This is a genomic window from Dehalococcoidales bacterium, assembly GCA_028716225.1.
Classification (GTDB): domain Bacteria; phylum Chloroflexota; class Dehalococcoidia; order Dehalococcoidales; family UBA5760; genus UBA5760.
This window is the reverse complement of the sequence record JAQUQE010000007.1, coordinates 1-85,402: the sequence shown is the minus strand read 5'-3', so window position 1 is coordinate 85,402 and position 85,402 is coordinate 1. Positions and strand designations below refer to the sequence as shown.

The window sequence follows — 85,402 nt, the reverse complement described above, 5'->3', positions numbered from 1 at the left end:
ACCCCGTTAGTGGCGACTTAGCTGAAGCACTGCACTTTCCAGACCCAGCAACATTCGCTGCTTGATACGGCCCAACGGCAAACACAAGCACGTTACCCGGTCCGAGCGGATTGGTGTTCTTGGTTACCTTTCCGTAGATTATCCTAGACGCTAGGCCGACTCCTCCCAGGTATTTTCTAGCGAAGCTATTATCAAACACACCAGTGCTTGTTTCACCACGAGACAAATCTACGAATAGGATTTTACCCCAGTAGCCTCCTTTTAACATCATGATAATACTCCTTTCTATAAGATCATACAGCGCGACAAGTTTCTGGTTGACTAGTACGCAAATAAAGTCTGGGAAGCACCCCAGATAACCTGGTCACCACTTCATGATGTATAGTACCGGTTAGTTCGGCTATATCACCGGCAGTTATCTCTTCACTACCCTGTCGGCCGATTATAGTAACTTCATCACCTACCCTTACGTCTGGTATGCCCGTCACATCGATAATGGATTGGTCCATACAGACGACACCACGTATGGGAGCACGTCTACCTCCTATAAGTACCTCTCCTTTGTTAGAAAGTAACCTAGGTAAACCGTCACCATACCCAAAAGGTATTAGAGCAATTAAGGAATCTCGGGGAGCAACCCAAGTCAAACCATAGCTTAGCCCTTCCCCTTCCTTTATTGAATAAAGCCGTATAACCCTTGTCTTAAGACTGAGCACCGGTCTTAAGGACACAGACTTTCTAACCGCATTAGAAGGGTAGAAACCATAAATTGATATACCTACTCGAACCATATTTAAGTGAGTTTCTGGAAATTGGAGAGTAGCCGCACTGTTAGCAGCATGCAGAGTAGTGATATGCGGGAAGCGCCTGGCCAGATCGAGAAACTTCTCCAACTGTATCCTGGTTGGTGTGTGGTCAGTTTCATCCGCAGAAGAGAAGTGTGTATACAAACCTGCCACGTTAAGGTTAGTAAGTTCTCCAAGATAGCTGAGAAATTGAGGAGCTTCCTCTAAGGATACTCCAAAGCGATTAATGCCGGTATCAATTATTACATGTACCTCCGCCACAATTTTCTGTTCCTTAGCAGCCTTAGAAAGAGCATGAGCTAGTTCCCTCTCGATCACTGTGGCAATCAATCGTTGTCTAACTACAATATCTGCTGCGCTTGACGATACAGGACCGAGTATTAGTACAGGAGCATCAATACCGGCTTCGCGGAGTTCTAGCGCTTCTTCTAAAGAATATACAGCCAGGGAATCTACGCCTGCTTCCAGCGCATGCTGACATACTTCCGGAGCACCGTGCCCATAGGCATTTTTCTTGACTACGGCCATAAACTTCACGCCCTGTCTTAGTTGGCTTCGTAGAGCCTGAATATTCTGAACCAGAGCATCTATGTCTATCTCTATCCATTTAAGATATTGCGATAGCTTTTCCATTTGCCTTGCTCTTCAAAGACCTTCCGGATCTTACTGATTAAGCCATGAACTACAATTCCTTCATAGCACTGAAGCCATTTACTCAATTTTGGCACGGATATTCTACGTCACTGACAGATTATACCTAAATTCCATGAAAGTTAATGTAAACTCATAATAAATACATATCAGATATCAGCCTCCGAGATAGATCTTTAAGCCTTTTGAAAGCTTTCAATCGAAAGACCTCCATCAATGATTAGCGTTTGGCCAGTCATATAGGGACACTCATCAGAAGCTAAAAATAAAGCCGCCTGAGATATCTCCTCTGGTTCGCCATATCTGCCCTGAGGTACTAAATCTAGAAACCGTTGTTCCTTTTCCGGAGAGGTAGACAATAGCATGCGTGTCTTGATAGGCCCAGGGTCAATTGAGTTAATTCGAATGTTCTGGCCACTATATTCTACCGCTGCGGCTCTGGTTAATGCATCTACTCCACCCTTAGAAGCGCAATAGGCAGGCATATTCACCACACCCTTATGTGCAGCTACAGATCCGGTGTTGATAATTGCCCCTCCCCCTATTTTTAAGATTTCGGGAATAGCGTATTTCATCGTGAGCCAAACACCCTTGAGATTAACAGACATAATCTTGTCCCAGTTTTCCTCTGTGCAATCTACTATAGAACTACTTTCGCCAGAGATGCCAGCGTTATTGTAGAGAATGTCTAGCCGGCCATAGGTTTCAATAGTCAGATTGACCATGTTCTTAATGTCTTCTCTTTTGGAGACATCAGTCTTAACGAATATAGCTTCACCGCCAGCATTTTTGATCAATCTCCTTGTCTGTTCCCCTGCTTCAGCTTCTACCTCCGCAATAACAATCTTTGCCCCTTCTTTCGCAAAAAGCATGGCTGCCGCCCGTCCCTGTCCACAACCAGCCCCAGTTATTATTGCTACCTTGGCATCTAGTCTACCCATTTAAATATAACCTCCTATGATTGTAATTAGCTTCCGCGATGCTTGTGGCACATGAGTTGTTATATTAGTATTCACAGTAATGCCGTATGATGTCTTGCAACGCTGATTTAAGATAGAATACACGAATGATACCAGTGATAGCCTTCGGATTTTCTATGTATAACATACTCTAACAAATCACGCCATAGACCCTTTACAGATAGACCTATGGAGACACAGGTAACGACCCTGACAAATCCAGCGAGTCTCAGAGCGCAAATAATCTGCAAGAGTTTTATCCGAATCTTCTAAGAACACGCCCCACTGCAATGCCTGGTTTTCCCACAAGATCCCTTATTCCACCTAGGCCACCTTTCGATAGTAGAATGGCCTATTCACGGCAACCATCCCAGTATTAAGGATTATCGCCCACCTTAGTTTGGAGAGAGCTTATCCTCTTGTAAGTAGCTACTAATATCGTAACTAAGTCTACTCCCTCTCTGAGACGTCCTTCCTTTCTCTTTCTGTCCATGATTACACGCATTTCTTCCATTACTCCGTTGATGTTATCGCTTTCTACGTCGTAGAGTGCTAGGAATTTGCCTGGCCCCGTGTTTGGGGTAGTACAAACATAGCGTGTGCCGTTAATAACACCTGGAGTCTCCAACACATCGGGTAGATGGATATTGTCGTACCATTCATTGTATTCGTTCTCACGCAAAGGATCTGGGGCGTCAGTATATGCTAATATAAGGTACTTTGTCATATCTATATCCTCTTTTTGTGCAAATTCCTCTGCTATTTATAGGACCAATCTACAAATGAAAAACAGGCTGAAGTAACAATGTTCTCTCTGCCAATTGCCGCCGACTGAATATGTTTCGCAAATAGTCCGCGATTAGACCTGGCTACGACCCAAAACAGGTATCACCAGAACTCTACTACTCCTATCTTACCAACTTGCCACCCTTTACTACATTTAGGATATTGTCCATCTTTTCGAGACTACCTATATTATCAATGGGATTTTCTCTAAGGATAAGCAGATCTGCCAGCTTCCCCTTTTCAATTGTTCCCACACTATCTTGTATTCCACAAGCCTCAGCTGCTACTTTCGTTGAAGCAACGATGGACTCCATCGGAGTCAAACCCAGAATGTCCACCATTCGCTTGAGCTCCTTTATATCATAACTCCCTCTTGGTGTAATACCCTCTGTGAAGGAATCTGTGCCCATCGCGAGCTTGACGCCATTCCTATATGCTCTTTGCCAACTTCTGATATTATTCTCAGGGATTTTAGGCACTGCCCACTCTCCAACACCCTTTTCTATTTCAACAAGATATATAGAGCACATCGGTACGAAAGCAATATTATTATCAAGCATCTTTTCTATTATCTCATCGTCAACCTCTTCACCTTCGCAAAAGTAGAAGTGGTCGATCACATCCACCCCGGCTTCTATTACTCTCTTGTGTGACCTAAAATTTTTACTATGTACTCCTACCCTTAAATCCAGTTCGTGAGCCTCATCACAAATCACTTGCATTTCATCGAGGGTAAAATGAAGGTGTTTGTAATTGTCTTTTTCCCAGTAGCCACCGCCAGTTGCCCAGAATTTTATCATGTCGACTCCCTGACTAATAAGCCTGCGAACTTTCTTACGTATATCATCTGTCCCGTTAGCCCGGAGAGCCCAAGGATGCACATGATCAATAAACTCATCATCTAGGGCCCAGATGTTTCTAGGTAAGTCTCCATGTCCACCGGTCCTAGAAATGCCGAGTCCTGACGAGACAATTCTTGGGCCAATTGCAGAACCTTCATCAATTGCTCTTTTAAGGGCAAGTGAATACCTCGAACCACAGTCTCTCACAGTAGTGAATCCCCACTCTAACATCTTACGCGCCTCATTCACGGTTCTTATAGCTTGTATTTCATTAGGCTCGGTCATCCACTCTACATAGTATTCACTGACACAACCCAAGAAATGAACATGGCAATTGATCAAACCGGGCATAATGAATTTCCCCGATACATCAACCTGCTGTACGCCCTGGTCTAGTTGTACTGAATCCCTACCACCTACATGTTTAATGACTCCATCTTTAACAGCCACTACAGCATCTTGTTTGACTTCAGCACCAGAGCCATCAATAAGTGTAGAACCTACCAACGCAAATTCGTTTTCTAGTTCATTTAGTTGCATCTCTGCTCCTTCCCTATTCATTTATAGTGATTAAAATGTGCGTAACCTAGTTACGTTCCATTTATCGGCAGACAAGTTTTCTAATGCTTTAAGATCACGCTGTTTCATGAAGTCATTAGTACACCCTCATTCTTTTACATCGCGATCTATTCTAGTTTTTGCCAGTATAGCGAGTGATTTGTTCCCCTAATAGCCGAGATCTAAGGCTAGTTCAGCAATGATCTTATCCAATATGGTAATTATCTCGTCAATATCGCTTTTAGAAATACACAATGGTGGTGTTAAAAGAATAGTTGATTCAAACTCCCGGCATAACAAGCCATTATCTTCCAATTTCTTAAAAGTTCTGTCAACAATTTTCACTTCTGGTTCGAAAAATGCCTTGGTTTTTCTATCTGCTACCGTCTCAATACCAACCATCAACCCCATTCCCCGAACGTCACCGACTATCGGATACTTTAGAAGTCGATCTCTAAGTCCCTCCAGTAAATATTCCCCCATCTTAGCTGAGTTCTCTATCAGTTGCTCACGTTCCAGAATAGCGATATTCGCAAGAGCTCCTGCGGCCGAAGGAGCATTTCCACCCCATGTGTTTATATTAACGAGACCAATGTGAGGACCGCTCTCGACTTTTTCAGCTATCTCAGAGGTTGTTATTGCTCCTCCGGCAGGCGTATAGCCGCTAGTGATACCCTTAGCGAAACATATTACGTCAGGAACGTAGTCCCAGTGCTCGCAAGCAAACCACTTACCAGTACGTCCAAAGCCAGTAAGAACACAGTCATTAACAAGAAGCACTCCATACTTATCGCAAATGGAGCGCACCATAGGCCAGTATTCAGGCGGAGGAACTGCGACATAACATGAGTGTGAAATTGGTTCGCCAAGCACCGCAGATATATTGTCTGGAGACTCGTTAACAATAACGCGCTCTATTTCTCTAGCACACTGGAGATCGCAATGGGGATATCGCAGTCCGTAAGAGCAACGGTAGCAATACGGATGAGCTACTCTTATTGCCATCGGAACCATGGGCTCAAAGTACGAAAACACGTTCCTATAGACTCCCGTGACGCTCATACAACCCCATGTTGCTCCGTGATATGAACCCCTTCTAGTTATGACCTTATGTCGTCTTGGCTCACCATTGAGTACATGATACTGTCTCGCTATCTTCATTCCTGTCTCTACCGCTTCAGACCCGGAACTACAAAATGATACCTTCGTCAGGTTTCCTGGCGTAATTGTAGCCAACTTCTCGGCTAAATTCAGAGAAGGAATGTTAACAAATTCCCCGGCAAGAATAGCTAGCTCACCAATCTGTTTGTGTATAGCATCACCAATTTCCATCCTTCCATGGCCCACAAGTCCGTACTGCCAACCAGCCGCACCATCAATATACGTTTTACCTGTTACATCAGTAATGCGAACTCCCTCGCCTTTCTCAAAAATTTTAAGATGGCCAGGTTCACGTAACCAAGCAGCTGATCTGTATTGCACGAACATATGCTTAAATATTTTCCTTCGCATTTCTTCTATATCATTAATATCTCTCAACCTTCACCCTCCATATTGATTATCCATGTTCTTCAAGTAACTCTAACCACATAATCCAGAATTAGCTATCCCGCCTTGCCTGATCTTTTGAAATTCACGGTAACAGGGGAATCTATCACGCTTTTAGAAACAACGGCCATCGGGCAACTATTATCGGTTCCCGTGAGAATATTAAAATACCTCGACGCTATGGCATCTTTATGTCTATATTCATTCATCATCCCATAGCCATTTGGGTAAGCCTTCCATTTAACCAAATCTAACTGCATTATCTGGATCATGCTCCTAATCAACTTACGGTTACCTAAAGTTGTCATAGGAAGGGACACTGGCAGAACGTGCCCACATTACCAAACTCACTGCCCTAATAAATCCTCCCGTCTCGTGGAAATATTCCATCTTTTATCTCTGAATACTTTTTCACACCTAATACAGCAATAACGCCCTATTCCATCGTGGACTCCGTAACTGCTGCCTAACCAACAACCAGCTTATCAAAATCAATATGCTAATCTTTTCACCACCCTTCGGGCTACGAACTGTCGCCAGTCTTCGTTTATCTAAGATGCAGAGGAATTCAGGTCTTAATAGCAAGATGCTTGAGCATAATTTCCTCATTACTCAATAAGTCTTGAGGAGTTGATTTATAGACTAATTCCCCTTTGCTTATTATACAAACGTAATCACTAACTTCTACGGCAAGGGACAAGTTCTGCTCGGCCAACAGTATTGATAGCCCCTCTTTCTTCAACTCAGAAATGATTTCACCCACCCTCATTACAAACAGTGGGGAGAGACCTTCCGATGGTTCATCCATCAGCAGAAATTCCGGATTAGTAAGCAAGGCTCTGGCGATGCATAACATCTGCTGCTCTCCACCACTTAGTAGGGTACCTCTGACATTCGCACGCTCTTCTAGAATTGGGAAGGACGAATAAACCCTTTCCAATGACCAACTATGACTGCTCATCATCGGTTTCTGCCCTACGGTGAGGTTTTCCTTGACACTTAGAGATGGGAAGATCCGCCTTCCCTGTGGTACCAAACCTAGGCCCATTTGAGCAATCTTATATGATGGGAGCCTCGATATTTCTTTTTCCTTAAACCAGATTTCACCATAACGAACCGGGGTGAAGCCAATTATCGATCGCATAAGAGTTGTCTTTCCCATTCCATTGCGACCCAAGATAGCTGTTACTGAACCAGGATTGATCTCCAGAGAGATACCATGTAGGATATGGCTTTCTCCATAGAAAGTATGCACATCGACTATTCTAAGCATTTTTGCCACGCATTCCTAGGTATATTTCGATGACCTTGGGATTACTCTGTATTTCGTCCGGTGTGCCTTCAGCAATAATACCACCATAGTATAGTACTATGACCCGGTCAGCTAGAGAAAAGACTACATCCATGTCGTGTGCAGCGAATAACAGTGTCATATCCTTAACTAGAAGGCCCATGAATTCTAAGAAGGCCTTGGTTTCCGCAGATGACAAGCCAGCAGTCGGTTCATCCAATATCAACATCCTCGGCCTAGAAGCTAGAGCTAGTAGGATTTCAACCTGACGTTGTTCTCCGTGGGAGAGAGCACTAATCAAATCGTCTTTTCTGTCCCACAATCCAACCAACTGTAGCAATTTTTTAGCTGCGTCGATATCGCGCTCATAAGACATTAATGAACGAAACATATGGAAATGGCCTCTCCCTTTACCCCGTACTGCAAGTAGAACATTAGTGAGTAGGCTCAAGTCATTAAAAAGAGTATTGATTTGGAAAGAGCGAGAGAGACCTAAAGAAGTGCGCTTGTTAGGACTCATCTTAGTTACATCGGTACCTAAGAAATGTATTCGGCCACCTTGGCATGGTAGTACGCCAGTTAGTATGTTGACGAGAGTGGATTTACCTGCCCCATTAGGACCAATAAGCGCAACTCTCTCGTCATTCCCAACTTTAAAGGATATACTATCCAAAACCCTCAAACCACCAAAGCTTTGCGTCAGACAATCGACTTCTAAGATTGCCATGGTTTTTGTACCTCGCCCCAATGTCTACGTATAGTTGGTAAAATGCCGCCTGTAGAAAACATAACAACGGCAATGAATACAATTCCTATTATAAAAGGCCAACGCTCTGGTGTGATTAAACTTACGTAGTATTGCATCAACATGAATATAGTACTACCAATAGCTGCCCCCCAGAGGGTACCAGTACCGCCAATTATTATCATAAGCATTAACAACCCAGAGGCCTGAAAACCCACGTCAGAAGGAGCAATAAGACCGTTATAGTGTATGTACAGAACTCCGGCTATACCTGCATACATCCCACTGATAAGAAACGCAGCAAATTGCAGCAACCAGGTATTGTAGCCTAATATCCGCATTCGAACTTCGTTGCCCTTAATCCCCTGTAGGCTCACGCCGAAAGGAGATTTCACGATTCGATAAAGTAGATAGGCTAATATAGCCACAACCGTTAAGGTGAAGTAATAATAGCTAATGGGTGTAAAGTGAAAAAACACCCCCATTTCAGGATATGATATACCTGCCAAACCATTAACGCCGCCAGTAACTGCATTCCACTTCATAGCAACTGAGTATATTATTTGACCTAGTGCAAGGGTAATAAGAAGAAAGTAGATAAGTCTTCCACGCAGAGCTATTGCACAGAAGATAGCGGAACAAATTACTGTTAGCAAGACTCCGAGTGGGGCTGATACCCAAAATGAAGTAATGCCATAATGTTTGATCAGTATTCCGGTACTATATGCTCCGACTCCAAATAACCCAGCGTGGGCAAAAGACCAGAGATTTGTGTATCCAAATACTAGATCTAAACCCATGGTCAAAAGAGTAAATATTAAAATCTTGGTAATAAGGCCCACAGCCCCGGCACCTAGAAAAGAGGGTGCCACTATCAGAAATAATCCGATGATTAGGAAAGGGGCAAGACTACGCAGATTTTTGATACTCATAAGAAATCGAATTCTCCACGCCTCATAATTATTTTGTCCCTAATAGTCCGGAAGGCTTAATCACGAGTACAACAATCATGGCTATATACATAATGAACATAGCTAAGAATGGGAAATAGGTTGTGGTTAAAGCAGTCGCAATACCTATCACTAGGGCACCCACCAGTGCGCCTTTTATGGAACCTACACCACCAACTATAGTAACGGACAATGCTACCATTAACATAGTAGGCCCAGCCTCAAGACTCATTCCACCTAGTGAAAGCGCCCCGATTACACCGGCTAAACCAGCCAAGGCAGTTCCTATGAAGAAGACACGGATGGTAACTGGTGTAAGATTAATACCTAAGCCAGACGTCATCTCCTTATCATCCATTCCGGCTCGTATAGTTGCACCTAGTTTCGTTTTTTCAAAGAGCCACCACAACCCGAAGTATATTCCCAATCCAATAGCGATTACTGCCAGGCGATGAATAGGCAATTGAAAATCGCCAATAGCAAAAGAACTACCCCAAACTGCCGGAACAAAAGGTGCCTTAGGACGTGGCCCATAGATCCATAAATGTAGGTTAGTTATTATGTAGACGAAACCGAATGTCACCAATATTTGCTCGAGGTCTTTTCGATATAATCCACGAAGGAAACCTCGATGGATTCCTAAACCAACCAAACCTGATGCGCCGATAGCAGCTAATATACCAAGCCCAATTTCGCCCGTTGACTTAGCCACAAAGATTCCTAGGTATCCCCCTAACATGACGAGCGATCCGTGGGAAAGGTTAATGATTCCCATGAGACCAATGACTAACGATAATCCTATAGCTATAAGAAAGAATATCATCCCAAGTGATACTCCACTTAAAAGACTAGTTAAAAAAGCACCCACAACTAATGCCTCACACATCCTTACTCGTAACAAGAGGACCAGAAGGACTGAACGTTAGGCTAACATGGCTCTGTTTTGCTGGTACAGGAATAGCTTTACAGTACTCCTGTACCAGCAACGCGAATTCACTGTATGCGTTCCACAGTTACCTCAAAGCCATCACCGACTCTCACAGCCTTGCTTGCATATACGGCAATGGTCTCTACGGTGGTGGGACCAACGATCTCCATGATCTGAGTATCAGTATTCCCGATTCCTTCAGGGCTGAAACTGATTCTACCTCGAATAGTCTCTAGATCAGTCTCAGAGATGGCTTTCGAAAGCGCTTCAAAAGACAGGTCTCCCCCTGATCTTTCTATTGCATCCAGTATGATCTGCATTGTAATATACCCCATTCCGCCATATGAAGAAGGCGGTACACCATACTTAGACTCGTAAATATCACTGAACTCTTTATTCCCTGGCGAAGTGCTAGAGAAGTGATAATGCGATTCACCAACAGTGTCTATCGATTCCTGCCCAACCTCAAGCAAGGAAACTTCATCAAACAAACCCGTATCGGTTGCGCATATTATAGGCATCTTTTCCCAGACACCTTGCTCTCTGAACTGTCTGAATGCTTGTATTACCGGACCAACTACTACCACAGCCAAAGCATCGGCATCCTGTAGATTGACTATATAAGGAGTGAAGTCAAGTGTGTCGAAAGGGAAAGACTGTTCCTGAACAATCTGTCCTCCCCGATCCGTGAACCCTTTCATAAAACCTTCCATGTATAGATGGCCTGCGAGGTAATCTACGACTAGGGTCGAAATCTTTCTGTAGCCCAGTTCATCATAGGCAAATTGACCCATAGTGTAGCACCTCTGATTCAGTGTTCCGGCATGACCCCAAACCGGCCAACCGCTAAGCGCTTCTTCGTCGGTTATGCACGAATTAAGTAAATAGGGTACCCTTGCTTGTTCAAGATATGGGCCGATCGCATCTGCACCAGAAGTAAGAATAGGTCCAGCGATTATGCTGACTCCATCTGTCTCAACAAGCTTTCTGGTCTTATCCAAACACACGGAAGGCGAGGAAGCTATATCTTCTGCAATAAACTCTATCGGTCTTCCCAGAACTTCGTAGTTGTGTTGTTCTAGGCAGACCTCCGTAGCTCTATGTGAATCTACACCCAGGGCTGCCAAAAAATCTGTTAGTGAGTAAAGCCCTCCGATCTTTATCGGTTCTTCTTGTGCAGGTTGCGCTGGAGCCGTAGGGACGCAAGAAACAAACAAGGAAGACACCCCAACTACCACAACCAACATAACTACCAAAATCGGTTTCATTTAGAAACACCCCCTCAATCTTAATGGACACATTCACATAATTTTAATGACCTAATACTCTTTAAATTAATTTTAGAAATTTTATTTACAGATACCACCTCCTTGAAGATCAATCTGGATTACAGTTCCATAACACAAACTACCAGAGATCCCCCTCAGTCAATAGCGTTGTTATACTAATGATATACCTAGCCTATATTGTTGTCATCAGAAAATACTTGTAATCTAGTCGCGGGAACGATAAGTAAAATTACTGAAATTAGTTAATAATATCTATAGATTAAGACCTTGTTCAGTTTATGATATTATTATGGAGTGAAGAATTAAGGGTTATAGGGGGTAAATTTTGTAGGATGAAAATAAGTCTCATCATAGTGGGGGTGGTTTTAATATGGGAAAGGTAGAACGCGGATTTACAACAATTATTGATTTGCCACATACTGCGCATTTTATGGTTCTAGTTGTTAAAGACATCTATAAAAGTGCCGATGAACTGTCGCATAAACTAAACATTGGATCGTGGAATATCCGCAAATACCCGGATCCAAGTCGCGATGATGCGATTTTTGGTAAGAAACAGTACGAATTTATGCATGGTTTTGCCAATCTAGGAGGGATGATATTAGAACTTGAACAACCACTTTCAGGAGACTCACCGACTGCTAAATTCATCGAAAATCATGGCGAAGGGCTATGGGCTATAGGGTATGTTGTAAATAATTTTGATAAGGTTACGGCGAAATTAAGAGATTTAAATTACGAAGTTATCAGAAGCGGGAAGCAGGATGGATGCCGTTATCATACCGTTGAGCTGGGATCAGGCTTTGTTATAGAACTCCAGGAAACAAAGATCGAGGGTATTAAGCTCTTGTGATTCGTAGTAGATATGAGTAGCGACAAGTAATTTATGAACTAGTCTAGACTTAATCTTGCATACGGATGAATTCTTTATCGGAATCGCAAGCAATTTCCACCTCTCCCCAAAGCGGGGGCTGCCGTCTTAATTTAGCAGACTTATCTGTAGGGGTTTTACTACGAGAGTCATGAACCTGATTCCGGTTGTAGTTAGTGTTGTTATTCTGCCAAGCTGTCACTGAGATGATCCTAAGAGAAATCTACTGACGCCAAAATTGAGGACGGTCTGCTGATCCCTCTACACCTTTCCGTTTGGATGAGGCTGTCTGAGTCATATATGGCGGAACTTAATACGGTACTTTACAAACCATTCTTGTACACTATAGGCAAAGCATTCCCCCACCTCGGTCAGTCTGAATGCTTTGAGTGGGGAAGCATGTTTCTTCGCCCACTTTCTTGAGAAATAGGATACTATTAGCCGCTTTCCGAGCGGGATATATTTCCATTTCCTGATAGCGAGTACAGTCACCTATCGCTGTATACTTATATGCGCTAGGGGCGGTCTTGCAAGTATCTAGCTGTCCCCTTTCGCTCGGAATAGGCCGAGAGTATCGCTTGAGCTTCCTTTTACGCTTGAGTCACCGCAACGGCTTGCCCTTATTTCTGACTAGAATATCACGTATGGTGGCCAAGGACAAGGATGTTTGATACCGGCGTTACAGTTCATTCTTAATACGCCGAACGCCTAGGTTATTTCCCAAGCAGAGGTATAATATTTACCATTCTGCGCCTTCAAAGACCTTCCGGTTTAGCGAATTTTAAATTTACGGCTCTTACTGAGTAAGCTATGAATGCCGAATTCCTCATACCGTTAAAGCCATTTCTTCAATGTTGGCCATGATATTGCACATCACTGACAGGTTACACCCAGCTTCCCTGAAACTTTATAGTGTTTGTTGCATCGTGGTTGAAATTTAATTCAGTACAAGTTTACGCCTATTAGTAGTCTTGTAGTTAATTGCCATTTGGAATGATATCGGCAGCTAACTCGTTTGTATTATACAAACCTTCCTTTATGGCAATCACCGCAGCTTCAAGTCGTGTACGTACTCCTAGTTTCCGATAAATATTAAAAAAGTGTGTTGCCACTGTGCGTTCACTAATACTGAGAGTAACGGCTATTCGCTTGTTGCTCATGCCACCGGAAGCCAATCGTAACACCTCTTTTTCACGAGGATGCAAACTATTAGTGAGTTTGGTGTTATCAGAGACCTCTGACATGTTTTGACCTTGAGCATTCAAGACTATATGTCCAGTGTGTATTAGTCGAATGACATCTACCAATTCGCTGCTGGAAATATTGCTTGTCACTAACCCATTGATCCCAGCTTCAATAAAGCTGTTTACCATTTGTGGATGTCCATGTTTCATTATTACCAAGACCGCAGTTCCTACACTTAACTTTTTTATTTCTTTTACGACCGTAACGATATCAGTGTTCGGCATAGTACCTTCGAGGAGAAGCACAGAAGGATGTTGGTTCTTACATAATTTGATGACTCCTTCTCCATCCTGCGCCGTACCTATGACCCGCAATCCCTTTCTCTTGTGAATAAGTACTACCAATGCTTCCAGAAAGAGCGATTCTGTGGCAGCCACAATAAGTTTGATATTTTCGGTATTCATTACATACAATAGGTACAATTAATATAATGATATTGATGTGTGTTGTCAATACGTTGTGCTGGTTAATATGATTAGTGACACCTGTCCTCCTTTTCTGGGTAATATGTCTGTGGCTCTACAAAAACTAGGGGTAAGGTAACCCAATGCTTGATTTGGCCGGACTTCATGATGAATTCTCTCTCGTTCTAGTAGTTCGTTATTTAATTCGGCAACGTCGAATGAGCTTTCGGCCACTTCATAGAATTCTTCGGTGTGAGTTATATGTGCCCGTTCGACGCCGTTGTTTAGTCTAGGTAAGCGTGGTGGTAAAACAAAGAGTTTTATGCCTATCCTCTGACACTCCTCCTCAAAGGTATCCTGAAAATCGGGGCCTCCATCTACTTGAATAGCCTTGACAGGGAAGGGCATTCGCTTTAACAGGATATCTATAAACCCTGATACGATGTTAGATGTTGCCCGGCTGTGAGCTTCCAGCACGTCCCACCTTGAGATGATATCTCTGGCGGTAAAGTGCTTAAGTATTACCCCGGGCAGGGGCCTGACATCCAGTGTATCCACCTCCACTATATCCCCCGGCTCCTCAGCCAGATAGTCCTTGGGCTTTCTCAACACATAAGGGCGCTGCCTCTGCCTTTTCCTGGCTGAAATGTGATTCGGTATTGGTTCTTTCAATATGCCGCGCTCTTTCAGCTTATGTGATATCCTACCCACTGTAGAAGCAGAGCAAGCAAATTCTTCACAGCGCAGCAATACCACCAGCTTATCTTTACCCCAGCGAGGGTATTCCTCTCTTAATCCAAGCACTGCCTCAATCAGCTCACCTGAATAACCGGGTTGCCTTAAGTGCCTAGGACGGTGAGAGCAGTCCTAAAGAATGGCTATATGCCTGGGATTATAGCGTCTTTTCCAGCGATAAAAGGTCTGTGGGGAGATGCCAAAATAGCGACAAGTGAGGCGGGCATTACGACCATGTGAATTATAGTAGTCAAACCATTTAAGTCTTTGCCTGGCTTTTTTGATGGCCCCTCCTGAAGCCTCGCCAGGCGATATGCTCCAGGTCCTGTACTGCTTATTATCTTCATAGTAACACTATTATAAGTGTCACCTATCTATCTGAACCAACTCATATCTTAACTTTCGCAGAAGTGTCAAGGAAGTTACCGTTTAACCCTGCACCCTATCGTAGACTGAATAAAACCTTAATCCATAGATATTATTAACTGATTTCAGTAATATTACTTATCTTTCCCACAACTAGATTACAAGTATTATCCGATGACAACAATGTAAGGCTAGGTATATCATTGCTTATAAGCTTCTCAATAATGACTCCTAATGGAATGAACGGTTATGGTTACGAAGGGTAAATTACAGACAAAACAATCGATTGAGAAGGGAACCACCAGCACATATTCATCTTTTTGAGTAGTGGGTATCAGTGGTGAATTGTTAAAGTAATTTGGAGAGTTATCGAAGTGAAGGTGTATAGGGAATGAAAATACTGATTGTAGGAATAGGACCACAAGGAATGACTATGACTAGACTCCTAGCCAAAGAGCCTGTGGTCACCAATGTAATCTGCGCTAGCAGAAATTCGGAGAATCTGAAGCGATTTTCCGAAAGGCTGAACAGCAAGAAGGTATCTACCATATGTGTTGATGCTACCAAACCCCATGAGGTAATAGAGGCAGCAAAAGGGGTAGATATAGTGGTAAACACATGCCAAGCTTTTGAGCCAGTTTATTCAAACATTCTAGATGCTGCTTTTGAGAATGAAGCCCATTACCTTGACTTCTGCTATTGTTTCAACAATAATTTCCCTCCTTTGCCTATGCATCGTTGGGAATTATTCGAGCAAAGTGATAAATGGAAGTTTGCAGGTCTTACCGCCATTACAGGTGTTGGGAAGTCTCCCGGAACTGCTGAAATCTTGGCTATGAATAGTGCAGATAAACTTGACCGCGTGGATGAGATACGCCAAAGAGATTTCTACGAGACAATTTCGCAGACACCTCCCTCTGTCTGGTGGGATATGGGCATAAGGGCGGCACAGTTGTGGTCACCCATTGTGTATGATGACGGGGAATGTAAGATAGTCCCCTTTGGTGAAGAGGAAGAATACCCATTCCCTAATTTGGGACTGCGTAAAGTCTCCCTGATAGCTCTCCCCTCTGTCGAAGCAGCCCCCCATTTCATAGGTAAGGGCTTAAGACATTTAGATTGCAAGTTCGGGAAGAGTGGTCCTGGGATCGAAATGTACAGGCAGATGGGGTTTTTAAGCGATAAACCTATAGATATTAAAGGTGTTAAGGTAGCCCCCCTAGATGTCATTGATACGATATCCCCACCTATTACTCCGTCGTGGGATGAATACGAAAACCAAATCAAGACTGGCATAATAACTGACTCGGCGTGGGTTACTGTGGTTGAGGTTACAGGCGCGAGGGCAGGCGTAGATGTGAAGCATAAATCTCACGTATTCATCCCTCTCCATGACGTAGCTGAGAGACTTCCAGGTACAAATGTCATTATGTACGAAACAAGCGCCGCCGGTGCAACCTTTATCAAAATGCTTAGCGCTGGAGAGATACAAACGAAAGGTATGATTACATGCTATCAACTTTCGATAGAAGAGAGAGAATTATTTCTGTCCAAGCTAGCGTCCGAAAAGGGTGTGGTAATAGCTGAGAGTATTGAGAGAAGCTACCGGCAACACGGACTACGAGAATAACTCCATACCTTCACAGGCTGTTACCTTAACCAGCCCCCTATATTATGCGGACATTATTCTTCAACCATGGCAAGTGCTGTTAATAGGAAGGGGCGGGAAGTCACAACGGGTAAACCGTAATCGGTTTTAATGAGGAAATCGATGACTAAGATTGGGTAGCAGTATTCGGCTACTACTTCGGCGATGTACCTTCAAACCCGATTCCCTTTGTGGTTGCCTCCGGGGACGGCGGAGCTAACTTCACCTATGCCTACCCGATGAGTATCCCTCTTTTAGCGCGGCTATGCAGATGATGGACATGGCTGTCTCACCGTCGGAAGGCAACATCCACAACATCGCCCTGACCAATGCCAGCGTTAGCGCTACCACAAACGCTCGGGTACGCCGGACTACGTGACCACCTACTACTGACAGGTAATTGCCTGGAAGGACGGCACCATGCTCAGCCAGAGCGATGTCGGCACCTTTGCCATCGCTGCCGAGGAGTACATACCGCCCGAACCGAAACCAGCTGAGCCGGTACAGCCAACACCGCCACCGGAAGTCAACATACCGCCGGTCCAGCAGGTAACCCCGACCTGGATGTATGTTGTGATTGCGATCGGCATTGCCCTGATAGTGGTGGTCATTGTCCTGATTGTTCGGAGCAGGAAGTCATCCTAAATCCTGACTCTTCCTAGCCCCGACTCTTAGAGACTAAAAGAGCCCTTCGATTTCTCGAAGGGCTCTTTCTTTTACGATAGTTAATTATGAAAAGACCGCCTTACCAAATACTCAGGCAAACATTCATTATCCCATTAGCTTTGCTCATAAAGCTTCGGGTATAATCGCGTTGACCGGATTAGCCTTAATAGTTCCGCCCATCGTAGTTACCACCGTATAACCCTGGCATTCAGATGGCGGCACTATGAAAAACACTACATGGTAAAATTGTAGGCATCCATAGCTAGCCAGACTTATGCTCGTGTCGGGAAACTAATGGTCAGGAGGAAGCATGTCATCTATCAGACGGTACAATTTAACTAAGGCAAAATTATTACATTTACTGGAGAAATTAAAGACCAACTCTATAGAGGTCGGTTCTTTATACGTTCCGCCAAAGTCTTCAAAAGCAAGCATAGAAGGTATGATGGAAAAGATACTGGATATGGAAACAACGCCTGAAGATCTGTCTGACTTAATTGCGGAATCCCGGACGGGGGGAATACTTTTTTGGGGACCGCATCACCGGTATCTGGTGATGCCCCCATTCCCTGTGGCTGAAGAAAGTGTTTCCAAAACCTGTGAAATTGAACCTCTTTATTTACTTATGCATCATGAATTTCTTCTAGCTATGGTAATTGTAAGGCTCGGGGCGTATGGTATTGGCGTTTTTCAGGGCGAGAAATTGCTTTCCAGCAAGGTTGGTACAGGCCTGGTACATGCCCGCCACCGTCAGGGGGGCTCTTCGTCCCAACGATTTGCGCGACATCGTGAGAAGCAGATGGAAACCTTTTTTACGCAGGTTTGCCAGCATACTAGGGGACAGTTAGATCCCTATGCCAGACTATTGGATCATGTTATTTATGGAGGTACCAGAAAAACCATACTGGATTTCCGGAAGCAATGTCACTTCCTCCGGGAGTTTGACACAAAGACCTTAGATCGGTTGCTTAACATTAGAGAACCTAAGCAACCAGGACTTGCAGAAGGGATCCAGGAAGCTTGGTCAAGCCGAGTAATCCAATGGGCGTAGAAATAGCTCGCTTGTCTGAGTAGTGCAGCGGGTTTAACTCAAGCGGTCACCTTTCATCGGAATGTGTATCCAGCCAACGCTAATAACTGTTTGTTATCCAGGTAGTATTGCCAGACTATCTCTCAAATACCTGAGGTTTACCACATTCTCTCGGTTATACGCGAGTAACATAGCAAGAGATTCTTGATCCCCATATTCCAGATATCTATGCCACAATAGTACTGCATCATACCCGTTAATGCCGCTCATCTGCCGGGGGATACCAAGTTGCCGCTCCACTGCCTTAATGTCGCCACATAGGTTACATCTCCAGCAATCATACATAAGGTCATGATGGTCAGCCATATTTCTCAGGTCTATACCTACGGAATTGAGAATGAATGGTATATCAAACCGTTCACCGTTATAAGTATAGAAATTACTTACTCCATCAAGAGCTTCAAAAAGATTACCAACGGTCACCCTATTACCTGCCAGTTGAACCAGACTCATACTAATACCACTGACTTTATACACACCGACAACGGTTACATAATTGTGTGATAAGGAGAGGCCAGTTGTTGCAATACTAAGGTAGGCATCGTACAAGGTTTTCTGCTCCGATATCTATATTTCTGTCCTCGACAATAACTTGGTGATAAACACATCACTCCTTCGCATGGTTCTCATTCGGAATGAGTGACTTATTACGCATATCTACTTTTGTCTACTTCAAGTTAATAAATTAGGAAATGGTCGTAAGACCGTGTAATAGTCTGTTAGTCTGCGGTGACATCTTATGACTAATCGTCCATTAGCTCCAGGCAACTATTGAATTCTTCACATAACTCACAAGAATAACCTTGAAAGCACTCCTGATATTCAATAGGATATTCGGAAATATCCTTCTCCTGGAACAGTTCGATGGCTGTCATAAAACAGTCGGCTGCTTCGGCGTACGATCCCTTTTCTTTGAGAGCATAGGCCTTTTTCACCCACGCCTCTTGATTCTTAGCGTCTATGGCAAGTGCCTGGTTATAACACTCCAGTGCCGCCTCTTCACCATAATAGTGATCACTTAATAAATCACCCTTCAGAATCCAGACATGAACGTCAAAAGGATTATGTTCCAGATATTGATCAACGTATTCTATCGCTTCTTCACCTTTCCCCAGTATATGCAGGGCATAAGCCTTATTTTCTACGGCCTCATGATTGACAGGGTCTATTTCCAGTATTTTGTTGAAGTAGTATAGTGCCTCTTCTTCGAGGTCATTATTGATCATTTCATCAGCGATACTTTGCCAGATAGCAATACTATTATCCTTCATTTATTAATCTCGACCTCTCTTGATTTATTCGTCCTGTCCACCTATAGACTACTCTCATACAATTATAAATCCAGTGTCAACCAATTTTTGCTTACGCCTATTCGCCATTATTCGGGAACGCGTTCTCAGGCGCGAACGGGGCAATATTTCATCGGTCATTTTTCTTATCGTTATTCAGTTACACAACGTGGTAATAGCTTCATTACTTTCCTATTGAATGACTGCTTCAGCCTGTTTATGATATTACTGAAGCCCCCCAACTGTTCTCCGGCTATGGCCCGCTTTTTTAGCTGCTCCAGAACTGCATTGATGCGCTCCAAGCTCACCCATATCCCGTTCTGATTAATCGCATCCTGAGGAGCTATTACTAAGTTATTTGTCAAAGATACATACCATTTGGTTTCCCCAAGCCCCTGAATTAGCCCATCTACACCTGCTGTTCCCGCGTTAAAGGCGGAATCTACATCCTTACCAATAAACCCTCCCCAAATAGCACTACCAATCCCTACTATCGCCATGCTTGTCTGGATGATCGGGTTATTGCTATCTATTAAAGTAATGCCTCTATTACGTGCCATGGATTTTCTCTGCCGTTCAAGGCCAGTCGATATGATATCGATCTTTAAGGCCTCCATCAGCCTGCATAACAGGTCAAAATCGCCAGCAGTATTCAGTGCCTTGGTCCTGTTGTAGCATAGTTCCCCGCTTACTTTTTTAACAGTGTCTTCCCAACCATTGTTCAACCCGTATTACCTCTCATCCTCGCTTGTACTTCGGAAATAAAGTTACGAAACTGCTTCTGGCTTAGTTCACCCTTTTTGACAATGTCATTCATCATCCCCACCGCTTCGCCGGCAGCCAGTACGTCAGTAAGCAAAACTTCTAGCGGCTTCCTCAGTGCCTCTACCTGCTGACTCAGTCGCAGGGCGGCTTCCTCACCGGATTGCTCGATCTTTCGTATAGTAGTAACCACGCTCTCGTCAATTTCCCCGAGTAGCCTAGCCTTCCTATCCTCCAGCTGGTCTATTGAACCGGCCAGCATATCCTTCTGCTTGCTAAGCTCCTTGATCTTTTGCAGTAACCGCTCCTGCTGCTTTGTAAGACCGATGATTTCCTTGTATGAAGCCAGGGCCGAGAAGAATGCCTCGGTGACCTCATTAAGACCCTCACTACCGCCGTGACGGACTCTTTTCAGGAAATCCCTGAGCCTGAGTAAGTCCTCTTGAGCAAAACCGGTCTCTTTAAGGTCCTTCAGCACCTCCTCCCTTCCCCCGATCTCCGAGGAGATCTTCCGTTGATATCTCTGCAGCCGATCAATTGCTTTAAGCAGAGTGGTTTTCTCCTTAGCGACTTCGGCTAAGGTTGAGCTCACATCCGCTAGTTTACGGCTTTGTTCTTCAACCTGATTGGCCAGGGCATCCTTCTGCTTTATAAGCTCCTCCGACTCTTTGTGGATCTGTTCCGTCGCCTCGGATAGCGCTGTCTTACTCTCTGTCAGAAAGCCGACTTCTTCCCTGAGCTTTTCTGCTTCCCTTTGGCATCTTTGATACTCGTCAAACATTTCCTCGAATGTCTTCCCCTGGCTCTTCTCAAGATCAGTAAGTCTTTTTACTGTCGCAACAAAATCTCTTGGTTGGAAATCAGTGCCACGTATTTCACCGGCTAGATTAGACCAGCAGTCAAGGTCTTCCGGAGTTATTCCCATTTCTGTCAGTCTTCTATAGAACCTGATACCGTGGATAGCCTGTGACGGTTTGAGCCCGCTGGATTTCAGTTCCGCACCTAGCCTGCGGAGGTCTTCCACCTGCTCTGAGCTGATACCTTCAATGTTAAGCTGGCCTTCTTCAAGCTCCCTGACGATGTTGACAATGCTGCCGTGGGACACGCCGGTCTCTCCCTCGACTTCCCGGTAGCTCTTACCAAGCAGATACTCGCTGGCTACTTCCATTCTTTTTACCCTGCTAACACTTTTCATCTCTTTACTCTTTCTCCTTAGTCGTGCTACTTAAAATACCAAGAGTATGAGTGTCATGATTTCAATTGACCACTCGACCGGTATTTGACCTTATTGACCGCCTTTATTGACCATAAAATGCCCCCTTCCATTTGACTGAATAATGGCCTCTACCGTAGAGGGTAAGATGCGGGTTTGCCCAAGCCGTGTCACTGGCTGATTGGCCGGCCGGAGTTAGACGGTAATACCTCCTCGGTTGACCAGAGGGATAATTATCCTGAAAAGCTGATGTCTCTTCTTTACCCGATGGCTCCACCCAACCCAGCCGCCGCAGCGTCGAAAAGTAGCTTACGAAGCTATGGTAGCGGCATCCGTGGCCCTTGTAGGGAATCCGGGCAAGGTATTTACTAATCAACAGCTCGATGTTGTCCGGGTTGATGGAGCGTTTCTCACGCCGTGCCTGTTTTTCTTCCTGGCGCGTGGCTCTATCGGCGGCAGTGACCCGGATGATGGCTGTCTTATAGTGATAGAAGATATCAGCTTGGGGAGCGCCAATAAGAGGATCGATAGCAGGAGCCCCATAGGGTTGGTTGCCCAAGAGGAATTCCCTGATGAACCAGCCGCACCCGAATGGCCTCAGAAATCCCCCTCGCTTGGGTCTCACTGGTGTAGTCATGATTCCTTTTGCTCCCATAGTCGTCGACACCACTTCCTGTGCTCTTCGCCGGAGACTTTACGATACCTCATGGTAGTTGCAATGCTCTGATGCCCAAGGTGTTCCTGAAGAAGCCGCAGCCCGTCGCCTGAGTCATCCATTTTGACGGCGTGGGTAGCGAACGCGTCTCGTAGTCGATGCGGGCTAACGCCACGCGTCCTGCCGGAATCCGGGTTTAATAAAGGAGATAGTCCCGCGCTCTCTGCGCATTTATGCACAACTTGCCAACCGCGGTGCCTATTGATCCCAAAGAGTATCCACCTGCCGTTTTTGATGACCGGCCCCCCGGCAGCAAGGTATTCACTGATCAACTGTAAAGTATGCTCATCGATTGGCAGGGTCCTGACCCGCCGATGCTCAGTGGCCTTTCTCACTGCTTCCTCAACGCGGACGCCACACCGTGGGCAGAAGGTGTGGCGCATACCAATCCTGGTATCACAGATGGGGCAGGAGAGTTCAATCCGGTATTTGAGGTGCTGAATGGTAATAGTGGCGCGCCCAAGATCGATATCATCAACAGTAATGCCAAGGGCCTCTGAGATCCGGCAGCCCAAGTGGAACAGCAACCTGATTAGCAACCGGTCACGCTGATTAGTGGCCGCTGCCTCCATTTTCTCCACTTCTTTCGGATCAAGGTATGTCTTCATTACTGCTGCCAACTAAGCCTCTATTTCCTTCCTCATCACCTGGGGAGATTCGTGTAGGTTGGCTGATGCTACTTTCTGTGCCCTCCGGTTTTTTGACTGTTGGCATTGGCTGCCGTGTTCCTGGCTAAATACACTCTGGCGATGATCCTAGCTAAGATGCGTGATCTATCGCCAGTGAAAGTATCCTCTCTCAAATTCAGGTCGGGTTGCCTTTTTGCAGTTGACATTGATTATATTATCCTGTATATTATATACAGGCTATATAGTACATATTGTCAATAGTTAAGGCACATGAAGAATACTGATAAAGAACACACGTTAGCTCATGATTACTAACTGTAGCCATGATAGAACATCACTAAAATACCAGTTTATGCTTCAAAGGAGGACATACCATGGTAAAGAAAACCAAGAAACCCGAAGTGGAGGCGGGAAAAAGACTGGAATGGGTCAGGCGTAATGAGGGTGGGCAGTCGCCGCCCCAGATCGCCAAAAAGGACGGCTATGATGTTCGTACTGTCAGAAAGCATATCGAGCTGGCAAAGATGGAGCGGGAGGCTAAAGAAGCCCGCGCCGTGGTGTTACGTAATACCCTGGAACGACATTACAGGGGCATAGTCAACTTTGCCCAGAAACTCAATAAGACTGTTGACAAAGGAATAGTCGTATCGAATGACTTACGTGAGGATCCCTACTGGACAGCGTTGAAACAGCACCAGCCACGGATATCCCTCTGGAACCTGCTGGCAAGATGGGATAGTATACATAATAGTCTTAAAGGCTCAAGGAAGGCACTGGAATCCAAATTACAGATAGGATTAAGAGCTGACTCCAGACTGAAAGATGCGCCTGCCACACAACTCGACGGGGCCGTCGCTGGCATAACGGCAGCCCTTCTTTTTAATATGGAACGCCGTGGGCGAGGCGAAACCGGTTTAGTCCTTTACGATGACTTTTCTGCTATACAAGGCGAAGACGGTATGTGCGAGGTAAAGTACGGTTCCTTCCACATGGGTAAGCAGAGCGGGGAGGTAGCCGGGGACCTAAAGAAAGTAGTTACTGAATATGAGGATGCTTTCACTTCCTGGGATGACTATCACAAGTTATCGGATCTCCTTGGTCAGATGCGGGAGATCAAGAAGAAGATAAGAAGTGAGCTAACCACCATAATCATGAGAGGTGTGGTGCCCGGGCACTGTAAGTACTGCCCTCTTTAGAACAATGGATCAAAATCTGGAGGTGATAGAATGAAAGCTTGTCTGTATGCCAGGGTTAGTTCGGAACGACAGGATGTCGATCTTTCTATCTCGGCTCAGCTTAAGGCGCTCCGTGAATACGCTGCCAGAAATTCCCATTACATCGTTAAGGAATATGTTGATGAGGCCGAAAGCGGCAGAACAAGCCAGCGGCCTTCCTTCCGGGAAATGATTGCCTCCGCTCGGCGCTCTGATCGGCCCTTCGATCTGATCCTGGTCTGGAAGTATTCCCGGTTTGCCCGCAATCGCGAGGACTCCATCCTCTTCAAGGCCATGCTGCGTAAGGCAGGTGTGCAGGTTATTTCAATAAACGAGCCTTTTGAGGACACGCCGACAGGCAGGCTGCTGGAAGCCATGATTGAGAGTCTTGATGAATTCTACTCGGCTAATCTGGGTGAGGAGGTAACCAGAGGGATGCGGGAGAGTGCCTCAAGGGGATTTTACGTATCCAGCTACGCTCCTTACGGCTATCGGAAGATTAAGGTAAGAGACGGAGCGAAAGAGCGCTCCACCCTGGAGATTGAGCCCGGTCAGGCTAAGGTCGTAAAACGGATCTTTCACGAAATCATTGACGGAAAGGGGATGGTGGAGATTGCCAAGGGGCTCAACAGAGACGGTATCGCAGCTCCCCGCAGTAAAGGCTGGGGTAAGACCACACTACATAAGATACTCTCCAATGAGGCATATCTCGGTAACTTGGTCTGGGGTCAGCAGAGCAACCGAAGCCTACCCCCAATAATAGTGGAAAAGGCTTGGCCAAGTATTGTTGATCAAGGCACGTTCCAGCAGGCCAACGCTCTCCTTCAGGATAGGGCGTTTGCCAGGGTACATCCCAAGCGGGTTACCAGCAGCTACCTGCTCAGTGGCCTGGCTAAATGCGGTCACTGTGGTAAGGCTCTAGTGGGACAGGATGCTAAGGGAGGACAATTCCACTACTATGTCTGCGGTACCATAAACAAAAAGGGATCTGGGGCATGTCAGGCAAACTATCTTAACAGAGATAAGTTCGAACAACTGGTAATCACCAGGATCAAGGAACATATCTTGACCTACGAAAACCTGAGGGAACTTGCCCGGCTTGTCAACGAGGAGATGGATTCTGCGGCTGGTGAATACCGTAGTCGGCTTATGTCTGTAATATATGAATACGATACCGTAAGCCGGCGTCTTGACAAACTCTACGATACTCTTGAGACTAGTACTACGCTAAGCCTCCAGGATCTCTCTCCTCGTATTCAGGCATTGCGACAGCGCCAGGAGCAACTGCAGTCAACCCGGTGGGAACTGGAAATACTCCTAGCCGATAGACGAGTAGAGCTTGCTGACTCTGAGACTGTCAGGGCTTACGTTGAGGATCTGCAAAACCTGCTTGGAGAAAGCTCCATCACTGAGAGGAAATCTTTTGTTCGGAGCTTCGTGAAAGAAGTAAGGGTCACTGGTGATCAGGTAACTATAGACTATACCATGCCACTTTCAAGAGGCATGACATCAGAGAACGTAGCTGCGGTTCCCCCTATTGTACACGATGGTGGGCGATACTGGACTTGAACCAGTGACCTCTGCGATGTCAACGCAGCGCTCTGACCAGCTGAGCTAACCGCCCACTAAAAGAAATTCTACTAGATGGCATATCGGCCGTCAAGCCGCTATACTCCGATTATCGAAATAACTGACGAGAAAAAGCAACGCGACGCTGATTGCCAGGCTGCCCAGATCCATATACTTTATGTCAAGTATTCCACTGACAAGCGCCGCCGACCCGCCGCCTATAATCGCCGCCAGCGCTCCCCGGGGAGTTACTTTCAATTTTTCCCGGTAGAAGCCGGCGATTACCGGCACAATCAGCCCGGCGGTATACACCGTATAGGCAAAAAGGAGAGCACTTATCACCCCTCTTAGAACCAGGGCCAGCAGTAAGGCGACCACCCCCAGTATTACAATCATCCAGCGAGAGTAGAAAAGGGTCTTTTCCCGGGTGAGCGGTCGGAAATGACCGATTATATCCACAGACAGTATGGTACTGGCACTGAAGAGGATGGTATCAGCCGAAGACATCACCGCACCGAGCAGGGCGGCCAGCACGATTCCGCCGGCAAATGGCGGTAATACCCCGGTTACTACCGCAGGAAAAGCCTGTTCCGGGGAAGCAATCTGGGGAAACAGAGCCGAAGCCCCCATGCCAATTACCGTAATTGCGAAAGCGACCGGGACGATAATCAAAGCAGTCCAGAATACCGATACCCTGGCTGTACCGGTATCCCGGGCACAGAACAGCCTGGAATAGATATCAGGCCCGACAAGATAGGTTAATCCCACCAGCAGAAGGAATGAGGCGAGGTCACCACCACCGAACTGGGAGCTGACGGGGAAGGCGAAGCGCTCCGGGGGCAGGGAGCTGACCAACCCGGTCCAACCCCCCAGCCGCGACAGTACCAGCGCCAGGCAGGTGAATATCCCGGCCAGCACTATCCCTATCTGTACGACATCGGTCCGGATGATAGCCTGCTGACCGCCCAGAACAGCATAAACGACAAAGGCAACCGTAAAGATTACCATCCACAGGGCAGGAGCAGCCACTCCCAGGATACCCAGTATCTTACCTGAAGCTATAATCTGAGCGGCGAGAACACCTACCCAAGCAATGACAATAAGAAACGAGGCAGCCAGGCCAACCCGGCTGTCATACTGCTTCTCAACCATCTCGGGAAGAGTATACAGCCCGAACCCCCTCACCTTCCCGGCGAAGAAAATCCCGGAGACCACCAGCCCGATGCTGCCTACCAGCAACCACCAGGCCCCGGTTAGACCCCGGGCAAAACCCAACCCGGCCATGCCGATAGTTGCCGAGCCGCCCACAATGGTGGCCAGCAGAGAGCCGGTAATGAGCAGAGGAGACCCCCTTCTACCGGCAACCAGGAAATCATCCACTTCTTTCGCCCTATCCCGGCTCAATACTCCGATAACAATCACAACCACGAAATAGGCGGCAATAATCGCCAGCTGAAGCATACTTTTCTCCCCGTTCGTACTAATACTGCCGATGGGTAGATACTACAAAGAACATGGACCATATCCACGGTGGTCACCGGTCATGAAACTCCCGTTCAAAGTATAATAGCTACAAGACCCAATTGGCTAGTAGGTACCAATAACTTTGGGGAACCATCCCATAGCCCCACACAGGCAGATTTGATTTATTTCCTTGGACAGGCTATAATCTAACAAATTTCACGGCAATTCGATATAGACGCAATTGCCAGAAAGAATGCCCATTCTTCCCGGGAGATATCAGTAGGTCCACGGGAAAGCTAATAACTCTGTTGAGGGGATAAGCCATGATTAGATTTAGGAGAGTTCGCTATCTTCTTTGCCTAGCTTCACTCTGTACAGTGCTCGGTGGCTTATTGGGAAGCCATGTCGCCCTCGCCGCCCAGGAAAACGCCAGTAACTCCTACACGCTACCGCCAAACGAGGAGCAACCTGCCGAGGAGCAGACCACCCCCCAGGAACGCATAGAACTCTCCGCCCAATACCCCGTCCTGGAAAACACGGCCGGCACCAGCTATAATTTTGAGATTACCGTTGATTACCGGATTAAGGAACGCAGGACTTTCGACCTTAATCTCACCATGCCGCCGGGATGGAACGGTACACCAAAGTCAACCACCCCGGAGAGCGCGATATCGGCCTTCGACCCGGAACCACTGAACATGACTGAACAGCTCATCGTTCAAGTCTGGCCGATAGATACTCTACCCGAACCGGGTGAGTACGACTTCACCTTTGAGGTAGCTTCGGACGACCTAAAGGACAGCATTGACCTTAAGGCAATAGTAGTCGAATCACCCCTCAGGTACGCGCTGAGTATGTCCATCCCCACCCAACAGACCGGGATCCAGGCGAGCGCCGGTGAAGACAACCATATGTCAATCCTGATAACCAACTCGGCGACCGGAGAACTGGATAATATTACCCTATCATCAGAAAAACCGGAGGGATGGGAGGTTACCTTTACTCCGAGCAGCCTGGATAATCTGGAATCGGGTCTTGCCCAGGAGATAGATGTTGCGATAAAACCCCCCAAGGGTACGGAAGCCGGCGACTATCCCGTTATTTTGAAAGCCGCCAGTGAGAAGGCTGACGGTAATCTGGAAATCAGGGTAGCCGTACCGGCATCCACTGCCTGGGGAGGCATCGGCATCGGCATCGCGGCCGGAGTTATCGCCGGCTTGATAATCTGGTTCAGAAGATTAGGCAAACGGTGAGCAAATTGGCCAACAAGCTGATGGTAGAGACAAAGAACCTGACCAAGGTCTACGACGACACTACCGCGGTCGATAATCTGAACCTTCATATAGAGGAGGGAGATCTTTTTGGTTTCCTCGGTCCTAACGGTGCCGGCAAGACGACAACGATATTGATGTTGCTCGGGCTTACCGAACCCACCTCCGGTTCAGTGCATGTCGCCGGCTATGACTCTACACGGGAGCCATTGAAAGTCAAGAGTATCGCCGGCTATGTCCCGGAAAAGGTCGGCTTTTACGAAAGCCTGACCGCATCCTATAATCTCGCCTACATAGCCAGGTTGAATAATCTCCCCGAAGAAGTTGTCAAAAAAAGGGTCGCCGAGACACTGGACATCGTCGGCCTCGCCGACAAGGCCGAGCAGCCGGTAGGAGAGTTCTCCAAAGGAATGAAGCAGCGGCTTGCCTTTGCCGACATATTGATAAAAAATCCCCGGGTTGCCATTCTGGATGAGCCCACCTCAGGCATTGATCCCGAGGGCATTAACCAGCTACTCGACCTGATCGCCAAGATAGCCAAAGAGAGAAAGATGTCCGTTATCATGTCATCCCATCAACTGCATCAGGTGCAGAGAATCTGCAACCAGATCGGGATAATGGTGCGAGGACGACTGCTGGTCAAGGGCTCACCCAACCAGCTGGGTAAGGATAGCCTCGGCGGCAGCCAGTTCAAGATTGAGCTTCAACTTACTGAAATAACTCAAGGCATCATCGATGCTATCAAGCGGGTCAAAGGCGTTCTCAGCGTGGACAGGATGGAGGACAGGCTGCTGGCAGGCTGCTCGAAGGACCTGAGACCACAGATAGCCAAGGCGATTGTCGAGGCGAACGGCCTGCTGGTAGAGATGAAAATACAGAGCTATGCTCTAGAGGACATTTACCTGAAATACTTTAAAGAGGCCTAGTATGCGAGGACTACTGACGGTATTTAATAAAGAACTGGCTGACTATTTCATCAGCTGGAGAGGCATCATACTTTTCGGTGTGGTGTTGCTGACAGCGGTATTCGCTATTTACGGACCGGCGGGGGCACTGCAAAATATCCGCGCCGATTTGACCTCCACCAGTCAATTCGGCGCTACCCAGTTCGTCTTTCTCAAGCTTTTTACCACCTCCGGACAGAGTTCTCTATCCTTCCTCTACTTCGTCTCGGCATTCCTGGTACCGGTAATAGGCATAGCCTTCGGTTTTGACGCCATCAACAGTGAAAAGAACAGCGGCACCCTGAGCCGGCTCCTCTCGCAGCCCATCTACAGGGACACCGTCTTTAACGGCAAATTCTTCGCCGGCATAACCACCATCGCCATAATGCTGACGAGCATTATACTGCTTATATCCGGGCTGGGACTAAGCATGATCGGAGTACCCCCAAGCTCGGAAGAAGTCTTCCGGTTGTTTCTATTCATCGTAATGGGTACACTGTACGGAGCGTTCTGGCTGGGGCTGGCCATGCTATTTTCCACCTTCCTGCAGCGGGTGGCCACCTCAGCGCTGGCCACGATTGCCGTCTGGATATTCTTTCTCATCTTCATGGCCATGATATCCACCTTCATTGCCAACACAATGGCACCGATCGGCGATACGTCAACAACACAGGAGATATTCCGGAACATCGAAATTCAAATCACAGCTTCGCGTGCCTCACCTATTTTTCTATTCCAAGAAGCGACTACCGTAATCCTTGCTCCGGGAGAGAGGACGGCATCCGAACTACTGCAACTACTGCAACAGTCATCCGGGGGCGGCCTTATCTCCAGTACCCTGCCGCTGGGGCAGAGTATACTTACCATATGGCCCCACATAGTAACCTTCATCGCCATACCCACGATGCTCTTCGCCATCTCGTACTACAAGTTTATGCGCGAAGAGATAAGATCCACTTAATACCGGTTGTCAATCAAGGGGCGACGCCCTCCCTAGGCAAAGACCCGGGAAATCAAGAAGGCTGCGGGCATAACGCCCACAGCCTTACACTGATCTCGAGGCTTTCCTCAAGAAACTCCACGTTTATTCAGTTACTGACTTTACCGGGAGGCTTCCCTGAGCGGAGTATAGGAAGGGCCGCTGGCAATCTTCTGGGATGGAGTTACCGCCTGACGCCGATGACTGAACAGGGGACGGCGCAGGAATGAGGGTACGTCCATCTCTTCCTCGCTCTTTAAACCCTTGAGCAGCTGCGTAATCTCATCATCCTCCTGACCTTTAGTCATCCCTGTCTTGGAAGCAAACCCGGTAGCAATCAGGGTAATCCTGACCTCGTCATTCATACTAGGATCATGAGCCACACCGAAAATAATGTTAGCCTCAGGGTCTACCGCCTCTTTAATTGCCGCCGCCGCCTCATTAACCTCAAACAGGGTGAGACTATTGCCGCCGACAACATTAAACAGGACTCCCTTTGATCCGGTAACAGAAACATCCAGCAGCGGACTGCACAGAGCCTCTCTGGCTGCTTCTACCGCCCGGTTCTTGCCGGAAGCAACACCGATGGACATCCAGGCAGGACCGGCGTTCTTCATTATCGCCTTGACATCGGCAAAGTCGAGGTTAATCATCCCTGGGACAGTGATGACCTCGGATATCGCCTGAACACCATGCCTTAAGACATCATCAGCCAGTTTGAAGGCATTATCCACCCCCGTCTTCTGGTCACAGAGACTGAGCAAGCGATCATTGGGAATAATAATCAGGGTATCGACCTTGTCCAGTAGATTGGTGATGCCTTCATCAGCCACTTGGCAGCGACGATTGCCCTCAAAAGCAAACGGTTTGGTAACCACAGCAATGGTAAGAGCACCGCTTTGCTTGGCTATCTCAGCGACGACAGGAGCCGCACCAGTACCGGTACCACCCCCCATTCCGCAGGTGATAAAAACCATATCCGCACCGGAGACAATCTCCTTGATTTCATCGCGGTTCTCCTCAGCCGCCTTTGTTCCGAAGTTGTGGTCGCCACCAACGCCTAACCCTTTGGTAGCTTTCTCGCCAAGCTGAACGCGCAGCGGAGCCTCGGCAATAGCCAGGGCTTGAGCATCGGTATTCATAACAACGAACTCTACGCCCCGGATTTCCTCCTGTACCATACGGGTTATAGCATTACAGCCGCCACCGCCCAAGCCAATAACCTTAATCTTAGCCGGGTTAGCCACAAAACTTGTCTTTGCCATCTCCTCCTCCTTTCAATACCATTAATTTTCTTTGTCGTCTATTTAACGGAACAGGCTTCTTATTCGGGAGACAAACCGCCGGAAGGGACCCTGTGCTTTCCATATCTGCCTGCCTTCGTGCTTCGCTCCCCAGAGCAACAAGCCAACGCTGGTAGCATGAGCCGGATCACGCAGGACATCGGTAATACCGGTCATACCCATAGGTACGCCAACCCTTACCGGGAGTCGTAGTATATCGCGCCCCAGCACTTCGATGCCGGAAAGATTGGAACTGCCACCGGTAAGGACCAGTCCGGCAGGAACCAGCGACTCATAATCCGAGCGCGGCATCTCGAGCAGGATAAGCCGCATGATTTCTTCAACCCGGGCTCTGACGATATCGCAGAGGTCCTGATAAGAAACCCCGTGTCCATCAGCCGATATGGCACTGGTAGTCTCGGACTGAGCTTCATATACCGGCATAACACTACCATAGCGCTTCTTCATTTCCTCAGCCACATCAAACGGCAACCCCAGGCCAATAGCAACATCTCTGGTAAGCTGATAACCCGCCACCGGCAGGATAGCAGTATGCCAAATACTACCATCCTTGAAGACAGCGATATCAGTGGTTCCGCCGCCGATATCAGCCAGTATGACGCCCACCTGTTTTTCATCCTCGGTCAGGATAGCTTCGCTACTGGCTAATGGCTCAAGAATCAGGTCATCGATTTCTATACCAATACCACGAATACACTTCACCAGATTCTGAACGGAGGTTACGGCAGCAGTAATAATATGGGTTTCCACATCCAGCCGGAAGCCATGCATACCCACCGGGTTTTTAATACCTACCTGTCCGTCAACGGCGTAACCCCGGGGAATAACGTGGAGCAGCCTTCTCTCACTGGGTACCTTAATATTCTGAGACTGCGCAAGCACCCTTTTCAGATCATCCCGGCGCACCAGGCGATCGTTACGGGTAATCGCCACCACTCCCCGATTATTCACCGAAGTAACATGACGTCCCGTTACTCCGATATAGGCTGATTCAACCTTGTAACCGCTGGACTGTTCCGCTTTTCTCACCGACTCACGAATCGACTCTCTGGCCTCATTGATGTTAACTACCAATCCCTTATGCAACCCCTTAGATGGAGTAATACCCACTCCGACAACCCGGATACCACCCCCTGGGTCAACTTCAGAGATAATGGTGCATACCTTAGTAGTACCAACATCGATCGAGGTTAATGTAGCCTGCTTTTTCATCTGTCACCCCCCTTTTTCGCTTTTTTATTGCTGCTATTTATTATCATTTTCACATTTTCCGTCCCCCTTAGCGTGGCGGTAGAGTATCATATGCGACCTAAGATGCCAGATATGTCATTCTTAGCTTTGCCAGTAACGCCGGCCTCCTCCATCCGTTAGCATTATCCCCGACCAGCCAGCATAACCTTTCCGCGACCTCACGGTATTCACCACCAACCGTAATACACTCAGCAGATCTCAACCTGGCGCTGCGGCTACGCGGATTAAGCTGAACTTCCTGAAGAGAAGGAGTAATGATCTTCTTATTCAATACCCTCAGGCGGGCAGTATGTCCGCAAACACAGGCAGGTATACCAGGCGGGCAAACACAGCCTCTTGCCTCCCTCTGCATAAACTGTTTAACAATACGGTCTTCAAGAGAGTGATAGCTGATGACCACCAACCGGCCGCCATAGCCAAGAAGGTCAACCGCCTGTCTTAGTGCCGACTCAAGATTCTCGAGCTCATGGTTAACCGCTATACGTAGTGCCTGAAAGGTCTTGGTAGCCGGGTGAATTCTGCCCTTTCGGCCGCCGACAGCCTGCTCTATCATCCGGGCAAGCTCTAAGGTAGTCTTTACAGGACGCTCCTTAACAATATGACGGGCTATGCGATGACTGTAACCTTCCTCGCCATAGGTCCTGATGATACGGGCAATTTCAGCCTCGGAGTACCGGTTAACGATGTCATCGACGGTAACCTCTTGATCGGGACTGAAGCGCATATCCAGAGGCGCTTCATGCTGGAAACTGAAACCACGGTCCGCACCATCAAGCTGAAGTGAAGAAACCCCGAGGTCAAACAGGATGCCGTGCACCGGCTGGAAATCATACTCAAGACAGATAGCCTGTAATTTTACGAAGTTAGCATTAACCAAGAGGATTGAATCACGATGTGCCGCGAGTTTGCCGCCAGCCACCTTGATCGCTGCGGGGTCAGCATCGATACCCAAAAGCTGTCCACCGGGTGCACTGCGTTCCAGGATAGCAGCGGCGTGCCCCCCACCTCCCAGAGTACAATCCACATAACGCCCCCCGGGCTGAACCGCCAGTGCACTGACGACCTCATCAAGCAGGACCGGAGTATGGGTAGTTGCCGACATATTCAAATTCAACAGCGTTTCTCCAGACTTTCTATAATCTGCCAGGCCTGCTCCTGACTGATAGCCTTCTCTTCTTCCCACCGCTCTTTATTCCACAACTCAAAATAGTTGTTGGCCCCGGTGATAACTGCCTCATCGTTAATAGCAGCGTGTTCCCGCAGCGGGTGGGGTAAAGCTATCCTGCCCTGCCCGTCAATATTAGTGCTGAAGGCAGTGGCGAAAATAGCGCGATTCAGCTTCCTTAATTTACTGGGGGTGATTGAACCGGTAGTAAGAGTGTCGGCCAGTTTTTTCCATTCCGATGCAGGGTAGGCAACGACGCATTTCTCTAAGCCCGGTGTCAGTACCAGTCCCTCTCTCAGCTCTCTACGGAACTTGGGCGGGATAGGTATCCTACCCTTCTCATCGATCCGATACTCAAACTCTCCGAAAAACATTTCTCCCCTAATCCACCATTCTCTACCACAATTTACCATTATATAACACAGGAATTTATTCTTGTCAATACCCCGTTTGTTAAATTTCACAAAAAGGTTGATTTTTGTTATCCGACCTGGATATGGTAAAATGAAATGCTCCGGAATAGTGTTATGCTCAATACAGGAATTATTACCGTTAGTGATAAAGGCTGGCGTGGCCAGCGTCAGGATAAGAGCAGCCAGGTAATCAAGGACAGTCTGTCGTCACAGGGCTATAAATTCGCCAAGTATGAGATTGTCCCCGATGAGACGGAGTTGATTGCCGCAAAACTTATCGAGTGGGCGGATGAAGGCAGCGTAGACGTTATCCTGACTACCGGTGGCACCGGACTGGCCCAGCGTGATGTCACCCCGGAAGCAACCCTCTCCGTAGTGGACAAGGTTGTACCCGGCATCACCGAAGCAATGAGAGCCGAAACATTTAAGGTAACACCATCGGCTATATTAAGCAGAGCTGCGGCCGGCGTTAGAGGAAGATGCCTTATTATCAACCTACCCGGCAGCCCCAAAGCAGTCAGGGAATGCCTCGGGGTAATAATACCAGTTATTCCTCACGCCATAGAGATTATCAAGGGTGAGGTAACTGAGCACAAAGCTCCAGACAGCGAGGCTTAAGCAAGTGCGAATTGATATCTTAACCCTGTTTCCCCGGATGTTCCAGGGACCCTTTAGCGAGAGTATCTTCCAGCGGGCGGTTGACAGAGAACTGGTCACGGTAAATATCCACAACATCCGGGACTATACTCACGACAAACACCGCACCGTTGATGATTATGCCTATGGGGGAGGAACCGGCATGGTAATTAAGGCCGAACCCGTTTTTGAAGCAGTAGAGTCAATCAAATCAGAGGTATACCCTGATTCAGACGGCAGGGAGGAGCTACCGGTTATCCTGCTTACGCCGCAGGGACGCCTTTTCCGCCAGAAAATCGCGGAAGAGCTATCGGGGCACAGTCATCTGATTCTCATCTGCGGGCACTATGAGGGAATTGATGAACGGATACGGGAACACCTGGTCACCGATGAGATCAGCATCGGTGATTACGTGCTCAGCGGCGGCGAACTGGCAGCAATGGTATTGACAGACACCGTAGTCAGGCTGTTACCAGGAGTACTCGGTTCGGAAGACTCGGCCCGGGACGACTCACACTCTACCGGACTGCTGGAATACCCGCAATATACCCGACCCGAAATATACCGGGTCTGGCCGGTACCTCAGGTCCTGATATCGGGAAACCACGGCCAGATAGCCCGTTGGCGACGTCAACAGGCTATTCTACGCACTCTGGAACGCCGGCCGGACCTGCTGGATAAAGCCGACCTGAGGGCAGATGAGAGAGCCCTTGTAGAAAAGATGAAGGAATCCTAGTCACCGAAGAAGAAGATATAATTAAGGAAGGAAAAACTAAAAATCACGAGAGGTCTTAAGAAATGAACATTACTGAACTAATCGATGTGAAAGCAAATCCCAATATTCCAACTCTCACCCCGGGCGATACGGTAAAGGTCAGCACGAAAGTCATCGAAGGGGATAAGGAACGCATCCAGTTATTCCAGGGCGTAGTAATTAAGATTCGGCGGAGCACCGATGGCGGAAGCTTCACGGTAAGGCGTGTCAGCCATGGCATCGGCGTCGAGCGTACCTTCCTGTTTCAGTCGCCTCTTGTTGATAAGGTAGCAGTGGTACAACACGGAAAGGTACGCCGGGCCAAGCTTTATTACCTGCGGGGACGCAGCGGCAAAGCGGCCCGTATCAAGGAGAAGCGAGCAGATAAAGAGCAGAATCAGGCAGGGAGCTAACCCGGAGCCAAATCACCGGAGCAAGGGATGGGATATGCCGAGGTTAGTGTCAACTCTCCAGCGGCTCAGCGCAGGACGTTCAGTTACACTATCCCTACCGACCTGAATATCAAGGTCGGCCAGGCGGTATGGGTTCCTTTCGGCAGCAATCTGCTTCAGGGCATCGTCCTTGAGCTAACCGATTATCCTGCCGTCACAGAGACCAGGGAAATAGCCGGTATTATTGAGGATACCCCGCTGCTGTCTCCACCCCAGATATCTCTGGCCCGCTGGATAAGCGGGTATTACCTATCGCCCCTCTTCGAGGCAATTTCCCTAATGCTGCCACCGGGATTTAAGCGCAAAGCAATTACCTACATCTCCACAACGCCGACCGCCGAGAAAGACTACGCCGTTTTGGAGCTAAGCGAAGAACAGAAACACCTGTTAAATCTAGTTCGGAGTAAGGGTAGGGTTGACTCCGGGGAGATAGAAAAAGCTCTGGGCGCACGGAAAGCCAAACTGCTAACCTCTCAACTGGTTAACCACGGACTACTAACCAGGAGCCATCAACTGGAAAGGACCAAGGTAAGACCACGAAAGGTCCGCCACCTGCACCTGTTAATTACCCCCGATGAAGCCATCAGGGAAGCAAGCAGACTGCGACAGGAAACAAGGGCAGAACAGCAGGCACAGCTCCTTGAATTTCTCTCCGGAATATCACGGCCGATACCCCTTGCTGAAGTAAAAAAGAGGGGTAACTCCTCGACCTCAGCGATCCGGGCCTTAATTGACAAGGGTCTTGCCGGATTCCAGGAGGTTGAAGTAAGACGGGAGACCTTACAATACCACGACACTACCCCTTCACAGCCGCTACCCCTCACCAGCCACCAGGAATCAGCCCTGGCAGCCATCAGAGCGAGCCTGCTCAAGACGGCAGAGAGTTGTCCACACAGGAATGTTTTTCTGCTCCACGGGGTTACCGGAAGCGGCAAGACCGAGGTCTACATGCAAGCCATTGCCGAGGCAGTGAAACAGGGCAAGCGTGGTATCGTCCTGGTTCCCGAGATTGCACTTACCCCTCAAACCATAGAACTCTTCGTCTCCCGTTTCCCCTACCGTGTGGCCGTCCTACACAGCAGGCTTTCTCTGGGCGAACAGTTTGATGAATGGCACCAGACAAGAAAAGGCCGGGCCGATGTTGTTATCGGCTCGCGAAGCGCCATCTTCGCTCCCCAACCCGACCTGGGGCTTATTATCATTGATGAGGAGCATGAGTGGACCTACAAACAGCACGATACAACACCCCGCTACCGGGTCCGTGATGTGGCGATAAAGCTGGCCGAACTGACCGGAGCCGTAGTTGTCCTGGGCAGTGCCACTCCGGATGTCGAGACCTTCTACCAGACCCAAAAAGGGAATTACCGGCTGCTCCGGATGCCCGAGCGGGTTGTCCCCAAGCAAGGCTCCCCGCTGCCCGATGTAGAAGTGGTGGACTTAAGAAGTGAGCTTAAGTCAGGGAACCGGAGTATTTTCAGCCGCTCACTGTCCCGTGATGTATCCAGAGCAGTCGCCGGGCAGGAGCAGGTAATCCTGTTTCTTAACCGGAGGGGAGGGGCCACCTTCGTCCAATGCCGTAACTGTGGCCTGGTGCTCTGCTGCCGGCGATGTGCGGTTACCCTAACCTATCACTTCAGCGAAGATGCCCTAGTCTGCCACCAGTGCAACTACAGGGAATCCGTCCCCCATATTTGTCCCCGTTGTTCAAGCCACCTGATAAAATTCCTGGGCGCCGGCACCGAGAAACTGGAGCAGGAAGCCAGTCTCAGCTTTCCTCAAGCCAGATTGCTACGCTGGGACCGCGATACCACCAGGGAAAAATCTTCCCACCATAAGATACTGGACTGCTTCCGCAGCCACGGCGCCGATATTCTCATTGGCACCCAGATGATTGCCAAGGGGTTACACCTCCCCCTGGTCACACTGGTCGGGATAGTTAACGCAGATCTCAGTCTGAACCTGCCCGACTTCCGCGCCGGGGAAAGGACCTTTCAGCTGCTGTCTCAGGTGATGGGAAGAGCCGGAAGGGGCGCTTCAGGCGGGAAGGTTATCATTCAGACCTACTGCCCCGAACACTACGCTATTCAGGCAGCAGCCAAGCACGATTATGAACTCTTCTACGATCAGGAGATCGATTACCGGCGCCAGCTCAATAACCCTCCCTTCACCCGGCTGGCCCGTCTCACCTACAGCCACACCAACGACAAACTCTGCCAGCGAGAGGCAGAAAGAATAAGGCAGCGGCTGGCCGATGAAATAGAGACAAAAGGGATAGATAATATCGACCTGATCGGACCGGCCCCGGCATTTCTCCATAGACTACGGGGACGATTCCGCTGGCAGCTTATAATTCGCGGTGCCGAACCGTCCCGCTTCCTTGCCGAAGTAACGCTACCGAAGGGCTGGACAATCGATATTGACCCGGCAGGGCTTGCCTGAGGCCGATAGAATATTACTGCTTCGCCTTGCTAAAGGGGCAGATTGTATAGTATAGTTTATCCTTAGATACCTAAAAGAAACAGGAAAGGCTGGGGGCTGACCTACTTATATCAGGAATGAAGTTGTTAGCGGAGATTAAAAGTACTGATAGCGAGAAGAACACTGCTAAGAAAGCTCCCGGAGGCTTTTTCGACAGATTGATTGATTCCAGATTCTTACCGTTACTCACCCGGTTAAGCCATCTCCTTACCGAGCGACAGGTACCATCCTACATCGTTGGCGGCTTCATCCGCGACATGCTGCTCAAGAGAGATACGGCCGATATCGACATCGCCGTATCTGCCGATGCCCTGGAGATTGCCCGCGGGGTAGCTACTGCTCTAGACGGTAAATATATCCCGCTGGATGCGGTAAACAGAATAGGCCGGGTAGTACTGACCGGTAAAGAAGTCCCCTATGCCAGCGGACAATGCGAGCTTGATTTCTCCACTTTTGCGGGCAGTATTGAAGAAGATCTGCGGCAGCGTGATTTCACCATAGACGCCATGGCGATTGAACTCAGCCGGCTGGAGAAGAGCCGCGCCGGTTTCACCATCATCGATCCGTTTCAAGGTCAACGCGACCTTGAGCAGGGCATTATCAGGGTAGTGACCCGGTCTGCATTCGAATCGGACGCCGCCCGTCTGCTAAGGGCGATACGCCTGGCTTACGAACTCGGCTTCACGATTGACGGCGAAACCGAGACACTGATGAAACGCCACTGCCATCTTATCGCCGGCATAGCCGGTGAGCGGGTCAGAGAAGAGATGCTCCTGCTCCTGACTGTCACTCAGACCGGAGCAGTACTGACATATCTCGACAGGATAGGATTACTTACCGCCATAATCCCGGAGCTAGCTCAGGAAAAGGGTGTGGGACAACCCCCGGAACACTTCTGGGATGTCTTTGACCACTCCCTCAAGACGGTGGCGGCGGTTGATTTTATACTCCGGCAGGGAAGCTGGGAGTACGCCGACAGAGAAGCTTTGAACATGGTACCCTGGTCGGTGGAGATGGAAGAACACTTTAACACCGGAGTAAGCAGCGGCAGCACAAGGAGACTGATACTCAAGATGGCGGCGCTTCTCCACGACATCGCCAAACCACAGACCAAAGCTATTGACAGCAGCGGCCGAATGCGTTTTCTGGGACACGCCAGAGAAGGAGCGACGGCCAGCAATAGTATTCTGGAAAGGCTGAGGTTCAGCAATAAAGAGATTAAGCTGGTAGAGACTATGGTGGAACACCACCTGAGACCAACCCAGATTAGCCAGAGCGGGATCCTTCCCACACAAAGGGCCATCTACCGCTACTTCCGGGATACCGGTGATGCCGGAGTCGACACACTATTCCTGAGTCTGGCCGACCACCTGGCTACCAGGGGCCCTAACCTCAACCCGGATGGATGGCGGGAGCATACCCGGATAGTGGACTATGTACTGAACGAACACTCCGAGCAGGAGACGCTGGTCTCCACGCCCGGCCTGATCAACGGTAACGACCTGATCGATATCTTTGGCTTGAGCCCCGGACCCGGAATAGGCAACCTGCTGGAACTGATACGCGAAGCCCATGCCTCAGGCGAGTTAAAGACCAGAGAGGAAGCGTTATCCTATATTCGGAAGCACCTGGAGAATAAAGCGGAGTAGGGATGAACAGGAAAAATAGGGTCCCCCTCATCATAATCGGTATTCTCTTCGCCCTGGCCATGCTTGTCGTGATACCCGTTGACAAGGGGGTGCTTGGCCAGAAAGGGCTACGACTGGGGCTTGACCTGCAGGGCGGTATACACCTGGTATATGAGGCGGATCTGTCCCAGGTAGAGCCGGGTGAGGAATCCGGCATTATCGATGGCGTAATCGACGTTCTCACTAACCGAATCAATCCGTTGGGAGTAACCGAGCCGGTTATTCAAAAATTAGGGGAAAACCGCATAGCAGTACAGTTACCCGGGCTTAACATGACCGATAAAGAAAAGGAGAGGCTTTCGCGTACAGCCATACTAGAGTTCGGGGAACTTGCCGCCGATGAAGAAGAGGCCAAATGGGAAAATGAGCTGGGTAGATGGAAACCGGCGGCAGCAGATATTGACGGCACAGAGGTAGTGCTAAGCAGTGCCTTCTTTAGGGAAAACACCTATGTAGCCCAGGATGAATTAGGAAGAATACAACTTGTCTTTCAATGGAATAAAGAAGGCAGCGAGCTTTCCCAAATAATCACTACACGTCTGCTCAATAAGCGCCTGGGTATATTCGAAGGCGATGATACGCTCCGTTCGGGAGAAGACGGCGGACCGATCGCACCTGTTGTCAGCAACGTAATCACCGATAGCGGAGTAATCACAGGTTTAAGCATCGACGAGGCCATGACATTATCCAAACAACTCAATGCCGGCCGTATTCCGGTGCCGCTGATCCCCGTCTATGAACAGAAGGTATCCCCCATCCTGGGCGCCGACTTTGTCGATATGAGCCTTAAGGCAGGGATAATCGGCCTGATACTGGTTATGGTATTTATGATGATCTACTACCGCCTGCCGGGAGCTCTCGCCAGCGCCGCTTTGCTATTCTATGCGGCGTCGGTGCTGGCGATATTCAAGTTGATACCGGTTACCCTCACTCTGGCCGGCATCGGCGGCTTCATACTGTCCATAGGTATGGCAGTAGATGCCAATGTTCTTATCTTCGAACGGATGAAAGAAGAACTGCGGCTGGGTCGACCGCTGGCGTCTGCTATTGAGACCGGCTTCAGCCGGGCCTGGCCGGCAATTCGGGACAGCAACATAACCACCTTCATTGTCTGCGGCATCCTCTACTGGCTGGGCAGCAGCATTATCGCCAGCGCTCCGGTGATGGGCTTCGCCACAACCCTGGCCATCGGGGTAGCGGTAAGCATGTTCAGTGCGGTTGTGGTTACCCGCACCTTCCTGCGTACATTCGCCGGTACCCGCCTGGCGCAGAAGAGTTCACTATTCAGAGTTTATTCAGGGAAAGAACATGACTGATATTGTAGGAAAAAGGTTCTGGTTCTTCGTCGCCGCAGGGATAATCATTCTCTTCAGCATCATCTCTCTGGCCAATTTCGGGCTCAAACCCGGTATCGAGCTCAGCAGCGGCTCTATGCTGACAGTCAGCTTCGAACAGACAGTAGTCAAGAGCGAATTGCAGGAAGAGATGGCCAGCGCCGGCTATCCCGGCGCTCTGATTCAACAGACCGGGGAGGGCGGTTTCCTTATCCGTACCGAAGAACTCTCCGGCGAAGAAAAAACAGATCTGGAGGATGCCCTGCAGAATAGATTCGGAGCAACCACCGAATCGGAGTTCTACTCGGTATCACCGATGGTAGCCTCTGAAACGGCCCGCAATGCCGGCATTGCCATCGCGGTAGCCGCAGTCGGGATCCTGCTCTACATCACCTGGGCATTCCGTAGAATGCCCAAACCCTTCCGCTATGGTGCCTGCGCCCTAATAGGTCTGGGACACGATATTCTGGTAGCGCTGGGGGTCTTTGCCGTCCTCGGCGGCATGTTCGGCTGGGAGATTAACCTGATGTTCATTACCGGTATTCTGGCCGTCGTCGGCTACAGTGTCAACAATACCGTGGTCGTCTTCGATAGAATACGGGAGAATTTAAGCCGGAGAGTCAGCACGGACTTCAAGACGGTAGTGAACAACAGCATTGCTGAAACCATAAGCCGCTCCCTGAACACCAGCCTGACCACGCTGTTTGTCATCCTGGCCATGCTTCTTTTTGTCGGGGCATCAATCCAAAACTTTGCCGTGGTAATGCTAATCGGTGTCATCGCAGGAACCTTCAGCTCGGTCTGCATTGCCCCCAACCTGCTGGTAGTCTGGGAAGAAGGAAAGTGGAGCAGCCTTTTCAAACGGAACCCGCAACCGGCTGCTGAAGCCAGGAAGAGCTGACGCAGCACAGATTTCCCCTCTCGTAGCAGCAGCAAATCCAACTATCAGGTGATTGACTTCTACAACCGTGTGGATTAACCTGTTTAGTAAAAAGGGGGTGACCAGATGCAGGCTTACTGTGTAAAGTGCCGAACCAAGCGTGAGATGAAGGACGCCAGGGCGATAACCATGAAGAATGGAAGACCGGCGACGCAGGGAATATGCCCCAACTGCGGTACCAAGATGTTCCGAATAGGAAAACGCTAAGGCCAAAGAGAAGTAGGAAAACTTTCAAAGAACCCCTTCAATCCAGCCTTAAAAACCCCAGGCTATCCTCTCACAGACTTTTACGGCAGGTTATGTAGCTGTTTTATCTGTGCAATGAGAGAGGTAATATCCGGCGGCTTGAATCCGCGCATCTTAAAGCCGGGTGGCGGCTGCCCCAGCGGGTCTTTAACATCGGGGTTACCCAGGAGCACATCAAAGGTAGCCCTGACCGAAGCCGCCAGAGAATCAAGAGGATAGCCCCCTTCCAGGGCAAAGACGATCCGGCCGTCACACAACTCATCAGCCAGCCCTTTGATGACACCTGTCATACGGGCAAAGCCGGTGACACTCACCCCCATCATAGCCAGTCTCTCCGACCAGTGCGGGTCATAGCCCGCCGAGACCAGAACAAGCTGGGGGCCAAAACGCCTGACCGCCGGAACGACTACCTGCTCAAAAGCATGCAGGTACTCGTGGTCACCGCTGCCGGCCGGCAGGGGTATATTGATTGTGGTCCCCTTGCCATCCCCACTGCCGGTCTCTTCCATAGTACCTGTTCCCGGATAGAGAGGAGACTCGTGAGCCGAGATATAGAGCACCCGCGGTTCTTCATAGAAGATGTCCTGGGTACCGTTACCGTGGTGTACATCGAAATCGATAATGGCGATACGTTCTAAGCTATATCTGCTCTGAGCATACCGGGTCGCAATAGCCACATTGTTAAAGAGACAGAAGCCCATCGCCTGATTGGATGTGGCATGGTGTCCCGGAGGCCTAACCAGAGCAAATACGCTGCCTCCCTTATCCAGGACCACCTCGGTAGCCCTGATCAGACCTCCGGCGGCATAGAGAGCCGCCCGGTGGGATTCCGCCGACATCACAGTATCGGGGTCCAGCCAACCCCCACCCTGCTTTGCCATAATCTGAATGCGGGCAATAAGCTCAGGTGAATGTACCAGGGCCACCTCGTCGGCAGTAGCCGCCCGCGGTCTGATATAGTCAAGCTGTTCCTTAAGTCCGCTTTCTTCCAGGCAGGTCATAATTGCTACCAGCCGCTGGGCATTTTCAACATGCTGGCCGGTATCATGCTCCAGATAGACAGGATCATAAACATAACCGACACTCATGGCTACCACCTTTCATCGAATAATCCATTTCCGGATATCTGACACGGCATCCTATATATAATAATGCAACGTCTAAGCCACCAACCTCAAACCCGATGAGAGAAACCAGCCGCCGAAGCCGATAAGCAACAGGCTGCAGGCAGTAAGCAGGCCCGCCTGCACCTTACCCCCCCAGAGCGATTTGGTCCGGTAGACAAGAACGGAAACAAAAGCGAGCCAACCGAAATCACACAGCAGATGCACGATAATCAGCAGGGCAAACCCGATAAACCCAAAAGTCAGGGACTTCATGATGAGCATACTGCCCACGGCTGCCCACCACAGGAAAAAAAGGGGATTTAGCAGGCTGGTAGCCACTCCGGCTATCACCGAACGGTGATGAACCTCTCTGTCTCTTTCTACCACACTGCCCCTCTTACGGAACATATTGATACCCATCCAGACCAGAATGGCTCCACCCACCAGGTACAGGGTAATCTGGACCGGCTCTCTTTCGAAGAAACGCCCGAAACCGAAGTATATCAGCAGCATCAGTGGGACTTCGACAATGGCATGACCCAGTGCTATCTTCAAGCCGACAAACTGGGACCGATAACTCCTGGCCACAGTGACGGCAAACGCAGGGCCGGGCATCATAACCCCGGATATTGAGACCAGAGCGACACTGGACAGAAACGGAAACACAAAAATACCTTATTTAAGAAAGGGGATAATTTTATAGCATCAAGAATAACAGATTTTCGTCTCCTATTATAACACCGATTAATCTTAAACTCACCTCCAGACCGGCCGGCAGCACCCCCTTGACAATCAACGGATAATTTGATTATATGAAAGTAGAGGCCAAGCAGAGCCTGACGGATTTTACCTAAGGAGGTGTGCTATGAGGCTTCATGGGATATACGGAGTTTGGCAGGTTGACAAATAGTGCCCCGCAAAGGCGGGGCGGGCGGAACTCAGACTCGACTTGAGCTAGTGAAATGGGTTAGCCTCAAAGAGAGGCCCCGCTGCGGCGAAGGTAACCGCAAGTGAGTTGGGTTTGAGGATTGACCTGGTGGTGAAAGTTAGGAGATACGGAAACTACAAAGTGGAGGGTGCTGGAAAAGGTGCCCTCCACTTTTTTTGTGGAATACGGCAAAGTCCTGAATATAAAACAACCCCGGCTAAGCGTCTTTATCCCGCATTTGCTCCTTACCCTGCTCTTGCGTTTGCTCTTTCTCTTTATCCTGATCCGGCTCAGCTTTCCGCTCCAGGCGGATTTCGCGGTCTCTAAGCCAGCGCCCAATCTCATCAAGCGCCGGGGGAGATACATAGAACACCTGGATATCCCTAGGAAATTGAATCTGGTGTCCCTCCCTCATAAACAACATTCCGATTTCATCCGCCTTAAGCGTCTCGTCAATATGACCGGCGATATATTCATTCCTCTTCTTGCTCACCTCGGTGTAAGACTGGTAAACCCGGTTGAATACCCCCTGGTTCTGCAGCCCGATGGCCAGACACCGGCTCCAGTCCATCATCTCCGTTAAAAGCCCGTCCTCTTCAGCGGCTTCCATCTGCGCCCCTTTGTCCAGTCTATTCTTCACCACCTGATAGCTCTTATCGCTGAAGTCCTTTACCATCTTGACTCCATCGTCACCACCCGCCGGGACCAACTCATGATATATTCTGTTTATTTTACCCAGCTTTAACTCGAGGGTGCCCAACTGGTCCTCGACCTGGTTCCAGTATCGGTTAAATTTATCGAGATAGTCATCGGGGGAATCCTTGACGCAGTAAATGAGGGGAACAAAGTACAGCTTTCTCCCCTCTTTGAACTCCTCGACTAATGGCTTCTCAACCTGCCCAAGCTCTTGAGACATCTGAACCTCCTCAAAACAGATATGAAATCAACCGGGCCTCCGGACTGCTCAATCAACCGTCAGATCTCTTTTGCCGAGCAGCCCGTTCTCGCCTTTGGTTACGACACAGTCAGCGACCTGCTCACCATCCGCTATTGCGCATCCGGCACCGATGATGCACCGCCTCAGCCCGGCACCAGCGCCGATGTTGACGCCATCCCAAAGGACAGCCTGCTCGACTAAGGCACCCTCACCGAGGCAGCACCCAGCGCCGATGACAACAGGCCCGATAACAGATGCCCTCCGGTCTATCCGGACCCCGCTGCCGATTACCACCGCCCCGGATAGACCGGCCGAAGGGGAAATAACCACATTCTTCTCACAGGAAATGCCCTCTCCACCAAGACCAGGGATAAGATAACTGCTTACCTTATTCAACAAAAGGTCAAAGTTCAAGCGTAAATACTTCTCCGGTGTTCCCATATCAAGCCAGTAGCCGCTATCGGGGTAGCCGTATACCGGCTCACCGAGCTCAAGGAGAAGAGGAAAGAGTCCCCTCTCAAACATATAGCGGCGGTTAGGTGGAATATGCTCCAAGACCTCCGGTTCGACAATATAGGTGCCGGCATTTATCCAGTGGCTGGTGATACGCTCCGGACTCGGTTTCTCAGTGAAGCACTTGACCCTGCCGTCACTATCGGTCTCAACCACCCCGAAGGCGGAGGGGTCATCCACCCAGGACAGGGCGATAGTCACCTTCGCTCCCCTGCGGCGGTGGAAAGCAAACATACCGGTGATGTCAAGATCGGTGAAAATATCTCCATTTAAGACGGCAAAGGTACTGTCCAGATACCGCTCGGCATTCTTTACCGCCCCGGCAGTACCCAGCGGGTTATCCTCCACCGCATAGTTCAGCGATATCCCCAGCCGGCTGCCGTCACCAAGACAGTCCCGAATGGCTTCAGGGAGGTAGCTCAACGCCAGGGTAATATCACTAACTCCGTATCCCTTAAGATAGCTGATGGTATGCTCCAGGAAGGGGTGATTCAGTACCGGCAGCATCGGCTTGGGCAGATAGAAGGTAAGGGGCTGGAGCCTTGTCCCCTGACCGCCGACCAGAATCACCGCCTTAGACACTATATCTGTCTTCGACATTACCCGGCCCTCCTCTATCTCTTAATAACGCAAGGCCCACAGGTACAAGCAAATGCTCTATAATATGATACACTCTAAAGGTCTTTCCCGTCACCCCCCGCATTTTGGATATTGACAATTAATTGGGAAAGGGTTATAATCCCTATTTGGTTTCCACGAGAATTAGCACCGAGCTTATATAGACATATAATATCTTAGAGCGTAATGGACTAGTTATCGGGAGGTAACTCGTTACGCTCTATTTTTGTGTGATTAACGGGAGGTTTCACAACTGTAAAATGACAACTGACACGCTACTGAAAAAAACAAATCTACCCAAGCCACCCACGGTATGTCCCAAGTGTTATGAGAGTAAATATATCGTGACCCATGAGGATGGCTGGCAGTGTTGGAACTGCATGAAGATAATATATAAGAACGCACCTATTATTGATTTAGATCCAAGCGACTCGGAATAGTTACGCCCTGTAGAGCTTCAGGCTACCTTAACCGACTCCTATCACGCTGTGCCGTAACAGGTGCAGGATCTTTTTATCTCACGCACCGGCAGTAGTAAAAATTATGTCAAGGTTGCCCGCTATCGACAGCCGGTAATTGTCCCGGGCTTGTCCCTGCCAACCTCGATATGATAAACTCTTTCCGTAACTGAACTGTGAACGCTGTGTACCTGTGAGCGGGTGTAACTCAGCGGTAGAGTGCTTGCTTCCCAAGCAAGACGTCGAGGGTTCGAATCCCTTCACCCGCTCCAAGTTTTACACACAAAACAGTTGTGAACTGTTCACAAAAAAGTTCGCAAAATCTCAACTGGATAACTTCATTAAATCTAGAGCGTCTGGTACAAATCCAAGAACTATAACGCTATACCAATTCGCCTTAGATAATTTCATTGGCTATCCTTTAACCCCTGAAGGTATCCAATCTTATCTAGATAGCCTTACTTGTAGGAATGGCAAACACAACTATTACCGTGTCATTAAAACTCTTTGTAGATGGCTATACCACACTGATCAGCTTTCCTCTAATCCTATTGAGAAAGTACTACCGCCAAGAAGACAAAAGAAGCTATTACCAGCTATAAGCAAGGAACAATTAGCTATACTTGTAAGCCACGCACTAACTGAAAAAGACAGGATTATCCTTAATCTATTATGGTATTCAGGAATGAGGCTATCAGAAATTGCTAATATAAAAGCCAAAGACTTCTATTGGGATGAAGGAATTGTAATTGTCTTAGGTAAAGGTAATCGCTATCGCAAGGCTCTGGCTGGTAACAGCATTGTAAAAGAATGGTTCTCCAAACATGATACTTTAGAAATAACAGCAAGAGGAATAGCGACAATGCTTCAAAGATTAGGTCAAGCTACAGGCATTCATTGTAATGCACATAGCTTCAGAAGAGGCTTCTGCGTTCACAATGTTAAGAGTGGCCTATCCAATAGGGTAATACAGGCCCTAGGTGGCTGGGAGACTCCGGCTATGGTTAGCCACTATGCAGCAAGCCTGACCTTTGATGATGCTTTGAGTCTATACAAGGCGGCTAATTCCAAAACATAGCGGCTAGCAGTTATGTCAAGTTAGCTAATCCCCTACTAGGGGGTACGGTATGCTCTTTTATCCATGCTATGTTATTACAGAAGGGTCGGTCGCAAATTTTTCAGTACCGATATTCGATGTGAGTATTAGCAATAGTTATTACTAGACAATAGTACATCGTATGTTAGTAGAGTAATATAAGATTGTCCAGCAAGGGACTGTAAAATCTTTGTTTTCGTCCAGTGGTTATTAAATTTGTTACATTCGCTGATTTTCGGGAATATTTATTAAACCTTTGTTTATATTTTGGAGCTTACTTCTAATAGCTGTCTCAGAGTATCTGTAAGGCTTATTACATTATCTGTAAATTGATCGATATCTTTTAGAGTAGCAGTATTTATATCGAAACGGAACAGTTTGTCTATGTAATCTCTTAATTCTGTATCTGCTTTACCTATCGCCTTATTGATTTCCAATCGTGTCTGAGTGTCGAGATTATCCGTTAGCCTACGTGCTACTTCAAAAACACTAATGCTAGTAGCCACGCTGTTGACCAGTTCAGCCCTAGAATCCAACAAGTGCTTCTTTAATTGAAGATTATCATTAGCTTGACGCATAGGTATACTTAAATGTCTTATTACTGTTGCCGTCCACTCGTTAAGGTCAGAAATTGCTTTTGTTTTATCATCAAGATACCTGAAGTGCCTAGTATCAGAAATTACCCAAAAGGCAGCGAATGCCAGAATAACAGTCGCTAGTAAAGAAAGAAGAGAATCCCATTTTTCGATATAACCATAAATGGACTTAACGGCTTCCTGATCTATGAGGGTTTCCCTAGAATATGACACGATTGAATAGATGAACAGTACGCCGCAAATGACCAATATAGCAATAAAAATACGCTTCATAGAAACCACTTGGCAACTATCCCCTTTGTTATCAATACTTAAAAAGTCTACAATCTTACATTAATAGCGGAGCATTCTACTTATATTTTCGGATGAATATCCTCATATATCAATAATGCTTTCCGATATCTTAAGACATATTACCTGTCCATTTTTCTTTAATTACACCTGTTTTACACTTGGGGCAATTTTCCCCGACCATCTCCAGTTCTGTCTTTACATTCTTAGAATAGCAGCTGGGGCATTCCCGCTTGTCTTTCTCTTGTTTAATTCTAGCTATGTGTCCCCGAAAACTGGATTCGTATGGACTCCAACCGACCTCACCTAAATCTGCTTTGAACTGATGCAGACAATCAAGACAAAGGCAGAAAGAATTGAATCCCGTCCGTTCTCTTATCAACTTGAGGGATGCCTTTTTACCTAATACTTCAGCGACACACCATCGTTCTGCGGGATGATAGCAAGGTATTCTTTCACCTTTATCGTTTTCTACATAAAAGTAATATCCCCACCCTGTTTGAAGAGCAAAACTGCAATTGCTGCATTTATACTTAAATATCCCCGGCATAGCCTATCCTTTCAAAGTGACTGTAGTCTGTTCTGTTATAAACACCCCAAAAACAGTTTTAATGTCTTCATGTATCTACTGAACTATGGTGAATAGTAACACTTCAAAATAACCTTAGACAATACAGTAGTTGTGGACTTCATAATCCTTTAGAATATTTCACATCTTGTTAGATTGCAGATGACCTTGCACCGAAACGGCAACATATCCACTTGCAAAAGCATTGGCATCTGATTCTACTTGCGGAAAAACATGCTTTAAGTCGCCTGCTAGTTTATCGCCTAAATAGAGAGTATAATCTACTATTTGCTCTTGTGATATCCAACCTTTTCCCCTCATATAACCTGCTTTATAAGCGGCTGTAATCCCCTCCCTTAGATTACTAGATATCCAATCAGGAACTCTTTCTGGATTTAGTTGCGGATATTCTCTTGGCCAGTTATGCCTTAACTCATCAAGAAAAACAATCATTAGATTAGCACATTCACCTGGAGTCGTAGAGTACCATAACCGCTCAAGTTCCGCATCATACTTTTTAGCAAGACGAGCAACTTCTTTAACCATTTTATCTAGTAGAGGGTCAATGCAAGGTTGCTCAAAAGTTGGCTCGATTTCTTCTGCGGCTGATACTTTCTCGGCATTGTTTGTACTGACATCATTTAAAGTCTGTAGGGATGCAATATTACCTGAAAACTCGTACTGGGTTATCGCTTGTTTTAGCTTCGATACGTCTACTTCCTCTAAATTACTGTTATGCAAGAAGGATGCAATTTCCAGAGTCGGTTCTATCGATCTTTCCCAGCTACCGCGTTTGTATTTCGTGACTATCCATTTGTCAGGCTCTTCCCATTGGGTTCTAGCATCCACCTTAGTATTCTTCTCTTCACCAGCCTGTAATCTTTTCATTCCTCCTGCAGTCTGTAATTGAACATATAGACCTAACGCATTGCACCATCCTCGTAAATGAAAAGGTAGTTCATTCTTGTAGGTGCCAATCTCTTCTAGCTTATTCAAAAATTTTTCTGTATTTCTATCCGGCCCTACACCGCTCTTAGTGGACCTTCTATATATTCTGCTACCTATGCCGACAACAATACCTAGGGTAGCAAAAAAGCCAACTATACCCCAAAGCCATGAGCTAGCAACTATCCCCGTAATAATACCAACGATTGCAGGCATGAAAAGTAATCTAAACATGCTAAGGTGAATGCTAACACTGAAGACTAGGGATAATCAATACCATGCTGTGAAGTTTACATTCCACCCAGCACCACCCCACCCTTACATATCCTATGATTAAATTGGCCTTATTGACAGAATCAACTGATAATCGTGTTTCTTCATCTATTCTCCACATGCCAAAGCTATTATTGAACCTATTTGAACAACCCTTAACCAAACCGAATCATGCTTGGTTGGTAGTCAATGCCTGGTAATACAACTGCAGTCGTCACCTTGTTTAATTACCTGTAAATAAGATGACAGATACCGTCTACCGTATTGACAAAATCTATACATAGCTTTAGGATATCTGTTCACCATATCAACAATTTTGAATGTAGTCTATTCGATACCCAGGAAGTAAGTGGGTACTAATAAAACATCTACTTGGAGGGTAAATATGAAATTAAGAATCACCCTAATTATGATTGGACTCTCATTGTTATTGATCCCCGGGTTACTCATTAGCTGTAACCAGAAACCGCCCCCTCAGACAGAATCCTCAGACAGAATCGTCCAGACGCAATCGGCAATGGAACAGCGTATTTCAGCATTAGAAGCAAACCTTAGTATAGCCGAATGGGAAATAGATAATCTGCAAAGGAAAATCGGAAAATTGGAAGGGTCATCTAGTAGCTCATCAACTGATACTGATATTTCTGAGGTTTTGATAGGAAAGAGCCTCTCGTGTCAGATAATTACGCCATACCAAGTATACCCAAAGGCCACTATTGTATTTGAACGCTGGTTCCGTTGAGGTTTTAATAAGTGACCAGAAGCCTTGTTATTATATAACCCTCATAAAAAATGTCAAAAATTCAAAATATCGAAGTTATGACTTCTATGGGTATATATTCATATTTTAGTCAACAACTTTATCGGCCAATTTTAATAGCTTTCTATTCCCTTGGCCACCAGCGGGAACAGCCTGAATTCTGTTTTCATCCTTCAGTTCGCGTATTGCGGAGTGAAAGGCATAATCAGTAATATTATTTCCCTTAGCCTCAGTTCTGATTCGTTGTTCATCTAGAGGCCCATTCTGCAAGTGTCCGATAATAAATTTCTTGGCTGCTTCAACCTTTGATTCTCTAGCCATACGTTCAATAGGAGATACCCTATGCAGTGGGTAGTTAAAGTCAAGTGGTATTATTACCCTTTCTATATCCCGACCTACTATGTGTAGTTCCTTCTTAGAGATCATTTTATCACTCTTAACAACTGTTATCTCTGTATCCAGCCAGCCAGAAAAACGCGAGTGGCCAATTGCTCCTCTAGTAGGGTCTTTACCCATGTGAGTTACAATAACAACTGATAGACCATGATTATTCGCTAGTAGCTTATCTATGTTGTCACAAAGATGTTTAATAACGGTTTCTTCATTTTCGCTGCCTGCAACTATTCTAGCCCTGGGGTCTAGAATTAGAAGGTCAATTTTGAACCCATTCCCCAAACTGGTATTTAGTACTTCCTGGATTACTATTTCACTTATATCAAGGCAGAGATTCTTGTCCAAAATAGTAATTGCCATGAAGCTACTCAATGCTAATTGGCTGTAATTTCCTTCAGCATGAAAATCCTGAGTGCGTTCTTGAAACTTTTCCTCTGATATCTCGAGATTCACATATAGAACCTTACCTTGACTGGTCTTGAATCCAAGCCAATCCTCACCTGCTGCTACTCTAAGTGCTAGGTCATGAGCGAGTAATGATTTCTCACTCTTGTACTGAGCAGTAATAGACAACCTACCGCCATTCGACCGTAGTAACCCCAGTATTCGGTAAGGGATGTCAGGTACTGGAGTATTAACTAGGTCATAGCCTGATTTAATTTGTGAAGACTTGTTGTCACTTTGTAAGTTCATAAGACACCTCCATATTTCAAATATTCAAAGTTTTAGTTCTATAATACTGGTAGACAGACAGACATTCGATACAACAAACGGACATTAAGGCGGACAATAGCTATGCCTATTAAATATCCAGCAGCAGTGAGGAAACGTGCGATAGAGATAGCGCCAACCTGTAGGTCAGCAGCTAACGTCATTGATGCACTATCGGATGAGTACGGTGCTGACCAAGTACCTATGGATGAGCGGACTATCAGACGGTGGCTTCAGAATCAGAATGTCCGTTATCTTCGCAACCTTGATGAGCACTTTGCCCAGATGACGGACATAGCCAACATACTCTTAGAGGAAGATGTAGGTAAGGTAATAGTGCGCGGGGATAGTGAGCAATCTGATAGTACATATGGTATTAATAGTCCTGATTTGGGTTATTACGAACTAACTCGTAACCAACTCACTGGTAGAATCGAAGGCAATATCGATTATGTATGTGGTAAGTACAGCACTTGGCACATGTTTGATTGCTTTGCCGAGCACTTAATGGCTGAGTTTCCACCAGAGCAGGATTACTATGATTTGTTAAATAAATATCCCGGTAAGCTAATTAACACATTGAGGATGCTGGCTGAAAGGAAGACATTCAAAGGTACCTGTCCTGTGTGTAAGGAATGGTAAATAACCGGTACTATTTATAGCCGACTACTTTACCTTAGCTATCTACCATCGCTTAGTTCGTACGTTTCCGTCTCTGTGGGGGCCTTCGTTTCAGAGGGTAAGCCGTAATACCCCCACATGCCGAACAGCGCCATCTCTGTAATACCCTACTTCCGTAGCGGTATTTCCCGAACTTAATCAAATCACGACTATAGCAATATGGACATACTGGCATAATACCTTGACAACCAACTAAAAATATATTAAAATACTAGATAATATAGCTAAATTACCAACTAAAAATAATATTATATCAGGAGTATGCTGTATGGCAAAACTTATTCAGTTAGTCTTCGGGGGCTGGATAATTGCTCTAGTAGTTAAAGCAGCTATTGAGTCCATCTAGTAGATAATATCATATTAGTTGATACCCCTTTATCTACTTTAACCAACAATAGTGACATTTTCAACTATACGTTTGATTTGCTGCTAAAAAGGATGCAAACAAATGAAACGACAAAATGAACTCGCCAAAGAACTCGGCATCAGTAAGAGCTACCTCTCTATGATGCTATCAGGCAAGCGAAAGATACCGGAGTATTTAGAAGACAAAATTTGTGAACTAGTTCACAAGAATCGTGCCCAGGAATTGCTTCCCAAGTTCGAATCCCTTCACCCGCTCCATGTAACTTCCTCTTCTCATATCCCCTTTTGTTAAATGATTGCTTAACTTTACGCATGTGAGTCTCCTTGTTTGTTAACCTCTATTGATTATACGTTATGTCAAGCAGAAAAGTTGTCTTAATGATTACTAAACCATATGGCGAAAAAATAATATGCGTTTTAAGCATGCTATAGACATTGTTTATAACTGATTGTTCAATCAACGACAGATTTCTAATGTTGATTCGCACAAATATAATAATCAGGTTGGTATTGAAAGGCAGAGTATAACTTCTTCATCTCACCCAAAACTATTGATTGTGAGTGGATTAGGTAATACAATCAGGTATGTCCGTTGATAGCCTTAGGCCAACAGCTAGTGGCATCTGACACAATGCCGGACCTGTCTGAAGAGTATGATAAATAACAGCGTATTTGACAGAACTTTGCCAGGTTTTATTTATTGAAAATAAACTGAGATAAAGTCATGCGTTCGTTGAGTTATTCCGTTAGACTGTTACCAATCTTGAAATACTTCGGCCAGATTTCGGTTGTTCTAGCACTACTCTCACTGGTACCGTTAGCCGTATCTATACTACTCGGTGATTACGACACTTCACTCCGCTATTTGATTATTGTTGTCAGTGTCTTTACCACAGGCTTCTTCCTGCAAAGATTACCCACCCCTAAACGTATCCAGACGAACGAGGCCATGGTCATTACCGCTTTCATCTTCTTGCTGGGAGCATTAGTTATGATATGGCCTATTACGGCTTCCGGCCTGAGCTTTATCGACGCATTTTTCGAGAGCGTCTCAAGTATCACAACTACAGGTCTGAGTGTCGTAGCGTCTGTAGAGGATAAAACACCCATGTTCCTATTCTCCCGGTCCTGGGCGCAGTGGGTCGGGGGGCTGGGTATAGTTATCCTATCAGTGGCAATTATGATTAGCCCGGGGTTGGCCGCCAAAAGAATCGGAGACATAGAAGACTATGAAGAGGATCTAGTCGGCAGTACCAGATCACATGCCCGACGTATGATAATCGTCTACTCCTTATTGACCGGATTTGGAATCATTATCTTAGGTTTACTGGGCGCAGGATGGTTTAATAGCATCATATATGCTTTTTCAGCTGTCTCCACGGGTGGTTTTTCACCTCATAATGCCAGTCTTGCCGGATTAGATAGTCTTTCTCTACAGGTAATGGTGATATTATTATCAGTAGCAGGCGCAATCCCACTGGTCCTATACTATCGTTCGTCCAAGGATGGCATAGGGGCTTTCATACGCGATCGCCAATTTCGGTGGCTTCTCCTAGCCGGAGTGATCACGTCATTGCTTGTCGCATTATTTCTATTCAGCGGTCATGAATTCAACTGGCCCCAAGCGTTACGCCATGGATTCTTAAACGCATTCTCCGCTATCTCAACAGCAGGATTTACCACACTGGATATTTCTCCAATCAGCGATGGCGCGAAAATTGCACTTATCTGCTCAATGTTTTTGGGTGGCTGCGCCGGTTCTACCGCTGGAGGCATCAAAATCTTGCGTTTGTTGATAGTAACACAAGTAATCTATGTCTTTTTTCAACGTGCTAGTATGCCACGGCAGGCTATCGCTGAAGCTAGCATCGGCCGGCGCCGGCTGCAGCCAGATGAGATCCAGGGTGCTATAAGCATCATTCTTGTTTATCTGGCGTGTATCACAATTTCATGGCTGATATTTGTCGGCATGGGGCATAATGCCCTTGACTCACTATTTGAGGTAGTCTCAGCGGTTGGCACCGTCGGTCTATCATCAGGCATAACTACTCCTGAGCTACACCCACTTCTAAAAATGGTCCTTTGCGCAGATATGCTATTGGGCCGTCTAGAAATCTTAGCCTGGTTAGTGTTATTCTATCCACGTACTTGGATAGGAAGAAAACTGGAGGAATGATATGAGGATCGTATTTTCAGGTGCCAGTCCGTTAACTATTATTACTGCCAAGACGCTGATCAACGAGGGGCACGAAGTCATTATTATTGAAGTCAACAAAGAAAAAATTGACCAGTTTTGCGAAGAATTAGATTGTAGCTTCCTACACGGTGATTCTGCCAAACCAGCAATATTAAGTCAGGTAGATCCGAAGAACAGCGATATTCTATTTTGTCTGACCAACAGCGATCAGATTAATATCATCACATCGTTGTTGGGACGCTCGATGGGTTTTAAGCGCGTTATCACTAGCATAGAAGATACGGGGTTGGAGCAATTGTGCCGTGAACTCGGGCTTGAAGATACAATCATTCCAGTATGGACATTAAGTCGACACCTAGACAATATGGTACGAGGACTTGATAGTATTAATTTATCTACACTGCTCAAGGAAGACGCCAGATTTTTTGTTTTTACAGCCCGAGAGGAAGATGCGATCAAAGCTAGTGAACTGGGGCTTCCCAAAGATGCACATATTGTTTTCTACTATCGTGACAATAAACTTAACTTTGCTGATAATGATACAAAATTCCATAAAGGGGATGAGATCATCATTTTGACCCGTAGTAAAAACATCCCTGATTTCAACGAACGCTGGTATTCAAAGAAAGCTAATAGTAAAGACAATTAGGTATGATGTTTAGCATAACTATTGATTTATAAAGAACGTACATTTTAAGCACGTTATTGTGTTTGATACTGTTGCGGTTAAGATGGTTCACAGCGTTGATTGCGAGGTCTTCTGCAGGACTGGAAGTGTGAGAATGATGTTAGAAGGATTAGTATGTTTTGTAAAAACACTCAAGCCATGGTGTATTCCTACATCGTTCTCTTAATCTGAACTAGTCTAGACTTAATCAAGAGTAACCTTTTCTCCCTCAAGTCCCTTTATGTCAGTAATATCCTGGTCCGTACCCAGCGTACCGAGATATCTGCCATCTGTATCCCGCACGGCAAAATACCTGATATGTATCTTACGCCCCTCAATATCCTTCCAGAACTCCACCAAATCCTTCCTGCCACTCTTAAAATCAGTCAGTATCCGATTCAACTTGTCTAAGGCCCGGTCAGGATGGCACTGCTGGGTCGGCCTACCTAACGATGACAGCGGCCGCTGGAAAATCCTGTTATCGTGCTTGTTCCAATACCTAACGACATCATTTTCATCAACAAAGGTGATATCTACCGGTAATTTTTCCAACATAGCCGCGAGTTGATCTTTGTTTAACTGCTCAATCATTTTCACTCCTTATCGCTTTTCTGTGCCGGCATCCACATTATCATGATTTTATCTCACCGTTAATGCCTATGACGGTCTCCTGTGAGATAATATCCCGACCGCTTAATTGAATCGCCTGCTTTACCATCTGCGTCAGCCCGCCGCAGCAAGGTACCTCCATACGAACTACATCAATGCTCTTTACCTTCGAATGGCTCAGAATATCGGTCAGCTTCTTTAAATGAGCGGAAAAGTCATCAAGCTTAGGACAGGCCACCAACAGAGCGTGATCCCGGAGAAATCCCCGGTGAAAGTCGGCATAGGCAAATGGTACGCAGTCACCCACCAGTATCACCCTGGCGTCATTCAGGAAAGCTGCCGAAGGCGGTACGAGGCTGAGTTGAACCGGCCAGTGACAGAGCATCGACTGCTGATTAGATTGCTCCCCTGGGAAGGCATCCCCCACCTCCTGATGAACGAGCTGCCTAACCGCAGCTGAAGGACAACCACCGCAGGCAGCTTCTTCTCCCGCACCTTTCCCCGAATCCGGGTGCTGCCGGGCAACTCCCTCGTCAAATTCCTCTGCTGCTCTCTCCTCAATGGTAATAGCCCCCTGCGGGCATTCGCCAAGACAGGCACCCAACCCATCGCAGTAGTTGTCGCTGACCAGTTTCGCCTTGCCATTAATTATCTGAAGAGCACCCTCGGCACAGGCTGGCACGCACAGGCCGCAGCCATCACACTTTTTCTCATCAATTCGGACTATCTTTCTAAACGCCTTTACCATCATTCAGACCGCCATTACCTGCCAGTTCATAAACGGATTGGTTTCATTCTATCCCATATACCTTCCCCAAGCAATGTATGCGGCTCTATCAATTATCCGTTAGATCAAGCGTAAAAGTATTCCTACCAGTGCTAAAAACCATAGATGAAAGAAATAACATGCGTTTTAAGGTTCAGGCTGTTTGAGATTGCCGTTAATGACCATCAAAAAATACTACATATCTTAACATTTGCGCATTGTAAGTACTAAATATTGCGGCTATAATAGACCTTAATGAGAGAGATCAAGCTTCTTAACCGGCAACGACGCCGGTACTCTTTAATGGTAGCGGCCAACTCGGTACGCCGTCTAATTAAGGTAGTTACGGTCAGCGCGCTGGCTATCTTCGGTGCGATATTCTTTATTAGTGCACCTGTTTGGGCAGCGCCCACCATTCTACCCAGCACCCTGCCGGAAGCTGAGGTCGATGTCTACTACACGACGACCCTGGTTGCCGCCCCGATCACACCCCCCGCCAACTGGGCAATCACCAGCGGCTCGCTACCACCCGGACTAACGATTGATGCCGCTACGGGGGTTATCTCGGGAGAGCCGACCACGGCCGGGAGCTACGCCTTCTTCGCCACCGTCACCGACATAACCGGCACTTCATCACCGCAGGGATTCATAATTACCGTTACGCAAATTCCCCTGTCCTTCCTCACCACCACTTTACCGGACGCTACCGAGGACACCAGCTACTCACAAAAAGTTAACGTAACCGGGGGCACGTCGCCATATACCTGGTCTATCGTCAACGGCTCACTGCCGGACGGCCTGTCGCTAAGGAGCAGCACCGGCATCATTAACGGCTCTCCGGATGACGACACCGCCGGTTCCTACAGCTTTGTCATCAGGGTTACCGACAGCTCGGCGTCAACACTGTCCGCCCAGCAGAGCTTCATCCTTCTCGTTCGAGAGGGGACCTTCGAATCGGTTGTCAGCATTGCTTCCAGCTTAGCCTCAGGAGAGACCAATGTTTTCGTCGAAGGAGACTGGGTAGCAGCTCTGGAAGGCGGCGAGTCCGTTCAGTTAAGCCTGGACCTGGACTCAAGCCAGACGATAACTGTTGACGATACTGTTTCCAATCCCACCAATGCCAGCATCAGATTTGTGGCGGAAGACGACAGCATCGAGGTAAGCGAGGGCTCTCCCGATGCTCATTTCAGCTATCACGCCGAGTATTTCCTCGAGGTCACGGCAGCTCCCAGCGAGGCCGGCCTGATGAGCGGTAGCGACTGGTACAGCGAAGGGGAAGTATTCAACGCCACCGCTCCAGGTGAAGTTAAAGACACGTCCGACACACGGTATCGATTTTCCCACTGGCAGCTTCCTACCGGGGGTACGGTCACCAGTGAGAATCTGAGCCTGACTGTCACCATGCCGGGAAGGATTATCGCCAACTACGACACCGAGTACCTTGTCGAATTCATAACCGAACCCGCCGAGGTGGGGCAGGTGACCGGAACCGGCTGGTACAGCGGGGGATATACTCTCAGGACTAGCGCTCCGGAGGAGGTTGAAGAAACATCCGACACCCGATACCGTTTTTCTCACTGGGAACTACCGACCGGAGAAACGGTCAGGAGCGAGGACCTGAACCTGACTGTCACCATGCCGGGAAGCATCACAGCCAACTATGATACCTACTATCAGCTAAGCATGGAATATCCCTACGGCGAGATGGGTGGTACCTGGCATAAGGCAGGGAGTGAAGCCCAATGGAATCTGGACACCCGCGAGGTTGCCATGTCGGGAGTATTCGGTGCATTGGGAGGCAAGCTGATAGCCGCCGACGCCAGCGGTACCGAGCTTATGGATAGCCCGAAGATAATAAACGTGGACTGGAAGCCGGACTACACCAGACCGGCTATCTATATCTCCCTGATCGCCCTGGCCGTCGGCCTGGGGATATATTTCACGTACCGTCACCGCAAAGCTCCGCAACCGGCTCCGGCCGCCACTCCTCAACCACAGACAACAGTGGTAATGATCGGCGATACCTCGAAGCCGCAAACCGAAACGACCCGGGAGAAGCTCCTGGATAAACTCAGCGAGCTTCTGGATAAATATGAAAACGAAATAAGAGTCTCGGTATTAAACGAGCAGGCCAAAGAGCTGGCTGATGGCGAAAGCCCCGGAGGAAGAAAGATGCTATCAACGCCGGATGCCGTCATCGACCAGGATTCACTATGCAGCTTCAAGGCAAGGAAGTTACTCAGAGTCGTCACCGGAAGCTGGCACCAGGGAGAAGAACCGCAAGAAGCAAGCAAGAAGGGGCGGGTTATAGTCTGGACACGCGATATATACAACGAGTGGGAAATCCTCAATTGCTTCCTGCCTGCCGGTCATACCGGGAACCACCAGGGCAATTTTCGCATGGTATACACCCTGCTAAACACCATCACAGAGAAGAAAACCTACCGCCGGGACGAAGAGGTTATTCCACCCGAACCTCACTTCACTGACGGCATGCCCGAGGTAGAGATAACCGAAGATCAGGTAATCCCGCTCAGCCATCTGCCAACCGAAGAGCTGCCGTAACAGGTCACCCGGCATCATTACTCGAGGGGTTCTATGATTTGTACCTGCTTCGTGTAATCGAATGCAGTTCCGCCCTGTAATAATCCTTTTATTGTGAGAGGATAAGTTGTTGCTCGTGGGTAGTATACTCTAACCCGCGCCGAGTCAGGGTATGAACCAGTTCCCTCCGAAATAGGGGCCGATCAGAGACTCCAGGAAAACGGCCCCGACAGCAAACGTGATACCGATGATGATCGCCACTATGCCGATGTTAATCAGCAGCATCCTCCACCAGAGACCCCAGGCCAGTCCCCAGGTCGGTTTAACGGTTACCTTCTCAATCTCCATCTGCCTTGGCTCCTTTCTCCCTATCCGGTTTTTGCTTTAACAGCCAGTACTCCAGGCTGTCGGCTAAAGCCAACCAGCTAGCCTCAATAATGTTGGCCGAGCTGCCTACAGTACGCCACTCATGGACTCCGTCGCTGGACTCGATAAGAACCCGAACCTGAGACTCGGTACCGACGCTTTCTTCAAGAATACGGACTTTATAGTCCACCAATCTGACGGCAGCCAGGCTGGGATAGAACTGAAGCAACGCCTTGCGCAGGGCATGATCTAGGGCATTAACCGGACCGTTACCTTCGGCTGCGGTATGAATTATTGCACCACCCACCTTCACCTTTACCGTCGCCTCGGAGAGCATATCCTCAAGCTCGGCTATAGTCGGCAGTCTTCGCCTTCTCTCCACCATCACCATGAAATCAACCAGCTCAAAGGAGGGCCGGTAGTCCGGCTTGGCCCGGTGGACCAGCAACTCAAAGGAAGCCCCGGCATTCTCGTACTGAAAACCACGGCTCTCCAGAGACTTGACCTGCTCGAGCAGCTTCTTCACCTGCTCGCCACGTGAGGGCAGATCCAGGCCCATCTCTCTGGCTTTGTAAATAATGTTGCCCTTGCCCGACAGCTCGGACACCACTACCCTGGACTGGTTACCGACCCGGGCCGGGTCGATATGCTGGTAGCTCTCCGCCCACTTGGCCAGACCGGAAACATGGAGTCCGCCCTTATGGCTGAAGGCACTGGAACCAACATAGGGCGAAGAGGGATCGAGGGCAAGATTAGCCACCTCACTGATGTAGTGTGAAACCCCGGTCAGTTTAGCCAGCCCGGCATCGGTGATACAATCAATGCCCATCTTGAGCCTAAGTGCCGGGATAATAGAGCAGAGGTCGGCATTACCGCAACGCTCACCATAGCCGTTGACCGTCCCCTGAACCTGACTTACCCCGCCGGCCACAGCAGCCAGTGTGTTAGCTACTGCCAGCCCGCCATCATTATGGGTATGGATACCCAGCGCTACACTGGTTTTATCCCTGACCACCCCAATGGCGGTAGCTATCTCATCAGGCAGCGAGCCGCCGTTGGTATCACAAAGCACCAGACAGCCGGCCCCGGCATCGGCCGCTGCCTCCAGACAACGCAGGGAATAGTCAGGATTGGTCTTGAAGCCGTCGAAAAAATGCTCGGCATCGAAAAAAACGGTAAGCCCCTTCGCCCTGAGATAGCCTACCGAATCGGCAATCATGGTCAGGTTTTCCTCAAGGCTAGTTTCCAGCACCCGGATAACCTGTAACTCGGAGCTTTTGCCAACGATGGTAACCGTCTTCACCCCGACACCAGCCAGGGACTGAAGGTTAGCATTATCCTCAGCCCTGCTGGCGGATGGTCTGGTACTGCCGAAGGCAACCAGCTCAGAATTACGCAGTCTGAGGTCCTTCGCCAGGGTAAAAAACTCGACATCTTTGGGGTTGGATCCGGGCCATCCCCCTTCGACAAAATGAATACCCAGCTCATCGAGCTTACGTGTAATAGCCAACTTATCCGTTACAGAAAATGAAATGCCCTCTTTCTGCGCCCCATCGCGAAGTATGGTATCGTAAAGCCGAACTGAAGCCAATCTTATCCTGCCACCTTCCCGGCAATCAGGTCACCCATCTTTCCCGTGCCCACCTTTACCTTGCCCTCAGCCATTATATCATAGGTGCGATAGCCCTCCTCGAGTACCTCATCAACCGCACGCTCAACTGCCTCCGCTTCCCGGTCCAGACCAAAGGAATAACGCAACATCATAGCAACGCTGAGGATAATAGCGATCGGATTAGCCATATCAAGCCCGGCACGGCGGGGAGCGCTGCCGTGTATTGGCTCATACATACCGAAGATATTGACCCCCTCCTGCGGTACACCGGCCAGACTGGCCGATGCCAACATTCCCATCGAACCCGCCAGCATCGAGGCCTCATCGGTAAGGATATCACCAAAGGTATTCTCGGTAACGATGACATCAAAGTAGGCCGGGTTCTGAATTATGCGCATCGAGCAGGCATCGACCAGCATATGCTCCAGCTCGACATCGGGGTAATCGCCAGCCACTTCCATGGCCACCTGCCGCCACAGCCGGGAGGACTCCAGCACGTTGGCCTTGTCCACCGAAATCAACTTTCTATCACGTCTCAACGCCAGTTCGAAACCGACCCGAACGATACGCTCGATCTCCTGCTCGGAGTAGGTCATCGAATCGGTAGCCCGTCGTCCCCGTGACGTCCGCCACTGCCTCTTGGGCCGGCCAAAGTACAGACCGCCGGTAAGCTCACGAACAAATACAAAGTCAACTCCCCGGATAACATCCGGCTTCAAGTTGGTGGAATTCACCAACACCGGAAAGACCTTGACCGGGCGCAGGTTGGCAAACAACCCCAGCCCCTTCCTCAAAGCAAGCAGCCCGTCCTCGGGACGGACTTTAGCCCCGGGGTTGTTGTCCCACTTAGGACCACCAACCGCCCCGAGCAATACCGCCTGGTTGCTCCGACACATCTTCAACGTATCAACGGTAAGGGCCTGCCCCGTCTTGTCAATAGCAACGCCGCCCACCAGTCCGTAGTCCAATTTGAACTCATGGCCGAAGCGGCTGCCCACAGCTTCCAAAACCTTGACCGCTTCAGCAGTAACGTCGGGACCGATACCATCACCGGGTAAAACAGCTAGACTGAATCGCACGCTAAATCCTCCTGTTAGCCAATCTTTTCCTGGTATATTCAATAAGGCCGCCGCTCGAAATCAATTTCGCCATAAAATCAGGGTAAGGTCTGGCGGCAAATACCTTGCCACTGGTCAGGTTCTTTATCTTACCGCTGGAGAGATCCACCTCAAGGATATCCCCGGACTCAGTACCGTTTACCGCCTGCTCACACTCAAGCAAGGGCAGGCCGATGTTTATTGCATTACGAAAAAAAATGCGGGCAAATGTCCCGGCAATGACACAAGAGACACCGGCTGCCTTAATCGCCAGCGGAGCATGCTCACGGGAAGAGCCGCAGCCAAAATTGGCGGCTGCCATAATGATGTCACCCGGCCTAACTTTTGTAACAAAGTCCTTATCGATATCCTCCATACAGTGTCCGGCCAGCTCCGCCGGATCGGACACGTTGAGGTACCGTGCCGGGATAATGGCATCGGTATCAACATTGGCGCCATACTTATGAACTCTACCTTTTAACATAAGACAATAACTCCTCAATTCAGGCTTTCCGGGAGCGTGATATCTGCGCTACATCCTGCCGGATATATCAGGTGGTAATTTGGTCCGGGCCGACAATCCTGCCGGCGACAGCACTGGCAGCGGCTACTGCCGGGTTTGCCAGATATACCTCCGATTGAGGGCTGCCCATACGACCAACGAAATTACGGTTAGTGGTGGCAACGCAGCGCTCGCCGCTGGCCAGAATCCCCATATGCCCTCCGAGGCAGGGACCGCAGGTGGGAGTACTGACAGCAGCACCCGACTTGATAAATACCCCTATTAGCTCCCTGGTGATAGCATCGAGGTATACTTCCTGGGAGCCGGGAATGATAATGCAACGCACTCCGGGGTGAACCTTCCTGCCCTTCAGCACTTGGGCGGCAAGCTGCAGGTCCTCAATACGGCCGTTAGTACAGCTGCCAATTACCACCTGGTCAATCTTAATGTCGCCTAACTGGCTGACCGGCCTGACATTAGCCGGCGAGTGAGGCAGCGCAACCTGAGGCTCGATAGCAGAAATATCATAGTCAATCACCCGGGCATATGTCCCGTTACTATCCGGCTCATAGACCATATAATGACGACGGGCTCGATGCTTTATGTAAAGTTGGGTCTTGTTGTCCACTCTGAAGATGCCCGCTTTTGCTCCAGCCTCAATCGCCATATTAGCCATAGTAAACCGTCCGTCCAGGGGCAATGCGTCGACAGCCTCGCCGGTAAACTCCATCACTGAATAAAGGGCACCATCAACTCCAATGTCTCCAATGGTATACAGGATTAAGTCTTTACCCCCTACCCATTTACCCGTACTGCCGTGATAGACCAGTTTGATGGTCGGCGGTACCTTCATCCAGATTTCTCCGGTCGCCATAGCAGCAGCGATATCGGTTGACCCCATGCCGGTAGCAAAAGCACCCAGCGCCCCGTAAGTACAGGTATGCGAATCAGCCCCGATAACGACGTCACCGGGCAACACCAGACCCTGCTCCGGCAAAAGGACGTGCTCGATGCCCATCTGGCCAACTTCAAAGTATATCACCCCCTGCTCACGACAGAACTCACGCATTACCTTAACCTGCTCTGCCGAAGCAATGTCCTTGTTAGGCGTGAAATGGTCCGGAACCATCACTATCTTACCGGGGTCAAAGACTTTACCCACGCCTATTCTGCGAAACTCCCTGATTGCAATGGGAGCCGTAATATCGTTAGCCAGAATCAGGTCCACCCTGACATTTAAAAACTCCCCGGGGCTTACCTTTTTATTATCGGTATGAGCAGCCAGAATCTTCTCAGCTAGAGTCAACAGAGTCTCTCCTTTCCCTCCGGGAGATACCGGAAAGATGGTCACTAACGAATATGGCGCGGCAGCAACAATATCGCCAGGGTAATCCCGGTAGTAGCACCGGCAACCGGATACAGACCGGCACCAGCCGCAAGCCCTACAGCCGCCACCGCCCATATGGTAGCCGCCGTAGTCAGCCCCTCAACGATGTCACCACCACCACGGTGTATAATCGCCCCAGCGCCGATGAAACCGATTCCGGCCACCACTCCCGCCGCCACCCTGCTGATATCACCGGTCGGCCCGAAGCCATAGACCGAGGCCACCGTAAACAGAGCAGCTCCCACCGCGATGAGAATGTGCGTCCTCAGCCCGGCCGGTTTATGCGACTTCTCACGCTCGTAACCTATAGCCGCCCCCATCCCCGCCGCCGCCAATATACGAATGACCATCTGTAACTCAACCGGCATTAAAAACACCCCACCGGGCTATTCAGTCGCCTTCCTGGCCGCCAGCAACCTGTTTAAGGCATTCATATAGGCCTTAGCGCTGGCAACGATAATATCGGTATCACCGCCACGGCCCGTATAGGTCACACCATCGCTCTCTATCCGGATGAGCACCTCGCCGATAGCGTCAATACCACCGGTTACCGACTTAACACTAAACTCAGTGAGCAGGTTAGACACGCCCACCAGCCGGTTGATGGCCCTGTACACTGCATCGACAGGACCAGCCCCCAGTGCCGCATCAGCCAGCACCTGTCCATCGGGACCGATCAGCCTGACCGATGCAGTTGGTATACCTTTATCGCCACAGGATACCTGAACACAATCGAGGTGGTATGCTTCAGATGCAGTACGCAACTCCTGAGCGATGATAAACTCGATATCCCGGTCGGTAACCTCCTTCTTCTTATCGGCAAGCTCCTTAAAAACACCGAAGGCATGACTCAGGTCATCATCGGACAAACTATAACCCAGTTCCGCCAGCCGCTCCCGAAAGGCGTGCCGGCCGCTGAGCTTACCCAGCACCAGGCTCGAGGCCGGTATACCAACCGTCCTCGGGTCTATTATCTCATAGGTTATCGGCATCTTGATGACGCCGTCCTGGTGAATGCCCGACTCATGCCGGAAGGCATTGGCACCGACGATTGCCTTATTGGGCTGTACCGGAAAACCGGTCATTTCACTCACCAGCCGGCTTGAGCGGTAGATCTGTTCGGTATTAACACCGGTGGAGAGCTTGAGAAAGTCCCGGCGGGTCTTAATCGCCATCACCACTTCCTCAAGCGAAGCGTTACCTGCCCTCTCCCCGATGCCATTAACGGTACACTCCACCTGCCTCGCCCCCATCCTGACTGCCTCCAGACTGTTTGCTACCGCCAAGCCCAGGTCATTGTGACAGTGGACGCTAATGACAGCCCGGTTAATGTTGGATACATTCTCAAAAATCCCCTCGATCAGGCTACCAAACTCACCGGGTATGGCATAGCCGACGGTGTCCGGAATATTAACCGTAGTAGCTCCGGCATCAATAACAGCGGCTACGATCTGATACAAATACTCCGGATCAGTCCGGCTGGCATCCATCGGGGAAAACTCGATATCACCGGTATACCGTTTGGCCCTGGCTACCATATCACGGGCAGTCTGAAGGACCTGCTCACGACTCTTCTTCAACTGATACGTAAGGTGAATATCCGAAGCCGACAGGAACACATGTATTCTTGGCTGCCCGGCCTTTTTCAGCGCTTCCCAGGCACTATCAATATCATCGGGGTGGGCCCGAGCCAAGCCACAAACTACCGGAGCCCGGACCTCCCGGGCAACCAGGCTTACCGCCTCAAAGTCACCCGGGGAGCTAGAGGGAAAGCCAGCCTCGATAACATCCACTCCCAGCTCCTCCAGCTGCTTGGCTATCTCCAATTTTTCATGGATATTAAGCGCCCCCCCCGCCGCCTGCTCTCCGTCCCGGAGGGTGGTATCGAAGATAATAACTCGATCCATCATTACTCTATCCCCTCTTCAAGTAAACAGGCCAGATTACTTGGTTCCTTTTAGCCACGGCATCATCTGACGCAGCTCTGCCCCTACCTCTTCAATCAGGTGCTCGGCATCCATACGCCTCAGGGCATTGAAGACCGGACGACCGGCCTGATTTTCCAAAATCCACTCCTTGGCGAAGCTGCCATCCTGAATCTCAGCCAGGATTTGTTCCATTTCTTCCTTGGTCGACTCGTCGATAACCCGAGGCCCCCGGGTATAGTCACCATACTCAGCAGTATCGCTGATTGAGTAGCGCATATAGTCCAAGCCGCCCTGATACATAAGGTCGACAATTAACTTCATCTCATGGAAGCACTCAAAGTAGGCTATCTCCGGTTGATAACCAGCCTCGACCAGTGTCTCAAAGCCAGCTTTAACCAGAGCGGAAACGCCGCCGCATAACACCGCCTGCTCACCGAAAAGATCGGTCTCGGTCTCTTCGGCAAAGGTCGTTTCGAGGACGCCAGCCCGGGAGGCACCGATACCCTTAGCATAAGCCAGGGCGACATCCCTTGCCTGACCCGAGGCATCCTGATATACCGCTACCAACGCCGGGATACCTATCTTATCCGTATATAGCTGCCTGACCAGATGACCGGGACCTTTAGGGGCTATCATGGTCACATCAATCCCCGCCGGAGGGACAATCTGCCCGTAATGAATATTAAAGCCATGCGCAAACATCAGGGTGTTGCCGGGCACCAGCTCTTTCTCAATCGACCTATAAATAACCGGCTGAACGGTATCCGGTGCCAGCATCATAACAATGTCGGCCTCCCTGGCCACATCGACAGCGCTCGAGACCTTAAAGCCAGCATCCTTAGCATCCTTCCAGCCCGGAGTCCCCTCCGCTTCAGCCACGATTACCTGACAACCGCTATCCCTGAGGTTCTGAGCGTGGGCATGTCCCTGACTGCCAAAACCGACAACACCGATCACCTTTCCTTCAAGCAACTTCAGGTCACAATCACAGTCATAGTATATCTTTGCCATAACCTTACCTCCTTAAATTATTTAAATAAAAACAGCAGCCGCGACGACTATGACAATACTACATATTAAAGTCTATCCCTTTTACCCTATATCTGGCAAGAAAAGACGACGAGACGGATATGAACCTGTCTAAAAACCGCGGCTATTACCACGAAGCAGGATAGACTGTGAGGGTATCCCACTACAGTATAAGCTTACCCACAAAACATAGACTCTATCACACCGCTACCGACAAACCCTAAGATTTACCCCTCTTTTCCTTCTGAGCCCCGGGTATTCTTTCCTCCGCCGGCAGCATCTTCCCCCCCCTGGTGGTAGCTATACGCCCTGTACGGTTCATCTCTTTAACGCCAAAACCACGAAGCAGATTAAATAACGAGTTAACCTTATCCTCATCCCCGGTAACCTCAATCACTATCGAATCAGCGGATACATCCAGAATATTCGCCTTGAAGATATCAACAATCTCAATAATCTCGCTCCGGGTAGAGGTGGTAGCCTTTACCTTAATCAAGGCTAATTCACGGGCCAGAATACGCTTGTCGGTAATATCAGTTACCTTGACCACTTCGACCACCTTGTCCAACTGCTTCCTGACCTGTTCCACAATGTCAGCCGGCCCACCTACCACGATAGTCATACGGGATAGATGGGGCAATTCACTGCTCCCCACGGCGATGCTCTCGATATTGAAGCCACGCCTCCGGAAAAGGCTTACCATCCGGTTGAGTACCCCCGGCTTGTCCTCCACCAGAGCCACCAGCGTATGCTTCGTCACTATCATCCCGCTACCTCTCTATCCTTCGGTCTATCCATAATCTCGGCCAGCGCCGCCCCGGGCGGTACCATCGGATACACATTCTCCTCCGGCTCTACCACAAAATCTATCAGAAACGCCCCCTCTTCCTCCATCGCTTGCTCAACCGCCGGCACTACCTCTTCCCTCCTCTTCACCCTCACCGCCGGTATCCCGTACGCCTCCGCCAACTTGACAAAATCAGGACCGGAAAGCGGCGTCGCTACATACCTCTTGTCATAAAAGAGCTGCTGCCACTGCCTCACCATCCCCAGATAACCATTATTGATTATCGCTATCTTCACCGCCAACCCCTCCTGCATCATCGTGGCTAGCTCCTGTATCGTCATCTGAAAACTACCATCACCATCTACACACCAGACCGTCCTGTCCGGACAGCCTATCTTCGCCCCTATCGCCCCCGGTAGCCCAAACCCCATCGTGCCCAATCCACCAGACGATATCAGACTGTTCGGCCTGTCATAACAATAATGCTGCGCCGCCCACATCTGATGCTGCCCTACCCCGGTTACCACTATCGCCTCACCACCGGTTACCTCAAATATCTTGCTCATTACATACTGCGGCAACAGACTTCCACCACCTCCAGCATCCTCTAACAAGCGCTCAGCTTCATCAATAACTTCAGCCGCCTGATTAACCCGAGCCGGACGCTCCTCAAGGGTCGGATTATAACCGGGTAATTTCACCTCATCCGGATAGCAGTATTCCGCCTGGTCGGTAAACACGTCCTTCGGTATATCAATCAAAACCGGCCCCGGCTGCCCCGTCCGGGCAATGTAAAAAGACTCCTTGACAATTCCGGCCAGTGAATCCACATCAAGAACAAGGAAGCTATCCTTGGTAATCGGTGAAACGATACCGGTAATATCCGTCTCCTGGAAGGAATCCTTACCGATAAAGGGCCTGGCTACCTGCCCGGTTATCGCCACAATCGGCACTGAGTCCAGGTAGGCATTGGCAATACCGGTTACCAGGTTGGTAGCCCCCGGACCGGAAGTGGCCAGGCATACTCCTACCTTGCCGCTGACCCTGGCGTAACCATCGGCGGCATGAGCCGCCCCCTGTTCGTGACGCACCAGAACATGACGGAGCTGGGGATACCGGGGCAGTGAATCCAACAGCGGTATGAGTGGTACTCCAGGCAGACCGAAGATGACCTCTACTCCCTCCTCCACCAAGCTCTCGCACATAATCTGGGCACCAGTCATTCTCATTACTGTCTCTCCAGCTTATCCCCAAGCAAGACATACAGGATTTACTGCCTTACCCGAATTGCCAGTGCATCATTACACCAGTCAACCGCTTCAATTACAGAACTGTCAATATATGCCCTTGGTAGTAATATCGGTTACCTTGACAACATCCACGATATTTTCCAGATGCTTTCTCAGCTGTTCCAGCATGGCAGTCGACCCACCAACTACAATGGCCACACGGGACAGATGGGGCAACTCATCACTTTCAGTATTGATGGTCTCAAGGACATTGATACTCTCGATATTGAAGCCACGCCTCCGGAACACGCTTGCCATCCGGTTGAGTACCCCCGGCTTGTCCTCCACCAGAGCCACCAGCGTATGCTTCGTCACCGGCATCCCGCTACCTCTCTATCCTTCGGTCTATCCATAATCTCGGCCAGCGCCGCCCCGGGCGGTACCATCGGATACACATTCTCCTCCGGCTCTACCACAAAATCTATCAGAAACGCCCCCTCTTCCTCCATCGCTTGCTCAACCGCCGGCACTACCTCTTCCCTCCTCTTCACCCTCACCGCCGGTATCCCGTACGCCTCCGCCAACTTGACAAAATCAGGACCGGAAAGCGGCGTCGCTACATACCTCTTGTCATAAAAGAGCTGCTGCCACTGCCTCACCATCCCCAGATAACCATTATTGATTATCGCTATCTTCACCGCCAACCCCTCCTGCATCATCGTGGCTAGCTCCTGTATCGTCATCTGAAAACTACCATCACCATCTACACACCAGACCGTCCTGTCCGGACAGCCTATCTTCGCCCCTATCGCCCCCGGTAGCCCAAACCCCATCGTGCCCAATCCACCAGACGATATCAGACTGTTCGGCCTGTCATAACAATAATGCTGCGCCGCCCACATCTGATGCTGCCCTACCCCGGTTACCACTATCGCCTCACCACCGGTTACCTCAAATATCTTGCTCATTACATACTGCGGCAACAGACTTCCACCACCCCAGGGGATCTCTATCGGACGTTCCCGCCGCCACTCATCAATCTGATCGATCCAATCGGAATGATCCGCAGAGTCAACCAGCTTGTTCAACTCCTTCAGCACAAGCCGGACATCACCTACTATCGGGACATCCACCCGGACGTTCTTGCCAATCTCAGCAGGATCAATATCGATATGCACCACCTTAGCATGCGGTGCAAACGCACTCACCCTGGCCGTCGCCCTGTCATCAAACCTCATTCCTACCGCCACTATCACATCCGCCCCGTCAACCGCCATATTAGCATAGGCCATACCATGCATCCCCAGCATCCCGAAGCTCAGCATATGGCTCTCCGGAAAACAACCGATGCCCAACAGCGTGGTAACCACCGGTAACTGCGCCGTCTCCACCATATCCTTAAGTTCAGCATAAGCACCCGAGATAACCACTCCCCTGCCCGCGATGACCAGCGGCCGCTCTGCCTCATTGATAATTTTGGCGGCTTTCTTAATCTGGGCCGGGTGTCCTTCAAGGGTCGGATTATAACCGGGTAATTTCACCTCATCCGGATAGCAGTATTCCGCCTGGTCGGTAAATACATCCTTAGGGATATCAATCAGCACTGGCCCCGGCCGCCCCGTCCGGGCAAGGTGAAAGGATTCCTTGAGTATTCTGGCCAGTGAACCGACATCAAGCGCAAGATAGTTATGCTTGGTAATAGGTAGAGTAATACCGGTGGTATCCACTTCCTGGAAAGCATCCCTGCCGATACAAGATCGGACTACCTGCCCGGTTATCGCCACCATCGGCACCGAGTCCAGATAGGCATTGGCAATGCCGGTTACCAGGTTGGTGGCCCCCGGACCGGAGGTAGCAAAACATACGCCTACCTTGCCGCTGGCCCTGGCGTAGCCATCAGCGGCATGAGCCGCCCCCTGCTCGTGACGCACCAGAACATGGTGGAGTTGGGGATACTGAGGCAGGGTATCATAAAGCGGTATCACAACTCCCCCCGGTAAACCGAAGATAACCTCCACTCCCTCCTTCAACATACTCTCACATACAATCTGGGCGCCTGTCATTTTCATCATCATCGCTCCTACTGGCTAAATACCGCTCCGCTACTGGCGGAAGAGACCCTCTCCGCATACCGCTTGAGATAACCAGCCTTCACCCTGGGTTCAAATTCAGCCAGACCGGCCAAACGCCGGGATATTTCGCTATCATCAAGTTCAACCTCAAGTTTATAGTCGGGGATATTGATACTTATCATGTCACCATCCTTCAGAGCAGCGATAGGCCCCCGACTGGCCGCCTCGGGAGAGACATGCCCGATAGCAGCGCCACGGGTCGCTCCAGAAAAACGCCCGTCGGTTATCAAAGCTACCTCATTATCCATCCCCATGCCACTCAGGATGGAGGTAGGAGTGAGCATCTCTCTCATTCCCGGTCCGCCTTTAGGACCCTCATAGCGAATGACCACCACATCACCCGACTCTATTTTACCGTCCAGAATAGCTTTGGTAGCTTCCTCCTCGGAATCAAACACCCTGGCCGGACCACGATGGACCATCATCTCAGGGGCTACCGCCCCCCTCTTCACCACTGCACCCTCCGGCGCCAGGTTACCGAAGAGGATACAAATACCGCCGCTAGCCGAGTGGGCGCTGTCTACAGAACGAACCACCTTTCTATCCACAAAGCGGCTGTCGGCAACAATCTCAGCCACCGATTTACCCGATACCGTCCTTGCTTCCAGATTCAGCACCCCTTTAATCTCTTTCATCACTGCCGGGACGCCGCCTGCCGCATCCAAATCCTCCAGGTGAAAATCACCGGCCGGCCTCATCTTTACCAGATGTGGAGTACACTCACTTATCCGGTTAACCATGGGCAGGGTGAAATCAACACCTGCCTCATGGGCTACGGCGATGAGGTGCAGCACCGAATTGGTACTGCCGCCTAATGCCATATCAACTGCAAAGGCATTATGAATAGAATCCCTGTTGATAATATCGCGCGGCCTAACATCTTCAGCCAGAAGTCGCATGACCTGTCGCCCGGCCTGTTTCGCCAGCCTCACCCGTCTGGCGTCAATGGCTGGAATGGTGCCATTACCGACCAGACCCATTCCCATAGCCTCGGTAGCACAATTCATCGTGTTAGCGGTAAACATACCGGAACAACTACCGCAGCCGGGGCAAGCAACCGCCTCAAGCTGTTCCAGCTCCTCTTTACCCATGCCACCCTTAACCACCCTGCCGACCGCCTCAAAGATAGAATTAACATCAACATGCTTAACCCCATCCTCCCCACAGAGGCGTCCGGCCAGCATCGGACCACCACTGACAAAGATGGACGGCAGGTTCAACCGGACCGCCGCCATAAGCATCCCGGGAACAATCTTGTCACAATTGGTAATAAAGACCAGTGCATCGAAACCATGGGCTTCAGCCACTGTCTCTACCGAGTCAGCAATCAGCTCCCGGCTGGGCAAACTATATTTCATACCGGTGTGGTTCATAGCGATACCGTCACATACAGCAATGGTATTCATCTCAAAGGGAACACCCCCGGCACTGTACACCCCCGATTTAGCCGCTTCAGCAATCTGGCGCAGGTGTATATGACCCGGCACAATCTCACTAAAGCTATTCACAATTCCGACGAAAGGCCGATCCATATCATCAGTCGTACAACCCAAGGCATACAATAGAGACCGGTGTGGAGCCCTCTCTACACCCTTTTTAACCACGTCACTCTTCACAAGCCAGACTAACTCCTTCCCCCATTAATAATCAAAAACCGCCCCTATCCGGACGGACCAATAATCTGAAATAATAGCTTTACCCCGTTTAAAAAAACATAGCATAGCACCTGCCCATTGTCAAGCTAATTCGTATCTGGTCAACCCTCCATAGCTATTATCTTGTTCACCCTTAGCAGATGCCGGCCACCTTGAAATTCACTGGTAAGATAGGTATTAACTATTTCGGATATTGACTCTCTATCCCGTTCGGCACTCAGACAAAGGATATTAGCATCGTTATGCTGACGAGCACGGCAGGCATCAAAGACGCTACAACATAGAGCCGCCCTTATACCCTTAAACTTATTAGCGGCGATGCTCATGCCGATACCGGTATTACATATCAGGATACCCTGAGCGCAATCACCTCCGGCTACCGCCAGAGCTACCTTTCTGGCGATATCGGGATAGTCCACCGGATCGGTAGTATAACAGCCAAAGTCCTCGACACTGTGCCCCGAGTCACTAACCAGGCTGATCACAAATTGCTTGATATCCAATCCCCTGTGGTCACACCCAATAGCAATACGCACTAATCGACCCTCCCTCCTAAAATAATACTAGCACACACCTTCTTCAGTTCGCCAAAATCTATCGCTCCCTTTCGTAAAACCACCGGTATCTCTCCGGTGACATCAACTATGGTAGACTCCCGGCCACCCGGACACCGGCCGCCATCAATAACCAGATCGATTTTGTTACCGAATTGAGCATGCACTTCATCAGCCGTCAGAGCACTCGGCTTACCGCTCAGATTAGCGCTGGTGCCCGAAATAGGCGCCCCCAACCCCAGAGCAAGGGCAACGGGTACAGGGTGGGCTGGAACACGAACAGCTACGGTAATACCCCCGGCGGTAACAATGCCCGGAACAACCACGGACTTATATAAGACCAGAGTTAAAGGACCGGGCATGAACTTCTCCACCAGCAACCGGGCAATCGGCGGCACCGATTCGGCAACTTCGCTTATCTGTAGCGTACTGGACAAAAGCAGGGGCAGTGCCATCTCCAACGGCCGTTCCTTTACCGCATAGACCCGTTCCACCGCCCGGTGAAGATAAGGACAGACCCCCAGACCATAGACGGTATCAGTAGGGAAAGCAACGATACCCCCACCCCTGAGGACGGCCACACCCTCACGGACCTGGTTTGCAACACTCGCAGGGAGTCCGGTTAACACCGCAATACCACCTAGCGGAAATTTCGCTTCACTCTTGACGCCAGTATACCATAATGATAATCTTTGAGATATAATGACCGAAGACAAATCACAAGAGACACCAAGCAGCCACCGCGTGGCCACCAGTGGCGATATTGAAGTATCCACCTATTTGGAGATTGCCAAAGAGATGGGTGGTGAACAGCCGGCGGCGGCAAAAGAAGCTATTCCCGTCACCGAGCGCGAGACTATCGTTGTCATCGACTTCGGCTCTCAGTATAGCCTGCTCATCGCACGGCGGATACGAGAATGTCAGGTATATTGTGAACTGGTATCATATGACACCCCCTGGGAAAAGATAGCCCCGTTAAACCCAAAGGGATTCATCCTCTCCGGCGGACCGGCCAGCGTTTACACACCGGAGGCGCCTCTGGCGCCAGCCTATATCTACGAAAGCAACCTGCCGGTGCTGGGGATATGCTACGGAATGCAGGCGATCACCCACCAGCTAGGTGGCAAGGTCACCCAGGGGAAAAGGCACGAATACGGCCATGCCGTCCTTCATGTTGCCGATGTAGACTCGCTCCTGCTTGCTGATTTACCCACCCCCGCTCCGGTATGGATGAGCCACGGCGATCAGATTGAAGAAATGCCACCTGGATTCAGTACCCTGGCCTATACTGAAGGCTCGCCATTTGCCGTAATGGGTAATGATAAGAGAATATTTGGCCTCCAGTTTCACCCTGAGGTAGCTCATACACCAAATGGTAAGACCATCCTGAAGAATTTTGCCTACCGGATATGTGGCTGCCAGGGGAACTGGACTATGGGCAGCTTCATCAGGGACAGCCTGGACAGGATTAAAGAGCAGGTCGGCGGCGGTAAGGTCATCAATGCCCTTTCCGGAGGAGTTGATTCATCGGTAGTAGCTACCCTCATTCACCAGGCTATTGGAAACCAGCTTACCTGCATCTTTGTTAATAACGGACTGCTACGCCGCCAAGAGGCAGAAAGAACCCTAAAAGTCTTCCGCCGTAACCTGGGGATGAATACCATTCATGTTGATGCCAGTGAAAGATTCCTCAACCGTCTGCAGGGTATAATCGACCCCGAGCAGAAACGCAAGGTTATCGGGGAGGAATTCATCAAGGTCTTCGAGGAAGAAGCCGCTAAAATAAGCAAGGTCGATTTTCTGGCCCAGGGTACCCTTTACCCGGATGTCATCGAGAGCGCCTCTTCTGGAAGTAAAGCTTCAGCAAAAATAAAAACCCATCATAATGTCGGCGGACTACCCGCCAAGATGACGCTCAACCTGGTTGAACCCCTGCGCTACCTATTCAAGGATGAAGTACGGCAGGTAGGCCTGGGGCTGGGTCTCCCCGAGGAGATGATATGGCGACAGCCGTTCCCCGGTCCCGGTCTGGCCATCCGTATCATTGGTGAGGTAACCAGAGAGAAGCTGGAAATACTTCGTAGTGCCGACTGGATTGTAATGGAAGAGATCAAGCAGGCAAAACTATACCGCCAGCTATGGCAGAGTTTTGCCGTACTTACCGACGTCAAAAGTGTTGGGGTAATGGGGGACTTCAGAACCTATGGCTACCTGGTTGCCGTCCGTGCCGTAACCAGTGACGATGCGATGACTGCCGATTGGGCACGGCTGCCCTACGAACTGCTGGCCAAGATTTCTAACCGTATCGTCAACGAGGTAACCGGCGTAAACCGGGTCGTCTATGACATAACCTCCAAACCACCATCGACTATAGAGTGGGAGTAACGGAGGGGTAAGGATAACTAAAGAGGAGGGGAGTCAAGGATGTACAAAAAACCGATCATTATCCTGGGAATTATACTGGGAGCAATCTCAGTTGTACTTGGAGTCTATGCGCCGGTACTAATGCGTGCTCAGACCCCGGTACCGGAGCAGTCTCCCCACGAAACAATAAACTTTCAACTGTCAACCGACACCACTCCTGGCAACACCGACGAGTACGACTCTCACAGCTTCTCCCTGTACCTTAAGCGTGGACAAGAACTGTATCTATCCTTCTATGCCGAGGGGGCCGCAGTAATGCTCCGAGTTACCACACCGGCCGAGGAAGTTCTAGGATACCAGACCAGCACCGGTCAAGCCGGGAACATAAAGGACACTGGACTGGGACGTCTGGAGAAGGGCAAGGTAGTTGCTGCTGCAGAAGGACACTTCATCTTCATCGCGCCGGAGAATGGCTTCCATGTAATTAGTATTAAATCGAGCACGCCCCAGGGCGAGATAGCAGTACAGGTAGAGTACCAGATTACATAGAGGAGGAGAGGAAAACGCTGAAGGTACTGGTTGTTGGTAGCGGGGCCAGGGAACATACCCTGGTCTGGAAGCTGGCCGGTAGTCGCAAGGTCAAGGAGATTTATGCCGCCCCGGGTAATGCCGGTACGGCCCAAATTGCCCATAACCTGGACATTAAGCCCACTGATATAGAGGAATTAGCTAAAGCGGCACAGGAAAAGGGAGTCGAGCTTGCCGTGGTCGGTCCGGAGGCTTCACTTGCCAGCGGCATCGTCGATCACTTCCAGAGCATCGGCATACCTATCTTCGGTCCCGGAAAAGCAGCCGCCGAAATAGAGTCGAGTAAGGTGTTTGCCAAGCAGCTAATGGAGAAGTATGGTATTCCCTGTGCCAGTGGGGTCAGCTTCTCCGAATACGGTAGAGCGAAAAGGTACATCGAGCAGCAGACACCCCCCGTTGTCGTCAAGGCGGACGGCCTGGCTGCCGGCAAGGGGGTAACCGTCGCCCGCTCAATCCAGGAAGCCATCGATGCTCTATACCAGATTATGGAAGCCAAAATCTTCGGTGCCGCCGGGAACAGGGTGGTTATTGAAGAATGCCTGACTGGAAAAGAGATGAGCTCTTTTGCCTTTACCGATGGCAGCACCGTAATCCCGCTTGTCTCGGCATGCGATTACAAACCGGTATTTGATGGGAACCGGGGCCCGAATACCGGCGGTATGGGTAGCTACAGCCCACCATACTTCACCAGCCCCAAGCTGGACCAAGAAGTAGCCGAGACCATCCTCAGGCCTTCGGTAAAAGCACTGGCCGCCGAGAAAAGGCCTTATAAGGGAGTTCTCTACGGAGGATTGATGATCACCGGGGACGGGCCAAAGGTGATAGAGTTCAATGCGCGCTTTGGCGATCCGGAGACACAGGTAGTTCTCCCCCTCTTAAAAACGGACCTGTTAGATATCATGCTGGCAATAATCAGTGGCAATCTTGACCAGATAGATATAGAATGGAGCGGGAATGCCTGTGTCGGCGTGGTAATGACATCAGGAGGTTATCCCGGAAGCTACCGGACGGAATTCCCGATCAGCGGACTGGATAGCCTGGACAAAGACATTATGGTATTTCACGCCGGTACCAGGGTAGGCACAACAAAAGGACAGGTATTGAGCTACGGGGGACGGGTGCTTACCGTAGCCGCTACCGGCAAGAATATCACTGAGGCCAGAGAAAAGGTCTATCACAACATATCACGAATTAACTTCGAGGGCTGTCATTACCGCAAAGACATCGCCCTGGTATGAGAAAAGGGCCCGATGAAAACTCTGTCCACTTACAAATAACTTCTTTCCTTCTTCTCGAAAAGAGGAGAGGGGCTGGAGGAGGTGAGATTAATATATGCCGTTAGTAGCTGTAGTTATGGGCAGTAAATCAGATACCGAATCGATGCGATCGACGCTGGAGGCACTCGGTAAACTGGGCATCGACTATGAGCTAATCGTAATGTCAGCCCACCGCAACCCGGAAAAGGTACGCAGTTTCGGATTGGATGCCCGGGGCAGGGGTATTGAGGTCATCATCGCCGCCGCCGGCGGCGCCGCCCACCTCCCCGGAGTCATCGCCAGCTGGACGACTATACCGGTCATCGGCGTACCGCTAGCTGGTAGTGAACTAAATGGGCTTGATGCCCTCTATTCCATAGTCCAGATGCCGGCTGGAGTACCGGTAGCCTGCGTGGCAATCGGTAGTGCCGGAGCTAAGAACGCGGCTTATCTGGCAGCCGAAATTCTGGGCCTGAAGCATGATGAGATAAGAAACTCCTACGAGAAATACAGGAGTGATTTACAGGGAGACAACAAATGATTGAACGATATTCCCGACCACAAATGAAGAGCGTCTGGTCAGACGAGAACAAATTCAACAAATGGCTTGAGGTAGAGATTGCCGTCTGCGAATCATGGGCGGAACTGGGTGTTATCCCCAGAGAGGCGGTACCCAAGATAAAGCTGGCCCGTGTTAATCTTAAACGTATGGAGGAAATTCTCAAAGAAACTCACCACGACGTTACCGCCTTTCTCAGCTCCGTAGCTACAAGCCTGGGTAAAGAATCACGCTTTATTCATCTCGGTCTTACCTCCTCGGATGTAATTGATACTGCCCTCAGCCTACAGCTTATCGAGGCGACAGAGATACTGAATCAGGATATCAAAGAACTGATTTCGGTACTGGCGCAACAGGCGATAAAGCATAAATACACGGCTATGATCGGCCGCACACACGGTATCCATGCCGAACCGCTCTCCTTCGGTCTGAAGCTGGCTCTTTGGGTCGAGGAAATGAAGCGCCACCGCCAGAGGCTTGCCGCCGCCAAGAGGGCTATCACCGTCGGCAAAATCTCGGGGGCAGTCGGCACCTACGCCACCCTGCTCCCTGAACTTGAAGAGAAGACCTGCGCCAGACTGGGGCTTTCACCGGCACCGGTATCGAATCAGATTATACAGCGCGACCGTCACGCTCAGTTCACCACTACCCTGGCAATAATCGCCAGTTCATTAGAGAAATTCGCCACCGAAATCAGGGCGTTACAAAAGACCGAAGTCAGGGAAGTAGAGGAACCCTTTGCAGCCGGTCAGACCGGGTCTTCAGCCATGCCACACAAGCGTAACCCCGAGCTCTGCGAGCGAATCTGCGGCCTAGCTCGACTGCTAAGGGGCTACGCCCTGACCTCAATGGAGAACATCGCATTATGGCACGAACGGGATATCAGCCACTCTTCAACAGAGCGTATCATTCTTCCCGACGCCTGCCTCGTCCTGGACTACTGTCTCAGTCTTTTTGCATCGGTAATGAGAGGACTACTGGTCTACCCCCAGAAGATGAAGAGAAATATCGAACTTACCAAGGGACTGGTCTTCTCGCAACGGGTAATGCTGACCCTTATCGACAAGGGGCTATCCCGTCAAAAAGCATACGAACTGGTACAGCGAAATGCTATGAAGACCTGGGAGAAGAACAGGGATTTTTTGAAGCTGCTTAAGGCCGATGCCGATATTACCGCTATCCTGGCTCCGGAAGAGCTTGAACCGCTTTTTAACGAGCAGTACTATTTGCGCTACATCGACGACATCTTCAAGAAAATCGGCCTGACCTCAGCACAGTGGAAAGAAAAAGCGACGGCAACGGAAGACAAGAACATGGTGCCGAGGTCAATATGAGCGCTTGCCCTGTTTTACTGAAAAGCGAACTGCCCCTGCCAACATTTTCCCGAGGCAAGGTACGTGATACCTATGACCTGGGCAACCGGCTGCTAATCGTAACCACCGACCGCATCTCCGCCTTCGATGTAGTACTACCCTGTGGCATCCCCGATAAAGGTATGGTGCTCAACAGACTCTCCGCCTTCTGGTTCCGGAATACAGAAAGTATAATAGCCAACCACCTGATAGAAGTAGTTGATGACGTAAGATGCCTGGACAAATACCTGCCGGCGACAGACCGTTTTGCTTATCCCTCTTACCTTGAGGCAAGGTCTATGATCGCTAAGAAAGTTAAGGTTATTCCGGTTGAATGCGTTGTTCGCGGCTACATCTCCGGATCGGCCTGGGTAGAGTATCAAAAACAGGGTACAATTAACGGCGAACCGCTACCGACAGGGCTGAAGGAAAGCCAGGAGCTACCCGAACCATTATTCACACCGACAACCAAGGCAGAGACAGGGCACGACCTGCCGCTCAGTACCTATGAGCTGAAAGAAATGGTAGGGGAAAAGATGGCCCGTGAGCTCAAGGAAAAAAGTATGGCCATCTATAACTACGCAAGGGATTACGCCAGAGACATTATTATCGCCGATACCAAGATGGAATTCGGGCTGGATGGCGACCGGCTGATTCTAGTTGACGAACTTTTAACCCCGGACTCGAGCCGGTTCTGGGATGCCGGGCTCTACCAGGTGGGGCAATCCCAACCAAGCTACGATAAACAGCCGGTACGGGACTGGCTCGCCGGGTCAGGGTGGAATAAAGAACCTCCGGCTCCCATGCTCCCGCCGGAGGTCATTGAAGCTACTACCACAAGATACCGGCATGCCTACGAAAGGTTGACCGGTAAGAAGCTGGCATAGAACTCAACCCGACGTATTAACCTTCAAGGAATTCCTTGGTACTGGGTAGTTTACCCCTGATTCGCTCATCGATTCTGGTAGCCTTATCCAGGGCTCTACCCAGGGCCTTGAACAAGGCTTCCGCTTTATGGTGATCGTTAACACCGTAGAGAAACCTGGCGTGGAGATTGATCCTGGCTTCAACAGCAAAGGTCTCCAGGAAGTGACGGACCAGGTCGGTGGGAAAACCGAACATATCATTATCGCTAAAAGGCAAATCCAATACCGTATATCCCCGACCACTCAGGTCTACAACCACCTCTGCCAGGGCATCATCCATCGGTACGGCCGCATCGGCCATCCTGACAATACCCCGCCTCTCACCCAGTGCCTGAGCAAAAGCCTTACCCAGGGTAATAGCGACGTCCTCTACTACGTGATGCTGATCAACACCGGTCGCTGAAAGCTTTATGTCAAATAAGCCGTGCTGAGATAACTGAGCCAGCAGATGATCCAGCATCCTGATGCCGCTATTCATATCCCATTTGCCGCTACCATCAATATTAAGCGACAGGCTGATGTCGGTCTCCTTGGTATCCCTTTTTACAACATAATTTCGGTTAGCCATTTGTCTCCTCCCCTATTTTCTGGAGTGCCCTGATCAGAATATCGGTATGCTCCGGTTTACCCACGCTGATACGGATGTAATTCTTTAGTACCGGCGTATTGAAGTAGCGAACCTGGATGCCTCTCCTCTGAAGTTTATCACAGAGCTCACCGGCCATGGCACCCAGGACCGAGCAAAGGATGAAGTTAGCCCGCGAGGGAAAGGGCTCTAAGAACTTAAACTTTTTCAGTTCATTAAAAAGCCTCTCCCTTTCGGCGATTATCGCCCTCACGTTATCCATCAAGTAATCCAGGTCCTTCAGCGACTCACGAACAGCGACGATTGCCGCCACATTCACATTATAAGGGAGCTTGATCTTCATCAGGTAATCGGCAACTATAGGAGGGAAAAGGCCGTAACCAATCCTGAGGCCGGCAAGCCCGGCCCACTTACTGAATGTTCGCAGCACCATCAGGTTGTGATATCTGCCCATCAGCGGCGCCACGGTTTCTCCGGCAAACTCGAAATAGGCTTCATCCACTACTAACGGCAGCCCGGTAGCAGCTATCTCAAGGATATCCTTCTCGGCAGCCAGGTTCCCGGTAGGGTTATTAGGATTATCGATAATTATCATTCTGGTCCTTTTGCCTATTGCTGCCTTTATCGCCGCAACATTGATACCAAAGCCCTTGTCCCTGGGTACTTCGACCAGTCTGCCGCCGCAGATTCCGGCACTGAAACGATACATAATGAAGGCAGGGGCGGTAACTATCACCTCATCCCCCGGTTCAACAAAGAGGCGGAAAAGAAGGTCGATCAACTCACAGCTGCCATTACCGGATACGATGTGCCCGGCGCTGATTCTGGTATAACCCTCAATCAATCTGCTCAGTTCCTGCTGTCCGGCATCGGCATAGGTATTTATCTCACGGTAGGAGGCAAGTGCCCGGTTGACTCGCGGCGAACAGCCATAGGGGTTTTCATTAGCATCCAGCTTGATAACGCTCTCTAACGGAACCTCAAGCTCCCCCACCAGATTCTCCGATGACTTTCGGGCGCTATAGCCGCCAAAAGCAACTAAACCGGGGCGTATAAGTCTCTCTATCCCGCCATCACCTGACATGCCTTCTCTATCTCCTCGTATCATAAAACTAAACCGCCCCATATTGTAGCACGAATTGCCGGATTATCCTACAGAATAACCGGATAAATACGATGAGGGAGTCCCCAAAGGTCAGCACCGCTACAGAAATAACGGCCTGCCTATGGCGACTCCCTCTTATTCTTCTATTATCAGGCGATCTTTGACAGCCTGCCCTCGATTAATTCCGAATGGCTAGAGTGGAATATCTAGTCCTTCTTATAGTCCCGAGCTACCTCAGCACTGAGCGCCTTTTTACCCTCAAGTTTATCAAGACCCAGCTCAGCCAATTTTGCCTTACTAGGGACGCCTTTGGTCCAGTCTTTCGTCTCCCAGTACTCTTGCAGAATCGCCTGCCAAGGCAATACCTTGCCGGCAGCACCACCCTCTTTATGGGGTTTGGTAAAGCGCTCCTGCAATACGTTCTCCTTCTCCGGCACCATGCCCATATTCAGGTTAAAAACCTGCTGCATACACACGATACGCTCACCCATCTTCTGAGCCTCGGCAGGGGTTACATCCCATCCGGTTATGGCATTAAGCATATTAACCTGATCAGCTAATGTCACTCCGGAGAAGAAATAGAAGAAGCACCAGGTCAGGCTGTTCCAGAATTGCTGGATATCCTGATAGATAGCACCGGCATAGCCCTTCTTGGCAACATCAAACCTGTCGGTCCCTTCGGTAATACCTATCTCGGGGAGCAGAGCACCCAGGTCAAACGCCTCACCAAAACCGTGCAAATGACAGCCACCTCTCGTCGAGGCAATGGTAGTTATAGTCTGCCCCCAGAAAGCCCTCGGGTCATGCGCCCCAACGGTCTGTCCCAAGGACTCCAGAGCGTAGAGTTGAGTTCCCGGTATGTGTTCGACACAGGCCCTTAGTCCATCAGCGAGCAGGTTGCCGATACCTTCTCTCCTGACTATCTTCTCCGTCATCTTGATCAGAGCATCACCGCTCCCCCACTCCAGTGCTATACCGTCGGTATCTTCTTTGGTTATCAAACCGTGCTCGTAGCACTCAAAAGCCCAGCCCAGCACGCCGCCGAGATCAATGGTGTCTATCGTATAGCGATTAGCCATCTCATTGGCCCTGACTATCGCCCCCAGATCATCAATCAAAAGATTTGAGCCGATCATCCCCAGCGTCTCAAACTCCGGACCGCCTGTATCAGCAGGAAAGTACTTCGGGTTGGTAATCCTTCGGTGACATCCCATGATGCAGGAGGGGCAGGGCCACCGCTTGATCTGGAGCTCCTCGGTAAAGTACGGGGTACCTAT

79 protein-coding genes, 2 tRNA genes and 1 pseudogene are annotated in these 85,402 nt (G+C 49.2%); 30 read left to right on the top strand and 52 right to left on the bottom strand.

Going from position 1 to position 85,402, the window contains the following annotated elements:
• The 11 genes from PHI12_06070 to PHI12_06020 form a co-directional block, all read right to left on the bottom strand.
• The coding region (locus PHI12_06070) for an aldehyde ferredoxin oxidoreductase N-terminal domain-containing protein (GenBank protein ID MDD5510353.1) at positions 1-271 on the bottom strand (271 nt) is incomplete at its 3' end.
• Positions 272-293: 22 nt separating this feature from the next.
• Entirely contained in the window at positions 294-1,439 is a 1,146-nt protein-coding gene (gene alr / locus PHI12_06065; protein ID MDD5510352.1) for an alanine racemase, read from the bottom strand.
• Between the two features lie 194 nt (positions 1,440-1,633).
• The gene (locus tag PHI12_06060) at positions 1,634-2,398 is read right to left on the bottom strand and encodes a glucose 1-dehydrogenase (GenBank protein ID MDD5510351.1); all 765 of its coding nucleotides are present in this window, start codon (positions 2,396-2,398) and stop codon (positions 1,634-1,636) included.
• 394 nt (positions 2,399-2,792) lie between these two features.
• A complete protein-coding gene (locus PHI12_06055; protein ID MDD5510350.1) occupies positions 2,793-3,143 on the bottom strand; it encodes a hypothetical protein in 351 nt (116 codons plus the stop codon).
• A gap of 181 nt (positions 3,144-3,324) precedes the next feature.
• Positions 3,325-4,584: an amidohydrolase family protein gene (locus PHI12_06050; protein MDD5510349.1), complete on the bottom strand. Its 1,260-nt coding sequence runs from the start codon at positions 4,582-4,584 to the stop codon at positions 3,325-3,327.
• A gap of 186 nt (positions 4,585-4,770) precedes the next feature.
• The gene (locus PHI12_06045) at positions 4,771-6,141 is read right to left on the bottom strand and encodes an aspartate aminotransferase family protein (GenBank protein MDD5510348.1); all 1,371 of its coding nucleotides are present in this window, start codon (positions 6,139-6,141) and stop codon (positions 4,771-4,773) included.
• Positions 6,142-6,718: 577 nt separating this feature from the next.
• Positions 6,719-7,423, bottom strand: coding sequence for an ABC transporter ATP-binding protein (locus tag PHI12_06040; GenBank protein ID MDD5510347.1), 705 nt, complete (start codon positions 7,421-7,423; stop codon positions 6,719-6,721).
• Complete coding sequence (locus tag PHI12_06035; protein MDD5510346.1) at positions 7,416-8,168, bottom strand: ABC transporter ATP-binding protein; 753 nt, start codon at positions 8,166-8,168, stop codon at positions 7,416-7,418. The genes PHI12_06040 and PHI12_06035 overlap by 8 nt, the downstream gene beginning before the upstream one ends.
• Positions 8,156-9,118 carry a branched-chain amino acid ABC transporter permease gene (locus tag PHI12_06030; protein MDD5510345.1) on the bottom strand — a complete coding sequence of 321 codons (963 nt, stop codon included), beginning with the start codon at positions 9,116-9,118 and terminating at the stop codon, positions 8,156-8,158. Before PHI12_06030 ends, PHI12_06035 begins: the two co-directional genes overlap by 13 nt.
• 28 nt (positions 9,119-9,146) lie before the next feature.
• Positions 9,147-10,022 (bottom strand): branched-chain amino acid ABC transporter permease, encoded by an 876-nt coding sequence (locus tag PHI12_06025; GenBank protein ID MDD5510344.1) that lies wholly within the window; start codon positions 10,020-10,022, stop codon positions 9,147-9,149.
• Between the two features lie 107 nt (positions 10,023-10,129).
• Positions 10,130-11,332 carry an ABC transporter substrate-binding protein gene (locus tag PHI12_06020; GenBank protein MDD5510343.1) on the bottom strand — a complete coding sequence of 401 codons (1,203 nt, stop codon included), beginning with the start codon at positions 11,330-11,332 and terminating at the stop codon, positions 10,130-10,132.
• A gap of 391 nt (positions 11,333-11,723) precedes the next feature.
• Between PHI12_06020 and PHI12_06015 the strand changes: the two genes are divergently transcribed.
• Positions 11,724-12,206: a VOC family protein gene (locus PHI12_06015; GenBank protein ID MDD5510342.1), complete on the top strand. Its 483-nt coding sequence runs from the start codon at positions 11,724-11,726 to the stop codon at positions 12,204-12,206.
• A 995-nt stretch (positions 12,207-13,201) separates the two neighbouring features.
• Here PHI12_06015 and PHI12_06010 read toward each other — a convergent pair.
• A complete protein-coding gene (locus PHI12_06010; GenBank protein ID MDD5510341.1) occupies positions 13,202-13,873 on the bottom strand; it encodes a response regulator transcription factor in 672 nt (223 codons plus the stop codon).
• Between the two features lie 45 nt (positions 13,874-13,918).
• The gene (locus tag PHI12_06005) at positions 13,919-14,677 is read right to left on the bottom strand and encodes a hypothetical protein (GenBank protein MDD5510340.1); all 759 of its coding nucleotides are present in this window, start codon (positions 14,675-14,677) and stop codon (positions 13,919-13,921) included.
• 688 nt (positions 14,678-15,365) lie between these two features.
• On the opposite strand from PHI12_06005, the gene PHI12_06000 reads away from it, so the two are divergent.
• The 3 genes from PHI12_06000 (at position 15,366) to PHI12_05990 (ending at position 18,339) form a co-directional block, all read left to right on the top strand.
• Positions 15,366-16,604, top strand: coding sequence for a saccharopine dehydrogenase NADP-binding domain-containing protein (locus PHI12_06000; protein ID MDD5510339.1), 1,239 nt, complete (start codon positions 15,366-15,368; stop codon positions 16,602-16,604).
• Positions 16,605-17,042: 438 nt separating this feature from the next.
• The gene (locus tag PHI12_05995; protein MDD5510338.1) at positions 17,043-17,267 is read left to right on the top strand and encodes a hypothetical protein; all 225 of its coding nucleotides are present in this window, start codon (positions 17,043-17,045) and stop codon (positions 17,265-17,267) included.
• 331 nt (positions 17,268-17,598) lie between these two features.
• Complete coding sequence (locus PHI12_05990; GenBank protein MDD5510337.1) at positions 17,599-18,339, top strand: Vms1/Ankzf1 family peptidyl-tRNA hydrolase; 741 nt, start codon at positions 17,599-17,601, stop codon at positions 18,337-18,339.
• 93 nt (positions 18,340-18,432) lie between these two features.
• Here PHI12_05990 and PHI12_05985 read toward each other — a convergent pair whose 3' ends face one another.
• From PHI12_05985 to PHI12_05960, 6 genes are all read right to left on the bottom strand, one after another.
• Positions 18,433-18,927 (bottom strand): ribonuclease H-like domain-containing protein, encoded by a 495-nt coding sequence (locus PHI12_05985; protein ID MDD5510336.1) that lies wholly within the window; start codon positions 18,925-18,927, stop codon positions 18,433-18,435.
• Positions 18,928-19,121: 194 nt separating this feature from the next.
• Positions 19,122-19,649 carry a tetratricopeptide repeat protein gene (locus PHI12_05980; GenBank protein MDD5510335.1) on the bottom strand — a complete coding sequence of 176 codons (528 nt, stop codon included), beginning with the start codon at positions 19,647-19,649 and terminating at the stop codon, positions 19,122-19,124.
• Between the two features lie 170 nt (positions 19,650-19,819).
• Entirely contained in the window at positions 19,820-20,392 is a 573-nt protein-coding gene (locus PHI12_05975; GenBank protein MDD5510334.1) for a hypothetical protein, read from the bottom strand.
• The gene (locus PHI12_05970) at positions 20,389-21,624 is read right to left on the bottom strand and encodes a hypothetical protein (GenBank protein MDD5510333.1); all 1,236 of its coding nucleotides are present in this window, start codon (positions 21,622-21,624) and stop codon (positions 20,389-20,391) included. Before PHI12_05970 ends, PHI12_05975 begins: the two co-directional genes overlap by 4 nt.
• Before the next feature lie 103 nt (positions 21,625-21,727).
• The gene (locus PHI12_05965; GenBank protein ID MDD5510332.1) at positions 21,728-22,279 is read right to left on the bottom strand and encodes a hypothetical protein; all 552 of its coding nucleotides are present in this window, start codon (positions 22,277-22,279) and stop codon (positions 21,728-21,730) included.
• Entirely contained in the window at positions 22,276-22,977 is a 702-nt protein-coding gene (locus PHI12_05960; protein MDD5510331.1) for a tyrosine-type recombinase/integrase, read from the bottom strand. The genes PHI12_05965 and PHI12_05960 overlap by 4 nt, the downstream gene beginning before the upstream one ends.
• 383 nt (positions 22,978-23,360) lie before the next feature.
• On the opposite strand from PHI12_05960, the gene PHI12_05955 reads away from it, so the two are divergent.
• Positions 23,361-24,182: a hypothetical protein gene (locus PHI12_05955; GenBank protein ID MDD5510330.1), complete on the top strand. Its 822-nt coding sequence runs from the start codon at positions 23,361-23,363 to the stop codon at positions 24,180-24,182.
• A 30-nt stretch (positions 24,183-24,212) separates the two neighbouring features.
• Positions 24,213-25,769: a recombinase family protein gene (locus tag PHI12_05950; GenBank protein ID MDD5510329.1), complete on the top strand. Its 1,557-nt coding sequence runs from the start codon at positions 24,213-24,215 to the stop codon at positions 25,767-25,769.
• Here PHI12_05950 and PHI12_05945 read toward each other — a convergent pair.
• Together PHI12_05945 and PHI12_05940 are read right to left on the bottom strand one after the other, a co-directional pair.
• Positions 25,748-25,824, bottom strand: a tRNA-Val gene (locus PHI12_05945). The genes PHI12_05950 and PHI12_05945 overlap by 22 nt on opposite strands.
• A 35-nt stretch (positions 25,825-25,859) precedes the next feature.
• Positions 25,860-27,230, bottom strand: a complete 1,371-nt coding sequence (locus tag PHI12_05940; GenBank protein ID MDD5510328.1) for a hypothetical protein — start codon at positions 27,228-27,230, stop codon at positions 25,860-25,862.
• Between the two features lie 326 nt (positions 27,231-27,556).
• On the opposite strand from PHI12_05940, the gene PHI12_05935 reads away from it, so the two are divergent.
• Genes PHI12_05935 through PHI12_05925 form a run of 3 tightly spaced genes read left to right on the top strand, consistent with a single transcriptional unit; the run spans position 27,557 to position 30,409 of the window.
• Positions 27,557-28,486, top strand: coding sequence for an NEW3 domain-containing protein (locus tag PHI12_05935; protein MDD5510327.1), 930 nt, complete (start codon positions 27,557-27,559; stop codon positions 28,484-28,486).
• 5 nt (positions 28,487-28,491) lie between these two features.
• Positions 28,492-29,430, top strand: a complete 939-nt coding sequence (locus PHI12_05930) for an ABC transporter ATP-binding protein (protein ID MDD5510326.1) — start codon at positions 28,492-28,494, stop codon at positions 29,428-29,430.
• Position 29,431: 1 nt separating this feature from the next.
• Positions 29,432-30,409, top strand: coding sequence for an ABC transporter permease subunit (locus PHI12_05925; protein MDD5510325.1), 978 nt, complete (start codon positions 29,432-29,434; stop codon positions 30,407-30,409).
• A gap of 140 nt (positions 30,410-30,549) precedes the next feature.
• Here the strand turns inward: PHI12_05925 and ftsZ are convergent, their stop codons facing one another.
• The 4 genes and pseudogenes from ftsZ to mraZ form a co-directional block, all read right to left on the bottom strand.
• On the bottom strand, positions 30,550-31,692 hold the full coding sequence (gene ftsZ / locus PHI12_05920) for a cell division protein FtsZ (protein MDD5510324.1): 1,143 nt from the start codon (positions 31,690-31,692) through the stop codon (positions 30,550-30,552).
• A 42-nt stretch (positions 31,693-31,734) separates the two neighbouring features.
• The gene (gene ftsA, locus PHI12_05915) at positions 31,735-32,943 is read right to left on the bottom strand and encodes a cell division protein FtsA (GenBank protein MDD5510323.1); all 1,209 of its coding nucleotides are present in this window, start codon (positions 32,941-32,943) and stop codon (positions 31,735-31,737) included.
• A gap of 220 nt (positions 32,944-33,163) precedes the next feature.
• A pseudogene (rsmH, locus tag PHI12_05910) lies at positions 33,164-34,084 on the bottom strand (16S rRNA (cytosine(1402)-N(4))-methyltransferase RsmH).
• A gap of 8 nt (positions 34,085-34,092) precedes the next feature.
• Positions 34,093-34,521 (bottom strand): division/cell wall cluster transcriptional repressor MraZ, encoded by a 429-nt coding sequence (gene mraZ, locus PHI12_05905; GenBank protein MDD5510322.1) that lies wholly within the window; start codon positions 34,519-34,521, stop codon positions 34,093-34,095.
• 153 nt (positions 34,522-34,674) lie between these two features.
• Between mraZ and PHI12_05900 the strand changes: the two genes are divergently transcribed.
• The 8 genes from PHI12_05900 (at position 34,675) to PHI12_05865 (ending at position 43,049) form a co-directional block, all read left to right on the top strand.
• Positions 34,675-35,178, top strand: coding sequence for a MogA/MoaB family molybdenum cofactor biosynthesis protein (locus tag PHI12_05900; GenBank protein MDD5510321.1), 504 nt, complete (start codon positions 34,675-34,677; stop codon positions 35,176-35,178).
• A 4-nt stretch (positions 35,179-35,182) separates the two neighbouring features.
• Positions 35,183-35,932 (top strand): tRNA (guanosine(37)-N1)-methyltransferase TrmD, encoded by a 750-nt coding sequence (gene trmD / locus PHI12_05895; protein ID MDD5510320.1) that lies wholly within the window; start codon positions 35,183-35,185, stop codon positions 35,930-35,932.
• Between the two features lie 62 nt (positions 35,933-35,994).
• On the top strand, positions 35,995-36,363 hold the full coding sequence (gene rplS, locus PHI12_05890) for a 50S ribosomal protein L19 (GenBank protein ID MDD5510319.1): 369 nt from the start codon (positions 35,995-35,997) through the stop codon (positions 36,361-36,363).
• Between the two features lie 27 nt (positions 36,364-36,390).
• Positions 36,391-38,841 (top strand): primosomal protein N', encoded by a 2,451-nt coding sequence (gene priA, locus PHI12_05885; GenBank protein MDD5510318.1) that lies wholly within the window; start codon positions 36,391-36,393, stop codon positions 38,839-38,841.
• A 116-nt stretch (positions 38,842-38,957) separates the two neighbouring features.
• Positions 38,958-40,529, top strand: a complete 1,572-nt coding sequence (locus tag PHI12_05880) for an HD domain-containing protein (GenBank protein ID MDD5510317.1) — start codon at positions 38,958-38,960, stop codon at positions 40,527-40,529.
• Positions 40,530-40,531: 2 nt separating this feature from the next.
• Positions 40,532-41,884 (top strand): protein translocase subunit SecD, encoded by a 1,353-nt coding sequence (secD, locus tag PHI12_05875; GenBank protein ID MDD5510316.1) that lies wholly within the window; start codon positions 40,532-40,534, stop codon positions 41,882-41,884.
• Positions 41,877-42,803 carry a protein translocase subunit SecF gene (gene secF / locus PHI12_05870; protein ID MDD5510315.1) on the top strand — a complete coding sequence of 309 codons (927 nt, stop codon included), beginning with the start codon at positions 41,877-41,879 and terminating at the stop codon, positions 42,801-42,803. The genes secD and secF overlap by 8 nt, the downstream gene beginning before the upstream one ends.
• A gap of 105 nt (positions 42,804-42,908) precedes the next feature.
• Entirely contained in the window at positions 42,909-43,049 is a 141-nt protein-coding gene (locus PHI12_05865) for a DUF5679 domain-containing protein (GenBank protein ID MDD5510314.1), read from the top strand.
• A gap of 80 nt (positions 43,050-43,129) precedes the next feature.
• Here the strand turns inward: PHI12_05865 and PHI12_05860 are convergent, their stop codons facing one another.
• The 4 genes from PHI12_05860 to PHI12_05845 form a co-directional block, all read right to left on the bottom strand.
• Entirely contained in the window at positions 43,130-44,176 is a 1,047-nt protein-coding gene (locus tag PHI12_05860) for a histone deacetylase (protein MDD5510313.1), read from the bottom strand.
• A gap of 72 nt (positions 44,177-44,248) precedes the next feature.
• Complete coding sequence (locus tag PHI12_05855) at positions 44,249-44,860, bottom strand: LysE family transporter (protein MDD5510312.1); 612 nt, start codon at positions 44,858-44,860, stop codon at positions 44,249-44,251.
• Between the two features lie 479 nt (positions 44,861-45,339).
• Positions 45,340-46,038: a hypothetical protein gene (locus PHI12_05850; protein ID MDD5510311.1), complete on the bottom strand. Its 699-nt coding sequence runs from the start codon at positions 46,036-46,038 to the stop codon at positions 45,340-45,342.
• 48 nt (positions 46,039-46,086) lie between these two features.
• Positions 46,087-47,172 (bottom strand): NDP-sugar synthase, encoded by a 1,086-nt coding sequence (locus PHI12_05845; GenBank protein MDD5510310.1) that lies wholly within the window; start codon positions 47,170-47,172, stop codon positions 46,087-46,089.
• A gap of 673 nt (positions 47,173-47,845) precedes the next feature.
• Here PHI12_05845 and PHI12_05840 point away from each other — a divergent pair.
• A tRNA-Gly gene (locus PHI12_05840) sits at positions 47,846-47,920 on the top strand.
• The gene (locus PHI12_05835) at positions 47,872-48,726 is read left to right on the top strand and encodes a tyrosine-type recombinase/integrase (GenBank protein ID MDD5510309.1); all 855 of its coding nucleotides are present in this window, start codon (positions 47,872-47,874) and stop codon (positions 48,724-48,726) included. The genes PHI12_05840 and PHI12_05835 overlap by 49 nt, the downstream gene beginning before the upstream one ends.
• 278 nt (positions 48,727-49,004) lie before the next feature.
• Here the strand turns inward: PHI12_05835 and PHI12_05830 are convergent, their stop codons facing one another.
• The 3 genes from PHI12_05830 to PHI12_05820 form a co-directional block, all read right to left on the bottom strand.
• Complete coding sequence (locus tag PHI12_05830; GenBank protein ID MDD5510308.1) at positions 49,005-49,613, bottom strand: hypothetical protein; 609 nt, start codon at positions 49,611-49,613, stop codon at positions 49,005-49,007.
• A 727-nt stretch (positions 49,614-50,340) separates the two neighbouring features.
• Complete coding sequence (locus PHI12_05825; protein ID MDD5510307.1) at positions 50,341-51,360, bottom strand: hypothetical protein; 1,020 nt, start codon at positions 51,358-51,360, stop codon at positions 50,341-50,343.
• Positions 51,361-52,264: 904 nt separating this feature from the next.
• Positions 52,265-53,263, bottom strand: a complete 999-nt coding sequence (locus tag PHI12_05820) for an AAA family ATPase (protein ID MDD5510306.1) — start codon at positions 53,261-53,263, stop codon at positions 52,265-52,267.
• A 102-nt stretch (positions 53,264-53,365) separates the two neighbouring features.
• Between PHI12_05820 and PHI12_05815 the strand changes: the two genes are divergently transcribed.
• The 4 genes from PHI12_05815 (at position 53,366) to PHI12_05800 (ending at position 57,174) form a co-directional block, all read left to right on the top strand.
• Positions 53,366-53,923: a hypothetical protein gene (locus tag PHI12_05815; GenBank protein ID MDD5510305.1), complete on the top strand. Its 558-nt coding sequence runs from the start codon at positions 53,366-53,368 to the stop codon at positions 53,921-53,923.
• A gap of 487 nt (positions 53,924-54,410) precedes the next feature.
• On the top strand, positions 54,411-54,620 hold the full coding sequence (locus tag PHI12_05810; protein ID MDD5510304.1) for a helix-turn-helix transcriptional regulator: 210 nt from the start codon (positions 54,411-54,413) through the stop codon (positions 54,618-54,620).
• 699 nt (positions 54,621-55,319) lie between these two features.
• Positions 55,320-56,504 (top strand): TrkH family potassium uptake protein, encoded by a 1,185-nt coding sequence (locus PHI12_05805; GenBank protein ID MDD5510303.1) that lies wholly within the window; start codon positions 55,320-55,322, stop codon positions 56,502-56,504.
• A gap of 1 nt (position 56,505) precedes the next feature.
• Positions 56,506-57,174 carry a TrkA family potassium uptake protein gene (locus tag PHI12_05800; protein MDD5510302.1) on the top strand — a complete coding sequence of 223 codons (669 nt, stop codon included), beginning with the start codon at positions 56,506-56,508 and terminating at the stop codon, positions 57,172-57,174.
• A gap of 222 nt (positions 57,175-57,396) precedes the next feature.
• Here PHI12_05800 and PHI12_05795 read toward each other — a convergent pair whose 3' ends face one another.
• Positions 57,397-57,783, bottom strand: coding sequence for a PAS domain-containing protein (locus PHI12_05795; GenBank protein ID MDD5510301.1), 387 nt, complete (start codon positions 57,781-57,783; stop codon positions 57,397-57,399).
• Between the two features lie 40 nt (positions 57,784-57,823).
• Complete coding sequence (locus PHI12_05790) at positions 57,824-58,552, bottom strand: 4Fe-4S binding protein (GenBank protein ID MDD5510300.1); 729 nt, start codon at positions 58,550-58,552, stop codon at positions 57,824-57,826.
• Positions 58,553-58,822: 270 nt separating this feature from the next.
• Here PHI12_05790 and PHI12_05785 point away from each other — a divergent pair, with 270 nt between their 5' ends.
• Positions 58,823-61,132: an Ig domain-containing protein gene (locus PHI12_05785; GenBank protein ID MDD5510299.1), complete on the top strand. Its 2,310-nt coding sequence runs from the start codon at positions 58,823-58,825 to the stop codon at positions 61,130-61,132.
• Positions 61,133-61,276: 144 nt separating this feature from the next.
• On the opposite strand, the gene PHI12_05780 is transcribed toward PHI12_05785, so the two are convergent.
• From PHI12_05780 to PHI12_05710, 15 genes are all read right to left on the bottom strand, one after another.
• On the bottom strand, positions 61,277-61,459 hold the full coding sequence (locus PHI12_05780; protein ID MDD5510298.1) for a hypothetical protein: 183 nt from the start codon (positions 61,457-61,459) through the stop codon (positions 61,277-61,279).
• Entirely contained in the window at positions 61,449-63,068 is a 1,620-nt protein-coding gene (gene cimA / locus PHI12_05775; GenBank protein MDD5510297.1) for a citramalate synthase, read from the bottom strand. Before cimA ends, PHI12_05780 begins: the two co-directional genes overlap by 11 nt.
• Before the next feature lie 2 nt (positions 63,069-63,070).
• Positions 63,071-64,168 carry a 3-isopropylmalate dehydrogenase gene (leuB, locus tag PHI12_05770; GenBank protein MDD5510296.1) on the bottom strand — a complete coding sequence of 366 codons (1,098 nt, stop codon included), beginning with the start codon at positions 64,166-64,168 and terminating at the stop codon, positions 63,071-63,073.
• A 1-nt stretch (position 64,169) separates the two neighbouring features.
• Complete coding sequence (gene leuD / locus PHI12_05765) at positions 64,170-64,670, bottom strand: 3-isopropylmalate dehydratase small subunit (GenBank protein MDD5510295.1); 501 nt, start codon at positions 64,668-64,670, stop codon at positions 64,170-64,172.
• 67 nt (positions 64,671-64,737) lie between these two features.
• The gene (gene leuC, locus PHI12_05760; protein ID MDD5510294.1) at positions 64,738-65,994 is read right to left on the bottom strand and encodes a 3-isopropylmalate dehydratase large subunit; all 1,257 of its coding nucleotides are present in this window, start codon (positions 65,992-65,994) and stop codon (positions 64,738-64,740) included.
• Between the two features lie 44 nt (positions 65,995-66,038).
• Positions 66,039-66,443 carry an MgtC/SapB family protein gene (locus tag PHI12_05755; protein MDD5510293.1) on the bottom strand — a complete coding sequence of 135 codons (405 nt, stop codon included), beginning with the start codon at positions 66,441-66,443 and terminating at the stop codon, positions 66,039-66,041.
• Positions 66,444-66,461: 18 nt separating this feature from the next.
• On the bottom strand, positions 66,462-67,985 hold the full coding sequence (locus tag PHI12_05750; GenBank protein MDD5510292.1) for a 2-isopropylmalate synthase: 1,524 nt from the start codon (positions 67,983-67,985) through the stop codon (positions 66,462-66,464).
• A 33-nt stretch (positions 67,986-68,018) separates the two neighbouring features.
• Entirely contained in the window at positions 68,019-69,014 is a 996-nt protein-coding gene (gene ilvC / locus PHI12_05745) for a ketol-acid reductoisomerase (GenBank protein MDD5510291.1), read from the bottom strand.
• A gap of 238 nt (positions 69,015-69,252) precedes the next feature.
• Complete coding sequence (ilvN, locus tag PHI12_05740; GenBank protein MDD5510290.1) at positions 69,253-69,798, bottom strand: acetolactate synthase small subunit; 546 nt, start codon at positions 69,796-69,798, stop codon at positions 69,253-69,255.
• Positions 69,795-71,048 (bottom strand): thiamine pyrophosphate-binding protein, encoded by a 1,254-nt coding sequence (locus PHI12_05735; protein ID MDD5510289.1) that lies wholly within the window; start codon positions 71,046-71,048, stop codon positions 69,795-69,797. The genes ilvN (PHI12_05740) and PHI12_05735 overlap by 4 nt, the downstream gene beginning before the upstream one ends.
• A 105-nt stretch (positions 71,049-71,153) precedes the next feature.
• Positions 71,154-71,423 carry an acetolactate synthase small subunit gene (ilvN, locus tag PHI12_05730; protein ID MDD5510288.1) on the bottom strand — a complete coding sequence of 90 codons (270 nt, stop codon included), beginning with the start codon at positions 71,421-71,423 and terminating at the stop codon, positions 71,154-71,156.
• Complete coding sequence (ilvB, locus tag PHI12_05725) at positions 71,420-73,120, bottom strand: biosynthetic-type acetolactate synthase large subunit (protein MDD5510287.1); 1,701 nt, start codon at positions 73,118-73,120, stop codon at positions 71,420-71,422. Before ilvB ends, ilvN (PHI12_05730) begins: the two co-directional genes overlap by 4 nt.
• An 8-nt stretch (positions 73,121-73,128) precedes the next feature.
• Positions 73,129-74,796: a dihydroxy-acid dehydratase gene (gene ilvD / locus PHI12_05720; protein MDD5510286.1), complete on the bottom strand. Its 1,668-nt coding sequence runs from the start codon at positions 74,794-74,796 to the stop codon at positions 73,129-73,131.
• 140 nt (positions 74,797-74,936) lie between these two features.
• Positions 74,937-75,371 (bottom strand): ribose 5-phosphate isomerase B, encoded by a 435-nt coding sequence (rpiB, locus tag PHI12_05715; GenBank protein ID MDD5510285.1) that lies wholly within the window; start codon positions 75,369-75,371, stop codon positions 74,937-74,939.
• Positions 75,371-76,018, bottom strand: coding sequence for an L-threonylcarbamoyladenylate synthase (locus PHI12_05710; GenBank protein MDD5510284.1), 648 nt, complete (start codon positions 76,016-76,018; stop codon positions 75,371-75,373). Before PHI12_05710 ends, rpiB begins: the two co-directional genes overlap by 1 nt.
• Before the next feature lie 169 nt (positions 76,019-76,187).
• On the opposite strand from PHI12_05710, the gene guaA reads away from it, so the two are divergent.
• The 6 genes from guaA (at position 76,188) to PHI12_05680 (ending at position 82,395) form a co-directional block, all read left to right on the top strand.
• The gene (gene guaA, locus PHI12_05705; GenBank protein ID MDD5510283.1) at positions 76,188-77,774 is read left to right on the top strand and encodes a glutamine-hydrolyzing GMP synthase; all 1,587 of its coding nucleotides are present in this window, start codon (positions 76,188-76,190) and stop codon (positions 77,772-77,774) included.
• A gap of 39 nt (positions 77,775-77,813) precedes the next feature.
• Positions 77,814-78,302, top strand: a complete 489-nt coding sequence (locus tag PHI12_05700; protein MDD5510282.1) for a hypothetical protein — start codon at positions 77,814-77,816, stop codon at positions 78,300-78,302.
• Positions 78,303-78,319: 17 nt separating this feature from the next.
• A complete protein-coding gene (gene purD, locus PHI12_05695) occupies positions 78,320-79,579 on the top strand; it encodes a phosphoribosylamine--glycine ligase (GenBank protein MDD5510281.1) in 1,260 nt (419 codons plus the stop codon).
• 94 nt (positions 79,580-79,673) lie between these two features.
• Complete coding sequence (gene purE, locus PHI12_05690) at positions 79,674-80,138, top strand: 5-(carboxyamino)imidazole ribonucleotide mutase (GenBank protein ID MDD5510280.1); 465 nt, start codon at positions 79,674-79,676, stop codon at positions 80,136-80,138.
• The gene (purB, locus tag PHI12_05685) at positions 80,135-81,490 is read left to right on the top strand and encodes an adenylosuccinate lyase (protein MDD5510279.1); all 1,356 of its coding nucleotides are present in this window, start codon (positions 80,135-80,137) and stop codon (positions 81,488-81,490) included. Before purE ends, purB begins: the two co-directional genes overlap by 4 nt.
• Positions 81,487-82,395 (top strand): phosphoribosylaminoimidazolesuccinocarboxamide synthase, encoded by a 909-nt coding sequence (locus PHI12_05680; protein MDD5510278.1) that lies wholly within the window; start codon positions 81,487-81,489, stop codon positions 82,393-82,395. The genes purB and PHI12_05680 overlap by 4 nt, the downstream gene beginning before the upstream one ends.
• 16 nt (positions 82,396-82,411) lie before the next feature.
• Here the strand turns inward: PHI12_05680 and hisB are convergent, their stop codons facing one another.
• The 3 genes from hisB to PHI12_05665 form a co-directional block, all read right to left on the bottom strand.
• The gene (gene hisB, locus PHI12_05675) at positions 82,412-83,002 is read right to left on the bottom strand and encodes an imidazoleglycerol-phosphate dehydratase HisB (GenBank protein ID MDD5510277.1); all 591 of its coding nucleotides are present in this window, start codon (positions 83,000-83,002) and stop codon (positions 82,412-82,414) included.
• On the bottom strand, positions 82,995-84,104 hold the full coding sequence (hisC, locus tag PHI12_05670) for a histidinol-phosphate transaminase (GenBank protein MDD5510276.1): 1,110 nt from the start codon (positions 84,102-84,104) through the stop codon (positions 82,995-82,997). Before hisC ends, hisB begins: the two co-directional genes overlap by 8 nt.
• A 227-nt stretch (positions 84,105-84,331) precedes the next feature.
• The coding region (locus PHI12_05665; GenBank protein MDD5510275.1) for an aldehyde ferredoxin oxidoreductase C-terminal domain-containing protein at positions 84,332-85,402 on the bottom strand (1,071 nt) is incomplete at its 5' end.

Coding starts and splice junctions, on each gene's coding strand:
- alr (MDD5510352.1), bottom strand. CDS start 1,439: ATGGAAAAGCTATCGCAATATCTTAAATGGATAGAGATAGACATAGAT.
- PHI12_06060 (MDD5510351.1), bottom strand. CDS start 2,398: ATGGGTAGACTAGATGCCAAGGTAGCAATAATAACTGGGGCTGGTTGT.
- PHI12_06055 (MDD5510350.1), bottom strand. CDS start 3,143: ATGACAAAGTACCTTATATTAGCATATACTGACGCCCCAGATCCTTTG.
- PHI12_06050 (MDD5510349.1), bottom strand. CDS start 4,584: ATGCAACTAAATGAACTAGAAAACGAATTTGCGTTGGTAGGTTCTACA.
- PHI12_06040 (MDD5510347.1), bottom strand. CDS start 7,423: ATGCTTAGAATAGTCGATGTGCATACTTTCTATGGAGAAAGCCATATC.
- PHI12_06035 (MDD5510346.1), bottom strand. CDS start 8,168: ATGGCAATCTTAGAAGTCGATTGTCTGACGCAAAGCTTTGGTGGTTTG.
- PHI12_06030 (MDD5510345.1), bottom strand. CDS start 9,118: ATGAGTATCAAAAATCTGCGTAGTCTTGCCCCTTTCCTAATCATCGGA.
- PHI12_06025 (MDD5510344.1), bottom strand. CDS start 10,022: ATGTGTGAGGCATTAGTTGTGGGTGCTTTTTTAACTAGTCTTTTAAGT.
- PHI12_06020 (MDD5510343.1), bottom strand. CDS start 11,332: ATGAAACCGATTTTGGTAGTTATGTTGGTTGTGGTAGTTGGGGTGTCT.
- PHI12_06015 (MDD5510342.1), top strand. CDS start 11,724: ATGGGAAAGGTAGAACGCGGATTTACAACAATTATTGATTTGCCACAT.
- PHI12_06010 (MDD5510341.1), bottom strand. CDS start 13,873: ATGAATACCGAAAATATCAAACTTATTGTGGCTGCCACAGAATCGCTC.
- PHI12_06000 (MDD5510339.1), top strand. CDS start 15,366: ATGAAAATACTGATTGTAGGAATAGGACCACAAGGAATGACTATGACT.
- PHI12_05995 (MDD5510338.1), top strand. CDS start 17,043: ATGCTCAGCCAGAGCGATGTCGGCACCTTTGCCATCGCTGCCGAGGAG.
- PHI12_05990 (MDD5510337.1), top strand. CDS start 17,599: ATGTCATCTATCAGACGGTACAATTTAACTAAGGCAAAATTATTACAT.
- PHI12_05980 (MDD5510335.1), bottom strand. CDS start 19,649: ATGAAGGATAATAGTATTGCTATCTGGCAAAGTATCGCTGATGAAATG.
- PHI12_05970 (MDD5510333.1), bottom strand. CDS start 21,624: ATGAAAAGTGTTAGCAGGGTAAAAAGAATGGAAGTAGCCAGCGAGTAT.
- PHI12_05965 (MDD5510332.1), bottom strand. CDS start 22,279: ATGACTACACCAGTGAGACCCAAGCGAGGGGGATTTCTGAGGCCATTC.
- PHI12_05955 (MDD5510330.1), top strand. CDS start 23,361: ATGGTAAAGAAAACCAAGAAACCCGAAGTGGAGGCGGGAAAAAGACTG.
- PHI12_05950 (MDD5510329.1), top strand. CDS start 24,213: ATGAAAGCTTGTCTGTATGCCAGGGTTAGTTCGGAACGACAGGATGTC.
- PHI12_05940 (MDD5510328.1), bottom strand. CDS start 27,230: ATGCTTCAGCTGGCGATTATTGCCGCCTATTTCGTGGTTGTGATTGTT.
- PHI12_05935 (MDD5510327.1), top strand. CDS start 27,557: ATGATTAGATTTAGGAGAGTTCGCTATCTTCTTTGCCTAGCTTCACTC.
- PHI12_05925 (MDD5510325.1), top strand. CDS start 29,432: ATGCGAGGACTACTGACGGTATTTAATAAAGAACTGGCTGACTATTTC.
- ftsZ (MDD5510324.1), bottom strand. CDS start 31,692: ATGGCAAAGACAAGTTTTGTGGCTAACCCGGCTAAGATTAAGGTTATT.
- ftsA (MDD5510323.1), bottom strand. CDS start 32,943: ATGAAAAAGCAGGCTACATTAACCTCGATCGATGTTGGTACTACTAAG.
- mraZ (MDD5510322.1), bottom strand. CDS start 34,521: ATGTTTTTCGGAGAGTTTGAGTATCGGATCGATGAGAAGGGTAGGATA.
- PHI12_05900 (MDD5510321.1), top strand. CDS start 34,675: ATGCTCAATACAGGAATTATTACCGTTAGTGATAAAGGCTGGCGTGGC.
- rplS (MDD5510319.1), top strand. CDS start 35,995: ATGAACATTACTGAACTAATCGATGTGAAAGCAAATCCCAATATTCCA.
- priA (MDD5510318.1), top strand. CDS start 36,391: ATGGGATATGCCGAGGTTAGTGTCAACTCTCCAGCGGCTCAGCGCAGG.
- PHI12_05880 (MDD5510317.1), top strand. CDS start 38,958: ATGAAGTTGTTAGCGGAGATTAAAAGTACTGATAGCGAGAAGAACACT.
- secD (MDD5510316.1), top strand. CDS start 40,532: ATGAACAGGAAAAATAGGGTCCCCCTCATCATAATCGGTATTCTCTTC.
- secF (MDD5510315.1), top strand. CDS start 41,877: ATGACTGATATTGTAGGAAAAAGGTTCTGGTTCTTCGTCGCCGCAGGG.
- PHI12_05865 (MDD5510314.1), top strand. CDS start 42,909: ATGCAGGCTTACTGTGTAAAGTGCCGAACCAAGCGTGAGATGAAGGAC.
- PHI12_05860 (MDD5510313.1), bottom strand. CDS start 44,176: ATGAGTGTCGGTTATGTTTATGATCCTGTCTATCTGGAGCATGATACC.
- PHI12_05850 (MDD5510311.1), bottom strand. CDS start 46,038: ATGTCTCAAGAGCTTGGGCAGGTTGAGAAGCCATTAGTCGAGGAGTTC.
- PHI12_05845 (MDD5510310.1), bottom strand. CDS start 47,172: ATGTCGAAGACAGATATAGTGTCTAAGGCGGTGATTCTGGTCGGCGGT.
- PHI12_05830 (MDD5510308.1), bottom strand. CDS start 49,613: ATGAAGCGTATTTTTATTGCTATATTGGTCATTTGCGGCGTACTGTTC.
- PHI12_05825 (MDD5510307.1), bottom strand. CDS start 51,360: ATGCCTGCAATCGTTGGTATTATTACGGGGATAGTTGCTAGCTCATGG.
- PHI12_05820 (MDD5510306.1), bottom strand. CDS start 53,263: ATGAACTTACAAAGTGACAACAAGTCTTCACAAATTAAATCAGGCTAT.
- PHI12_05815 (MDD5510305.1), top strand. CDS start 53,366: ATGCCTATTAAATATCCAGCAGCAGTGAGGAAACGTGCGATAGAGATA.
- PHI12_05810 (MDD5510304.1), top strand. CDS start 54,411: ATGAAACGACAAAATGAACTCGCCAAAGAACTCGGCATCAGTAAGAGC.
- PHI12_05805 (MDD5510303.1), top strand. CDS start 55,320: ATGATATGGCCTATTACGGCTTCCGGCCTGAGCTTTATCGACGCATTT.
- PHI12_05800 (MDD5510302.1), top strand. CDS start 56,506: ATGAGGATCGTATTTTCAGGTGCCAGTCCGTTAACTATTATTACTGCC.
- PHI12_05795 (MDD5510301.1), bottom strand. CDS start 57,783: ATGATTGAGCAGTTAAACAAAGATCAACTCGCGGCTATGTTGGAAAAA.
- PHI12_05790 (MDD5510300.1), bottom strand. CDS start 58,552: ATGATGGTAAAGGCGTTTAGAAAGATAGTCCGAATTGATGAGAAAAAG.
- PHI12_05785 (MDD5510299.1), top strand. CDS start 58,823: ATGAGAGAGATCAAGCTTCTTAACCGGCAACGACGCCGGTACTCTTTA.
- PHI12_05780 (MDD5510298.1), bottom strand. CDS start 61,459: ATGGAGATTGAGAAGGTAACCGTTAAACCGACCTGGGGACTGGCCTGG.
- leuD (MDD5510295.1), bottom strand. CDS start 64,670: ATGTTAAAAGGTAGAGTTCATAAGTATGGCGCCAATGTTGATACCGAT.
- PHI12_05755 (MDD5510293.1), bottom strand. CDS start 66,443: ATGCCGGTTGAGTTACAGATGGTCATTCGTATATTGGCGGCGGCGGGG.
- PHI12_05750 (MDD5510292.1), bottom strand. CDS start 67,985: ATGATGGATCGAGTTATTATCTTCGATACCACCCTCCGGGACGGAGAG.
- ilvC (MDD5510291.1), bottom strand. CDS start 69,014: ATGGCAAAGATATACTATGACTGTGATTGTGACCTGAAGTTGCTTGAA.
- ilvN (MDD5510290.1), bottom strand. CDS start 69,798: ATGATAGTGACGAAGCATACGCTGGTGGCTCTGGTGGAGGACAAGCCG.
- PHI12_05735 (MDD5510289.1), bottom strand. CDS start 71,048: ATGAGAATGACTGGTGCCCAGATTATGTGCGAGAGCTTGGTGGAGGAG.
- ilvB (MDD5510287.1), bottom strand. CDS start 73,120: ATGATGAAAATGACAGGCGCCCAGATTGTATGTGAGAGTATGTTGAAG.
- guaA (MDD5510283.1), top strand. CDS start 76,188: ATGGGTGGTGAACAGCCGGCGGCGGCAAAAGAAGCTATTCCCGTCACC.
- PHI12_05700 (MDD5510282.1), top strand. CDS start 77,814: ATGTACAAAAAACCGATCATTATCCTGGGAATTATACTGGGAGCAATC.
- purE (MDD5510280.1), top strand. CDS start 79,674: ATGCCGTTAGTAGCTGTAGTTATGGGCAGTAAATCAGATACCGAATCG.
- purB (MDD5510279.1), top strand. CDS start 80,135: ATGATTGAACGATATTCCCGACCACAAATGAAGAGCGTCTGGTCAGAC.
- PHI12_05680 (MDD5510278.1), top strand. CDS start 81,487: ATGAGCGCTTGCCCTGTTTTACTGAAAAGCGAACTGCCCCTGCCAACA.
- hisB (MDD5510277.1), bottom strand. CDS start 83,002: ATGGCTAACCGAAATTATGTTGTAAAAAGGGATACCAAGGAGACCGAC.
- hisC (MDD5510276.1), bottom strand. CDS start 84,104: ATGTCAGGTGATGGCGGGATAGAGAGACTTATACGCCCCGGTTTAGTT.